100 protein-coding genes (1 of these 100 cut by a window edge) are annotated in these 113,736 nt (G+C 66.7%); 42 read left to right on the forward strand and 58 right to left on the reverse strand.

The features are described 5' to 3' along the window. Positions 1-108 precede the first annotated feature (108 nt). Positions 109-258 (reverse strand): hypothetical protein, encoded by a 150-nt coding sequence (locus RQP53_RS11860; RefSeq protein ID WP_315650511.1) that lies wholly within the window; start codon positions 256-258, stop codon positions 109-111. Between RQP53_RS11860 and mltA the strand changes: the two genes are divergently transcribed. Continuing rightward, positions 257-1,480, forward strand: a complete 1,224-nt coding sequence (gene mltA / locus RQP53_RS11865) for a murein transglycosylase A (protein WP_315650512.1) — start codon at positions 257-259, stop codon at positions 1,478-1,480. The genes RQP53_RS11860 and mltA overlap by 2 nt on opposite strands. 37 nt (positions 1,481-1,517) lie before the next feature. Here the strand turns inward: mltA and RQP53_RS11870 are convergent, their stop codons facing one another. Next, entirely contained in the window at positions 1,518-1,814 is a 297-nt protein-coding gene (locus tag RQP53_RS11870; RefSeq protein WP_491572049.1) for a DUF427 domain-containing protein, read from the reverse strand. 47 nt (positions 1,815-1,861) lie between these two features. On the opposite strand from RQP53_RS11870, the gene RQP53_RS11875 reads away from it, so the two are divergent. Continuing rightward, complete coding sequence (locus RQP53_RS11875; protein WP_315650514.1) at positions 1,862-2,095, forward strand: hypothetical protein; 234 nt, start codon at positions 1,862-1,864, stop codon at positions 2,093-2,095. Between the two features lie 12 nt (positions 2,096-2,107). Here RQP53_RS11875 and RQP53_RS11880 read toward each other — a convergent pair whose 3' ends face one another. Then, entirely contained in the window at positions 2,108-3,460 is a 1,353-nt protein-coding gene (locus tag RQP53_RS11880) for an ankyrin repeat domain-containing protein (RefSeq protein WP_315650515.1), read from the reverse strand. A 61-nt stretch (positions 3,461-3,521) separates the two neighbouring features. Here RQP53_RS11880 and RQP53_RS11885 point away from each other — a divergent pair, with 61 nt between their 5' ends. From RQP53_RS11885 to RQP53_RS11895, 3 genes are all read left to right on the forward strand, one after another. Beyond that, a complete protein-coding gene (locus RQP53_RS11885; RefSeq protein ID WP_315650516.1) occupies positions 3,522-4,190 on the forward strand; it encodes a dienelactone hydrolase family protein in 669 nt (222 codons plus the stop codon). A gap of 121 nt (positions 4,191-4,311) precedes the next feature. Beyond that, positions 4,312-6,246 carry a sensor histidine kinase gene (locus RQP53_RS11890; protein WP_315650517.1) on the forward strand — a complete coding sequence of 645 codons (1,935 nt, stop codon included), beginning with the start codon at positions 4,312-4,314 and terminating at the stop codon, positions 6,244-6,246. Further along, a complete protein-coding gene (locus RQP53_RS11895) occupies positions 6,243-8,129 on the forward strand; it encodes an ATP-binding protein (RefSeq protein WP_315650518.1) in 1,887 nt (628 codons plus the stop codon). Before RQP53_RS11890 ends, RQP53_RS11895 begins: the two co-directional genes overlap by 4 nt. 28 nt (positions 8,130-8,157) lie before the next feature. On the opposite strand, the gene RQP53_RS11900 is transcribed toward RQP53_RS11895, so the two are convergent. Together RQP53_RS11900 and RQP53_RS11905 are read right to left on the reverse strand one after the other, a co-directional pair. Then, positions 8,158-8,535, reverse strand: coding sequence for a methylglyoxal synthase (locus RQP53_RS11900; RefSeq protein ID WP_315650519.1), 378 nt, complete (start codon positions 8,533-8,535; stop codon positions 8,158-8,160). 37 nt (positions 8,536-8,572) lie between these two features. After that, positions 8,573-8,953, reverse strand: a complete 381-nt coding sequence (locus RQP53_RS11905) for a response regulator transcription factor (RefSeq protein WP_315650520.1) — start codon at positions 8,951-8,953, stop codon at positions 8,573-8,575. Between the two features lie 178 nt (positions 8,954-9,131). Here RQP53_RS11905 and RQP53_RS11910 point away from each other — a divergent pair, with 178 nt between their 5' ends. Further along, on the forward strand, positions 9,132-9,707 hold the full coding sequence (locus RQP53_RS11910) for a hypothetical protein (protein WP_315650521.1): 576 nt from the start codon (positions 9,132-9,134) through the stop codon (positions 9,705-9,707). A 156-nt stretch (positions 9,708-9,863) separates the two neighbouring features. Further along, on the forward strand, positions 9,864-10,610 hold the full coding sequence (locus RQP53_RS11915; RefSeq protein ID WP_315650522.1) for a substrate-binding periplasmic protein: 747 nt from the start codon (positions 9,864-9,866) through the stop codon (positions 10,608-10,610). A 5-nt stretch (positions 10,611-10,615) separates the two neighbouring features. Here the strand turns inward: RQP53_RS11915 and RQP53_RS11920 are convergent, their stop codons facing one another. The 8 genes from RQP53_RS11920 to RQP53_RS11955 all read right to left on the reverse strand — a co-directional run bounded on the left by RQP53_RS11920 (position 10,616) and on the right by RQP53_RS11955 (position 17,861). Then, complete coding sequence (locus tag RQP53_RS11920) at positions 10,616-11,203, reverse strand: NAD(P)H-dependent oxidoreductase (RefSeq protein WP_315650523.1); 588 nt, start codon at positions 11,201-11,203, stop codon at positions 10,616-10,618. A gap of 138 nt (positions 11,204-11,341) precedes the next feature. Further along, positions 11,342-12,613 (reverse strand): glycoside hydrolase family 18 protein, encoded by a 1,272-nt coding sequence (locus RQP53_RS11925; protein ID WP_315650524.1) that lies wholly within the window; start codon positions 12,611-12,613, stop codon positions 11,342-11,344. An 82-nt stretch (positions 12,614-12,695) separates the two neighbouring features. Next, positions 12,696-13,370 carry a hypothetical protein gene (locus RQP53_RS11930; RefSeq protein ID WP_315650525.1) on the reverse strand — a complete coding sequence of 225 codons (675 nt, stop codon included), beginning with the start codon at positions 13,368-13,370 and terminating at the stop codon, positions 12,696-12,698. A gap of 54 nt (positions 13,371-13,424) precedes the next feature. Next, entirely contained in the window at positions 13,425-14,291 is an 867-nt protein-coding gene (locus RQP53_RS11935) for an EamA family transporter (protein WP_434064085.1), read from the reverse strand. 105 nt (positions 14,292-14,396) lie between these two features. Further along, the gene (locus tag RQP53_RS11940) at positions 14,397-15,197 is read right to left on the reverse strand and encodes a LytR/AlgR family response regulator transcription factor (RefSeq protein ID WP_315650527.1); all 801 of its coding nucleotides are present in this window, start codon (positions 15,195-15,197) and stop codon (positions 14,397-14,399) included. Continuing rightward, positions 15,194-16,276: a sensor histidine kinase gene (locus RQP53_RS11945; RefSeq protein ID WP_315650528.1), complete on the reverse strand. Its 1,083-nt coding sequence runs from the start codon at positions 16,274-16,276 to the stop codon at positions 15,194-15,196. Before RQP53_RS11945 ends, RQP53_RS11940 begins: the two co-directional genes overlap by 4 nt. A gap of 36 nt (positions 16,277-16,312) precedes the next feature. Next, positions 16,313-17,155 (reverse strand): DUF2306 domain-containing protein, encoded by an 843-nt coding sequence (locus RQP53_RS11950; RefSeq protein WP_315650529.1) that lies wholly within the window; start codon positions 17,153-17,155, stop codon positions 16,313-16,315. A gap of 157 nt (positions 17,156-17,312) precedes the next feature. Then, the gene (locus RQP53_RS11955; protein WP_315650530.1) at positions 17,313-17,861 is read right to left on the reverse strand and encodes an Lrp/AsnC family transcriptional regulator; all 549 of its coding nucleotides are present in this window, start codon (positions 17,859-17,861) and stop codon (positions 17,313-17,315) included. Between the two features lie 305 nt (positions 17,862-18,166). Here RQP53_RS11955 and RQP53_RS11960 point away from each other — a divergent pair, with 305 nt between their 5' ends. Beyond that, positions 18,167-21,721, forward strand: a complete 3,555-nt coding sequence (locus RQP53_RS11960; RefSeq protein ID WP_315650531.1) for an indolepyruvate ferredoxin oxidoreductase family protein — start codon at positions 18,167-18,169, stop codon at positions 21,719-21,721. A gap of 124 nt (positions 21,722-21,845) precedes the next feature. Here RQP53_RS11960 and RQP53_RS11965 read toward each other — a convergent pair whose 3' ends face one another. Both RQP53_RS11965 and RQP53_RS11970 read right to left on the reverse strand, forming a co-directional pair. Continuing rightward, positions 21,846-21,983, reverse strand: coding sequence for a hypothetical protein (locus tag RQP53_RS11965; protein WP_315650532.1), 138 nt, complete (start codon positions 21,981-21,983; stop codon positions 21,846-21,848). A gap of 95 nt (positions 21,984-22,078) precedes the next feature. Continuing rightward, complete coding sequence (locus RQP53_RS11970) at positions 22,079-23,152, reverse strand: RES family NAD+ phosphorylase (RefSeq protein WP_315650533.1); 1,074 nt, start codon at positions 23,150-23,152, stop codon at positions 22,079-22,081. 582 nt (positions 23,153-23,734) lie between these two features. Between RQP53_RS11970 and RQP53_RS11975 the strand changes: the two genes are divergently transcribed. From RQP53_RS11975 to RQP53_RS11985, 3 genes are all read left to right on the forward strand, one after another. Continuing rightward, on the forward strand, positions 23,735-24,112 hold the full coding sequence (locus RQP53_RS11975; protein ID WP_315650534.1) for a hypothetical protein: 378 nt from the start codon (positions 23,735-23,737) through the stop codon (positions 24,110-24,112). An 88-nt stretch (positions 24,113-24,200) separates the two neighbouring features. Then, positions 24,201-25,142 (forward strand): DUF4747 family protein, encoded by a 942-nt coding sequence (locus RQP53_RS11980; RefSeq protein WP_315650535.1) that lies wholly within the window; start codon positions 24,201-24,203, stop codon positions 25,140-25,142. Further along, positions 25,132-25,590 carry a hypothetical protein gene (locus RQP53_RS11985; protein WP_315650536.1) on the forward strand — a complete coding sequence of 153 codons (459 nt, stop codon included), beginning with the start codon at positions 25,132-25,134 and terminating at the stop codon, positions 25,588-25,590. The genes RQP53_RS11980 and RQP53_RS11985 overlap by 11 nt, the downstream gene beginning before the upstream one ends. A gap of 214 nt (positions 25,591-25,804) precedes the next feature. Here RQP53_RS11985 and RQP53_RS11990 read toward each other — a convergent pair whose 3' ends face one another. Continuing rightward, complete coding sequence (locus RQP53_RS11990) at positions 25,805-26,266, reverse strand: Lrp/AsnC family transcriptional regulator (protein ID WP_434064086.1); 462 nt, start codon at positions 26,264-26,266, stop codon at positions 25,805-25,807. 152 nt (positions 26,267-26,418) lie between these two features. On the opposite strand from RQP53_RS11990, the gene RQP53_RS11995 reads away from it, so the two are divergent. Next, on the forward strand, positions 26,419-27,120 hold the full coding sequence (locus RQP53_RS11995; RefSeq protein ID WP_315650538.1) for an aspartate/glutamate racemase family protein: 702 nt from the start codon (positions 26,419-26,421) through the stop codon (positions 27,118-27,120). A gap of 19 nt (positions 27,121-27,139) precedes the next feature. Here the strand turns inward: RQP53_RS11995 and RQP53_RS12000 are convergent, their stop codons facing one another. The 3 genes from RQP53_RS12000 to RQP53_RS12010 all read right to left on the reverse strand — a co-directional run bounded on the left by RQP53_RS12000 (position 27,140) and on the right by RQP53_RS12010 (position 29,865). Next, the gene (locus tag RQP53_RS12000; protein ID WP_315650539.1) at positions 27,140-27,625 is read right to left on the reverse strand and encodes a LysR family transcriptional regulator substrate-binding protein; all 486 of its coding nucleotides are present in this window, start codon (positions 27,623-27,625) and stop codon (positions 27,140-27,142) included. Positions 27,626-27,634: 9 nt separating this feature from the next. Then, complete coding sequence (locus RQP53_RS12005) at positions 27,635-29,158, reverse strand: outer membrane protein assembly factor BamB family protein (RefSeq protein ID WP_315650540.1); 1,524 nt, start codon at positions 29,156-29,158, stop codon at positions 27,635-27,637. 245 nt (positions 29,159-29,403) lie between these two features. Further along, positions 29,404-29,865, reverse strand: a complete 462-nt coding sequence (locus tag RQP53_RS12010) for an Lrp/AsnC family transcriptional regulator (protein ID WP_315650735.1) — start codon at positions 29,863-29,865, stop codon at positions 29,404-29,406. 146 nt (positions 29,866-30,011) lie between these two features. Between RQP53_RS12010 and RQP53_RS12015 the strand changes: the two genes are divergently transcribed. Next, a complete protein-coding gene (locus RQP53_RS12015) occupies positions 30,012-30,713 on the forward strand; it encodes an aspartate/glutamate racemase family protein (protein ID WP_315650541.1) in 702 nt (233 codons plus the stop codon). 20 nt (positions 30,714-30,733) lie between these two features. Here RQP53_RS12015 and RQP53_RS12020 read toward each other — a convergent pair whose 3' ends face one another. Next, the gene (locus RQP53_RS12020; RefSeq protein ID WP_315650542.1) at positions 30,734-31,603 is read right to left on the reverse strand and encodes a LysR family transcriptional regulator; all 870 of its coding nucleotides are present in this window, start codon (positions 31,601-31,603) and stop codon (positions 30,734-30,736) included. Between the two features lie 128 nt (positions 31,604-31,731). Between RQP53_RS12020 and RQP53_RS12025 the strand changes: the two genes are divergently transcribed. The 8 genes from RQP53_RS12025 (at position 31,732) to RQP53_RS12060 (ending at position 41,696) form a co-directional block, all read left to right on the forward strand. Further along, entirely contained in the window at positions 31,732-32,667 is a 936-nt protein-coding gene (locus RQP53_RS12025) for a DMT family transporter (RefSeq protein ID WP_315650543.1), read from the forward strand. 188 nt (positions 32,668-32,855) lie between these two features. After that, positions 32,856-34,961 carry an Ig-like domain-containing protein gene (locus RQP53_RS12030; protein ID WP_315650544.1) on the forward strand — a complete coding sequence of 702 codons (2,106 nt, stop codon included), beginning with the start codon at positions 32,856-32,858 and terminating at the stop codon, positions 34,959-34,961. 90 nt (positions 34,962-35,051) lie between these two features. After that, positions 35,052-36,050, forward strand: a complete 999-nt coding sequence (locus RQP53_RS12035) for a DUF2167 domain-containing protein (RefSeq protein ID WP_315650545.1) — start codon at positions 35,052-35,054, stop codon at positions 36,048-36,050. Continuing rightward, positions 36,047-36,769, forward strand: coding sequence for a site-2 protease family protein (locus RQP53_RS12040; RefSeq protein ID WP_315650546.1), 723 nt, complete (start codon positions 36,047-36,049; stop codon positions 36,767-36,769). Before RQP53_RS12035 ends, RQP53_RS12040 begins: the two co-directional genes overlap by 4 nt. An 81-nt stretch (positions 36,770-36,850) precedes the next feature. Then, a complete protein-coding gene (locus RQP53_RS12045) occupies positions 36,851-39,556 on the forward strand; it encodes a M16 family metallopeptidase (protein WP_315650547.1) in 2,706 nt (901 codons plus the stop codon). A 31-nt stretch (positions 39,557-39,587) separates the two neighbouring features. Then, positions 39,588-39,977, forward strand: a complete 390-nt coding sequence (locus RQP53_RS12050; protein WP_315650548.1) for a VOC family protein — start codon at positions 39,588-39,590, stop codon at positions 39,975-39,977. A gap of 20 nt (positions 39,978-39,997) precedes the next feature. After that, the gene (locus tag RQP53_RS12055) at positions 39,998-40,435 is read left to right on the forward strand and encodes a DUF3224 domain-containing protein (RefSeq protein WP_315650549.1); all 438 of its coding nucleotides are present in this window, start codon (positions 39,998-40,000) and stop codon (positions 40,433-40,435) included. Between the two features lie 61 nt (positions 40,436-40,496). After that, the gene (locus tag RQP53_RS12060; RefSeq protein ID WP_315650550.1) at positions 40,497-41,696 is read left to right on the forward strand and encodes an alkane 1-monooxygenase; all 1,200 of its coding nucleotides are present in this window, start codon (positions 40,497-40,499) and stop codon (positions 41,694-41,696) included. On the opposite strand, the gene RQP53_RS12065 is transcribed toward RQP53_RS12060, so the two are convergent. Then, on the reverse strand, positions 41,693-42,214 hold the full coding sequence (locus RQP53_RS12065) for a DUF1697 domain-containing protein (protein WP_315650551.1): 522 nt from the start codon (positions 42,212-42,214) through the stop codon (positions 41,693-41,695). The genes RQP53_RS12060 and RQP53_RS12065 overlap by 4 nt on opposite strands. Beyond that, the gene (locus tag RQP53_RS12070; protein ID WP_315650552.1) at positions 42,211-42,690 is read right to left on the reverse strand and encodes a GNAT family N-acetyltransferase; all 480 of its coding nucleotides are present in this window, start codon (positions 42,688-42,690) and stop codon (positions 42,211-42,213) included. The genes RQP53_RS12065 and RQP53_RS12070 overlap by 4 nt, the downstream gene beginning before the upstream one ends. A gap of 157 nt (positions 42,691-42,847) precedes the next feature. Between RQP53_RS12070 and RQP53_RS12075 the strand changes: the two genes are divergently transcribed. The 3 genes from RQP53_RS12075 (at position 42,848) to RQP53_RS12085 (ending at position 46,179) form a co-directional block, all read left to right on the forward strand. Continuing rightward, on the forward strand, positions 42,848-44,695 hold the full coding sequence (locus tag RQP53_RS12075; protein ID WP_315650553.1) for a tetratricopeptide repeat-containing sulfotransferase family protein: 1,848 nt from the start codon (positions 42,848-42,850) through the stop codon (positions 44,693-44,695). Further along, positions 44,695-45,324 carry an adenylyl-sulfate kinase gene (gene cysC, locus RQP53_RS12080; protein ID WP_315650554.1) on the forward strand — a complete coding sequence of 210 codons (630 nt, stop codon included), beginning with the start codon at positions 44,695-44,697 and terminating at the stop codon, positions 45,322-45,324. Before RQP53_RS12075 ends, cysC begins: the two co-directional genes overlap by 1 nt. Positions 45,325-45,474: 150 nt before the next feature. Continuing rightward, positions 45,475-46,179, forward strand: a complete 705-nt coding sequence (locus RQP53_RS12085) for a substrate-binding periplasmic protein (protein WP_315650555.1) — start codon at positions 45,475-45,477, stop codon at positions 46,177-46,179. A 175-nt stretch (positions 46,180-46,354) separates the two neighbouring features. Here RQP53_RS12085 and RQP53_RS12090 read toward each other — a convergent pair whose 3' ends face one another. From RQP53_RS12090 to RQP53_RS12115, 6 genes are all read right to left on the reverse strand, one after another. After that, positions 46,355-48,058: an alkaline phosphatase D family protein gene (locus RQP53_RS12090; protein ID WP_315650556.1), complete on the reverse strand. Its 1,704-nt coding sequence runs from the start codon at positions 48,056-48,058 to the stop codon at positions 46,355-46,357. Further along, positions 48,055-52,176 (reverse strand): GMC family oxidoreductase N-terminal domain-containing protein, encoded by a 4,122-nt coding sequence (locus tag RQP53_RS12095; RefSeq protein ID WP_315650557.1) that lies wholly within the window; start codon positions 52,174-52,176, stop codon positions 48,055-48,057. Before RQP53_RS12095 ends, RQP53_RS12090 begins: the two co-directional genes overlap by 4 nt. After that, positions 52,136-53,986 (reverse strand): ATP-binding response regulator, encoded by a 1,851-nt coding sequence (locus RQP53_RS12100; protein WP_315650736.1) that lies wholly within the window; start codon positions 53,984-53,986, stop codon positions 52,136-52,138. Before RQP53_RS12100 ends, RQP53_RS12095 begins: the two co-directional genes overlap by 41 nt. 84 nt (positions 53,987-54,070) lie before the next feature. Beyond that, positions 54,071-56,479 carry a two-component system response regulator gene (locus RQP53_RS12105; RefSeq protein WP_315650558.1) on the reverse strand — a complete coding sequence of 803 codons (2,409 nt, stop codon included), beginning with the start codon at positions 56,477-56,479 and terminating at the stop codon, positions 54,071-54,073. Between the two features lie 15 nt (positions 56,480-56,494). Beyond that, complete coding sequence (locus RQP53_RS12110; RefSeq protein ID WP_315650559.1) at positions 56,495-58,306, reverse strand: PAS domain-containing protein; 1,812 nt, start codon at positions 58,304-58,306, stop codon at positions 56,495-56,497. 391 nt (positions 58,307-58,697) lie between these two features. After that, a complete protein-coding gene (locus RQP53_RS12115; protein ID WP_315650560.1) occupies positions 58,698-59,282 on the reverse strand; it encodes an HD domain-containing protein in 585 nt (194 codons plus the stop codon). Positions 59,283-59,579: 297 nt separating this feature from the next. On the opposite strand from RQP53_RS12115, the gene RQP53_RS12120 reads away from it, so the two are divergent. Genes RQP53_RS12120 through RQP53_RS12130 form a run of 3 tightly spaced genes read left to right on the forward strand, consistent with a single transcriptional unit; the run spans position 59,580 to position 61,434 of the window. Continuing rightward, positions 59,580-60,137, forward strand: a complete 558-nt coding sequence (locus tag RQP53_RS12120; RefSeq protein WP_315650561.1) for a cytochrome b — start codon at positions 59,580-59,582, stop codon at positions 60,135-60,137. Between the two features lie 23 nt (positions 60,138-60,160). Continuing rightward, positions 60,161-60,817, forward strand: coding sequence for a YceI family protein (locus tag RQP53_RS12125; protein WP_315650562.1), 657 nt, complete (start codon positions 60,161-60,163; stop codon positions 60,815-60,817). A 47-nt stretch (positions 60,818-60,864) separates the two neighbouring features. Further along, positions 60,865-61,434, forward strand: coding sequence for a YceI family protein (locus RQP53_RS12130; protein WP_315650563.1), 570 nt, complete (start codon positions 60,865-60,867; stop codon positions 61,432-61,434). 58 nt (positions 61,435-61,492) lie between these two features. Here the strand turns inward: RQP53_RS12130 and RQP53_RS12135 are convergent, their stop codons facing one another. Then, positions 61,493-63,364, reverse strand: coding sequence for a methyl-accepting chemotaxis protein (locus RQP53_RS12135; RefSeq protein ID WP_315650564.1), 1,872 nt, complete (start codon positions 63,362-63,364; stop codon positions 61,493-61,495). Positions 63,365-63,770: 406 nt separating this feature from the next. On the opposite strand from RQP53_RS12135, the gene RQP53_RS12140 reads away from it, so the two are divergent. Genes RQP53_RS12140 through RQP53_RS12150 form a run of 3 tightly spaced genes read left to right on the forward strand, consistent with a single transcriptional unit; the run spans position 63,771 to position 66,509 of the window. Next, the gene (locus RQP53_RS12140; protein WP_315650565.1) at positions 63,771-65,231 is read left to right on the forward strand and encodes a sensor histidine kinase; all 1,461 of its coding nucleotides are present in this window, start codon (positions 63,771-63,773) and stop codon (positions 65,229-65,231) included. After that, on the forward strand, positions 65,228-65,638 hold the full coding sequence (locus RQP53_RS12145; RefSeq protein ID WP_315650566.1) for a hypothetical protein: 411 nt from the start codon (positions 65,228-65,230) through the stop codon (positions 65,636-65,638). The genes RQP53_RS12140 and RQP53_RS12145 overlap by 4 nt, the downstream gene beginning before the upstream one ends. 22 nt (positions 65,639-65,660) lie before the next feature. Then, positions 65,661-66,509, forward strand: coding sequence for a LytR/AlgR family response regulator transcription factor (locus RQP53_RS12150; RefSeq protein WP_315650567.1), 849 nt, complete (start codon positions 65,661-65,663; stop codon positions 66,507-66,509). 21 nt (positions 66,510-66,530) lie between these two features. On the opposite strand, the gene RQP53_RS12155 is transcribed toward RQP53_RS12150, so the two are convergent. Beyond that, the gene (locus RQP53_RS12155) at positions 66,531-67,199 is read right to left on the reverse strand and encodes a lysoplasmalogenase (protein ID WP_315650568.1); all 669 of its coding nucleotides are present in this window, start codon (positions 67,197-67,199) and stop codon (positions 66,531-66,533) included. A 228-nt stretch (positions 67,200-67,427) separates the two neighbouring features. Between RQP53_RS12155 and RQP53_RS12160 the strand changes: the two genes are divergently transcribed. From RQP53_RS12160 to map, 5 genes are all read left to right on the forward strand, one after another. Continuing rightward, the gene (locus tag RQP53_RS12160) at positions 67,428-68,912 is read left to right on the forward strand and encodes an OmpP1/FadL family transporter (protein WP_315650569.1); all 1,485 of its coding nucleotides are present in this window, start codon (positions 67,428-67,430) and stop codon (positions 68,910-68,912) included. Positions 68,913-68,989: 77 nt separating this feature from the next. After that, the gene (locus RQP53_RS12165; RefSeq protein WP_315650570.1) at positions 68,990-71,311 is read left to right on the forward strand and encodes an alkaline phosphatase D family protein; all 2,322 of its coding nucleotides are present in this window, start codon (positions 68,990-68,992) and stop codon (positions 71,309-71,311) included. A gap of 241 nt (positions 71,312-71,552) precedes the next feature. Next, a complete protein-coding gene (locus tag RQP53_RS12170) occupies positions 71,553-72,455 on the forward strand; it encodes an ABC transporter ATP-binding protein (protein ID WP_315650571.1) in 903 nt (300 codons plus the stop codon). A gap of 11 nt (positions 72,456-72,466) precedes the next feature. Then, the gene (locus RQP53_RS12175; protein WP_315650572.1) at positions 72,467-76,090 is read left to right on the forward strand and encodes an ABC transporter permease/M1 family aminopeptidase; all 3,624 of its coding nucleotides are present in this window, start codon (positions 72,467-72,469) and stop codon (positions 76,088-76,090) included. Between the two features lie 226 nt (positions 76,091-76,316). Further along, positions 76,317-77,114 carry a type I methionyl aminopeptidase gene (gene map / locus RQP53_RS12180; RefSeq protein ID WP_315650573.1) on the forward strand — a complete coding sequence of 266 codons (798 nt, stop codon included), beginning with the start codon at positions 76,317-76,319 and terminating at the stop codon, positions 77,112-77,114. A gap of 91 nt (positions 77,115-77,205) precedes the next feature. Here the strand turns inward: map and RQP53_RS12185 are convergent, their stop codons facing one another. From RQP53_RS12185 to RQP53_RS12195, 3 genes are all read right to left on the reverse strand, one after another. Beyond that, complete coding sequence (locus RQP53_RS12185) at positions 77,206-77,361, reverse strand: hypothetical protein (protein ID WP_315650574.1); 156 nt, start codon at positions 77,359-77,361, stop codon at positions 77,206-77,208. 131 nt (positions 77,362-77,492) lie between these two features. Further along, entirely contained in the window at positions 77,493-78,563 is a 1,071-nt protein-coding gene (locus RQP53_RS12190) for a TauD/TfdA family dioxygenase (RefSeq protein WP_315650575.1), read from the reverse strand. Between the two features lie 2 nt (positions 78,564-78,565). After that, a complete protein-coding gene (locus RQP53_RS12195) occupies positions 78,566-79,804 on the reverse strand; it encodes an MFS transporter (protein ID WP_315650576.1) in 1,239 nt (412 codons plus the stop codon). 70 nt (positions 79,805-79,874) lie between these two features. On the opposite strand from RQP53_RS12195, the gene RQP53_RS12200 reads away from it, so the two are divergent. Continuing rightward, complete coding sequence (locus tag RQP53_RS12200) at positions 79,875-80,834, forward strand: LysR substrate-binding domain-containing protein (protein ID WP_315650577.1); 960 nt, start codon at positions 79,875-79,877, stop codon at positions 80,832-80,834. Here the strand turns inward: RQP53_RS12200 and RQP53_RS12205 are convergent. The 4 genes from RQP53_RS12205 to RQP53_RS12220 form a co-directional block, all read right to left on the reverse strand. After that, positions 80,828-82,261 (reverse strand): hypothetical protein, encoded by a 1,434-nt coding sequence (locus RQP53_RS12205; protein ID WP_315650578.1) that lies wholly within the window; start codon positions 82,259-82,261, stop codon positions 80,828-80,830. The two genes, RQP53_RS12200 and RQP53_RS12205, sit on opposite strands and share 7 nt — an antisense overlap. A gap of 87 nt (positions 82,262-82,348) precedes the next feature. Continuing rightward, complete coding sequence (locus RQP53_RS12210) at positions 82,349-82,741, reverse strand: YbaN family protein (RefSeq protein ID WP_315650579.1); 393 nt, start codon at positions 82,739-82,741, stop codon at positions 82,349-82,351. 57 nt (positions 82,742-82,798) lie between these two features. Next, positions 82,799-84,862 carry an ATP-dependent helicase gene (locus RQP53_RS12215; RefSeq protein WP_315650580.1) on the reverse strand — a complete coding sequence of 688 codons (2,064 nt, stop codon included), beginning with the start codon at positions 84,860-84,862 and terminating at the stop codon, positions 82,799-82,801. A 47-nt stretch (positions 84,863-84,909) separates the two neighbouring features. Then, complete coding sequence (locus RQP53_RS12220) at positions 84,910-87,438, reverse strand: hypothetical protein (protein WP_315650581.1); 2,529 nt, start codon at positions 87,436-87,438, stop codon at positions 84,910-84,912. A 138-nt stretch (positions 87,439-87,576) separates the two neighbouring features. Here RQP53_RS12220 and RQP53_RS12225 point away from each other — a divergent pair, with 138 nt between their 5' ends. Further along, positions 87,577-88,344: a substrate-binding periplasmic protein gene (locus RQP53_RS12225; RefSeq protein ID WP_315650582.1), complete on the forward strand. Its 768-nt coding sequence runs from the start codon at positions 87,577-87,579 to the stop codon at positions 88,342-88,344. Here the strand turns inward: RQP53_RS12225 and RQP53_RS12230 are convergent. Next, complete coding sequence (locus tag RQP53_RS12230) at positions 88,328-89,578, reverse strand: serine/threonine-protein kinase (RefSeq protein WP_315650583.1); 1,251 nt, start codon at positions 89,576-89,578, stop codon at positions 88,328-88,330. The genes RQP53_RS12225 and RQP53_RS12230 overlap by 17 nt on opposite strands. A gap of 159 nt (positions 89,579-89,737) precedes the next feature. Here RQP53_RS12230 and RQP53_RS12235 point away from each other — a divergent pair, with 159 nt between their 5' ends. Together RQP53_RS12235 and RQP53_RS12240 are read left to right on the forward strand one after the other, a co-directional pair. Further along, positions 89,738-90,721, forward strand: a complete 984-nt coding sequence (locus tag RQP53_RS12235) for an AEC family transporter (protein WP_315650584.1) — start codon at positions 89,738-89,740, stop codon at positions 90,719-90,721. 10 nt (positions 90,722-90,731) lie between these two features. Next, positions 90,732-93,134 carry an alpha/beta hydrolase family protein gene (locus RQP53_RS12240; protein ID WP_315650585.1) on the forward strand — a complete coding sequence of 801 codons (2,403 nt, stop codon included), beginning with the start codon at positions 90,732-90,734 and terminating at the stop codon, positions 93,132-93,134. Here the strand turns inward: RQP53_RS12240 and RQP53_RS12245 are convergent. Genes RQP53_RS12245 through RQP53_RS12265 form a run of 5 tightly spaced genes read right to left on the reverse strand, consistent with a single transcriptional unit; the run spans position 93,131 to position 98,142 of the window. Then, a complete protein-coding gene (locus tag RQP53_RS12245) occupies positions 93,131-93,631 on the reverse strand; it encodes a TlpA family protein disulfide reductase (RefSeq protein WP_315650586.1) in 501 nt (166 codons plus the stop codon). The genes RQP53_RS12240 and RQP53_RS12245 overlap by 4 nt on opposite strands. Positions 93,632-93,669: 38 nt before the next feature. Beyond that, on the reverse strand, positions 93,670-96,171 hold the full coding sequence (locus RQP53_RS12250) for an ATP-binding protein (protein WP_315650587.1): 2,502 nt from the start codon (positions 96,169-96,171) through the stop codon (positions 93,670-93,672). 11 nt (positions 96,172-96,182) lie between these two features. Then, entirely contained in the window at positions 96,183-96,947 is a 765-nt protein-coding gene (locus RQP53_RS12255; protein WP_315650738.1) for a substrate-binding periplasmic protein, read from the reverse strand. 32 nt (positions 96,948-96,979) lie between these two features. Continuing rightward, positions 96,980-97,768: an HD-GYP domain-containing protein gene (locus RQP53_RS12260; protein WP_315650588.1), complete on the reverse strand. Its 789-nt coding sequence runs from the start codon at positions 97,766-97,768 to the stop codon at positions 96,980-96,982. Then, positions 97,768-98,142: a response regulator transcription factor gene (locus RQP53_RS12265; protein ID WP_315650589.1), complete on the reverse strand. Its 375-nt coding sequence runs from the start codon at positions 98,140-98,142 to the stop codon at positions 97,768-97,770. The genes RQP53_RS12260 and RQP53_RS12265 overlap by 1 nt, the downstream gene beginning before the upstream one ends. Before the next feature lie 104 nt (positions 98,143-98,246). Between RQP53_RS12265 and RQP53_RS12270 the strand changes: the two genes are divergently transcribed. Together RQP53_RS12270 and RQP53_RS12275 are read left to right on the forward strand one after the other, a co-directional pair. After that, positions 98,247-98,882 (forward strand): helix-turn-helix domain-containing protein, encoded by a 636-nt coding sequence (locus RQP53_RS12270; protein ID WP_315650590.1) that lies wholly within the window; start codon positions 98,247-98,249, stop codon positions 98,880-98,882. Next, positions 98,879-99,562, forward strand: a complete 684-nt coding sequence (locus tag RQP53_RS12275) for an Hpt domain-containing protein (protein WP_315650591.1) — start codon at positions 98,879-98,881, stop codon at positions 99,560-99,562. Before RQP53_RS12270 ends, RQP53_RS12275 begins: the two co-directional genes overlap by 4 nt. Before the next feature lie 7 nt (positions 99,563-99,569). On the opposite strand, the gene RQP53_RS12280 is transcribed toward RQP53_RS12275, so the two are convergent. Further along, positions 99,570-101,702, reverse strand: a complete 2,133-nt coding sequence (locus RQP53_RS12280) for a primosomal protein N' (RefSeq protein WP_315650592.1) — start codon at positions 101,700-101,702, stop codon at positions 99,570-99,572. Positions 101,703-101,829: 127 nt separating this feature from the next. On the opposite strand from RQP53_RS12280, the gene RQP53_RS12285 reads away from it, so the two are divergent. Next, positions 101,830-101,979 (forward strand): hypothetical protein, encoded by a 150-nt coding sequence (locus RQP53_RS12285; RefSeq protein ID WP_315650593.1) that lies wholly within the window; start codon positions 101,830-101,832, stop codon positions 101,977-101,979. A gap of 52 nt (positions 101,980-102,031) precedes the next feature. Here the strand turns inward: RQP53_RS12285 and hemE are convergent, their stop codons facing one another. The 14 genes from hemE to RQP53_RS12355 form a co-directional block, all read right to left on the reverse strand. Further along, complete coding sequence (gene hemE, locus RQP53_RS12290; RefSeq protein ID WP_315650594.1) at positions 102,032-103,114, reverse strand: uroporphyrinogen decarboxylase; 1,083 nt, start codon at positions 103,112-103,114, stop codon at positions 102,032-102,034. A 66-nt stretch (positions 103,115-103,180) separates the two neighbouring features. Further along, positions 103,181-104,068, reverse strand: a complete 888-nt coding sequence (locus RQP53_RS12295) for a D-hexose-6-phosphate mutarotase (protein WP_315650595.1) — start codon at positions 104,066-104,068, stop codon at positions 103,181-103,183. A 115-nt stretch (positions 104,069-104,183) separates the two neighbouring features. Then, on the reverse strand, positions 104,184-104,597 hold the full coding sequence (locus RQP53_RS12300; RefSeq protein ID WP_315650596.1) for a F0F1 ATP synthase subunit epsilon: 414 nt from the start codon (positions 104,595-104,597) through the stop codon (positions 104,184-104,186). 173 nt (positions 104,598-104,770) lie between these two features. Continuing rightward, positions 104,771-106,183 (reverse strand): F0F1 ATP synthase subunit beta, encoded by a 1,413-nt coding sequence (gene atpD, locus RQP53_RS12305; protein ID WP_315650597.1) that lies wholly within the window; start codon positions 106,181-106,183, stop codon positions 104,771-104,773. A 45-nt stretch (positions 106,184-106,228) separates the two neighbouring features. After that, entirely contained in the window at positions 106,229-107,101 is an 873-nt protein-coding gene (gene atpG, locus RQP53_RS12310; protein WP_315650598.1) for a F0F1 ATP synthase subunit gamma, read from the reverse strand. Positions 107,102-107,249: 148 nt separating this feature from the next. Then, positions 107,250-108,803: a F0F1 ATP synthase subunit alpha gene (gene atpA / locus RQP53_RS12315; RefSeq protein ID WP_315650599.1), complete on the reverse strand. Its 1,554-nt coding sequence runs from the start codon at positions 108,801-108,803 to the stop codon at positions 107,250-107,252. An 86-nt stretch (positions 108,804-108,889) separates the two neighbouring features. After that, positions 108,890-109,423: a F0F1 ATP synthase subunit delta gene (locus RQP53_RS12320; protein WP_315650601.1), complete on the reverse strand. Its 534-nt coding sequence runs from the start codon at positions 109,421-109,423 to the stop codon at positions 108,890-108,892. A 2-nt stretch (positions 109,424-109,425) separates the two neighbouring features. Then, the gene (locus RQP53_RS12325; protein WP_315650602.1) at positions 109,426-109,896 is read right to left on the reverse strand and encodes a F0F1 ATP synthase subunit B; all 471 of its coding nucleotides are present in this window, start codon (positions 109,894-109,896) and stop codon (positions 109,426-109,428) included. Positions 109,897-109,933: 37 nt separating this feature from the next. Further along, entirely contained in the window at positions 109,934-110,203 is a 270-nt protein-coding gene (atpE, locus tag RQP53_RS12330; protein ID WP_290357909.1) for a F0F1 ATP synthase subunit C, read from the reverse strand. A gap of 59 nt (positions 110,204-110,262) precedes the next feature. Next, positions 110,263-111,141: a F0F1 ATP synthase subunit A gene (gene atpB / locus RQP53_RS12335; protein ID WP_315650603.1), complete on the reverse strand. Its 879-nt coding sequence runs from the start codon at positions 111,139-111,141 to the stop codon at positions 110,263-110,265. Positions 111,142-111,143: 2 nt separating this feature from the next. Continuing rightward, positions 111,144-111,674 (reverse strand): ATP synthase subunit I, encoded by a 531-nt coding sequence (locus RQP53_RS12340; RefSeq protein ID WP_315650604.1) that lies wholly within the window; start codon positions 111,672-111,674, stop codon positions 111,144-111,146. A gap of 251 nt (positions 111,675-111,925) precedes the next feature. Then, positions 111,926-112,849, reverse strand: coding sequence for an SMP-30/gluconolactonase/LRE family protein (locus RQP53_RS12345; RefSeq protein WP_315650605.1), 924 nt, complete (start codon positions 112,847-112,849; stop codon positions 111,926-111,928). 72 nt (positions 112,850-112,921) lie between these two features. Next, a complete protein-coding gene (locus RQP53_RS12350) occupies positions 112,922-113,419 on the reverse strand; it encodes a GNAT family N-acetyltransferase (protein WP_315650606.1) in 498 nt (165 codons plus the stop codon). An 18-nt stretch (positions 113,420-113,437) separates the two neighbouring features. Continuing rightward, positions 113,438-113,736 carry the 3' end of a cytochrome b/b6 domain-containing protein gene (locus RQP53_RS12355; protein ID WP_315650607.1) on the reverse strand. 388 nt of this gene lie beyond the right edge of the window, so only the last 299 of its 687 coding nucleotides appear in the window; the start codon falls outside the window, past its right edge; the stop codon is at positions 113,438-113,440.

Raw genomic sequence — 113,736 nt, forward strand, 5'->3', positions numbered from 1 at the left:
GCGTTGCGCTGCTCGGCTGTCGGGCCACCAGCCCGACCTTCGCAGCGCGCCTACGTGGCCGCCCCTTTTCTCTCAACCACGGCCCACGCCGACTGATGCAGACCTTCCTTAGCGCTTGGGCTCGTCGTCCGCCGGCGGCGGTGGCGCGGGCTGGTCCTCGCGCCGCTCGCCGCCTTTGCGGCCCGAGAACATCGTCCACCAGACGATGAAGAGCAGCAGCCCCAAGGCGGCCAAGGCCTCCAGCACAATCACGCCCATGTTGTTGTCGACCCTTTCTATTCGCCTGCCTGGCTGCCGCTCCAGCTCCATCCGAAGCACCGGGCTGGCAGCGGTCGCGATTCTAGGACTGCTGGCCGGCTGCGGCACGGCGCGGCTGCCGGCCCCAACGCCAGCAACTGTCACGCCGCCGGTGATCACCGGTGAGTTGCCGGCCACGCCCGCGCCGCTACCGCCGTCACCACGCCAGGTGCTGCAACGCGAACGCTCGCGCTGGGTGAGTGCCGACTGGAACGAGCTGCCCGGCTGGGGCAGCGACCGTGCCAGCGAACTCTGGCCGGCGCTGCTGCGTTCCTGCGGCAAGCCGGCGCCCGGCTGGGCCGAGACCTGTGCCCGCGCCGCGCTGGAGTCGCCCGGCGACGACCTGGAGGCCCATGCCTGGCTGATGCGCCATCTGCAGCCCTATCGCATCGAAAGCCTGGACGGCCAGGCCCTGGGTCTGCTGACCGGTTACTTCGAGCCACAGCTGCAGGCGCAGCGCCGGCCTGGCGGCGCCTACCGCATCCCGCTGCATGCGCCGCCGCCAGAGCTGGCGCAGCGCCGGCCCTATTTCACCCGCGCCCAGATCGACGGCGATGCCATGGTGCGCACGCGGCTCAAGCCCTGGGAGTTCGGCTATGTTGACGATGCGCTGGACCTGCTGGTGCTGCACATCCAGGGCTCGGGCCGGGTGCTGATGCAGGAGCCGGATGGCCGCCAGCGCCTGCTGCGCCTGGCCTTTGGTGGCCACAACGAGCAGCCCTATCAATCGGTCGGCCGCTGGCTGCTGGAGCGCGGCGAACTGCGTGGCGGCGACGCCTCCTGGCCGGCCATACGCGACTGGGCGCGACGCAATCCACAGCGCCTCGGCGAGATGCTGGCCGCCAATCCGCGCTATGTGTTCTTCCGCGAAGAACCCCTGCCCGATCCCAAGCTCGGCCCGCGCGGCGCCCAGGGCGTGGCACTGACGCCGGGCCGCTCGATCGCCGTCGACCGCGCCAGCCTGCCCTATGGCACGCCGGTCTGGCTGGACGCCACCGAGCCGCTCAGCAACACGCCGCTGCAGCGACTGGTGATGGCCCAGGACACCGGCGGTGCCATCACCGGCGCGGTGCGGGCCGACTACTTCTGGGGCTGGGGCGCCGAGGCCGAGGCGCAGGCCGGGCGGATGAAGCAGGCGCTGCGGCTGTGGGCGCTGTGGCCGCGTGGCCAGCGGCCCGGCTGAACCGCAGCGGTTCAGTCAACGGTTTCAATCAACGGTTTCAGTCGACGATTTCGACGCCCTTCCAGAACGCATAGCGGCCCTTGATCTGCGCCGCCGCCTCGCTGGGCTCGGGGTAGAACCAGACGGCGTCGGGGTTCAGCTCGCCGTTGACGAACAGGCTGAGGTAATGCGCCTGGCCCTTCTCGCTGCTGCTGCGGTGGTTGCTGAAGCTGGTGAATTCGCGCTTCAGCGATTCGGCCGGGAAGTAGTGGTTGCCGTCGAGCACCACGGTGTCCTCGCTCTCGGCGATCACGGCGCCTTTCCAGATGGCTTTCATGCTGCGTTTCCTCCTCATGCAGACCGGCACGCGACAATGCGCACCGCAACCCGGGGATTCTCGTCGTGAAACGCTATTACGCCCATCAGGGCAAGGACATCTTCATCAACTCAGGCTCGGCCAAGGAGCTGGCGCCCGGCAGCTTCGGCGTCTGCGCCATCGGCGGCGGTGCCGAGGGCTGGGCGGTGGTCCATGTGGGGCCCGATGGCGATGTGGCGGACCTTGGCGGCGAGTACTACTTCGCCAGCCCGGAAGAGGCGCTGGACTTCACACGTGAGTTGATCGAACTGCTCGGCTAGGCCCAGCGCCGCTCAGTGAGCGCCGCAGACCAGCTGCTCGATCTCAGCACCGCGGCGAAACTCGCGCGCCCAGTCGCAGCCGTTCTTGCCGTTGTCGTCGCGCGCATGACGGCTGGCGCCGGCCTCCAACAAGCCGCGTATCAGGTCAACGTCGGCGAACTGCAGCGCGGTCTGCAGCACGGTCTGACCGCGGTAGGCCGTCGTTCGCTCATTGACATCGCCGCCCGCCCGCGCCAGCAAGGGCAGGGAGCGCACCGCGCTCTGATAGGCCGCGACATGCATCGTCGTCCAGCCCTGCTTGTCGCCCAGCTCGAGACTGGCGCCATGCGCGAGCAGCCAGGCCACCGCTTCGGCCCCGTCATGGCGCAGCGCCTGGGTCAGCGGCGTGAAGGTCAGCCCGGCCGGACTCTGCCGATGCTCATCCGGCCGCGCGCCGGCGCGCACCAGCAAGGCCAGCAACTCCGTGTCATTGGCCTCGGCGGCCACACCGATGGCGGTGTAGCTGGCATTGTCGGGGTGCTGGGCCTGGGCGCTGGCGCCGGCCTCAAGCAGCGAGCGGACCAGCGGGCGGTTCTGCAGCTCGAGCGCCTGCAGCAACAGATCGTCCAGAGATCCCTCCCAATGGGGACGCAAGCTCCGCCACCACCGCGATAGCGCGGAGCCTTCGGCGCGCAGGAGCGCCATCACACGCTGATCACAGCCGGCCCGCAGCGCATCTGCAGCGTCGGTGAGCGCCAGGCAGGGATCGGCCGCGCCCTGCGCCCGCGCCAGCGCCCGGTGCAAGGCCAGATAGGGGCCATCGCCGGGGTGCACCCAGCTCGGGCCGCTGCTTTGCAAGGACAGGCGCAGCCGCACCGCGCGCAACTGCAGCGACTCGGGCAGCTGCATGACGAGCGTCGGCGCCTCCGCATCGCGCCAGCGCCAATGGCGGTCCTCGCGCAGCCGCGCAGTGATCGGCAGCGTCTCCGTTTCAGCCAGGGTTGTGAAGTTCGCGCCGTTTTCACGTGTCAGCAGCAACTGCAAACCCTCTAGATCGCAACTGTCCTTGAGGTCGCCGCAGGGGCCGCTCGGCTCTATCTGCAGCTGCCGAAGCTGGACTTCCAAGCGCCCGTTGACGACTTGCGCCTGTGCCCGCATGCGGGTCTTCAGCACCCAGCCATCGCTCAGCCAATTGCCCAGCTCAATCGTGAACGGTTCGGTGCTGACATCGGTTCGCAAGTCGCCTTGCAGGCTGGCCAGGCCGAGTCGAACGCGGCTGCTGGCCCAGAACTCGCTCGGCGGGTGCTGGCAGCTCCACAAGATCAGCATGGCGGCCAGCGCCGCAATCTGCACGCCGATACGGCGCCACAGTGATCGTGTCTCCATCCCTGCTCCACCTCTTCTACTTGTCAGGGCATGATAGGCGACGCAACAACATGGAGACACGATGGGACACCTGATTGACCTGCAGCACCCCGATGGCGGCACGAGCCGCGGCTATCTGGCCGAGGCCCAGGCCGGCGCGCCGGGCCTGATCCTCATTCAGGAATGGTGGGGGCTGAACGATCACATCAAGGCGCTGGTCGACCGCTTTGCCGCCGCCGGCTTCACCACGCTTGCGCCCGATCTCTACCAGGGGCGCGTGGCCGGCAACGCCGACGAAGCCAGCCACCTGATGAATGGCCTGGACTTCGCCGCTGCCGTGCAGCAGGACCTGCGCGCCGCGCAGACGCTGTTGCAGCAGCAGTGCAAGGCGGTTGCCGTGCTGGGCTTTTGCATGGGCGGTGCACTGACGATTGCCGCCGCCGTGCATCTGCCGGGCCTGGCCGCCGGCGTCTGCTTCTACGGCATTCCGCCCGCCAGCGTCGCCGATCCGGCCCAGCTGCGCATCCCGCTGCAAGGCCATTTCGCCAGCCGCGACGACTGGTGCACGCCGGCCGCCGCCGCGGCGCTGGAGCAGGCGCTGCGCAGCCATGGCCAGCAGCCCGAGTTTCACCATTACCAAGCCGATCACGCCTTCTTCAACAGCAGCCGGCCCGAGGTCTTTGACGCCGCTGCCGCCGAACTGGCCTGGCAGCGCAGCGTTGAGTTCCTGCGCCGCCAGCTCAAAGCCTGAGCAACGCGGCGACCGAGGGCGCCCCAAGAACCGGCACAGCCGCTGAGGGGGTCGTGCGCAGGCCCGCCCTCTATCTGCACGCCCGCTTTGCCGTCAGAATGTGACGGCATCGGAGTGCCGCATGAGCAGCGAGTACGCGCCCCCGCAAGACCTGAGCCAACTGCCTGCATGGTTGGCCGTCCTGCGCCAGCGCTATGCGCAGGAACCGAGCTGCGCCGAGGCCTTGCTGGCGCAGGCCTGGCTGGGCCTGGAGCAGTTGCAGGCACTGCCGCCCTGCGCGCCGGGTGTCGAGCTTGGCCTGTTTGCCTTTGATCTGACGAACGAGATCCGCGATGGCAGCCGTGCCGAGACCATCACCAGCCAGACCCTGGCCTGGTGCGAAGCCGGCGCAGCGCCCGCCCTGCTCGGCGCCGCCTTGACCGCCCGGGCTCGCTACCTGATCGGCGCCCAGCGCATCGCCCTGGCCCTGCCGCTGCTGGAGCGGGCCGAGCAACTGGCCCAGGAGAGCCAGGACCCGCTGGACTTGGCGAACTGCGCGATCGCTCGGGCCGCGATTGCGCTGCGCCGGGACGAGCTGGCCGAGGCCATCCGCCACGGCGAACAGGTGCTGGCCCTGCTCAAGCCAATAAAGCCACCGACGTCGTGGGCCCGCATCTACGCCACCCTGGCCTGCGCCCACCGTGATCGCGGCGACCAGGCCCGCCGCCGCCAGGTCTTGCTCGAAGGCATCGCCATCAACGGCGAACATGGGCATTGGGGCGAAGCCGCCAATCTGGTCACCGGCCTGATCGACATGGCGCTGGAAGCCGGCGACCTCGACGCCGCTGAACAGGCGCTGCAGCAATGCCAGCTCATGGCCGATCGCGCCAGCACCGCCCCGCAATCGCTGGCTCAGGTGATGATGCAGCTGAGCCGGGCGAACTGCCTGGCGGCGCGGGGGCGCAGCGTCGAGGCCGCTGAGCTGATTGCCAGCACGCTGGCGCTGGCCGAACCGCTGCTGGGCCAACCGGAGCAGGTACGCCGCCTGCAGCAGCTGGCCGATCTGCAGGCCATCGGGCCGGATCCGGCGCAGGCCTTGCAGAGCTCGCGCCGCGCCCACCAGCTGCGCATGGCACTGCTGCAGAGCACACAGCAACGCGAGTTGACGCTGCTGCAGGAGCACCTGGAGCTGGATCACGCCCAGCAGGCCCGCGAGCAAAGCGAACAGCATGCCCTGGAGCTGGATGCCAAACACCAGGCCCTGCAGCGCGCACTGCAGCAGCAGCGCCGCCTGCAGGCCGAGCTGGTCGAGCACAGCAAGCTGGCCAGCCTGGGCACCTTGCTGGCCGGCGTGGCCCACGAACTGAACACGCCGCTGGGCTCGGCACTAACCTCGCTCAGCACCGCGGCCGATCAGCTGCGTGGAATGCGCGCCGAGCTCGCGGGCAGTGCGGTGTCGCGCTCGCGGCTGCTGAACGCGCTGCACACCAGCCTGCAAGGCGGCGCGTTGGCGCAGCGCAATCTGCAACGCGCCCAGGCCCTGGTGGCCAGCTATCCGGTGGTCGAGCTGGGTGCGGCCCAGGAGGCGCAGGACTGCGATCTGGACACCCTGATCCGCGAGGCCTGGGAGCGCAGCATCACACCCGGCAGCCCGCTGCAGCTGGAGCTGGCGGCCGATCTGCGCTTGCCGGTGCTTGCGCAGCTGCTCAGCGAAGTGCTGCTGCAGCTGTTTCAGAATGCCGAACGCCACGCCTACGGCCCGGGCCAGCCCGGCCGGGTGCGCGTGCAGGCGGGCATGGCCGGCGCTTGGGTGCGGCTCAGCGTGGCCGACGAGGGGCGTGGCATCCCGACCGAGCTGCTGCCCCGGGTGTTCGAGCCCTATGTGTCGACGCAGTTCGGCCAGGGCCGCAGCGGCCTCGGCCTGTTTGTCGCGCATGCCGCCGTCAGCCAGCGGCTGGGCGGCAAGCTGCGGGCACGCAGCCTGCCCGGCGCGGGTGCCTGCTTCGAGATCGAATGGCCTGCGCCAGCCCCGCTCAGCCCTGAACGCCGGGCACAGCCACTGGACCTCCAGCAATGAGTCTGGCCGCTGGCAGCTTCAGCGCTGAATTGGAGCAATGGCTGGACGCGCAACTGAAACGCTATGCCGCCGAACCGAGCGAGGCCACTGCGCTGCTGCCGCAGGCCTTGCAGCGCTTTGAGGCGGGGCTGGCTCAGCCGCCCGGCGCGGCCCAGCTGCGCCTGGCCCTGCTGATCTTTGATCTGGCCGTCGAGCTGCGCAATATCGGCGCGCTCACCGCGATTGCCACGCCCGCGCTGGCCTGCTGCGAGGCCGGTGTGGCGCCCGAGCTGCTGCCCCAGCTGCTGTGCATGCAGGCGCGGGTCGAGGTCTTTCAGCAGCGCATCGAGCGGGCCGTGCCACTGGTGGAGCGCGCGCTGCTGGCCGCCGAACAGCGTGACGACGCCTTGGGCCGCGCGGCCGCTGTCTTCGCGCTCGGCTTGCTGGCCGCGCGCCAGCTTGACCCGCGCCGCGCCGCGGCGTCCTATGCCGACGCGATCAAGCTGTTCAAGGCCTGCGGCCACCATGGCCCCTGGGTGCAGGCCTATGCCGGCATGTCCACGGCCTACCGCGCGCTCGACGATCAGCCAGCCCGGCTGGCCGCACTGCATGAGGGCGTGCAGATGTGCATGGCGCAGCGGCGCTGGTCCGAGGCCGCCAATCTGAACACGGGCATGATCGACGTCGCCCTGGAGCAAGGCGATGTGGCGGCCGCCGAGCAGGCGCTGGCGCAGGGTCAGCTGCTGGCCGACCGTGCCGATCCCAGCGGCTTGTCGGCCGCCCATTCCATCGTGCGCCATGGCCGTGCCTGCTGCCTGGCCGCACGCGGCCAGTTCCGGGCGGCGGCCGAGGACTGCCGCGCCGCGCTGGCCGAACGCGCCTTCCATATCGCCCCGGCCGATCTGGCGCGCCGCTGCGAGCAGATGGCCGATTGGCTGCTCGCCGCCGGCGAGCCGGTGCAGGCGCTGGCCGCCAGCCGGCAAGGGCAGGCAGCGCTGGAGGCCATGGCCAGCAATGCCACGCAGCAGGCCCAGACCCAGCTGCGCGCCAGGCTGGAACTGGCCCATATCCAGGCCCAGAGCGAGCGCGGTCGCGCACAGGCCCGCGAGCTGCAGAGCCGCAATGAGGCGCTGGAGCAAGCGCTGGGCCTGCAGCGCGAGTTGCAAGCCGAGCTGGTCGAGAGCATCAAGTTCGCCAGCCTGGGCAATCTGCTCGCGGGCCTGGCGCATGAGCTGGCCGCGCCGCTGCAGAACGGCCTGGAAGCGCTGACGCGCAGCCTCGCCCAGGGCGAGCTGATGCTGCAGCAGATCGACAGCGGCAGCGCCTCGCGCAGCCGGCTCAACCAGACCCTGCAGCGCTGCGAACAAGACACCGCGACGGCGCTGGCCGCCCTGGAGCAAGCCTTGCATCTGCTGGGCGCCTACCGCCACCTGGAAACGCCCCCGCTTGGCGGCGCGACCGAGGCGGTCGACCTGGCCGCGCTGGTCGAGGCCGTCTGGCGGCGCGCCATCACGCCGGGCAGCGCCCTGCGGCTGGAGCTCGATGCGGCACTGACGCTGACCTTGCGCAGCGACGTGCTGGCCGAGCTGCTGTTGCAGCTGCTGCAGAACATCGAGCGCCACGCCTACCCGGCAGGCCAGGCCGGCGTCGCCCGCGTGCAGGCGCGCTTGCACGAGGGCCGTTTGCACCTGATCGTCAGCGACCGCGGGCGCGGCGTCGCCAGCACCCTGCTGGCACAGCTGTTTGACGACGAGGCGCGCCGCCTGGACGCCGGCACCCGACACGCCGCCGGACTGGGCCTGAGCATCGTGCGGGCCGCAGTGGTCGAGCACCTGGGCGGCAGCATCCGCGCGCTGCACAACCCCGGCGGCGGCCTGCGCATCGAGGCCAGCTGGCCGATTTGAACGGCCAGGCCCGCGGAACAGCCTCAGCTCAGACCGCGCCAGGCTCCGACCAGGCTCTCAGCATCAGCCGCGCGCCGGAGACATTGGTGGCGCAGGGCACGTCATGGACGTCGCAGGCGCGCACCAGGGCATTGATATCGGGTTCATGCGGCTGCGGCGTCATCGGGTCGCGCAGAAAAATCACCGCGTCAACCTCGCCAACGGCCAGCCGGGCGCCGATCTGCAGATCCCCGCCGAGCGGCCCGGACAGCAGGCATTCGACCTGCAGCCCCAACTCGCGCTGCAGCCGCCCGCCGGTCGTACCGGTGGCCATCAGCTGGCAGCGTTGCAGCAGCGGCAGGAATTCGGCCGCCAGGGCGACCATGGCCGTCTTCTTGCCGTCGTGGGCGATCAATGCGAGCTTCATGCCCGCCATCGTAGTGGCCGGGGGTTACCAGCGCACATCAAGTTGCGCTGACGCTGAGCAGGCCGTGCATCACCTCCAGCAGACGCTGCGGGCTGAAAGGCTTGATCAGATAGTCGTCGGCACCGACCTGCCGGCCGATCTCCAGATCGTGGCGATGGCCGCGGGCGCTGACCAGCACCACCTTGCAGCGCTGCAGTCGCGCGTCGGCCTTGATGCGCCGGCACAGCTCCAGGCCATCGAAGGCGCCGGGCATCATGATGTCCAGCAGCACGATATCGGGGCCCTGCTGTTGCACCTCTGCCCAAGCCGCCTCGGCGTCGGCGGCCTCGACCAACTCAAAGGCCTCGTCTTCCAGCGTCATGCGCAGCAGCGCACGCAGCTCAGGCTGGTCCTCGACGATCAACACCTTGCGAGACATAGGGGGCCCTTTTTTGCGCCAGCGGCTTCGCCATACACGGTAGCTGAAGCCGGGACTGGTCGCGTGCACTCCGCCCGCGCGGCGCTGCGGCCGGTGTGCACTATTGCGCGGCAGCTGCCGGCCAGACCAAGGTGTACCGCGACACGGCCCTGGCGTGGCGGGCAGCGACAATCGAGCCATGCTCACCCTGACCCTGCTATTCCTGGCCGTCTTCACGTTGAATGTGCTGCCCGCCTTTGCGCCACCGACCTGGATGCTGCTGGGCTTCTTCGGTTTTCAGCACCAGGAACAATCGCCCTGGCAGGTGGCGCTGCTGGCGGCCTGTGCCGCGACCGCTGGGCGTGTGGTGCTGGCGCGTGGCGCCCAGCGCGTGGCCAACAGCCGCTGGGTCAGCGCGCAGATGCGCGACAGCCTGGCCGCCGTCGCCGAACTGCTGGAACGCCGCCGCCACACCAGCATGCTGGCCTTTCTGCTCTTTGCCTTCAGCCCCCTGCCCTCCAATGTGCTGTTCCTGGCCTATGGCCTGACCGGCGCGCCGCTGCCGCGGCTGGCCCTGCCCTTTTTCATCGGCCGCTGGGTCAGCTACACGGTGGCTCTGGCCGGTGGCGCCTTGGCCGCTCGCCATGTCGAGCTGCAGCTGAGCCAGGGCTGGACCGGCCTGTACTTCCTGCTCACGCAATCGCTGCTGTTGCTGGCAGTCTGGCTCTTTGCGCGTATCAACTGGCGACGTTGGCTGAGCCGGCGCGGGGCATGAGTCTGGTCTGCAGGCGCCCGCGTTGCCGTGAACGAAGTCACGATTCCCGCTGAGGCCGCTCGATACACTGACCGCTGTAGTGCATATGCGAGTGGATGAATGCTGGTGCCAAGGCAGCGGACAGGTCGACGGGCAGGCACGGCGATCCGTTCGCTGATGCTGGGCGCAGCCCTGCTCGCCACGCCCTGGGTGCAGGCCTGCGAGCATCCGCTGCGCGTGGTCTTCGGCCATATGCCGCCCTTCATTGCCCGCCAGGCCGATGGCGAGTATGGCGGCGTCGAGGTCGAGCTGCTGCGCGCCATCGTCAGCCAGGCCGGCTGCACGCTGGAAGTGCTGAACGACCTGCCGCGCAAGCGCCGCTATGCCATGTTTCTGAAGGGTGATCTGGACATCCTGCTGGCAGCCAGCCTGACCGAAGAGCGCCAGCGCATTGCCTGGTTCACCGCGCCCTACCGCCAGGAGACCACCTCGCTGTTCGTGCTGGCCGACAAGGCCGCCGCACTGCGCGACATCAAGAGCCTGGGCGAGCTGATCGACAAGCAGGCCACCCTTTTGAGCCTGAACCTGGGCTGGTTTGGTGCCGACTACGAAACCCAGCTGCCAAGGCTGCGCGCAGCCCACCGGGTCTCGCACTTCGAGAACCTGCGCCAAGGCCTGAGCATGCTGGCAGCGCGACGCGGCGATGTGCTGATGAGCGATCGCATAGCCACGCTCTATGAAGCCAGGCAGCGCGGCCTGAACCTGGTCGAACTCGGCTACACGCCGGCGCGCGAGCCGGTGCATCTGATGCTGAGCAGGAAATCGATCAGTGAGGCCGACTGGCGCAGCCTCAATGCCGCCGTGCTGCTGTTGGAAGAACGCGGTGTGCTGCGCGAAATCCGCAATCGCTACGGCCTGCGCTGAGTCACTCAGACGCCACGCTGACCGAGCTGGCGCAGGCGCTTGAACTGCTTTTCAGCGCCGGTGGGGCCGAGCTGCTCGACCATGCCGATCAAGGTCTCCTGAATCGGCGCGATGCCGACAAAGCCGAGGATGTTGCGCTCCAACGAGCGCAAGCTGTGGGCGCGGTAGAAGAAGCGATAGACCAGGGCCGGCATGCCCATGGTGACGACGATGCGCGCCGAGCGACCGCTCAAGCCCTTCTGGGCAAAGGGATTCGCGCCTTCGGCCTTGAAGGCAAAACCCGGCCGTGCCACCTGCTCCAGCCAGGCCTTCAGCAGCGCAGGCATTTCACCCAGCCAGAGTGGAAAGACCAGCAGCAGATGCTCGCACCAGGCCAGCGCCTGCTGCGACTCGATCAAGCCGGCCGGCAGCGAGCCGTGCTCCCAGTCCTGCTGCGAGCGCAGCAGCGGAAAGTCCAGCGCCGCCACATCGAGGGCGCGGACCTGATGGCCGCCACGTTCAGCGCCATCGACATAGGCTCGCGCCAAGGCATGGCAGAGATGCGGGGTGCTGCCGTCAGGGTGGCCCTGGATGATGAGAATTCGCTTGCCCAAGGCAGATCCTTGCAGTGAAGATCAGCCGATGGTGAGCGCTGTGGTTGCAGCACGGCTTGCGCCATATCAAGCCAGCGGCAGCCCCGCAGGTGTTGATCGTTGCCATTAGGCAAGGCTGGGGCCGACCTCAGGCCGCCGTCATCGTGGCAGCGGCAGATTGCCGACGCCGAGGTTCATCGCGTTGAGCAGATCGCCATTGTCCTGGCTCCATTCCCAGGCGAACAGGCCGGCCAGGCCAGCCTCGCGCGCATAGCGCCCCTTGGCGATGACGGCGCGTGGGTCGTCGTAGCCGATATAGAGCTTGAGCTTGGGGTGGAACAGGCTCCAGGCCTGGGTCTGGGCATCGAGCTGCGTCTGGTAGCCATGCAAGGCCTGACCCCGCCGGTCCAGGTAGCGGGCCGCGATTTCCTTGTAGCCCAGTGAACCATCGGCGCCGGGGAAGGCGCCCGTCTTGCTCGCCCCAGTCTGTGCGGACGAAGCACCAGCAAAGCCGCGGCCATACATCGCAACGCCGGCGACCAACTTGCTAGCCGGCACACCGGCCGCACGCAGATTGGCCACGGCCTGCTGCAGGTTGTCGTCGGCACCGGTGGCCGAGGCGGCCAGCGTGCTGTGATGGCCGACCGTGGGCGACCAGCCACCATAGAAGTCGTAGCTCATCATGAAGATCAGATCCAGCGCCGGCGCCGCGGCCTGGAAGTTGATCCGTTTGGCGATCAGGGCGATCGGGTTGACAGCCGTCGTCAGCTGGTAGAGCCGGCCCGTCTCGGCCGTCAGCGCGTCCAGTGTTCGCCGCAGCTCTATCATCAGATCGGCATAGCCCTGGCCATCGGCCGGCGAGCCCAGTTGCACCCCGTTGGCGGCACCGTTGCCGCCGGGATGTTCCCAGTCGATGTCAATGCCGTCAAAGGCCGGATGCTCGCGCAGGAACTGGGCGGCGGACGCAGCGAACACGGCACGCCGCGCCGGATCGTTGGCGAAATGGAAGAAGGGATCGGAGCCGCCCCAGCCGCCCACCGAGGCCAGCACGCTGACATGCGGCGCACGCGCCTTCAGCTTGGCAAACGCGGCGTCAAAGCGTTGGTCGACCGGGCCGCTGCCCAGTTGAAAGTCCTGCTTGCCCACGCATTTGGGCGCGTCCTTGGCCAGCTGGCCCGGCCCGCAGGCGCGCACAAAGGCGTAAAGGATGTGAGTCACGCTGCCACTGGGCAGGGCCTCGACCTTGTCCACCGGCGCCCAGTTGGCGACATAAACGCCGACGACCTTGCCACCGGCTCGCTCGAAATCGCGCGCGCCGGCGCCGAACAGCGGCAGGGCTTGTTGGTCCGCGGCGCCCGTTGGCGCTGCCGTGCCCGGTTGCACCAGGGCGAGGGTGGCCAGCAATGCGGCCAGGGTTTGCTGAAACTTCACGCGTTGACTCTCCGATGCCAAGCCTCAAGGCTAGCGCATAAAAGATGCCAATCGAATACCAATCATCAAGACTTGCTCAAGCTCAGGGTGCCAGCTGCACGCGCAGCTGCAACTCGCGCTGCATATGCGCCTCGGCCGCCCCGCTGCGCAGCACGCCGGGCTCACTGGCCTGTGCGCCAGCACCGCTGCGCGCCACACTGATCCACTGCCCCAGCGCCACCAGCACCGTGCCCTGCCAAGCACCCGTACCCTGGCCCTCATCCGGCACGCTGTAGCTGAGTTCCACCGCCTCGCGGCCCCCCGGCCAGCGCGGCTGCACGCTGAGGCTGCGCACCGGCGCTGCGGTGGGCGCTCGCGGCGTCACCAGCAGCCGGGCGCCGCCACCCGCACCGCCCGTCACCGCGCTGGCCGCGCCCAGCTGCAGCGCGTAGTCGAACAACTCCAGCGGCCGCGCCTCACCCAGGACCACCGTGGCCGGGCGGCCATTGAGCACCAGCAGGCGCGGCAGCATCTGCACGCCGGCCGCGGCGCTGCTGGTCGTGCCCATGGTCTGCAGACCGCGCGGTGACAGCGAACCGGCCGTGCCGATCACCGTGCTGCCATCGCGGGCGGCATCCAGGGCGGCGCCGCTGAGCCGGCTCTCGACCCAGCGAATCTCCACCACCAGGTTCTGCCGCGGCAAGGTGTCGGCCGCCATCGGCGAGCTCGCCTGGCCGGTGATCAGAACTGCGATGAGAAGGACGATCAGCGCACGCATGGTCCGAGCATAAGCGCGCCACCGCCCGGCAGCCAGCGGCGCCTGGCCAGCCACTCAGCGGCGCCGCCGCAAGGGCCACAACACGTTGAGGGCCAGCCCGCTGATCACCAGCCCCGCAGCGATCAGTTTCCACGGCGGCAGTGCCTCGCCCAGGTACCAGGCCGCCGTGCTCATGCCAAACACCGGCACCAGCAGCGCCATCGGCACGATCTGCGCGGCCGGATGGCGCTGCAGCAGCCAGCTCCAGACGCCATAGCCGAACAGCGTGTTGCCGATCGACTGCCACAGCACCGCCGCCCAGGCGCCCATGCCGGCCTGGCTGAGCCCGGCCCAGATCGCGTCCGGCCCCTCGACCAGCAGCGACAGCAGCAAGAGCGGCGGCACCGCGAACACACTGCTCCACACCACATAGGCCAGCATATTCACCGCGCCGGCGTTCTTGCCGACGAGATTGCCGCAGGCCCAGCTGAAGGCTGCCAGCAAGACCATGGCCAGGCCCAGCACGGTGCTGCTGGCGTCGATGTGCGCGGCAATCACGGCGATGCCCGAGGCCGCCAGCAAGAGGGCCAGCCATTGATAGGGCTGCACCGCCTCGCGCCGAATGCGCATTGCCAGCATCAGCGTGAAGAAGACCTGCGTCTGTATCACCAGCGAGGCCAGGCCCGGCGAGATCTGTCCGCGCATGGCCAGGTACAAGAGGCCGAACTGGCCAACGCCGATGAACGCCCCATAGGCCGCCAGATTGCGCCAGGGCGTGGCCGGCCTGGCCACAAAGAAGACCGCCGGCAGCACCGCGAAGGCGAAGCGCAAGGCCGCGAACAGCAGCGGCGGAAACGCGTTGAGGCCGAGACGAATAACGACGAAATTGCTGCCCCAGATGGCAACAACGGCGAGCGCGAGCAGCAGGTGTCGCAGCGGCAGGGCGGCTTGGGTATTCACGCGGCAAGACTAGCACCGGCCTTGCGCCTGCACGCCGCCGGCAGGCGATCTGCGCACAGCGGGGACCAATCGCCGGTTCTTTGCTCGCTACATCTCTTTGAACAAATGCAGATAGCTGCGACTGACCGGCAGCCGTTCCGGGCGATGCTTGAGCGTGATCTCCGCCGTCTCGTTGTCGCCGCGCGTGACGCCCTTGACGGCGCCCAGATTGACGACGACGGCACGGTGCACCTGTGCGAACTGCGCCGGGTCCAGCTGGGCCAGCAACTCCTTCAGCGGCAGGCGAATCAGGGCCTCGGCCGGCTGGCCGTCGTCGTCCTGCCAGGCCACCAGCGTGTACTTGGCATCGGCGCGCAGATGGCTGATGGCCTGCACCGGAATCATCTTCAGCGTGCCGCCCACCATGGCCCGCACCCAGCGCAAGGGCTCGACGCTGGGCAGCGTCGCCGCACCGGCGCGCGCCAGTTGGGCGGCGAGCTGCTGCAGCAGGGCCTCGGAATGGACCATGGGCAGGGCCTTCTCCATCCGCTCTTGCAAGCGCTGCACGGTGTCGGCCAAGCGGCTCGCGGTGATCGGCTTGACGATGTAGTCCAGCACGCCGTGCTCAAAAGCCTGCAAGGCATATTGCTCATAGGCGGTGACGAAGACCAGATGCGCCCGCCGGCCGATCTGGCGCGCCGCCTCAACGCCGGAAATGCCGGGCATTTGCACGTCCAGAAAGCAGATGTCCGGCCGCAGGGCCTCGACCTGCTCGATCGCCTCACGGCCATTGCGCGCCTCGGCCACGATCTGCAAGCTCGGCCAGGCCTCGCTCAGCCGCCGCCGCAGCACCGCTCGCAGCAGCGGTTCATCATCGGCAATCAGGGCCGTCACTGTCTGTGCATTCAAGCCGTTTGCTCCTGTGCCGGGAAGTCGAGTTCGGCACACACCCCATGCGGTTGCAGCTCGCGCAGCTGCAGGCTGGCGTCGCCGGCAAAGACCAGGGCCAGGCGCTCGCGCAAGCCCGCCAACCCGGTGCCCAGACCGCCGCCGCCCTGACGCAGGCCGACACCGCTGTCGCTGACCCTGACACGGCAGCGCCGCCCCTCGCGCCAGACGCGGACCTCGATCTCGCCGCCGACTTCGCTCGGGTCCACACCATGGCGGACGGCATTCTCCACCAGCGTCAGCACCGTCATGGCCGGGCAGCGCAGGCTGAGGCAGCTGGGCTCGACCTGCACCTCGTAGCGCAGCCGATCCGGCATGCGCATCTGCATCAAACCGAGATAGGCACGCACCAGCTCCAGCTCCTGGCGCAGCAGGCTCTGGCTTTCATCGAGCCGCGGCACGGCCGCCCGCAGGTATTCGATCAGCTGCTCCAGCACCGCGGCGGCGTGGGGCGAGCCGGTCTCCACCAGCGCATGCACATTGGCCAGCGTGTTGAACAGGAAGTGCGGCTGCACCTGCGCGCTGAGCAGGCGCATCCGCGCGTCCAACGCCTGGCGCGCCAGCTCGCTGCGCTCCAGCTCAAAGGCCAGCGCCTGCTCGCGCGCCCAGGCCTCGCGCTGGCGCACCAGGGCCGTCAACGCGATCCAGGGCGCCACCAGCAAGGGCAGGATGGTCAGCAGCATGTAGCCGCTGCGGCGGTCGCCGTCGTGCCAGAACATGGGCGCGCCGACCTTGGTGCTCAGCACATAAATCGTGAAGGTGCACAGCGGAATGATCAGCGCCACGGCCACCACCTGCAGGGCCCAGCGCGCCAGCCACGTCGGCAGCCGGCGTGGCCATTGTTCGGCCAGGCCAAAGGCCAGCATGGCGCTGAAGCCGACCAGAAAGGCACGCATGAAGAAGCTGTACTTCGCGTCCTGCCAGCCCAGGCTCATGGGCAGCGCCAGCAGCAGGGTGGCGATGGCCGTGACACGCAGCCGGCGCCGGTTGAACAGCTGCGCCAGGCCGCGGCGATGGATGAAAACGGAAGGCTCGGTCACGGGCGCGAGCCTATACGAAGCGGGCGGCGCTGCCACTCAGTGCAAGCGCGGCCACCACATGAAGGCAGCTGCCATGGCGATGCCGATGAGCATGGCCAACGTCACCAGGCCCAGGCCGGCCGCGGCGGCACGTTTGAAGCCCTGGTGCGGACTGGCCTGCGCCTTCAGCACCAGCTGCAGCAGCGCCAGCGGCAGCAGCGTCTGGCCAAAGCTCAGCGCCGTCAGGAAGGGGCCCGTGAAGGTCTCCGGATCAAAGCCCACCGGCCCCTGGTTGACGACCAGCCAGAACATCAGCCCGACACGGAAGAACCAGACCCCGCTGACCACCAGAAAGAGCCGCAGCATCCAGCGCTTGTGGTCATCGATACGGCGCTCGCGAGCGCTGCGCCAACCCAGCCAGGCAAAGACGAGGATCAGCAGCGCATTCAGGCTGATGCCCAGATGCTGGCCCAGGTCGCCGATACCAACGCCCTGGCGCGTCCACACCATCTGCAGGCCGCCCAGGCTCATGATCGCGGCGGACAACAGATAAAGCCGGCCGTTCCAGCGATGCAAGGCCGGCGCGCTGCGCCGCAGCCAGGGCCACAGCTGCAAGGCACCGCCGAGCAGGATCACGACGGTGAACAGCAGATGCCCGGCCAGCACCGCATTGCCCCAGACCTGGCCGGGCTCCCAGCCCGAAGGCAGCACCTTGTTCCAGAGGTCCGGCCGCCCGTTCATCGCATGGCGGCCATAGAAGCCAAGCACGTAGATGACGAAGAACAGCTGGCCCAGCAGGGCGGTGCCCAGCCAGGCGGCCATGGCGCGGGGCAGCAGCCGGTCGGCACGGGTCCGAATCACCTGGGCAGGCTGAGAGAGCGGCGGGAGAACAGCACTCATGGTGTGATCACGCTTGAAGTCGATGTGGGCGCACTGTGCGCAAGGCGCATGACTTCGGGGGAAGCGGCGAGACGAGCTGCGCCCCAGCCCCACCAAGGGGCGATGGCCGGCGATGAATGACGCCCGCCAGATCGGCTCGCCAAACCAAGCCGCTTACTCAGCCCGGCTGCAGATGCGACAGCGGCACGCCCCCGCCCGCCTTCACCTCGCCCAGCGAGAAGCTGGTGTGCACATCCTTGACGTTGGGCAGGTTGAGCAGCGTGTCGATGGTGAAACGGCTGAAGGCGTCGAGATCGGTGGCCAGCACCTGCAACTCGAAGGTGCCGGCGCCGGAGATGTAGTGGCAGGAGATCACCTCGGGCAGGCCGCGGATCGCGTCTTCCAGTGGCTTGGTGGAGGCGCCGGTGTTGCGGTCGGCGTCCAGGCGCACAAAGGCCAGCACGCCCAGGCCGATCTTGCGGCGGTCGATCTCGGCGCGGTAGCCGGTGATGAAGCCCTGCTCCTCCAGCCAGCGCACGCGGCGCCAGGTCGGCGCGGCCGACAGGCCGATGCGGCTGGCCAGCTCGGCGTTGGACAGGCGGGCGTCCTTCTGCAGCTCGGCCAGGATGGCGATATGCCAGCGGTCCAGCGACTCGCCTTGCGCGTCTTCGGCGTCCGCCGTCTGCGGGCGCGCGCGGCTGGCGAGGGAGGCGTTGGTCTTGCTCATGGTTTGCCCTGAATTGGCGTTTACGGAAACATTTTGATCGCCAATTCTATTTTCAAGAAACACTCTTGCCGAACGCGGCAATTCAGCGCTTGAAATAGAAAAGACGCAACGCGACGATTTCCCTACACTGCCGGGTCGACGTCAGCCTGCCCCAAGCGGCTGCGGCCAGCGCGCGCCAACAGCCCGCCGCCACGCAGCACTTGGGCTCGCTCGCGTTCCGGCACATACTGCCGAAAACCCCGGAGGGTTGAGCCGCCACAAGCCGCCGCGCCCCGTCCGCCCACCCTCTTTGGAGTTTGATCCGCATGAACGCACCGCTGCCCGAACACATCCTGCGCGCGCTGGAAAAGGTCACCCTGGACGACAAGTACGCGCTCGATCGCGGTCGTGCCTTCATGAGCGGCGTGCAGGCCCTCGTGCGGCTGCCCATGCTGCAGCGCACCCGCGATGCGATCAACGGCCTGAACACCGCCGGCTTCGTCTCCGGCTACCGTGGCTCGCCGCTGGGCGGCTACGACCAGGCGCTGATGGCCGCCAAGAAGCATCTGGCCAAGCAGAACATCGTGTTCCAGCCGGGCGTCAACGAAGAGCTGGGCGCCACCGCCGTGTGGGGCACGCAGCAGCTGGACCTGTTCAAGGAGAAGGCCAAGTTCGACGGCGTCTTCGGCCTCTGGTACGGCAAGGGCCCGGGCGTGGACCGCTGCATCGACGTGTTCAAGCACGCCAATATGGCCGGCACCTCCAAGCACGGCGGCGTGATCGCCATCGCCGGTGACGACCACATCTCCAAGAGCTCCACCGCCGCCCACCAGAGCGACCACGTCTTCAAGGCCGCCGGCTTCCCGGTGTTCTTCCCGTCCAGCGTGCAGGACATCCTGGACATGGGCCTGCACGCCTTTGCGATGAGCCGCTTCTCGGGCCTGTGGTCGGGCATGAAGACGATTCAGGAGATCGTCGAATCGGGCGCCAGCGTCAGCGTCGACCCGGACCGCGTGCAGATCATCACGCCGGACGATTTCCCCATGCCGGCCGGTGGCCTGCACATCCGCTGGCCGGACCCGCCGCTGGACCAGGAAGCGCGGATGATGGACCACAAGTGGTACGCCGCCCTGGCCTATGTGCGCGCCAACAAGCTGAACTACAACGTCATCGCCACGCCGAACGACCGCCTGGGCCTGATCGCCTCCGGCAAGGCCTGGAACGACACCCGCCAGGCGCTGCACGACCTGGGCCTTGATGACGACACCTGCCGCCGTCTGGGCATCCGCCTGCACAAGGTCAATGTGGTGTGGCCGCTGGAAGCCAACATCACCCGCGAGTTCGCGACCGGCCTGCAGGAGATCCTGGTCATCGAAGAGAAGCGCCAGGTCATCGAATACCAGATCAAGGAACAGCTCTACAACTGGCGCTCCGACGTGCGCCCGCATGTGCTGGGCAAGTTCGACGACGACGGCCAATCCGGTGGAGAGTGGGGCCTGCCCAACCCGAGCGGCAACTGGCTGCTGCGCCCGCAGGCCGATCTGACGCCGGCCATCATCGCCCGCGCCATCGCCAAGCGCCTGAAGAAGCTCGGCGTCGATGCCGACATCGCCGCCCGCCTGGATGCCCGCGTGGCCATCATCGACGGCAAGGAAAACGCGCTGAAGGCCGAGGAAAAGGCCGCCGGTGGCGCCGACCGCACGCCCTGGTTCTGCTCCGGCTGCCCGCACAACACCAGCACCCGCGTGCCCGAAGGCTCGCGCGCCGTGGGCGGCATCGGCTGCCACTACATGGTCACCTGGATGCCGGGCCGCAACACCGCCACCTTCACGCAGATGGGCGGTGAAGGCGTGCCCTGGACCGGCCAGCAGTGGTTCACCAACGAGAAGCACATCTTCTCGAACCTGGGCGACGGCACCTACTTCCACTCGGGCATCCTGGCCATCCGTCAGTCCATCGCCTCGGGCGTGAACATCACCTACAAGATCCTCTACAACGACGCCGTCGCGATGACCGGCGGCCAGCAGGTCGGCGAGCGCGCCGAAGGCCATACGGTGCTGCAGATCATGCAGAGCCTGATCTCGGAAGGCGTGAAGAAGCTGGTCATCGTCACCGACGAGCCGGAGAAGTACAACGGCGTGGCGCTGATCGCCGGCGTGACCGTGCACCACCGCGACGAGCTGGACACCATCCAGCGCGAGTTCCGCGAGATTGCCGGCACCACGGCCATCATCTACGACCAGACCTGCGCCACCGAAAAGCGCCGCCGCCGCAAGCGCGGCAAGCTGGTCGATCCGGCCAAGCGCACCGTCATCAACGAGCTGGTCTGCGAAGGCTGCGGTGACTGCTCGATCCAGTCCAACTGCCTGTCGATCGAACCGCTGGAGACCGATTTCGGCCGCAAGCGCCAGATCAACCAGAACACCTGCAACAAGGACTTCTCCTGCGTGAAGGGCTTCTGCCCCAGCTTCGTCACCATCGAGGGTGGCGAGCTGAAGAAGCCGAAGAAGGACAAGCGCGTTTCGCCCTTCGATGCCAAGCTGGGCGCCCTGCCCGAGCCGAGCATTCCAGACGCCAAGGACGCCTGGGGCATCGTCGTCGCCGGCGTTGGCGGCACCGGCGTGATCACCATCGGCCAGCTGCTGGGCATGGCCGCCCACCTGGAAGGCAAGGGCGTCATCACGCAAGACGCCGCCGGCCTCGCCCAGAAGGGTGGCGCGACCTGGAGCCACATCCAGATCGCCAACAAGGCCGAAGACATCCACTGCACCAAGGTCGGCACGGCCGAGGCGCAGCTGGTGATCGCCTGCGACTCCATCGTCGCCGCCAACAAGACCACGCTGGCCGTGATGCGCGAGGGCCGTACCTTCGTTGCGCTGAACACCCATGGCTCGCCGACGGCAACCCTGGTGAACAACGCCGACTGGTCCTTCCCCGGCGCCGCCTGCGAGGCCGCCGTGGCCAAGGCCGTGGGTGCCGAGCATTTCCGCGCCTTTGACGCGGAAGACGTGGCCGTCAAGCTGCTGGGCGATTCGCTCTACACCAACCCGCTGATGCTGGGCTACGCCTGGCAGCAGGGCCGCATCCCGCTGAGCTACGCCGCGCTGATGCGCGCCATCGAGCTCAACGGCGTGCAGATCGACAACAACAAGGCCGCCTTCGAATGGGGCCGCCGTTGCGCCCATGACCTGGCCGGCGTGCAGTCGCTGTTCGCCGCGCAACAGGTGATCAACATCGTCAAGCGCGACAGCCTGGACGAGATCATCACCAAGCGCGTCGCCTTCCTGACCGACTACCAGAACCCCGCCTACGCCGCGCAGTACCAGGCCTTTGTCGACAAGGTCCGTGCCGCCGAGAAGCCGCTGAACAGCACCCGCCTCGCCGAAGCCGTGGCCCGCTACCTGTTCAAGTTGATGGCCTACAAGGACGAGTACGAGGTCGCCCGCCTGCACAGCGACAAGAAGTTCGTCGAGAAGATTGCCGCGCAGTTCGATGGCGACTACAAGATCGTCCACCACCTGGCCCCGCCGCTGCTGGCCAAGAAGAACGACAAGGGCGAGCTCATCAAACAGCAGATGGGCGGCTGGGTGCGCCCCGCCTTCGGCATCCTCGCCAAGTTGAAGGGCCTGCGCGGCACCGCGCTGGACATCTTCGGCTACACGGCCGAGCGCAAGATGGAACGCGCCCTGATCGTCGAATACCGCGCCAGCATCGAGCAGATCCTCAGCAAGGGTCTGACGGCCGAGCGCTTGGCCCTGGCCACCGACATCGCCCGCATCCCGGAAGAAATCCGCGGCTACGGCCATGTCAAGGAACGCCATGTGCACGCGGCCAAGGCCAAGTGGGAGCAGCTGATGCAGCAGTGGCGTAGCGTGGCCTGATCTTTAGGCGCTATCCCTGCAAACGAAAGCCCGCCCTGATACGGCGGGCTTTTTGTTTGGGGCTTGGTGTGGATGCGTTTGATGGGGTGGAACTGACCACGGAGTCACGGAGACACAGAGGGATTCAGAAGCGGGGCGAGGGTTCGAACTGTTCTTCAATTTGCGGGCCGCTCAGCGGCGTGGATTGCAGCGCCCGCTTGCCTTGAGCGAGCATATGGGAGAGACCGTACGGCAGCCACAGCAATGCAGCGACGACGGACACTCGAGCGCGCATTGATTGCCGGCCGCTGTCGGGCGGCCCGAAGTGGCCCGTCGCCAGAATGCCACTAAGCAGCCGTTGAACCGGAGGCCCGCAGCTCAATAAGTGACTGGCCCGAAGTACCCCGTGTACCCGACGTGGGTAAGAACCAGCCGGTTAATGCAATGCACACGTACTGACAGCTCTTGGAGTGGGCGTCCAAAAAGAGCGAAGTTCGGAATGGTAAATGCCTGTGCGTACTGCTCTGCTTCGGGATGGTAGCGGCGTAGCGAAAGGCCATAGGCGGTTTCGAAAGGATGACCGCCCGTACGGACTAAGCTGAAGAAGGACGGATAGATCAGCCCGTCGAAACCCGCATCCTTCGCAGCCAACGCAATTGCGCGGGATATGTCATAGGAATGTGAGCGCGCGAGGAAGAGCATGTGAATAGCGATATCCAGGCTCTCGAATTCCGTCACATCCTCCTTTAGAACGTGCGTCAGATTTAGGAGTCGCATGTCGCGCTGTAGTTTCAGCGTGGCGACATAAATGTCGTCGTCGACGCTGGCGCGGCATTCGTGAATGCAGATGTCAATATCCTGTGAGCCATACATAACGGGAAACCTGACTGAGTCAAGGCGACCCTTACCCGCCAGCGCGATTGGCGGGCTATCGTATTCGTCGGGATTATCAGGATGCCGAGGGTCGACGCGAAGCCTATAAAAGGTCGAACCCTTTGCAAGCGTTTCTACCGGGTACTCAGTCAGGACGCGCCGGATGATCTGAGAGCGCTTCGTCGGGTCCAGTAGATCCTTGAGAGGCTCGACTTCCCCGACCATCCAGAGGCGAGGGCCATAGTGGAAGAATCCGATCCTTGCCGAATCCTCGATCAGCTTAATGTCGTTTTTGAGCCATGGGGATGGCGAGATATCGCTCTTGCCATAGTGGTGGTGATTGAACTGGATGACCGGAGCCGCGCCATATTCCGTTCGGAATGTCGTGCCGCCGACGAAGAAGCGCCACGCAAGACCCTCGACGTGATCTTTCGTGAGCTTTCTCCCGTTCGAACTATTGCAGTTCGGACAATTGCCATCTTGTTCAAGGCCGTGCTTGAAGGCATCAATGCGAAGGCCTTCGTCCACAAAGCAGTTGGAGCACAAGAGCACTTGTTTATCGGATTCGGTCGTTGGCATATTTGTCGACGCTTGGACTTTTTGAAACCGCTTTTCAGTCGGTAGCGCGGTAACTGCGGACCAGTGTATTCGGCAGAACTAGCGGTCGCAAAGCGCGGCCAAGGGGAAGTAGCAATGGCCACGGCTAGTTCGGTAGCTGCTAACCTCTTTCTGACAGTGCAGTTCGGCAGGAAGCTGCGGCTGCAGCCGCCCTAGCTGATCCCAATCTGAGACTGCTCTCGGCCCGGAGCGGCCGTTGACAAAGGGCTGCTTCAAGTTACCCCCTCGCCCACGTCACCGATTTAGTGTCGGCGCTGCTGGAAAGTGACACACTTGGTCAAGGGTTCTCCTCGTGGTTCTACGGCTCCTGCCAATGGCAAGATAAAGCGCACGAAGGTTGGCGGTCGACACCATGAACTTTGAAACCGGCGCGGAATTTGCTCGGCAAATAGCACTTGTTTACAGCGCAGGCCAGTGAATGAAATCCATGTGCACAATGCGATTGCGCGGTCTTCGCTGCACGTGTTTTCGCGCAGCTGCCAGTGTTATCCAACCCTTTGTCTTGACATATAAATAGTTGCTTGTCATTAGAGGAATTTTGACATGGCGGACGAAATTCAGCATCCAACTGCGGAGCAGCGACATAAAGACTTTATAGAAAGTCAGAAAACAGGTTACGACTTCTTTAAGCATTTAACTACGCTCTCGACAGCCTCTCTCGTGCTGCTATCAACGTTGCTTGAGAAATTCTTTCGAGCGCCATCATGGAGAGTCTTAATTGGAGTCGCATTTCTAGGCTTCTTTGTTTCGTTAGTTAGTTGTCTCGTCGCAATGCTCACAGCATTGCTTTCGATGAAGGCGTCCGGCCAAGACGAAGGGGCTTCAACTTTGGGGCGAATCGGAGTTGCGGCAAGCCTGGGGGGATTCTTGATTGCCATAATTGCCCTAGTAGCCTTCACCCTCAGAAACTTCTACCAATGACGCCCAATTAGCCGCCCAGGCCGACTTGTGTAAGCAGGCATCCGCCTGCGGCTCAGCTTCAACGTTAAGCATTTCAGGGAGTGGATAAATGACTAGAAGATTCTCGTTCGACCTATTCCGACTTAATATCGAAGATGCAGATGACCTCTTCGCTGATTCGAACCTGCTCCGCATTCGCACGAACGATGACATCACGGAAGTACTGCGAACCGCAGCCGATCCAGAGCAAGACCAGATTCAGAAAACCCGCTCCGCGGTTTTCAAGTGGAGTATCCGCGAGTACAGAGATCTTTCAAGCTCTTATCCCGAGAGGCCACTATTACACGTGGTACTCGCTCGGAGTGTGCTCGAACGAGATGGACTGATTGTTACGGACGATGGCATGGCGTCAGGAACGTCGTCTTTGAATCCGCCGCTGGCAAGTACGGCCGTATGTCTATTCGACTTGTCTCGCCACTTAGTGGCTGTCGAGCACACTGGTGACCTAGCTCCCACCACTTGGAAGGACTTCTTCGAAAAAATACTCACCACGTCCGCAAGGCGTCTAGATCGTTGGTCTTCTATATCCCTCGAACCCGTCCCTGAGCAAAACGGAATCGTTGGCCTATTTCTTTCTTTCGAGCGGATTACTCGAATGCGAGTTACGCTTCGAATTCCTAACCCAGAGCTCAATCGCTACACCAAGCAACTGTACGAAGACCTCTCAAACAGCGGAATCCGAGAAATGACTCAGGATATGAAAAACCCGAATGGTCTGTCCAAAGCAGAGGAGGCGCGGCCTTTCGCATCAGCCGTACTGGCTGAGCAGGGCTACAAAAAAGGAGATGTTCAGTTCGAGGGGCTGAGAAACGGCACCTTCGAGCAAGCCTCCTCTGGGGCTACAGCAGCTCGTGGTAGTGTCCGGGGATTGCGAGACTTCGTTCGCGGCCTACATGCGAATGCCAAAGCAAAGGAAGCACAGCGAATTCTCTCGGCGATAACAGCCGAGATTGATCGCATTCACCCGATCCCCGGCGTAGATGAGCAATAAATTAGTCTGGTGGGGCTACGCAGTCGAGTTGCTGGCTACAGCGTTAACAGTTACTTGCTTGAGCTTGTGGTTTCAGCCAAATGCAGTAGTCGCCTTTGTCCGGATAGCGGCAATTGATATCGCTACGCTGTTTTGCGCCGTGATGCTCGCTGCAGCTTTAGCGTTCCTGTGGTCGTTCTACACGAAGGCGGATACTCCTTTCTATCGCTGGCTAGAAGAGCGCGGCGCTTTCAATGTCTATCTGTCGGGAACCGTCTACACAATCGCCGTAAGCTTTACAACCACTGCCGCGCTCATAGTGGCAAAGTACGTCGAAGGCTTGGCAATCGGTCTGATTGCCACTTTCATGCTAGTACTCTCCATTCTTAACCTTTATTCACTTGTCTACAACGTGGCGGGGATCATGCGCCTAAACGCAAAATTCAATTCAATTGCGCGTGATATGTAGTTTCACATGCCAAGCGCAATGCATTTAGGAGCTCAAGGTCAGACCTTGAATTTGAAGGCACATTGCTGTCAGCAAGAACTAGAACCCGGATGCATCGCCGCGAAATGGCGATTGCGGGCATGTAGCACCTTGAAAATTGACCCGGTCGCTCCCGAATGCTGGCAAGCATGCTCAACTAGTCCGGCGTCAGCACGCTTTGCCGCCGCCCGCCCCCTCACCGCACATACCCCAACGGCAACGCCGTCGTGAACTTCAGCTCCTCCATCGCGAAGCTGGAGCTCACATCGAACAGCTGCGTGCCGGCGATCAGGCGTTTGTAGACGGCGTCGTAGGCGGCGATGTCGGGCACGACGACGCGCAGCAGGTAGTCGACGTCGCCGCTCATCCGGTAGAACTCGACCACCTCGGGGATCGCCTGCACGGTGGCGCGGAAGCGCTCGAACCATTCCTGGGTGTGCGTGGCGGTGCGCACCGAAACGAACACGGTCACGCCGACATTGAGCGCCTGTGCGTCGACCAGCGCGACCTGGCGGCGGATCACGCCGGACTCCTTGAGCCGCTGGATGCGCCGCCAGCAAGGCGTGCTGGACAGGCCCACCGCCTCGGCGATCTGCGCCAGCTGCTGCTCGGCGTCCTGCTGCAGCAGATCGAGGATCTTCAGGCCAATAGCATCCAACTTCAGCTTGCTGGCCATTCTTGGAATCCATTTCTAATTTCTGCGCCGATTGGAGCAAAGAAGGCAAATCCTTGCCAGTGCCGGGTCCGGACAATTCCGTTCATCGACGAGGCGCCGCGCCGGCGCTCGCAGGCCACACCAGGAGTTGAACCATGAAGGCAATCGGACTGATAGGCGGGATGAGCTGGGAATCGACCGCGCTGTACTACCAGATCATCAACCGCGAGGTGGCGCGCCGGCTGGGCGGGCTGAACTCGGCGCCGCTGCATCTGCACAGCCTGAACTTCGAGCAGGTGGCCGAGCGCCAGCGCGCCGGTGCCTGGGACGAGCTGGCCGAGCTGCTGGCCGGCGCCGGCCGTGCGCTGCAGGAAGGCGGCGCCGACTGCGTGCTGATCGGCACCAACACCATGCACAAGGTCGCGCCCGAGGTGCAGGCGCGCCTGGATGTGCCGCTGCTGCACATTGCCGATGCCACCGCCGCCGCGATCCAGGCCGCCGGGGTCCGGCGCGTGGCGCTGCTGGGCACCCGCTACACGATGGAGCAGCCCTTCTACCGCGAGCACCTGGCCCGCCACGGCATCGAGTGCCTGACGCCCGACGAGGCCGGCCGCGCCGAGGTGCACCGCATCATCTTTGAGGAGCTGTGCCAGGGCCACTGCCTGGCCCGTTCACGCGCTGTGCTGCAAGCCTTGATCACCGAGTTGCAGCAGCAAGGCGCCGAGGGCGTGATCCTCGGTTGCACCGAGCTGCCGCTGCTGCTGCAGCCTGAGGACGTGGCCCTGCCGCTGTTCGACACGACGCGGCTGCATGCGCTGGCAGCGGTCGATTTCGCGCTGGGTGAGTGTCTGCAGTGAACGCCTTCTAGCGCCTGCCTCAGCCCGGATAGACCCGCCGCGCCATCGCCATGAAGGCAGCCGCCGCCGGCGAGAGCCGCTGCGGGTCGCGCACGGCCAGGCCCACGCGGCGCGGGATGGCCGGCCTCAGCGGCCGGTAGACGACGCCCTCGGGTTCGTCGGGCAGCGCCATGCGCGCCGCCATCGACAGCGTCAGGCCCTGGCGCACAAAGCCCAGGATGGAGAGCAGCTGCGAGAGGCGGTAGCGGATATCGGGCTGAGCGCCAAGGGCAGCAAGGGTCTGGCCATGGATTTGACGGTCTATTGATGACAACAGAACCAGAAGCGCTAGCTGACCTAGTTGCATGGCCGCGCAATGGCCACCGCGGGCATGTGCGCCTTGAAATTGAAGGCGTGACCCCGGGCCGTGCGGACCCCGGCCGTGCGGGCGTCCGGTCGTTCGTGCACAGGCCAAGGCAGAGGAAGCTGGCTGCGGCTGAGGCCCGCCATGGCGCCGCCGGGCCACTGCGGTAACTCAATGTAAGGCGATGGCGCTGACCCGGCCGTGCTTGCCGGCGATGATCAGTTTGCCGGTGTTGGTCAGCAGCAGCTGAGCCCCACCGGCTGGATAAACCAAATCCATGGTTTTTCTGCCGATGTTGAGGCCGTAGGTGTTTTTCGCTGACGCAACGAAGACATGTGTCTTGGTGACGACGATATTGCTCACGATCACCTCAGGCAGCACCCAAGACCAGAGCCGTTCCCCCGTCTTGGCATCCAGCGCACCCAGTGATGCCGGCTCGCCCATCAATTTCACGTACACCGTTTGGTTTCCGTAGGCAGGTTGACCTGAATAGCCGCTGACGGTCCACAGGACCGAACGCTGGGTCAGGTCCATCGCCGAGACGGCATCGTCCCCACCCATAAAGATGTGTGCTGAGCCCTCATCCAGGACAGGTGAGTACCGCAATTGCCCCGAGGACGGTTCGTTCTTGATCTGAAATGCGAGCTGCCCGGTCACGCGGTCCAGCCCAGTGAGCTGGCCGCCCCTCGCGTCGAACACATAAACGCGCTGGGCGTCAACAGCCAGTCCGGTGGGGGAGATATATTCACCGACCACCCCAAAGTAATTCCACCAGGTCGGCGGGGGCCCGATGTCCGTACGTGAAACAGAGGGGAAAGTTCCGCAGTAGCGGTACATGCCCTGATCCCAGATCACTGGGTCGCTATAAACCCCTTTATGTCCGCACAGGGACGCTTCAGAAATTTGACTGACTCCCGTCACGGCGTCAATCCAATTTTTTTTCGCGACAAAGTCGCTGGCACCTTCCACGAGAACCTTCCCGCCGACGACGGCGGGAGCGCCCCCCCCGTAGCGGGCGGGCAACGAAGAATCCTTCCAGCGGAGTCCCCCATCTTGCTGAGACAGCGCATAGACCCAAGTGATGAATCCCAAGTTTCTGGTGTCAAGAGCAGTGAAATAGATCCTGTCTTGGTCGCTGGTCACGCCCTGCAGATACAGGTCGGCCTGATCCGGTGCGAACTCCCACGCAAGTTTGAAGTTGGCACTGTCCAGCACTACTGGCACGTAGCCGGAATTTGACGTATTGCCCAATGGATTGGACCACGTAGCGGTCGACGCCCACTGGGAAGGTCCGAAGTTGTATGGAACGCTTAGGGCCTTGCTGCCCGTGCCGTCATCGCCGGTGTACTGCACCGTCACATTCACGGCGCCTTGGCCCGCTGACGCGCCCTTGACGCGGTAGGTGACGGTGCAGTTGGAGCTGGCAGCCAGCGTCTTGCCGGTGCAGGTGTCGGACACCACCAACAGCATCGGGTCAGACGCCTTGGCGTTCAGATTCGACACGGCCGCCTGGCCGGCATTCGTGACGGTCAGTTGCAGCGATTGGGGCTGGTCATAAGCGCCTTGCAGCGAGGCAATGCCGGTACTGAGCTCGACCTTGCTTGGAGTCGGCGTACTGCCGCCACCGCCACAGGCACTCAAGGCGATGGCACAGGCCAATGCCAGCCATGGTTTCAAACTCGTTGTCGTCGTCATTGGTTTCCCCCTCTCATTGAATGCCCGATGGCAGAAGGCTCAACGATCACGAGCCTTGCCTATCTCTCTTCGCAAGCTGGCTAGCCGCTCCAACAGAGGCCCACCACACGGCCGTCCTACGGGCCAGCAAATCGCGTCGGAGTATCCCGGCGAAGCGAGTGTTCAGGCATCCCTCTTCGGTGGGTGCTGGATCTGTTCAAACAGCCCCCCCGCAGCACTTCGCGCGCGCATCCTACCGCCTCAATTCAACGCACGTAAGACAACGGCAACGCCGTCGTGAACTTCAGCTCCTCCATCGCGAAGCTGGAGCTGACGTCGAACAGCTGCGTCCCGGCGATCAGGCGTTTGTAGACGGCGTCGTAGGCGGCGATGTCGGGCACGACGACGCGCAGCAGGTAGTCGACATCGCCGCTCATCCGGTAGAACTCGACCACCTCGGGGATCGCCTGCACGGTGGCGCGGAAGCGCTCGAACCATTCCTGGGTGTGCGTGGCGGTGCGCACCGAGACAAAGACGGTTACGCCGACATTGAGCGCCTGTGCGTCGACCAGCGCGACCTGGCGGCGGATCACGCCGGACTCCTTGAGCCGCTGGATGCGCCGCCAGCAGGGCGTGCTGGACAGGCCCACCGCCTCGGCGATCTGCGCCAGCTGCTGCTCGGCGTCCTGCTGCAGCAGATCGAGGATCTTCAGGTCAATAGCATCCAACTTCAGCTTGCCGGCCATTCTTGAAATCCATTTCTAATTTCTGCGCCGATTGGAGCAAAGAAGGCAAATCGCTGCCAGTGCCGGGTCCGGACAATTCTGTTCATCGACGAGGCGCCAAGGGGGCACTCGGACCAGGAGCAAGCACCATGAAGGCGATCGGACTGATAGGCGGGATGAGCTGGGAATCGACCGCGCTGTACTACCAGATCATCAACCGCGAGGTGGCGCGCCGGCTGGGCGGGCTGAACTCGGCGCCGCTGCATCTGCACAGCCTGAACTTCGAGCAGGTGGCCGAGCGCCAGCGCGCCGGCGCCTGGGACGAGCTGGCCGAGCTGCTGGCCGGCGCCGGCCGTGCGCTGCAGGACGGCGGCGCCGACTGCGTGCTGATCGGCACCAACACCATGCACAAGGTCGCGCCCGAGGTGCAGGCGCGCCTGGATGTGCCGCTGCTGCACATTGCCGATGCCACCGCCGCCGCGATCCAGGCCGCCGGGGTCCGGCGCGTGGCGCTGCTGGGCACCCGCTACACGATGGAGCAGCCCTTCTACCGCGAACACCTGGCCCGCCACGGCATCGAGTGCCTGACGCCCGACGAGGCCGGCCGCGCCGAGGTGCACCGCATCATCTTCGAGGAGCTGTGCCAGGGCCACTGCCTGGCCCGTTCGCGCGCTGTGCTGCAGGCCTTGATCGCCGAGTTGCAGCAGCAAGGCGCCGAGGGCGTGATCCTCGGTTGCACCGAGCTGCCGCTGCTGCTGCAGCCTGAGGACGTGGCCTTGCCGCTGTTCGACACGACGCGGCTGCATGCGCTGGCAGCCGTGGACTTCGCGCTCGGCGCCGCGCTGCAATGAGCTTGCCGCCCGGCTGACACTCAGCCGGGATAGACCCGCCGCGCCATCGCCATGAAGGCAGCCGCCGCCGGCGAGAGCCGCTGCGGGTCGCGCACGGCCAGACCGACGCGGCGCGGGATGGCCGGCTTCAGCGGTCGGTAGACGACGCCCTCGGGTTCGTCGGGCAGCGCCATCCGCGCCGCCATCGACACCGCCAATCCCTGGCGCACAAAGCCCAGGATGGAGAGCAGCTGCGAGAAGCGGTAGCGGATGTCGGGCTGCGCGCCGATGCTTTGCAGGGCGCCGAGGATCACGTCCTGGCAGCCGGCGCCGGCCAGCACAAAGGGCTGGCCCTGCAGATCGGCGGCGTCGAGGCTGGCCTTGGCGGCCAGCGGATGGCTGCTTGGCAGCAGCACCATGTACTCGTCCTCCAGCACCGGCCAGGTCTCGAAGCGCTCGTCGGGCAGGGTCACGAAGCCGATCTCGACCCGGCGCTCTTCCAGCCAGCGCAGCACGGTGGCGTCGTCGTCTTCGTCGACATGCACCTGGATGCCTGGATGCTCCTGGCCAAAGCGGCTCAGCAGCTCGGGCAGGATGCGCAGGCTGGAGGTGGCACCAAAGGAGGCAATGCGCAGCAGGCCCTCGCTCAGGCCGCGGGCGTTGCAGGCGTCCTGCAGCATGGCCTCGCGCATCTGGTTCATCTCATGGGCGCGGGCCAGCAGGCGTTCGCCGGCAGGGGTCAGTTCGGCCGCGGCACGGTCGCGCCAGAACAGGCTGACGCCCAGCTCGCGCTCCAGGCTGCGCAGCGCATGGCTGACCGCCGACTGCGTGATGCCCAGCGCCTGGGCGGCGCGCGAAAAGCTGCCCAGGCGGGCCAGCGTGGCAAAGACTTCGAGCTGGGTGAACGTCATCGGGGCACTCCAGACGCAGCCCGCGTTTGAGCCATACGCTGCGCGAATTCATGAACGTTTGTTCATTTTACTATGAAGCACGATGAACATATATTCATGCTCATCGACCGTTTCCAAGCGCCCTGATCGTGAGCAGTTCCAGCCTTTCCAGCACCGCCGGCAGCAGCAGCCTGCCTCCCCTGTCCCTCTGGGCCCGGCTGATCGCCGTGCCAGCGATCTGGGGCGGTACCTTCATCGCCGGGCGCCTGGTGGCGGCGGCGATGCCGGCCAGCCTGGGGGCGCTGCTGCGCTATGTGGTGGCCAGCCTGGCGCTGTGCGTGGCGGCCTGGCTGATCGAAGGCGGCCTGCCGCGGCTGACGCGGCGCCAATGGCTGAGTACCGCCGCGCTGGGCGCGACCGGCATCTTTGCCTACAACCTGTTCTTCTTCGGTGCGCTCAAGCACCTGCCGGCCAGCCGCACCTCGCTGCTGATCGCGCTGAACCCGGTGGTGACGATCACGCTGGGCACGCTCTTGCTGCGCGAGAAGCTCAGCGCCCGGCGCTGGGTGGGCGTGGCACTGGCGCTGGCGGGCGTGTGGGTCGTCATCAGCCGGGGCGAGCTGGGCGCGGCGCTGTCGCAATCGGTGGGCCTCGGTGAAGCGCTGATGTTCGGCGGTGTCTGCTCCTGGGCAGCCTACACGCTGATCGGCCGCACGGCGCTGCGCGGGCTCTCGCCGCTGGCGGCGACCTGCTATGCCTCGCTGTGGGGCACGCTGATGCTGGGCCTGGCGACGGCCGCTGAGCTGCAGACCTGGCCCGCCGCCGAGGCCTTCACGCCGGCCGTGCTCGGCTCCCTGCTCTACCTGGGCCTGATCGGCACGGCGCTGGCCTTCGTCTGGTACTACCAGGGCGTGCAGCGCCTTGGCGCGGCGCGCACCGTGGTCTTCAACAACCTGGTGCCGGTGTTCGGCACCGTCTTCGGCGTGCTGCTGCTCGGCGAAGCGCTGCTGCCCAGCATGCTGCTCGGCGGCACGGTGGCGGTGGCCGGCGTGATGCTGGCCTCGGGCGTGTTCGAGCGCCGTTGAAGCCACCGCGGCACATGCCGGCGCACAAGCCAGCCCGGCGCGCTATGCAAATCTTTACAGCTGTGCGCCGCTGCCACTCCGCAATCACCCGCTCACTGCCTCAGCGGCGCCGCCGCTAAGCTCGCCGCCCATCGGCCTGGGCAAGCCTTGCCCGCTGGCCCGCATCGACGGCGAACAAGAGGACAAGGATGAACTGCATTCATCGCGGCTTTCGGGCCCTGCAAGGTCACGGCCTCAGCCTGCTGATTGGCATCAGCGCGCTGACCCTGACCGGCTGCAACGGCGAATCGGCGGCGCCCGAATTGCCCCCACAGGCGCAGGCCGACAGCTTCACCGTTGACGACGACGCGCCGACGCGGCTCGATGTGCTGGCCAACGATCAGGCCGGCAGCGACGGGGTGCTGAGCTTGATGTCGGTGGGCACACCGGCGCATGGCAAGGTCAGCATCGAGGCGGGTCAGCTGCGCTATGTGCCCGACGCGGGTTTCGCCGGCAGCGACAGCTTCAGCTATCGCGTCAGCGATGGCAGCGGCCGCAACAGCGCGGCCGAGGTCAAACTGACCTTGCGTCAAAGCCTGACGTTGCAAGGCCTGGCCACCGAGGCCCAGGCCCTGGCCGATATCGGCATCGAAGCGGCCCAGGATGGCCTTGCGCTGCAGGCCACGCGCAGCGACAGCGCCGGCCGCTTCACGATCAAGCTGTTCCTCACCAGCACCGAGCCGAGCCCAACGCCGCTGCGCCTGCGCACGGTGGAGGATAAGGCTCATCCGATGAGCCATCACGAGGCCTTGCTCGGCAGCTGGGCAGCATTGCAGGCGCTGGCCGGCCAGAGCCGCAAGCTCGATGCCAGCCAGCTCAGCGCGCTGACGCTGAGCCCGCTGACCAGCGCCGAGGCGGCAGTTTATTTGCGCTACCAGCAACGGCTTGATGGCGCCAGTGATTTCGCCGATGACCGCGCCCTGCGTGCCGCGCTGCAGGCCTACTCGCCGCAGACGGTCGCCGAGGGTGCGGCATTGGCCCAGCTGATGCTGGGCGGCCAGCTCAGCGGAGGAAAAGGCGTCAACACGGTCTGGCAACTGCTCAGCGACGACTCCATCTATCGCCAGGCCCGCGCCGCCGCACAAGCGCAGCAGGGTGCCGGCTTTGATGAATTGGTGGCGAGCCTGCAGGCCGGCATCGGTGCTGGCTTCGGCTTCAGCACGCAGAACCTGCCAGCACGCCTGGTGATCGGCGATCTGGCCGCCTACCAGCAGGCACCGCTGTTTCAGCCGATCAAGGACAGCCTGGAACTGCGCCTGAACAGCGATGGCAGCGGCAGCCTGCTGCCACGCCAGAGCTTCCCGGTCAGCCACGCGGCGCTGCAATGGCAGCTCAGTGCCAAGGGTGAGCTGCTGCTGCGCGGCAGCGGCACCGAGACGGCCGCCGGCACCGGCATCTACGGCGACCCGTATCACGTGCACCTGCTGAAGCTGCGCCGCATTGGCCGCACTGCCTATGGCGATCAGCTGATCGCCAGCAGTTGCGGCAACCTCAGCAGCTGCTCGCTGGACGACGCCGAGCTCAGCCTCATCGAGGATCTGCGCCTGAGCCTGCCGATGACGCTGCTACAGCCATTTGCCGCCGAGGAATTGCCCGGCAGTTGGCTGCTGCCGACGGCGGAAGAAAACGTCGTCGATGCCCATTTCGGTGCCGGCCGTCTGCTCAGCAGCCCCCTCGCGCTGCAAGCCGATGGTTCGATCGCCGGCAGCCCGATGCGCTGGCGCCTCGACGCTGGCGATCTGGTGCTGGAGAACGGCACGACGGCACAGACCTGGCGCCTGCAGCGCTATCTGAAGACCGATGCGCAACAGCACCAGCTGCTGGTGCGCTACCAAGGTCCACAGGGCCAGGGCATCAGCCTCGGCGACGCCTACAAGCAGGATGCCAGTCTCTCGCTCAAGGCCGAGGACCTGATCGCCGAGTGGCGCATCCCGCGCCTGGTGCGCAGCATGGTGCTGCGCGAAGATGGCAGTGCCAATCTCTACACCCACCACGACGCCTTCGACGGCAGCTGGCAGCTGCAGGACGGCGTGGTCAGCATCAAGCTGCAGAACGAGACCCAGCAGTTCACGCTGCGCTGGTATGTGGTCGCCCAGCCCAAGGGCGCTTTGCTGCTGGTCGAGGCCGGACAGACGCCCGATGGCAGCAAGAGCTTTGTGCCGATCGCCTACCGCTATGAATACGCGACCGTCACACCGGCGCTGGGGGCTGCATACAGGCCGGCCGCGGCGCGGCGTTCTCCTTCCAAAGGGTGAGTCCAACGGCCGCCTGGCCGGGCTAGACTGCGCGCCGGCGGCGCCCTGGCGCTGCCTTCATTCCAACAACAGGCAGCGAGGGAGCAGCCCATGACCATCATTTACCGCGCAGCCTTGGCCTGCGCCCTGGCACTGGGCCTGGCCCTGGCCGCCCACGACAGCCGCGCCGACGACAAGCCGGCCGCCGCCAGCGAGGCGCAGCAGGCCTTTGAGCAGGCCCGCCAGGCCGGCACCACCGGCCCGGCCGATGTGCCGCTGGCTCAGCAGGCGGTGTTGCATCTGCCGGCCGGCAAGGTCTTCATTCCGCAGCCACATGCGGCCAAGCTGATGCGGGTGATGGGCAATCCGGGCGACTACAGCGATCTTCTCGGCCTGGTGTTCCCGCAGGGCGAGGGCGACTGGTTCGCAACGCTGCGCTTCGAGCCGGCCGGCTATATCAAGGACGACGACGCCCGCGAATGGAATGCCGACGACTTGCTGAAGTCCTTCCGCGAAGGCACCGAGGCCAGCAATGAGGAGCGCGTCAAGCTGGGTGTGCCGGCGCTAGAGATCGTCGGCTGGGCCGAGAAGCCGGCCTATGCGGCCGACACCCACCGCCTGGTCTGGGCCATGGCCTCGCGTCACAAGCGCGACGCGGCCGATGCCGAACAGGGCGTCAACTACAACACCTATGCGCTGGGCCGCGAAGGCTATCTGAGCCTGAACCTGGTCACCGGCCTGAAGGAGCTGCCACAGGACAAGCCACAGGCCGCCGAGCTGCTGGCCGCGCTGGAGTTCAATGAAGGCAAGCGCTATGGCGACTTCAACAGCGCCACCGACCATGTGGCCGAATACGGCCTGGCCGCGCTGGTGCTGGGCGTGGGCGCCAAGAAGCTGGGCCTGCTGGCGGTCGTGTTCGCCTTCGTGGCCAAGTTCGCCAAGATCATCATCATTGCGCTGCTGGCCTTTGGCGGCACGCTGATAAAGCTGTTCAAGCGCAAGCCATCCGCTGAGACCGCGCCCATTGCCGCTGCGCCCGCAGCCCTGGCGCCGGTGCTGGAAACCGCGGCGCCTCCCGCCGGCGCCACCCAGGACAAGCCGCAGCCATGATCAAGCTGCTGGCCCTGCTGTTCTCCGGCCTGAAGTTCGGCAAGATACTGACCAGCGGCGGCACCATGCTGCTGTCGCTGATCGTCTACGCGACGATTTACGGCTGGCGCTATGCGGCCGGCTTCATTGCCCTGCTCTTCGTCCATGAGATGGGCCATTACCTGGCTGCCCGGCACAAGGGGCTGAACGTCGGCTTGCCGACCTTCATTCCCTTTGTCGGTGCCTGGATCGAGCTGAAGCAGGTGCCGCACGACGCCCAGACCGAGGCCTATATCGGCTTGGCCGGGCCGCTGCTGGGCACGGTGGGCGCCACCCTGGTCTACCTGCTGGCACGCGACCAAGGCAGCGCCTGGCTGCTGGCCGTGTCCTACAGCGGCTTCTTTCTGAACCTGTTCAATCTGATTCCGATCTCGCCCTTTGACGGCGGCCGCATCACCGCCGTGCTGTCGCCGCGGATCTGGCTGCTGGGCGTGCCGGTGCTGGGCGCGATGTTCTTCTACCGGCCCAGCCCGATGCTGCTGCTGGTCGCCCTGCTGGCCTGGCCGCAGCTGCTCAAGGCCTGGCGCTACCGCGCCGACAGTCCCGAGGCACTGAACTACTACGCCGTGCCCACCGCGGTGAAATGGGAATACGGCAGCTACTACCTGGCGCTGACGGTATTCCTGGCGGTGATGACCCACGATGTGCACGAGATGCTGAGTGCGATGCGCCAGCCCTGACTTCCGCATTCCTGCCGGCCACTCGCTTAGGCTCGCGACTTCCGGCCAGTCCCCGCCCACTTTTTTCTCAAGAACAAGACCATGAAACTGCTACGCCTGAGCCTGGCCATCGCGCTGGCCTTCACCGCCACTGCCCACGCCCATCAGCTCAAAGCCGTCAACAGCGTCGAAGGCATCAGCGAATACCGCTTGCCCAATGGCCTGCAGATCCTGCTGGCGCCCGATGCCAGCAAGCCCAGCACGACGGTCAACGTCACCTACCGCGTCGGTTCCAAGCACGAGAACTACGGCGAGACCGGCATGGCCCACCTGCTCGAGCACCTGATCTTCAAGGGCAGCCCGCGCTTTCAGGAACCCTGGAACGAATTCACCAAGCGCGGCCTGCGCGCCAATGGCTCGACCTGGTTCGACCGCACCAATTACTTCGCCTCCTTTGCCGCCAACGAGGACAACCTGAAGTGGTACCTGAACTGGCAGGCCGACGCGATGGTGCACAGCTATATCGCCCGCAAGCACCTGGACACCGAGATGACGGTGGTGCGCAATGAGATGGAGATGGGCGAGAACGATGCCGGCGGTGTCACCGTGCAGCGCACGCTGGCGGCGATGTACCAGTGGCACAACTACGGCAAGGACACCATCGGCGCCCGCGCCGACGTCGAGAACGTCGACATCGCCCGGCTGCAATCGTTCTACCGCCAGCACTACCAGCCCGACAACGCGACGCTGATCGTCTCCGGCAAGTTCGATGCCGACAAGGTGCTGGACTGGGTTGAACAGAGCTTTGGCAAGCTGCCACGGCCCAAGCGCGTGCTCGGCAAGCTCTACACGGTGGACCCGGTGCAGGACGGCGAGCGCGGTGTGACGGTGCGCCGGGTCGGCGGCACCGCCCAATCGCTGGCCGCCTACCATGTGCCGGCCGGCGCCCATGCCGACTACGCTGCCATCGAGGCGCTGAACCTGATTCTTAGCGATGCGCCGGGCGGCCGCCTGCACAAGCGCCTGGTCGAGGAGAAGAAGCTGGCCGCCTCAGTCGGCAACTTCGGCCTCGCGCTGGCCGAGCCCGGTTTCACCATGCTCAGCGCCGAGCTGGCGCCGGGCGCCTCGCAGGAGGAACTGAACCGCGAGCTGGTGGCCATCTGTGAAGGTTTTGCCGAGCGCCCGGTGACGGCGGAGGAACTCAAGCGTGCCCAGACCCGCTGGCTGAACCGTTGGGAGTCGCTGTACAGCAATCCGGAGCAGGTCGGCGTGACGCTGTCGGAAGCGATTGCCCAGGGTGACTGGCGCTTGTTCTTCCTGCTGCGCGACCGCATCAAGGCCCTGACGGTGGAGCAGGTGCAGCGCGTGGCCACCGAGCGCTTCCTGCCGTCCAACCGCACGCTGTCGCAATACATTCCCACCGACAAGCCGCTGCGTGCGCCGGTGCCGGCCTTTGTCGACGTCGCCACCGAGCTGAAGAGTTTCAAGGCGCAGGCCAGCGTTGGCAGCGTGGCCGCCTTTGACGCCAGCCCGGCCAATATCGAACGCCAGCTGCGCATCAGCCAGCTGGCCAATGGCATGAAGCTGGCGCTGCTGGCCAAGCCCAGCCGTGGCGAAACGGTCAAGGGCGTGCTCAATCTGCAACTCGGCGACGCCCGCGGCCTGTTCGGCCAGCAATCGGTGGCCGCGCTGATGGCCGCCCTGCTCGATATGGGCACCCAGCGCCTCAGCCGCGAGCAGCTGCACGACGCGCTGGATGCCGCCAAGCTGGAGCTGCAGGTGCAGAGCACCTCAGCCGACAAGCTCAGCATTGCCTTTGCCACCAAGCGCGAGCACGCCGCGACGGCCATCGCCTTGATTGCCGAGATGCTGCGCAGCCCGCGGCTGGAAGCCGCCTCGCTCGATGAGGTGCGCACCCAGGCGCTGAACGCGCTGCAGGCCCAGCGCGATGATCCGCAGGGCCAGGCCGGCTTGGCGCTGGATCAGGCGCTGAGCGAGCATGGCCGCGGCGACATCCGCCATGCCCGCAGCTTCGACGAGCAGGAGGCCGATCTGAAGGCCGCCACACTGGAGCAGGTGCGCGCCTTCCACGCCCGCTTCTACGGTGCCGGCCAGGGTCAGTTGGCCATCGTCGGCGATTTCGATCCGATCGCGCTGCAGGCCAGCGTCGCGGCCGCACTGGGCGACTGGAAGGCCACCAGCGCTTTTGAGCGCGTGCCGCGCCAGGCCGTCAACAAGCCCGGCCAGCTGCAGCTGCTGCGCACGCCGGACAAGCAGAACGCGATGCTGCTCGGCGCGCTACCGATGCCGATCAGCGATGAACACCCCGACCGCCCCGCCCTGCTGCTGGCCAATCACATGCTCGGTGGTGGCGGCAGCTCGCGGCTGTGGATGCGCATCCGCGAGAAGGAAGGCCTGTCCTACGGCGTTGGCACCGGCCTGAACCTGGGCAGCCAGGACCCGGCCTCGGCCTGGGTCGTCTACGCCATCTTCGCGCCGCAGAACCGCGCCAAGGTCGAAGCCGCGCTACGCGAGGAAGTCGCCCGCGCGCTGACTGAGGGCTTCAGCGCCAAGGAGCTGGCCGAAGCCAAGCAGGCCCTGCTGGCCCAACGCCGCTTGAACCGCGCCGAGGATGCCGGCCTGTCGGCTCGTGTCGCTGGCCAGCTGCTGCTGGACCGCCGCTTCGGCCGCGAACAGCTGCTGGACGATGCGCTGCAGCAGGCCAGCCTGGAACAGGTCAACGCCGCGCTGCGCAAGCACTTCAAGCTCGACGGCTTCCAGCTCTTCTTTGCCGGCGATTTCAAGTAAGGTCGTTGCTGCCGCATAGCCAGGAGTGAGCATGTCCGCCACAGCCGTGTTTGGTGCCGTCATCTTCGCCAAGGACCCGCTCCGCCTGGCGGCCTTCTACCAAGGGCTGCTCGGCCTTGAGACAGCGCACAGCGAGCCGGGGCTGCTGGTGCTGGACGGCCAGGGCGTCCAGCTCGTGGTGCATGGGCTGCCGCCGGCCATCGCCGCCGAGATCGAGATCGGCACGCCCCCGCAACGCCGCGAGGACAGCGCGCTCAAGCTGTTCTTCCAGGTGCCCAGCCTGGACCTGGCCCGCGCGCGTGCCGCGTCCCTGGGCGGCGCGCTGAACCCGCCTGAGCAGGTCTGGTCGGCACGCGACTTCCGAGCCTGCGATGGCCATGACCCCGAAGGCAATGTGATCCAGCTGCGCGAGCCGGCCTGAACCTGATTTGGAGCCCCTGCATGAATGCCTCAGCCAGCCCCACAACCCAGACCACCCACACCGCCCGTGGCCAGTTCAGCGTCAAGATCGGCGTTCCCGAGGCCATGGCCGTGCCCGAGGGCGCCACGCCGATGTTCCGCCGCAGCCTGGACAAGGTCTATGAAGGCGATCTGCAGGCCAGCGCCCGCGGCGAGATGCTGGCCGCCGGCCAGCCCCAGACCGGCTCGGCCGCCTATACCGCGCTGGAATCGATTCACGGCACGCTGCAGGGCCGCAACGGCAGTTTTGCGCTGGCCCATCTGGGGCTGATGAAAGCCGGTTCGCAAGACCTGCGCATCGCCATCGCGCCGGGCTCGGGCCAGGGTGAGCTGACCGGCATCAGCGGCGAGCTGCTGCTGCGCATCGAGGCCGGCGTGCATTTCTACGAGCTGAACTACCGCTTCGCCGACGGGCGCTGAAAGCGCACAGCAGGGTTCTGCCCGCTTGACTGCGAGACGCTGCGGCGCGCAGCATCAACACATGAGCCGCAGTTCCACGCTCCCCGCGCCGCAAGCCCCCGCCTGGCGCGATCACCATCGCTGGTGGTGGCTGTTGTCACCGGCCTTCCCGGCCCTGGTCTGGCTGAACCTCTGGAAGTTCCAGCTCAGCGGCCTGACGCTGTGGCTGTGGATGAGCAGCCTGGTCACCTTTGTGCTGATCCCGCTGCTCGACGTCATCCTTGGCAGCGACACCCGCAACCCGCCCGAGACCGCGGTCAAGACGCTGGAGAATGATGGCTGGTACCGCGCCATCGTCGTCGCCTTCCTGCCCTTCCAGTTCGGGCTGACGCTGCATGGCGCCTGGCTGGCCACGCACGCTGAGCTGAGCCTGTGGGGCTGGGCAGGCCTGGTGCTCAGCGTCGGTGGCATCAATGGCGTGGCCATCAACACCGCGCACGAACTCGGCCACAAGCTGCCGCGCTGGGAACGCTGGCTGGCCCGGCTGGCGCTGGCGCCGGCCTGCTACGGCCACTTCTATATCGAACACAACCGCGGCCATCACCTGCGCGTGGCCACGCCAGAGGACCCGGCCAGCAGCCGCATGGGCGAGAGCTTCTGGGCCTTTCTGCCGCGCACCATGCTCGGCAGCCTGCGCTCGGCCTGGCAGCTCGAAGCCGAGCGGCTCGACCGCCAAGGCCGGCCGGCCCTGCACTGGCGCAATGCCTGCCTGCAGGCCTGGGCGATGTCGGCCCTGCTTTTTGGCGGCCTGGTGCTCTGGCTCGGCTGGGCAGTGCTGCCCTTCTTGCTGATCCAGGCCTTCTATGGCGCCTCGCTGCTCGAGGTGGTCAACTACATTGAGCACTACGGCCTCTTGCGCCCGCTGGATGCCGCCACCGGCCGGCCGGTGCGCTGCGCGCCTGAGCACTCCTGGAACAGCAGCCACCGCGTCTCCAACCTCTTTCTCTACCAGCTGCAGCGGCACAGTGATCATCATGCCCATCCGGGCCGGCGCTACCAGGCCTTGCGCCATTTCTCGGAAGCGCCGCAGCTGCCCTCGGGCTATGCAGCCATGCTGCTGCTGGCCTATCTGCCGCCGCTGTGGTTTCGCGTGATGGACCGGCGCGTGCTGGCCCACTACGGCGGCGATCTGCGCCGGGCCAATCTGCAGCCGAACCGGCGCCAGGCGCTCTTAGAGCGCTACCCGCCACGGCCCGCGCCGACTGATGCAGACCTTCCCTAAGCCAGCAGGCATTTGTTGACGGTGCTCCAGTTGCGCAGCGTGCACTGCTCGCCGATCAGCTTGCTGAAGGCCTGCGACAGCGGACTGTCCAGCACGCCGGCCTCGCACCAGAGATAGGCGACCGCGCCGCGCAGTTGCAGCCGGTCTGGCCCCCAGTCGCGCGCCAGCAGGGCTTCGGCCGGTCGCAGATCGGCCGCCTCGCGGGCAAAGGCCAGCAGCAGCCGGGAGCCATCGTCCACCTGCCAGGGCATGGCCTCGACCTCGGCGCGCAGCTTGTCGATGCTGCGCAAGGTCAGCCTCGGTTCAAAGCCGAAGCGCGCGCCCAGGCCGCGTTGGAGCTGCTCGCCAAGCAACCGGGCATCGCTGCAGGCATGCTCGAACACTGCGTTGCCGCTATTCAGCACCGACTTGACGTCGCGGCAGCCCTGGGCCTGCAGAAGCTCGCGCCAATCGGCCATTGCCATGCGCCTTGCCTTGCCGACATTGATGCCACGCAGCAGTGCCAGCCAGCGCGTCATGTGGCGGCCTCCGCAGCCGCCCGCCGCAACGCCGGGCTGGCCATCAGCTCAGCCACGCTGGCCCGAAACTCGACCGCCTTGTCGCTTTCACGGGTGACGCGAAAGCCCAGCCGGCGATGAAAAGCCAGCGACAGCGCATTGGTCTTGTAAACATGGCTGCACAGCTCGCTCGCGCCTTCAGCCTGCAGCAGCTGCGCCACCTGCGCGAAAAGCTCGCGCAGCACCGGCGCCGAGCGATGCGCCGGATCGGTGTTGAAGCCGCCCACAAACCAGGTCATGCCATCGGCTGGACGCAGCATCGCATAGGCGATCAGCCGCCCCTCGCGACGCACGCTGCACAGCCGTGATTGCGCCAGGCTTTGACACAGCTGCTCGCGCTGCTGCGCCGGTTCCATCGCATCGCCGGCACGCTCGGTGTGCTCGCGCAAGGTCAGCAGGTCCAGAGCCAGCAGTTCATCGATCAGATTGGCCTCCACAACGCCCTCACATCCATCACATCCAGTTACGACATTGTCGTCGCGGAGTCCCACGTTTGAAGTTCAACACCGGCCACTGCCATAGGTAGCCCCGCCTATCATCCCCCACTGATTTGCAAACGATTCTGGCTGCCCCGTGCAGTCTGCCCAGTGATCGATGAGCAGCCCCAGCAAGAAGCCCAATCCGCTGACTCGCGGCAAGAAGTCCGAGGCCGACGAAGCCGCCCGCGAAGGCCGCCTGCTGGACGCGCAACAATTGTTCCAAGCCGTCTGCAAGACCGATGGCATGGATGTCGAAGCCTGGGTCAAGCTGGCCCTGATCGAGAAGCGGCTTGGGCGGCTGACCGAGGCCGAACGCTGCGCCCGGCGCGGCCTGGCCTTGGCCCCACAGCTGGGCTTTGCCCATCATGCGCTGGCGGTGGTGAGGCACAACCAGGGCCATGTCGAGGAGGCGTGGGCCGGCTATCGCCGCGCCACCACACTGCAACCGGACTTCCCAGATGCGCATTACCTGCTCGGCCTGGCCTGCCATGAGCTGGGGCAGCTGGAGCAGGCGGCCGCCAGCTACCAGCGGGCGCTGCGGCTGCAGCCGGGGCTGATCGACGCGCAGGTCCATCTTGGGCTGCTGCTGATCGGGCAGAACCAGTTGCAGGCCGGCGAGCAGCTGCTGCAGCGCGCGCTGCTGCAGCAGCCCGACCATGTGCTGGCGCTGAGCAATCTGGGCCAGGTGCAAAGGCTGCAGAACCGCTATGACGAGGCCGAGCAGACCTTCCGCCGGGCGCTGCGCCTGCAGCCCGAGGCGACCGATCTGCTGGCCGGCCTGGCCGACCATCTGGAGAAGACCGGCCAGTTGGCCGAAGCCCGACAGCTGGCCGAGCAAGGCCTCGCGCTTGACCCGCAGCATCCGCAGCTCAACATGACGATGGCCTTGCTGGAGCGGCACGACAAGCAGATCGACGCTGCGGTCGCGCGGCTCGACGCGCTGCTGACGATCCCCATGAGTGTCAACCTGCTGGGCGACGTTGAGCTGGCCCTCGGCGCGCTCTACGACCAGCAGAACCGCAGCGAGCAGGCCTTTGCCATGTTCACCGCCGGCAAGCAGCACAAGGCCAGGCTGGCCCTGCCTGGCGGCGTCTACGACGGTGCCTACCTGCGCCAGGTCCAGGCCCTGCAAGCGCTGGCCAGCGCCGAGCTCGGCGCGGCGATCGGCGCGGCGCGCCAGCGCGAGCCGCTCGGCAGTGCCGGACCCATCTTCATGATCGGTTTTCCGCGCTCCGGCACCACGCTGCTGGAGCAGGTGCTGGAGAGCCATCCGCAGATCCAGGCGCTGGAGGAGAAGCCCGCCGTGCAGGCCGTCTACGAGGCGCTGCGTGCCGCCGGTGAAGACAGCCCGATCGCGCTGGCCGCGCTCAGTGACGAGCGCATGGCCGCGCTGCGCGAGGTCTATTTCGCCGAAGTCGCTCGTCATCTGAGCCTGCCTGTGGGCAGCGTGCTGCTGGACAAGCTGCCGCTCAACGCCATCTACCTGCCGCTGATCCAGCGCCTGTTCCCGACCGCGCCCATCATCCTGGCACTGCGCCACCCGGCCGACGTCTGCCTGAGCTGCCTGATGCAGAACTTCGCCGCCAACGCGGCGATGTCGGCCTTCCACCGGCTGGACACGACGGTTGAACTGTATGAGGCGGTGATGCAGAGCGTGCAGCGGGCCCGCGAACAGCTGCCGCTGCGCCTGATCGAGCAACGCTACGAGGACTTGATTGCCGATGTCGAGGGGCAGGCCCGCCGGTTGATCGACTTCCTCGGCCTGCCCTGGGACGATGCCGTGCTGGAACACACCGAGCATGCCCGCCAGCGCGCTACGATCAACTCACCGAGCTACCATCAGGTCGTGCAACCGATTTATCAAACAGCCAAGTACCGCTGGCAGCGCTATGAGGCGCAGCTGGCAGACCAGCTGCCGCGGCTGCAGCCCTTTGTCGATCACTATGGCTACGGCAGCCCTTGATGAACACGTCCCAGCAAGACCTGACCCCAGCCGCCCATCGGCTCGATGAACAAGACCGTGCAAAGCGCTTTGGCCACCATGGCGGCGTGCTCTGGCTGACCGGCTATTCGGGCGCCGGCAAGTCCTCGTTGGCGATGGCGCTGGAGCAGGCCTTGATCGGCCTGGGCTACGCCTGCTATGTGCTTGATGGCGACAACGTTCGCGCCGGTCTGAACAGCAATCTGGGCTTCAGCCCCGAGGACCGCAGCGAGAACATCCGCCGCGTGGGCGAGGTGGCGGCGCTGTTCGCCGATGCCGGCCTGATCTGCATCAGCGCCTTCATCTCGCCCTACCGCGAAGACCGCCAGCGTGCCCGCCAGGCCTGCAAGAGCGGCAGCTTCCACGAGATCCATGTCGCCGCCGCACTGGAAGCCTGCGAGGCCCGCGACGTCAAAGGTCTCTACCGCAAGGCCCGCGCCGGCACGCTCATCGATTTCACCGGGATCAGCGCCCCCTACGAAGCCCCGGAGGCGCCCGAACTGCGTCTGGACACCAGCACCGAGCCGCTGGCCGACAGCCTGCAGCGCCTGCTCGACTATGTGCAGCAGCACTTCCCGCTGCACGAGCCGGCGGCACGCGACCTGGCCTAGCGCCTGTTAACACCAGGTCTGCCTGGGCGCGAGGGCTTGCATCAGGCAGACCTCGCGTTTGCAGGCCCTCAAGCTAGCAGTTGACACCGGGGCGGCAACAGGCATCATCTGCCACAGCGGCAGTCCGCGCCGTGGCAAGAAAAGGCAGCGATGATCACACGCAGAGCAGCGCTGGCGATGGCGAGCCTGTTGGCCTTTGACCAGGCGCGGGCATTGCCATTGATGCGCATTTCAACGCTGCTTGACCCCGATCCGGCCACCACCATCGCCACGCGAGTGCTGCGCGAGGCCTACCGGCGCCTCGGTCACGATATCGAGGTCCTGGCCATGCCCGGCGAGCGTTCGCTGCTCAGTGCCAATGCCGGTGAAACCGACGGCGAGCTCTATCGCCGTGCCGGCATTGAGCGGCACTACGTCAATCTGATGATGGTGCCGGTGGCCTTGCAAAACTACGAGATCGTCGCCTTCAGCAAGAACCGGCAGATCGTCGTCAACGGCTGGGAGAGCCTGCGTCCCTACAAAGTCGGGTTCGTCAAGGGCATCAAGATCATCGAGGAGAACACCGCGGGCATGCAGACCGAAACGGTGGCCACGCTGCAGCAGGCCTTCACCAAGCTGGAGCTCGGGCGCAGCGAGCTGATCCTGGCCAACCGGATCTCCGGCCTGGCCAGCCTGCGCCTGCACGCGGTCAGTGGCGTTCATCTGCTCCAGCCGCCGCTGGCGGTCTTTCCGGTCTATCACTACCTGCACAAGCGCCATCAGGCCCTGCTGCCGCGCCTCAGCGCCGTGCTGCGCGAACTGGAACAGGAACGCTTCATCCAGCGAGTCCAGGACGAGGTGCTGAGCGAGTTCTAGAGTCCTCAGTTGAAATGTGGAGCCTTGCGATGGGTCACAAGGGAATGCAGGGAGGTGGGCGCTAGGCGCGAAGACGGCGAGCCAGGCCCGGCGTTCCCGAGCCTGCCAGTGCGGCGGCCAAGGCCGCCGGGTCGAATCTCCAGACCAGGAAGATCCAACTGACGGACCTGGCGGCTCAGCCCAATGCCAGTTCGGCATCGGGCCGGCGCAGTTGCCCGTCCTGCAGCAACGGCCGGCGCGCCTTGTCGTACCAGAGCTGCAGACAGCATGACCGTCCGCCCTGCGGCTGCAGACGCAACAAGGCAAAGCCGTCGCCGGGATGGTCGGCCCAGCGACTGACGGTGCAGCACAAGACCTGACCCTCCGGCCCCGGGAATTCAAAGCGGTCGGGCGCGGCAAAGTCCTCGACCCGGCTCACTGCAAAAGGCCAGGGTGCGTACAGCGCCGAGCTGTGGATGGAATGCAGCCGCACCGGCGCGCGGCCCCGCGCATCGCCGCTGACCAGGCTGATCTCCGCGCTGACATGGCCGGAGCGGTGCTCATCGCCGCTCAAGAAAACCACGCCCCGCGCCTGCTCGGCCCAGAGCATGGCCAGCAGCGCGTGCAGCGAGGCCGGATAGCCGTCCCAGGCGTCGGAGCGCAGCGCCATGGCCGGCTGCTCGCGGACGCTCATCCGCCGCGGCAGCAGCATCGATCCGCTCATCACAAAGCGCGGCCGCTCGGCGCGATCGCGCAGCCAGTGCCGCAAGGCCTGCCGCTGCGCTGCGCCCATGATGTGGGCGCTGTCCAGCACTTCGAGATGGCGCCATTGGCGCTCGCTGCGGGCATCGGCAACGAAGAAGGCCGCGCCGCGCCAGTCGAAGTGGTGCCAGAAGTGCTCGCGCAGACCCGGCCGCTCGCCGGCCTCCCAGCGCGCCGCCCAGGCGGCATCGATGGCGCTGGCGAAGTAGGGCCCGACGGTCGATTGAGCCGGACGCTCGCGGTCGGCGCGCGGTTCCCAGTTGTCCTCGATCTCGTGGTCGTCGAGGCCGTGGACGATGCGTTCGACGCTGGGCGGCAGCTGGCGCAGCAGGCCGGCCTTGAGTTGCTGATAGGGCCGCGCAAAACGTTCAACGCTGTTGTGCGCATCGGCCAGGCCGCCACTGGGGTCGGCATAGATCGCATCGCCGGCCAGCAAGAGCAGCGAGACCGCTTCGCCAGCGCCGGCACTGCGGCAGAAGTGCAGCAAACGGCTCAGGGAGGCATGGGCAGGGCCGGCGTGTGCAGGGGCGACGTCGGCCGCCTGCTGCGGATCGAACAGGCCCGGCGGGTACTGGCAGGCCGCCAGCACAAAGCTGAGCCCCTCCGCCTCGGCCTCCTCGGGCCGCTCGCTTGGCCGCGGCGTGAATCCGGGTCGCAACTCGTCCGGGGGCATGGCCAGCGCGTCCTGCAAGGCCTGCTCCAGTCCTGCCGAACGGACCGCGCCGCCTTGCTGACGCCGCTGGCTGCGCAAATCGGCATAGACGAAGAGGCAGAGCAGACCGCAGCGTCGGCCCGCCGGATCGCGCGCCGGCGGGAAGTAGGCGAGCGGCAGCTGGCCGCGCAAGGCATCACCGGGCGCAGCCTGCGGCGCCACAAAGGCTTGCAGCCAGGCCTGTGCCAGCAGCGGCCCCTGCTGCAGCGGCTGCAGCCTCCCCTCGGCCGTCTCGGCCACCGGCAACCAGACCCAGAAGCGCGGCCAGCCCTGCTCGGGGCGCAGCGCGCTGAGCAGACCCACCGTCTGGCCATCGGCCAGCAGTGCGCGCTCAACGCGGTGCAGCGGCGGGAAGGCGCAGCGCAGCCCGGCCAGCTGGGATGCCGGCAGCTCACTGGCAGTAAACAGGTCGCGCTCACCTGTCATCGCTGATGCCCCCGGGCCAGGAAATGCAGGATGGCGGGAAAGACGGTGCGCTCGATATCGCGGCCGATCAGGCAGTCCTGATGGCCGTGCCCGGCAATCACCACATGCCTGAAGCGGCCCGGCGCGACCTGCTCGTACAGCTCTTCGCACAGCGCGCCGCTTTCCGATTGGCACAGGCCGTTCTCGGCGCCGTGCACCGACAACACCTCCATCTGCTGCAGCTGCGCGAGGCTCTTGGCCATATCGTCCAGATAGAGGCTGGCGCCGCGCCAATCGGTGATCTCGTTGATGCGGGCAAAGTTGATCGCCTGCGCCACCGTGTCCAGGTTCAGCGGGCCGAAGTGATCGTCAATGAAATCGAACACCGCCGGGGCGACGTTCTTGATCGCGAAGTCGCGGCCGTAAAGCAGGTCCATCCGATGGCGAGTCGCCGTCCACGGCGTTTTCCTGAGGCTGGGCGGCGGCGGGTTCTCGATGTCGAATTCCTCATCCGGGTAGGGCAGGCTGGCCAGCAGCCGGTCGATCAACTCATTGAGCAGGCCGCCGCCCGGCTCGGGCCGGAAGGCATAGTCCTGCAGCGGCAGATAGGGTCTCAGGTACTGCATCAGCTGGGCGCGCAGGGTGTTGGTCGGCGAGAAGATCAGCTTGGGCGTCACCTGCGAGATCACCAGCCGGCGTATCAGCCCTTCGTTCATCAGCCGTTGGCGCAAGCGATAGAAGTGTTCCTCGGGCTGCTGGCGCGGCTGCAAGAGCGCCATCTGCAGCATCACCGCGCCCATGCAGTGGGCCAGCACATCGAGCTGGTGCTGCCCGGTCGCGCGCAACACTTCGTCGACGGCCACCGGGATGTCGTTCAGCGCGCACTCCTCAAAGGTCCAGGGCAGGCAGGCGCTGGCCATGCCGGCGCTGCTGCGCATATCGGCGATCCACACGTCGTAGCCGGCTTCCCAGAGCAGCTTGGCCGGCCCCGGCTGCACGGCATGATGCGCAAAGGTGGTGCCGCTGGCGCTGTAGCCATGCAGCATCAGGATGGGTCTTGCAGACGCTGATTTTCCTGGGTAGCGCGTCAGCCGCAGCAGCACCGGCCCGTCGGGGTCGGCGATCAGCGGCGCATCCACCGGCCGGCGCGATTGGCCGGCTTCGCCGCGGCGCCCGACGGCGATCTCGCGGATCTGCGGCGCCGGCAGCCCGGGCACATCACCGGGCAGGCGCGAGATCGCACGCGGCGCTGCGGCATCGGGCTTGCGAAAGCTCCACAGATGGGTACCGATCAGCAGCCGGGTGAGATAGGCCAGCAACGAGCCGATATCGCGCAGGCTGCTGGGCAGGTCCTCGGCCGCGGTGACGCGCAGCAGCGGCTGACGCTGGCGGGCCAGATCGAACAGGTCCAGCTCCAGCGTGATCGCGCCCTGCCCGCGCGCTGCCCGCAGCGGCCCGGCGGGCTGCAGCGTGGCGCGGCTGAGCTGCTTCCAGGGATTGCCGCGGCGGGTGTAGCTGATCCGCTTGTCGGCTTGCAGCGTCAGCCCGCCCAATCCGGCGGCCCAGCCAGGCAAGGCTGCCGCGGCTGCGGTCTGCAGCCGGTAGCTCATCAGCCGATGCTGGCCGGCATGGCTGGCCAGTGCCAAGGCGTGGCGAACCCTGGCTCGAATCCGCTGCCGTGCCGGTGCCTCGCCCGGCCGGGGTGCTTCGCGCTGCTCGATGCCATCGAGCAGCGCCTGCACCGAATCACGCCAGCCGCGGTTCATCAGCCAGGCCTTGAGCGCCCGGCAGCGGCGCTGCCGCGTGCTGCTGGCCTCACGCTGAAACAGCAGCAGCTCGCCCTCGGCCAGCGGCAGCACCAGGCGGGCATCGGCGTCGGCGCGCTCGGCATGCATCCACAGCCGACCGGCAGCAGCGCCGTGGCGCGGCGCGTCGGCCGCCACCAGCATGGGCTGCGCGGGCTGCTCGGGATCGGGCCGGGTGTCGAACAGGCGCAGGCGGCTGCGCGCCGGGTCCAGCCGCAGCCGGCGCTCGGGGCCGGGCCGCAACAGGCTGCGCAGACCCTGCGGCTGATAGACCAGGCTCAGCTCCAGGTACTTCAGATCGCCCCCAGGAGCCCCAGGCAGTGACACCAGCCCGCCCAGCCGTTCTCGCAGCTCCACTTCGGTAGCCTGGCGCGCCGGCGCCAGCTCGGGCTGCAGCTGGCGATAGGGCCGCCGCGGGCCCGGATCGATGCTGGCGTCCGGCGCTACACGCAAGGCCCAATGCCGGCGCAGATGGGCCAGCGCGCGCAGCGTCAGGGCGGTGATGCTCAGCGCCGGATTGATGCCCAAGGCGGCCGGCACGATGGCGCCGTCGAGCACGACCAGGCCAGGATGCACCGCCTCGCCTTGTGTGCCGGCAAAGACCTCGCCCCAGCTGTTGACCACGCCTTGCTCGGCGCGGTCGCCCATCGCGCAGCCGCCCAGCGGATGGACGCTGAGCATGGGGCCGCGGGCGCCGCCGGCCAGAAAATCCATCTCCTGCGGCAACAGCCGCCAGACCGGATTGGCCAGCAGGCGTGCCCCCTGCGTCTGCAGCCGGCGCGCCAGCCAGTCATGGCGGGCCTGCACCTGGGGGTCGTCACGGGCGGCCGGCCAGTCGACCGTCAGCACGCCCACATCCTCGGCCCCTGCTGAGCGCGCCGGCAGGCGCAGCCGGCCCTGGGCACGATCGAGGCCGATCAGGGCCACCGGCAACAGGCGCGCCGAGCGCTCGGGCGTCACCGCATAGGGATCGTCGAAGCAGGGGCCGGCCTGGTGCTCGCTGAGATCGGGGCGGGCCAGGCTGTCCAGCGTGTCGGCCAGCGCAAAGCCCTCTTCCAGCATCCAGCGCATCGCGCCGGGCACGGCCAGATCCTGGACGACGAAGGCGCCGCTGGCGGCCTCGGCTTGATCGCGGGCATCGAGCATGGCGGTGATCGTCGGGCCGATGCCACGGCCGGCCGCCGAGCTGTCTTCATCGGCCAGCGCGTCCAAGGGCTCGGGCAAGCCGGCCACCACGGCCAGCACATCGCCATTGCCGCTGAACTGCTCGCCCAGACGGTCAGACAGCGCCAGGCCAGCGGCCCGTGAGCGCATCAGGATCTCGGTCGAGCCCAGCGAGCCGGCCGCCAGCACCACACGCCGTGCGCTCAGGCTGAACGGCGCCGGCGCGCGTTCGCGCAGGCGCTGATCGGTGTACTGCAGCCAGACCCGCCAGCCGGGCTGGCCATCGGCGAGCCGCAGCGGCTCGACGCGGATCACGCTGGCGCCGGTCACCAGCTCGGCGCCCTGGCGGCGCGCCTGCAGCAGCAGATTGGTATCGAGCGACTGCTTGGCGCCATGATTGCAGCCGCTGGCGCAATCGCCACAGCCCAGGCAGCGCGACAGCGGCAGGCCGGCGGCGCTGCGCGCGTCGGCGTCCAGGGCCACCGTGATCGGTACGCTGCGCGCTGCGGTCTTGTCGCCGGTCTTGTCGCCGGTCTTGACGTCCGCCAGCCCGGCGAGCCAGCGGGCGCGCCGCTCGGCCACGCCACCCAGGCGCTCGATGCGGTTTTCTATTCCCGCCGCATCAACGCTGCCCAGCACCGCCTCGGCCTGCGCGTACCAAGCGTCCATCTGCGTCGGATCGCTGCGCAAGGCCTGCGGCCAGGCGGCCTGCGCGAACACCTCGGGCCGCGCCCGCAGCATCACGCCGGCATTGATCAAGGAACCGCCCCCCAGGCCGTTGGCCAGCGCCACCACCATGTCCGGGCCCAGGCGCAGATCAAACAGGCTTTCCTGATAGCCGCTGACGCTTGCACTACCGGCACGCGCCAGCCGCACCTGCCCCGGCAGATCGGCCATCCGCTCGGGAAAGGCGCCGGGCAGGAACTCGCGGCCACGCTCCAGCACTGCCACCCGCAAGACCTGACCCTCATCATCGCGGCAGGCCGACAGCGCGGCCGCCGCCGCGGCGCCGCCATAGCCGCTGCCGACAAGCAGCACATCGAAGTCGACCTGGCGCGGCGGCGCACGCTGCAGGGCCAGCATCAGTGTTTCCAGGCTCTGCGACAGCCAGCGCGTCGCCGTGGCCGGCTCACTGGCTGGACAGCCCTCCGTCGACCGACTTGACTGCATCTGGCCTACTCCTGCTGTGTGCCAAGGCCGACTCCATCGCCAGCAACAACTGTTCCTCGGACACCGGCTTGTGCAGCAGCGTCAGGCCCGCATCATGGGCCTCACGCAGCCGCTGCGGCGCGGTATCGCCGCTGATCAGCACAACAGGCAGCCCGGGCACGCCGGTGCGCAGCGAGCGCACCGCGGACAGGCCATCGTCGCTGCCGCGCAGGCGCAGATCGATCAGCGCGATATCGGGCTTTTGGCGCAGGCATTGCAAGACCGCCTCGCGGGTGCTGCCCGCCGACTGCACCTGGCAGCCATAGGTTTCCAGCAGGGTGCGCATCGCGATGCGCACCAGTTCCTCGTCGTCTATCACCTGCACCCGCAGGCCCTGCAGCGAGCGCTCGTCAACCACCGCGGCATCGTCGTCCTCGCTGACGCCCTCCACCGCCTCGATGGACAGCGTGAAGGTCGTACCCAGACCCAGCGTCGAATTCAACTCCAGATGCAGGTCCAGCAGATCGACCAAGCGGCTGACGATGGACAGGCCCAACCCCAGGCCCTGGCTGCGATCGCGTTCCTTGTTGCCGATCTGGTAGAACTCCTCGAACACCCGCGCCTGCTCGTGCTCGGCGATGCCCAGGCCGGTGTCGCGCACCGTCAGCCGCCACAGATCACCAACGCGATCAACCCCGATGCTGACCTGGCCGGCCTGGGTGTACTTGATCGCGTTGTCGATCAGATTGCGTAGCACCCGCTCGAGCAGCACCGGGTCGCTGTCGACATAAGCGCCCTGCGGGCAGACCAGCATCAGCTCCAGGCGCTTGCGCTGGGCCACCGGCAGGAACTCATGGTGCAGCCGGCCCAGCCAATGGCTGAGATTGAAGACCTGGTTGTTGACCTCGACCACCTCGGCATCGAGCTTGGAGATGTCCAGCAGCGCGTCCATCTGCGAGCTCAGCGCCGTCAACGCCAGATTCATATTGGCCGCGATCTCGCCGCTCCTGGCATCCAGGCCCTGCTTGACCAGGGCCGCGCCGAGCAGCGACAGCGTGTGCATCGGTTGGCGCAGATCGTGGCTGGCCGCCGCCAGAAAGCGGGTCTTGGCCTGCATGGCCTGCTCGGCCCGGTTCAAGGCCAGGCGCAGCTGCTGGTTGTTGCGGCTTTGCTGCTGGCGAATCAGCACCGATTCAGCGAAGACACGATAGGTGTCGCGGGCCAGATTGCTCAGAATCCAGCCGAAGCCTATGGTCAGCAGGCCCAGGGCCATATCGGTCCAGCTGACCTCATGGCCGATGCCGCCCACCAAACCCCAGGCCAGGGCATTGGCCAGCGTCACCGGCACCACAAAGGCCAGGAAGACCGGCCGGTAACCGGCCGTGGTGGCCACCGCACCGGCGCACAGACCGAGCAGCAGAATTGTTTGCACCATGCGCTGGTAGTCGCTCATGAAGGGCGCGAAGGCCAGCGAGGCGCTGAACACCAGACCATTGAGCAGGCTCAGCATCACCGCCCAGCGCAGCCGCTGTCGGGCCGGCACCTCGCGCAGCTGCGGCAGCCGTCCCAGGGCCCACCAGCGCAGGGCCAGCACCGCGAAGATCAGCAGCACCCACAGCACAGCGCCCAGATGCGAGGCGTGCTCGCCCGCCATCATCGCGATGACGACGGCGCTGAGCCCCACCGGATAGGGCACCCGCCGGCCCTGCTTGGCCAGCAGATTGAGCAGCTCCTGGCTGACGCTGCCCAGCTCCTGATTGCCTTCCTGCGCCTCGCGCTGGCCGGCACGGAGCCCCAACCAGACCAGCAGAGGAGAGAGGAGTGAGCGCATCGACACGGTCAGCACATAGCAGGACGAAGAAGCGTGCCGACTATAGCCTGCTGCGGCCCGTGCCGCGGGTGGATGCTGCCAGGTTCAGAGCGCTTTCGGCGGCAACTGCAAGCGGCCGCCGCGGGCATCCAGCAGCGCAGTGATCGCCGCCGCCGACAAGGCCCGGTGATACAGCCAACCCTGCGCCTCCTCGACACCCAATTCGCGCAAATGTTCGCGCTGCGCCTCGGTCTCCACGCCCTCGGCAATCACCGCCAGTCCCAGGCTGCGTGCCAGCGTCACCACCGCCAGCACCACCGCCGCGGCATCATTGGAGTGCCCGAGTTCGGCGACAAAGCTGCGATCAATCTTCAGCCGGTCCAGCGGCAGCGCCGTCAGCTGCCCGAGCGAGGAGAAGCCGGTGCCGAAATCGTCGAGCGCGATGCGCACGCCCAGGGCGCGCAGCTGCTGCAGCACGCCGCGCAGCTGGGCCGCCTGCGCAAACAGGCTCTCGGTCACTTCCAGCTCCAGGCAATCGGGCGGCAGCGCATGGCGGCGCAGCAGCTCACGCACCTGGCCGAGCAGATCCTGCTGCTCGAACTGCCGCACCGAGACATTGACGGCAATGCGCGGCAACAGCAGCCCTGCCGCGCGCCATTCAGCCAGCTGTCCACAGGCCTGCTCCAGCACCCAGCTGCCAATCGCACAGATCAAGCCGCAGGACTCGGCCACCGGGATGAAGCGCTGCGGCCCGATCTCGCCCAGCTTGGGATGGTGCCAGCGCAGCAGCGCTTCGGCGCCGATGATGGCGCCGTCGGCGAGGCGCACCATGGGTTGCCAGTGCAAGCGCAGCTGACGCGTCTGCAAGACCTGGCGCAGGCCTTGCTCAATCTGCAGCAGGGCGCTGGCTTCCTGGGTCATGCTGTTGTCGAACAGCGAGGCGCGGTTGCGGCCACGGGCCTTGGCCTCGTACATCGCCGCGTCCGCGGCCTTCAGCAAGGCGCCAGGGCTGCTGAGCTGCTGCGGGTACAGCGCCACGCCAGCACTGGCGCTGACGCAGATGCGCTGCGCCGCCAGCTGCACCGGCTGGGCCACGGCGTGAAGCAGCTTCTCGGCCAGCTGCAAGGCATCCTCGGCACGGCGCGGTTCGGCCATCAGCACGACGAACTCGTCCCCGCCCAGGCGCACCGCCAGGTCTTCGCGGCGCAGCAGCGCGCTCAAGCGTGTGGCAATCGCCTTGAGCAGCTCATCACCGGTCTCATGGCCGAGCGTGTCATTGATGGTTTTGAAGCCATCGAGGTCGAGAAAGATCAGCGCCAACGCGCCTTGTTGATGGGCTTGCAGCGTTTCCTGCAGATGCAGGCGGTTGCCCAGGCCGGTCAGCGGGTCGTGCAGGGCCAGATGCTGCAGCTTGAACTGGGTGTCGCGGATCTCGCTGATGTCGGCAAAGCTGAGCACAAAATGCGTCGCCTCGCCATTCTCATCGAGCACCGGGGACAGGTGTTCCAGGGCCGGGAAGGTGCTGCCATCACGGCGCCAGCAGGTCACCTCGCCATGATGGGCCTGCTGCGGCAGCTCGGCGCGGTCGCCATGGCGGCGGGCGTAAAGGAAGTCGTGCGGGCAGCGGCCGCGCACCTCGTCTTCGGTCCACAGCGTCAAGGTGCTGAAGGCTGGATTGCAGCTGAGCACGCGTTGCAGGCCATCGAGGAAGAGCATGGCCTCCTCGGTCGCATCAAACGCGGCCACGGCCTGGCGCAGCCTGGCCTCGGCATGGACCCGATCGGTCACGTCGCGCACCATGCCCATGATCAGGGCCTCGCTCTCGAAGTGGCGGGCGTGGATCTCCAGCCAGCGCGGCGCGGCGTCCGGCGCGGCCCAGGCGCAGGTGCGATCCACCGGCTCGCCGCGCAGGATCAAGGCATCCAGCGCGCTGCGCCCGCCGGCGTCGAGCTGGCGTTGCAGCTCGGCCAGCGTCAGTGTGCGGGACAGCTCGGCGAGCGCGGGATTGTGCGCATGGCCGCTCCAGCGCAGGCGGCTGCTGCTCGCATCCAGCTCCAGCACCGTCATCCGCGCGGACTCCAGTGCCAGCAGCAGGCGCCGCTCGGCGGCCTCGGTCTTGCGTTCCTCGGCGCGCCGGGCCATGGCCATGCGCACCGTGGCATTGAGCTCGCGCAGCTCGAAGGGCTTGAGCAGATAGCCATACGGCGCCGACTCGGCCGCACGGCTCAGCGTTTCGGGTTCGCTATAGGCGGTCAGAAAGACCACCGGCACGGCATAGCGCTCGCGCAGCTGGCGGGCCGCGGCAATGCCGTCGCTGCCGCGGTCCAGATGAATGTCCATCAGCACCAGGTCGGGCGCGGTTCGATCGGCCAACTCCAGCGCTGCGCTTTCATTGGCTGCGATGCCAACGACCTCGTAGCCCATCTGCTCCAGCCCGCTACGCAGGTCCAGCGCGACGATGCGTTCATCCTCGACGATCTGCACGCGCAAACGGCGCTCTAGTACTGCTGTCAATTCGCTCTCCCTGCTTCAGACGCTCAACGACAAAGGTATCTGCAAACAAACCCTGGTACCCGGCTGCCCCTGCAAGCTCAGCCGGCCCTGACACTGCTCGGCCAGCAGCGGCAGTAACTGAAAGCCCAGCCCACCGCCGCCTCCATCGCCCAGGCCCACGCCGGCGGGCAGGCCGATGCCATCGTCCCGCACTTCCACCGCCACGCCGCCGTCCTCGGCCCAGGCGCGCACGACAACCTGGCCACGACGACCGCCCGGAAAGGCATGCTTGAGCGCATTGGTGATCAGCTCGTTGACGAGCAGCCCGCAAGGCACGGCCTGAGCCATCGTCACGCTGAGCCCGCTCATCGGCGCCTCGACTATCAGCTGCACCGCCGCGGCATCCAGGTTGGTCTCGCGCAGCAGGCTACCCAGGCGTTGCAGATAGGGCCCCAGCTCCAGTGCGCTGAGATCGGCCCGCTCGAACAGCAGCTGGTGCAGCAGCGCCATTGCGCGCACGCGCGCCTGGCTGTCGCGCAAGGCCAGCCGCACCGCCGGTTCGGCATGGGCGGCCTGCAGGCTGAGCAAGCTGCAGATGACCTGCAGATTGTTCTTGACCCGGTGGTGCAGCTCGTTCAGCAACACCGTCTTTTCGACCAAGGCTCGTTCTATCTGCTCCATCGCCGCCCGCCGCTCGGTCACGTCAACCAGCGTCATCAGCACCTGCTGGCCGCCCGGCATTGGATTGAGTGCGATCTCGACCGGGAACTCACTGCCGTCGCGACGCAGCGCGCACAGCGCCTGGCGCTGGGCCATGTAGCGAAGCGTCGGCGCCTGCATATAGCGCTGCAGCTGTTCGGCATGATGACCACGCTGTGCGGCCGGCACCAAGGCGTGCACCGACAGTCCGACCATGGCCTCGGCCTGGTAGCCGAACAGCGCCGCGAGGCTGGCGTTGGCCAGCACGATATGGCCCTCGCCATCGATCAGCGCTTTGCCCACAGTCGAGCCTTCGAACATGCGGCGGTAGCGCGCCTCGCTGTCTTGCAGGGCCAGCTCGCTGGCGCGGCGGGCGCTGATATCCATGCCGGACGGAATCAGGTGGGTGATGCGGCCTGCATCGTCGCGCAAGGGCGCCAACATGAAGTCGACCGCCATGCGGCTGTCGCCGGCCATGCGCACCACCAGATCGCGACGCAAGACCTGACCCTCAGCGGCCTGACGCACCGCATCACGCAGCCAGGCCTGCTCGGCCACATCGTGGCTCCACCAGGGGGTGTCCCAGACATAGCGGCCACGTACCTGCTCGAGCTCGACGTCACCGGCCTCCAGCGGCGCACGATTGGCCTCGAGCAGACGGCCCTCGGTATCGAGCACGCCGACGAACACGAACAGGCTGTCCAGCACGCGCCGCAGATAAGTCTCGCTGGCCTCTTGCTGCCGCTGCAGGCCGCGCTCCAGCGAACGATTGATCGCCTGCACCAGGATGCCTTCGGTGTGCCCCGCCGTGCCGCGCAGCGGCAGATAACTGGCCTCCCAGGCCGATAGCTCGCCCGGCAGGCTGGGCACCTCGGCTTCAATCTGGAGATTGCGCAAGGCCTCACCCCCGTTCAGCACACGCTGCAACAGCGGTTCGATGGAATCGGCAGCATCGGGCAGCACCTCGCGCACGGTGCGGCCGAGATGCTCTTGCACGCTGAGCCCGTTGGCACGCGCCAGCATCTCGTTGATCTGCAGATAGCGAAGCTCATGATCCAGCACGGCCAGGCCGATCGGCAAATCGTTGCACATCAAAGCTTGCAAGGCTGCCTGGGCCAAGCCGGCACCCTCAACGCTGCTGTTCGACATCCCGCCTCCCTGCTGCCCCTGAAGAGGCGATAGGCGTTGAGCTCCCGGACCCGCGTTTCAGAGCCGCGTTGCGGCCCGGTGCTGTGGATGATTTATATCAAGCGGCGTCGATTCACGCCCGGATCATTTGGGACTGTTACACCCGGCCCCGTTTCAGCCGTGGCCGCAATCGATTCCAAGTAATTCGCTGCACAGCCGCCAGCGCACGAGCGCAGAATCCAGGCCCAGAAATGACTATGCCGACAACCTCGGCCCTCGCGAGCTTTCGGATGTCGGCATAGCACTCCTCCCCTCGATCAGCACGCTGAGGTCCAGGCAGCGCGTGATCTGGAAAGCAGTATCTGGTTGCCGCCGCAGCGGCGCTATCCCCCTCAAGAGGGAGATGCAACGATCAAGCGATGAGCAGACGCGGCGGTGTGCGCGTTTCGCGCAGCAGCTCATCCAACAAGGACATGTAGTAGGCCAGCGGCGGCGTGCGTTTGCCGGGGTGCTTGGCCAGGTCGTCCCAGCGGCGCAGCTGCAGTGCCGCACTGGCATGGGGCTGGGCCAGAAAGAGCAGGCGCTCCTCGGCATTCATACGGCCGCCCTGCAGCGTCAGGCTGTGCCGTGAAGCGGGCGACAGCGCCTGCTCATAGCCAGCTTCGGTGCTGACGAGATAACGCTTGGCCTGCACGTGCAGTCGAATCGGCTCCAGCACCTCGGCGCCAAAGCCGGTGGCCAGCAGGGTCAGTGCACGGCGCTCGTGCTCATCGTCCTGCAAGGCCTGCTCGGGCGCAGCGTCAATCAGCTGGCCGAGGTCATGCAAGAGCGCCGCCGCCACCAGGCTGATGTCGGCATGGGCCCATTCGGCCAGCTGCGCACATTGCAGGGCATGTTGCAGAGCAGTCACCGGTTCGCGATGCTCAAGACCATGAACGCAGTAGGCGAGGCCTCCGCGGCGCAGGAACAACGCTTCAATCTTGCCGATCAGATCCATGCTGACGCTCCATCCCGTTGAGGTACGACACCGCTGCGGCCGCCGCCGAACTGCCCGGCGGCGCACAGACGGCACCGGCAGTCCCGGCACGCTGCGCAGGATGTGCCTCAGTCTGTCCGGCGCGGGTGACCCTGCTGTGACAGGGTGCTTGCCCAGGCACTTGCCAAACCCGGGCGATCTTCGTAGCGTCCGGAGCCGTTCATTCAAAACGGATGAACAGTCCCCTCAAGCGCGATGAACCGCCCGCCGCTCAGCCGCGGGCACACTGCCCAACATCAAAGCCGGGAGCCCAAGAACATGAACAGCCGCCCTTCCCTCCAAACGCCTGCCAGCCGCTACAACGGCCTGGCCATCTTTCTGCACTGGCTGCTGGCACTGGCCATCGTCGGTGCGTTTTGCATGGGCCTGTACATGAGCGATCTGCCGCTGTCGCCGACGCGGCTGAAGCTCTACAACTGGCACAAATGGGCCGGCGTCACGATTCTGGCGCTGTCGGCGCTGCGCCTGCTCTGGCGCCTGGCGAACAAGCCGCCGGCCGATCTGCCCATGCCGGCCTGGCAGGCGCGCGCCGCCCACCTCGTTCATGGCCTGCTCTATCTGAGCTTCTTTGCCATCCCGCTGTCCGGCTGGGCCTACAGCTCGGCGGCCGGCTTCCCCATCGTCTGGTTCGGCGTGCTGCCGCTGCCCGACTTCGTGCCGGTCGACAAGGCCCTGGCCCACCAGCTGAAGGAACTGCATGAACTGCTGGCCTGGGGCCTGGCCCTGCTGGTCGGCGCCCATGTGGCCGCCGCCGTCAAACACCAGCTGATCGACAAGGACGGCCTGCTGCAACGGATGCTGCCCGGCCGCGGCTGAAACACAAACAGGATACCCACACCATGCCCCGCACTCTGACTCACACCACCCTGGCCCTGATGCTGGCCGGCCTTGGCGCGTTCGCCTTCACAGCGCCGGCCCTGGCCCAGGCAAAACCTGGCCCCGCCAAGCCGGCCAGCGCCGCGACTGCAGCCAAGCCCGAGGCCAAAACTGAGGCGGCCCCGCAGCTGCTGGCCGCGCAGAGCGAGCTGCGCTTCACCAGCCGCCAGATGGGTGTGCCGGTCGATGGCAGTTTCAAGCGCTTCGAGGCCAAGCTGGCCTTTGACCCCAAGAAGCCCGAGGCCGGCAACGTCGCCTTCAACATCGATCTGGCCAGCGTCACGCTGGGCGACCCGATGCTGGACGCCGAGCTGGCCAAGCCGGCCTGGTTCGACAGCAAGAAGGCCGCCCAGGCCAGCTTCCAGAGCAGCGCCATCAAGGCGCTGGGCGGCGGCCGCTACGAGGTGGCCGGCAAGCTGACGATCAAGGGCCAGCAGCGCGACATCGTCGTGCCCCTGGCACTGGCGCAGGCCAATGGCGTCAGCACCGCCACCGGCGGCTTCGTGCTCAAGCGCCTCGAATTCAAGATCGGTGATGGCGAGTGGAGCGACACCTCCATGGTCGCCAACGATGTGCAAGTGAAGTTCAAGCTGGCCTTCAGCGGCGTTGCCGCACTCTGAAGCGCCGCCTCTTTTCCCTCCTCCCCAACCCCAAATCTGGAACATCCATGACCAAGACCCTGCTGAGCCTGGCCCTGCTGGCCACCGCCACCTTCGCCCAGGCCGAAAGCGCCAGCTACACGATCGAGCCGACGCACACCTTCGTGACCTACGAGATCAGCCACTTCGGCACCTCGACCAATCGTGGCCGCTTCGACAAGAAGGAAGGCACGGTGCAGCTGGACCGCGCCGCCAAGACCGGCAAGGTCGAGATCAGCTTTGACATCGCCTCGGTCAACACCGGCGTGATGGGCATGGACAAGCATCTGCAAAGCGATGACTTCTTCGCCTCGGCCAAGTTCCCGACTGCCAAGTTCGTCGGCGACAAATTTGTCTTCAATGGCGACAAGGTCAGCGAAGTCAGCGGCCAGCTGACGCTGAAGGACAAGACCGCGCCGGTGACGCTGAAGGCCAGCAACTTCAACTGCTATCAAAGCCCGATGATCAAGCGCGAAGTGTGCGGTGGCGATTTCAGCGCCACCATCGACCGCACCCAATGGGGCATCGACTACGGCCTGGCCTGGGGCTTCCCCAAGGAAGTCAAGCTGGTGATCCAGGTCGAAGCCGTGCGCCAGTAAGCGCACCGCGTTTGAAGAGGAAAGGCCCCGCCGATGCGGGGCCTTTTGCTTGGCGTGCTCAGCCGAGCCGGAACTGCCCCACCTGCAAGGTCAGTTGTTGCGCCTGTTGGCTCAGGGCCGCGGCCGCCTCGCCGCTTTGCAGCACCAGCGCGGCATTCTGCTGGGCCACCTCGTCGAGCTGCTGCACCGCGCCGCTGACCTGACTGATGTCCTGATGCTGGCTGGCCGACTTGCCCTGGATCTGCGCAATCATCCGCGCCACCGCGTCGGCCCGCTGCAGCACCTGCTGCATCATGCCGCCAGCGCCATCGGCGAGGCGATTGCCCTGCTCGACGCGCTCGACCGAATGCGCAATCAGCTGCTGGATCTCGCGCGCCGCGGCCGAGCAGCGCTGCGCCAAGGCGCGCACCTCGGCAGCCACGACGGCAAAGCCGCGGCCCTGTTCGCCGGCACGCGCCGCCTCTACCGCCGCATTGAGCGCCAGCAGATTGGTCTGGAAGGCGATGCCATCGATGACGCCGCTGATGCTGGCGATCTGGCCCGACACCGCGTTCAGCCCCTGCATGTTGTGAATCATGTCCTGCACCGCAGCGCCGCTGCGCCGTGCCACCGCACTGGCCTCGTTGGCGGCTTCGCTGGCCTGTGTGGCCAGGCTGGCCGTGCCATGCACCGCCTCGCTGAGCTGCTCCATGCTGGCGCTGGTCTGCTGCAGGCTGCAGGCGGCCTGCTCACTGCGCCGGCTCAGGTCTTCATGACCGGCGCGGATATCGCCGGCCGCCCCAAGGATCAGCGTTGAGGCCTGCTGAATGTCCTGCACCACATGGCGCAGGCCCAGACGCATCGCCTCCACCGCCTGCTGCAACCTGCGCAGCTCGGGGCTGCCAGCCAGCACCACCGGCGCGGCCAGATCGCCGGCCGCAACCCGCTCGGCCACGCGCACCACCGCATCGAGGCCGCGCAGTGTCGACACCAGCGTCCACCAGAGCAGCACCACCACGGCGATCAGAAAGGCCGCGCTGCCGACCAGCTGCCAGCGGCTGCGCGCCACCAACACGGCCTCACGCTCACCGAGCTTCTGGTTCAGCAAGGCCAGCATCTGCTTGCCGCTGGCTGCTTGCGCGTCCTGCGCCTGCTCCAGGGCCTGCACCAGCTGCTCCAGCGGAAAAGCGGGGTCGGCGATCGCCTGGCTCAGCGTCTGCGCCAGCTCGCGCTGCTGGGCAACCAGGCCCTGCAGCGGCAACGTGCTGGCGCCGTCGAGCTGCAGCGCGCGGCGCAGCTGGGCCTGCATGGTCTGCGCATGCAGGGTGAAGCGGGTTTGCGCCGTGCTCATCGCCGCCACATCGTCGAGCTGGGCCAGGCGCGCAAGATCGCGCAGTTCCGCCAAGGCTTCGAGCACCCGCGGCGCCTGCTGCAGGCTGGCGCTGGCGGCAGCAGCGGCCAGCGGGTCGTCGAACATGCCGGCCTGCTGGTTCAGCTCATCGATCTGCTGCTGCCAACGCTGCTGCAGCGGGGCATAGGCTTGCATCACCTGCTGCACGGTCTGACCTGGCTGTTGTGCCTGCTCGAGCAGGGCCTGGCCCTCGGCGGGCCAGGCCGCCAACGCCGCCGCAGGCGCCAACGGCACCCGCGTGGCAGCTTGCTTGAGTGCGGCCAGGTCCTTTTGCACGCCCTGTCTCAGCTGCTCGGCCTGTGCCAAGGCCGCGCTGTCGCCGCGCAAGGCCTGCAAGCTGGCCGCGCGGTGCTGCTGCAGCTGGGCCTGCAAGCCCTGCAGCTGCTGATTCAGTGGCAAGACGGCACGCTGGCTGGCCAGCTGACGCAGCTGCTGCTGGCTTTGCAGCAGGCCCTGCACCAAGGGCAGCAAACAGGCCAGCAGGCACAGCAGGCCCACCAGCAGGAGCCGCCAGCGCAGGCTCACACGATTCAGAATCATCTCCACTCCCGACGAACAAGTTGCAACACTTTTTGCCAGCTTGCAGGGCGCAAGTGATGCCAAGATGACACCCCCCGGGTATGCCCTAGCAAAAACAAACGTGGCAGCCCTTTTTGTGAGAAAGATCACGAGGGGCCTGTACCAGGATTGAACAAGAGGGAGTACTCCATGCGCATGACGCAACAACGAATCCTGCAACTGGCAGTGGCCGCAGCCTTGCTGCTGCTCTTGCTGGTGCAGACCTGGCGCTGAGCCGAGCGCGAGGCCCTGGTCGCAAACGGCCGGTCTGGGCCTCGCGTCTGTCTGCCGCGCGTGCAGGCCGTCATTGTTTTGATGCAGAACATCGCTAAGGCTTAGGTCGGGCGCAACGGCTTGCGTACAGTCCGGGACAACAAAAGGTCCCGTGATGAACGTCTCCCACCCTCCCACCTGGTACGAACGCTGGCAACGCTTTTCCAGCGCTGTCGTTCATGGCTTCCATGTCTACGCCAGCTGGCTGGTCAGCATCAGCTGGCGGCGCTTCGTCGTGTTGGCCCTGCTGCTGCTGATCGGCGCCAACATCCTGCAATCGCTGCCCCCCTTCACTTGGCGCATCACTGAGCAGGTCGAGGATGTGCCCAGGCTGCCCAAATTGCCGAAGCCGCAAAAACCGGCCAAGGTCAAGCCGCTAGCCGACAAGCATGACAAGGGCGACGGCGTTCATTACGAAGTCAGCATTGATGAACACGGCATCCGTGTGACCCCTGGCAAAAGCGCCAGCCCGGCCGAAGCCGCCAAACCCGCCGAAAGCCCCGCTCCGGCCGAAGCCGCTGAACCCGCCACGGCGGCGTCCGGTGGTTTCGCCATCATCGCGCCGGGCGTGAACATCCGCCTGCCCAAGTCTGCCGACAAGGCCGAGATCAAACGCGCGGTCGAAGAAGCCCGCGCCGAACTGGAAAAGGCGGTGCAGGAAGCCCGCGAGGCCAAGGAAGAAGCCGAGCAGGAGCAGGCCGATGCGCGTGAAGCACAGCAGTCGGCCGAACAGGTGCGCGAGGAGACGCAGCGCCTGCTCGATGAAGTACAAAGCAACGGCTCGCACTCACGCACCCGCGTGATCCATCTGGGCGACTTCCTGGTCGATCTGGCGGCGCTCATCGTGCTGGCCTCGGCCGTCATCAAGATCACCTACAAGGGCCGCATCCAGGCTGAGGTCAAGGCCGCACAGGCCGCCGAAACGGCCGAGGCCGAATCGCTGAAGCGCCAGGTCGTCGAGGCACGGATGGCGGCGATGCAGGCCCAGGTCGAGCCGCATTTCCTGTTCAACACCCTGGCCTCGATCGACCACCTGATCGAAACCGACCCGCCACGCGCCTCGCAGATGCAGCGCAATCTGATCGCCCTCCTGCGCGCCTCGATGCCGACGATGCGCGAGGCCAATGCCAGCGGGGTGCGCGACCTGGGCCGCGAACTGGCCGTCATTCGCCCCTATCTCGAAATCCTCAAGGTGCGTATGGAAGAGCGGCTGCAGACCGAGATCGATGTGCCTGAGGGCCTGCTTTCTGCCGAGTTCCCGCCGATGATGATCCAGAGCCTGGTCGAGAACGCGATCAAGCACGGCCTGGAACCCAAGGCCGAGGGCGGCAGCCTGAAGGTGCGCGCCGAGATCGTCCACGGCAAGCTGGCCGTGACGGTGGCCGACACCGGCCTGGGCTTTGGCCGCGCGGCCACCGCCGGCACCGGCGTCGGCCTGGCCAATATCCGCGAACGCCTGATGCTGCTCTACGGCAGCCGGGGCAGCGTGACGATCAGCGAAAACCAACCATCGGGCACCGTGGTCACCATCACCGTGCCCTATCGCAGCCGCAATGAGGAAGGAGCCTCGACATGAGAACCCTGTTCAAACTGGTGTTCGCCTTCAGCCTGGTGCTGGTGCTGATCGGCGTCTGCAGCGGCGTGGCGATGTTCCACGAGTTCGGCAGCGATCCGGGCTTCAACGTCAGCATCAATGGCGACGATCTCAGCTTCAACAGCATGGACCTGGGCGACTGGCTGGGCCTGGGGCTCGGCCTCGGCATCACCGCGCTGGTGATGTGCATCGTGCTGCCGCTGGTGCTGCTCTTGAGCGTCGGCCTGCCGCTGCTGGTGCTGTGCTGCGTGATCGGCGGGCTGGCGCTGGCCGCCGGCAGTGTCGGCGCGGTGCTGTTCTCGCCACTGTTCTTCGTCGTGCTGCTGCTCTGGCTGTTGCTGCGTTCGCCACGCAGAAAGTCCGAGCCGCCCGCGCGCCACTATCGCTGAGCTTGCCGCTAGCATTGCCGCCATGAACACAACCCACATCCCCGAAAGCGGCCGCGTGCGTGCCGTGCTGGCCGACGATGAACGGCTGATGCGCGAACAACTGCGCAGCCGCCTGATCGAGGTCTGGCCCGATCTGGACATCGTCGCCGAGGCCAAGAACGGCCTGGAGGCGGTTGAGCTGTGCCGCGAACACAAGCCCGATCTGGTTTTTCTGGACATCCGCATGCCGGGGCTGACCGGCGTCGAGGCGGCACGGCAGATCGCCCAGTTGCCCGAGGACGACAGCTGGCTGGTGCCGGAGATCGTCTTCATCACTGCCTACGACCAGTACGCCGTCGAGGCCTTCGAGCAGGGCGTGGCCGACTATGTGCTGAAGCCGGCCGAGCGCGAACGCCTGCTGGTGACGGTGGCGCGCATCAAGAAGCGGCTGGCGCAGCGCCAGGACGGCGAGGAGCCGGCCAGTGCCGCCGAAGCCGGCCCGGCCGCGCCGCTGCAGCAGCTGTTGCACAAGCTCTCGGCGCAGATGAACCCGGGCGGTGCGCCCAAGTACCTGCAGTGGATCCAGGCCACCGTCGGCCAGGCCATCCAGATGATTCCGGTAGACGATGTGCTGTTCTTCATCAGCGATGAGAAGTACACCCGGGTGCAGACCGCCACGCTGGAGGCCTTGATTCGCAAGCCGATCAAGGAGCTGGTCGACGAGCTGGACCCGGCCCTGTTCTGGCAGATCCACCGCTCGACCCTGGTCAATGTGAAGGCCATCAACGGCATTACCCGTGATTTCCGCGGCCGCCAACTGGTCGGCGTCAAGGGCCTGACGGAAAAGCTGGAAGTCAGCCGCAGCTACACCCACCTGTTCAAGGGCATGTGAGGCGCGGCCTGGGCGAGCGGCTCAGCGCCGCGGCGCCTCCAGGCTCAGCGTGAAAAAGCTCTGCGCCAGCCAGTAGCTGGACAGCACCAGCAGCGCTGCATAAGGCAGCGGCACGGCGAACTTGTTGATCGCGATCAGCGCGTCCGAGAACATGAACAGCGTGCCGCCCCAGGCCGCCAGCCGCGCACGTGCCTCAGCCGCCGTGCCCATGGCGCTGCGCCACCAGGCCCAGGCCTGGGCCGCCATCGTGGCCAGGCAGGCCACATAGATGACGACCGGTGCCCGCAAATCGCCGGCAATGCCCGGCCACAGCTTCAGCAGCACCATCACCGCAATGGCGGCGAACATCAGCAGTGGCCACAGCGGCCTGGCCAGCCGAGTCGGCACGCAAAAGGCGGCGATATAGCAAAGATGCGCCAGCAAAAAGCTCAGCAGGCCTGGCAAAAAGCCCTGCTCAGGCCACAGCAGGAATACGTCGCCGCCCAGTGAGAACAGCAGACCGAAGCGGATGCGCCGCGCCATCACCGGCGTGTCCTCGCCACGCGGCCAGGCAAACAGGATGATCAGCACGGTGGTCAGCGGCTTGGCGATGAAGCCCATTTCGCGCGGCAGGCCCAGCCCGTCCAGGGCCACGATGGCCAGCAGGGCGCTGATCAGGGTCAGCAGCGGCAGCAGTCGGTAATTTCGCATGCCGGCATTGTCCCGAGCGCTGCACTGCTGACGCAGCGGGTTTGCCCCTGAGAGCCGCTTTTCATTTGGAGTCAATTCTCTAATCGGCAAGGCTTCGTTGACGGCAAGCGACAGTCTCCGTTCTTACCCGCTGGGCATGTTGTGGCCGCTCAGCAGAATCGCTTCTCACCCAAAAAACCGGCCGCGCGCACGTTGACGCAAAGGCCGCCGAGAACGAAGGAGACCCCCATGGTCCGTGCTTCCCGCAGACCGGCCGCCGCGCGCGCCGTCCTGTTCGCCCTTGCCCCCCTGAGCCTGGCCCTGCTGTGCAGTGCCGCCCAGGCCTCTGGCTACCGTTTCGGTACGCAGAGCGCCGCCGCCGAGGGCACGGCCAATGCCAATGGCGCCGAAGGGGCCGATGCCTCGACGATTTACGCCAACCCGGCCGCGTTGACGCGGCTGTCGGGCTGGAATTTCTCCGGCGTGCTCGATCATGTGCGCCCCGATGTGCGCTTCACCGACGCCGGCTCCGTGATCAGCCTGCCCGGCAGCGGCTTCAAGCCGGTGGCCATCTCCAAGGCCGGCGATACGGTCAAGCCCGCGGCCGACGCCTGGGTGCCGCATCTGTACGCCGCCTACAAGGCCTCGGACACGCTGGCCTACGGCCTGGGCATCTACGTGCCCTCGGGCGCCAAGCTCGACTACGCGCCGGGCTGGGGTGGCCGCTACAACCTGAACTCGGTGGAGCTGAAGTCGTTGGCCTTCAACCCGAACGTGGCCTGGAAGCTGAGCGACAAGCTCTCGCTGGCCGCGGGCGTGAGCGCCGAGTACATGCATGGCCATCTGCAACGCGCCGTGCCCTACGCCTCGGTGTTCGCCGCCGGCCTGCTCGGCGCGGCACAGAAGGCCGCCGCCGCCGGCGCGCCCGGCCTGGCCTTGCAGCTGCAGCAGCAGGCGGCCCAGGTGTTCGGCAATCCGGCTTTCGACGGCGGCATCGACATCAAGGGCAGCGACTGGGGCATTGGCGCCAATCTGGCCCTGCTGTGGGAAGCCGACGAGAAGACCCGCTTCGGCATCGCCTGGCGCTCCAGCGTCGCGCACAAGCTGAAGGGCTCGGCCGACTGGAGCCAGCCGGCCAATCTGCCGGCCGAAGTGCTGGCCGCCGCCACCGGCAGCCCCTATGACGGCCATGCCAAGCTGGACCACAACGACTCCGGCGCTAGCCTGGGCGTGAAGACGCCGGACTCGCTGTCCTTCCAGGCCTACCACCAGTACACGGCGAAGTTCGCCGTGATGGCCGAGGCAAGCTGGTACCGCCAGTCGCTGCTGGACACGCTGCGCATCGACTTCGACAGCACGACCGCGCCCTCGATCACCGCCGAGCACTGGAGAGACGTCTGGCGCCTGTCGCTGGGCGCGACCTACCGCGTCAACGATCAGCTGCTGCTGCGCGGCGGCGTGTCGCTGGACCGATCGCCGGTGCAGACCGTCTACCGCAGCCCGGCCCTGCCCGATTCCGACCGCAGCTGGCTGGCCCTGGGTGCCAACTACCAGTTCAACGCGCAGACCAGCGTCGATCTGGCCTTCGGCTACATCAAGCTGAAGGACGCGCCGATGCAGGCCACCGACGACGCCGAGGGCGCCACGCCCTGCAACTGCGCCTACTCGACGGTGCGCGGCAACTACAAGGCCTCGGCCACGACCTTTGGCGTGCAGCTCAATCACAAGTTCTGAGCCACAAATTCTGAGCGTCAGGCCCCCCCCTATGGGCAAGACCTGACCCCAACACCTGATTGAATCGAGACACCATCATGGATAGACGCAGTTTCCTGCGCCGCACGGCCGTGCAGACCGGCGCACTGATCACCGCTTCCTCGGCCCTGGGCGGCCTCGCCGGCTGCACCGGCGGCGGCTCCGACGGCGCTGAGGTTCAGCCACTGCCGCCGACCTTCCCCGGCACCGACACCCCGCTGCCGGCCACCCCGGCGGCCAGCGGCGCCTACAAGTTCCCGCAAAGCGTGGCCTCGGGCGACCCGCGCCCCGATGGCGCCCTGCTCTGGGCCCGCGTCGTGCCGACCAGCGCCGACGATGTGACGAGCAGCGCCAATGCCAGCAGCTTCCAGGTCAAGCTTCGCATCAGCAGCGCCGACAACGCCGCCAATCTGAGCACCACCAATGCGCTGGCAGGCACGATGGATGCCGAGGTCGATGTGCCGGTCTACGGCTTCTACGACAACACGCTGCGCCATCGCATCAGCGGCCTCAAGGCCGCCACCGTCTACTACTACCAGTTCACCGCGGGCGACAGCCGCTCCAAGGTCGGCCGCTTCAAGACCGCCCCGGCTGCCGATGCCGACATCGATGCGCTGAAGTTCGCCTTCATCACCTGCCAGGACTGGAGCATCAACCACTGGGCCGGCATGAGCGCGCTGGCACAGGAGAACCTGGACTTCATCGTCCACCTCGGCGACTACATCTATGAAACCGTCGGCGCCAGCTTCCAGGCCGGTGCGGTGGAAGCGGCCCACCCGGCCCTGAAGCTGCCCGATGGCGGCGATCTCGGCGGCGGCGCCAAGTACGCCAGCACCCTGGCCGACTACCGCTATCTGTACAAGCGCTACCGCACCGACCCGCGGCTGCAGGCGCTGCACGAGCGCTTTGCCTTCGTCGCCATCTGGGACGACCACGAGTTCTCCAACGACTGCTGGCAGGACCGCGAGACCTACGACAACGGCACGTACAACCCCGCCACCGGCGGCGACAACACCGCCCAGCCGACGCGCCGCCGCTCGGCCAGCCAGGCCTGGTTCGAGTTCATGCCGGCCGATGTGACGTTCACGCTGGACCCCGGCTACGGCATCGCCAATATCCGCATCTACCGCGACCTGAAGTTCGGCAAGCTGATGCATCTGGTGATGACCGACCAGCGCCTCTACCGCGCCGACCACATGATCCCCGAGGCGGCACCAAGCCCGCTGACCGGCCAGCCGCTGGGCGAGGTCGGCGCGCGCTACTTCGTGCCCGAGACCTCGGTCTACGGCGTCGAGGCGCAGAAGATCGCCGCCGGCAAGAGCCTGCCCGACCCCTATGCGCTGGTCTCCATGCTGGGCGGCAGCCAGCGCCAGTGGTGGATGGACACGATGAAGAACTCCAGCGCCACCTGGAAGCTGTGGGGCAATGAAACCTCGCTCTTGAAGATGTCGGTCGACATCGCCAAGATCCCGAGCGCGCCGGCCGCCTTCAAGACCCGCTTCCTGCTCAACGCCGACCAATGGGATGGCTATAACGCCGAGCGCAAGCTGCTGATGCAGCACCTGATCGCCAACAAGGTCAGCAATGTGGTGGCGCTGACCGGCGACATCCACGCCTTCTTTGCCGGCGTGGTGATGGACGACTACAGCGCCGACACGCCCAAGCCGGCCATGGTCGATCTGGTCACCGCCGGTCTGTCCAGCGACTCCTTCTTCAGCTATTTGCGTGCCGCCTCGGCCGCCCCCGCCTTTGCCGCCATCCAGCCACTGGTGGTGCTGAACGAGGCCGTGGCCGAAGGCATCGCGATCCAGATGCTGTCCGCTGCCATCGCCATGGGCGCCGGCGTCACCGACCTCAGCAACACGGCCGCCATCCAGGCTGCCGTCGGCGGCGCCATCCAGGCCGGTCTGATTCCAGCGGCCGCCGTGGCGCCAACGCCGGGCCTGTCCACCGCGGCGATCAACACGCTGGACGAAACCCTGGGCGGCCAGATGGGCGGCGTGATCGCCAACACCATCGCCGCACTGGCGGGCGCCTCGCGCTCGGCGGCTGCGATGACGCTGTACGGTCTGATCGCGCAGAAGCTGGCCGCCGCACTGGGCATTCCGGTCAATTTCGTGCCGGCTACCGAGGTGGTCAAGCGCCTGAACCCCTTCGCCAACAGCACGACCGGCATCGCCCCGAGCGCCAACAACCCCTCGCTGGTCCACACGGACACCGACGCGCAGGGCTTTGCCGTGGTCACGCTGAGCAAGACCGAGCTGCTGTGCGAGTTCCGCAAGCTGGCTCGCCTGAGCAACGGCGAACTGCCGGCCGCGCCGGTGGCTTCCGTGACCAAGCTGCGCGTGCCGGCCGGCTCGCCCAGCGTCAGCAAGGTCTGAGCTGGGCGATAGCTGAGGCAAACCAGGGAAATCTCGGTCACGGCTTGCGGCTGATACCGCTTACAACGCAGCCCAACCGCTGAATCGGCCGCTTGCTCGCAAGCGGCTGGAAGCAACGCCGCGTGGTGGAGACACTGCGCGGCGTTGCCACATCTGCGGCAGACAACAACTATGGAAGCCATGACTCGGTCGGCAAGCAAGGCGCCGAACGGGCAGCCTTCCCCAACCGAGGAACCCACCGATGCTCAAGCTCTCCGGCCTGACCCATGTCTATGCCAACGGCACCCGTGCGCTGGACAACGCCAGCCTTGACATTCCCAAAGGCATGTTCGGCCTGCTCGGCCCCAACGGCGCCGGCAAGTCGACCCTGATGCGCTGCATTGCCACCCTGCAGACGCCAAGCGCCGGCAGTATCCAGTTTGGCGATATCGATGTGATCAAGCAGCCGGAGCGCCTGCGCGCGACGCTGGGTTATCTGCCGCAGGACTTCGGCGTCTACCCGCGCGTCTCGGCCTACGATCTGCTTGACCATCTGGCCGTGCTCAAGGGCATCGCCCAGCGCGGCGAGCGCAAGGACACGGTGGAAACCCTGCTCACCCAAGTCAATCTCTGGGATGTGCGCAAGAAGGCCGTCGCCGGCTTCTCCGGCGGCATGCGCCAGCGCTTTGGCGTGGCCCAGGCACTGATCGGCAAGCCGCAGCTGATCATCGTTGACGAGCCCACCGCCGGCCTCGACCCCGAGGAACGCAACCGCTTCAACAATCTGCTGGCCGAGATCGGCGAGCAGGTGGTCGTCATCCTGTCCACCCACATCGTCGAGGACGTGGCCGACCTCTGCCCGCGCATGGCCGTGCTGGCCCAGGGCCGCATCGTGCAGACCGGCGTGCCGCAGGAACTGACCCGCTCGCTGCAGGGCCGGGTCTGGCGGCGCAGCATCGCGGCCGCCGAACTGTCGCGTTATCAGGCCGAGATGACGGTGATCGCCAACCGCCTGCGCGGTGGCCAGACCGTCATCCATGTGCTGGCCGACGCCTGCCCCGAGGCCGGCTTCGAGCCGATCGAAGGCAGCCTGGAAGACCTGTATTTCGCCACGCTGGCCCAGTCGCGCCGCAGTGCGCAGGCCAGCGCCGCGGCTGCCGCTTGAGGGGGACGGCCATGCTTGCCAAGATTGCCGCCTTCGAGGCGCGCTACCAGCTGCGCTCGCCGCTGTTCGTGGTCGCCTTCCTGATCTTTTTCCTGCTGACCTTTGGCGCCGTGACCGTGGACCAGATCCAGATCGGTGCCAAGGGCAACGTCAATATCAACTCGCCCTACGCCATCCTGCAGACGGTGGGCATCATGAACCTGATGGCGATCTTCGTCGTCACCGCCTTTGTGGCCAACGTCGTCATCCGCGATGACGAGACCGGCTTTGCGCCGATTCTGCGCGCCACCCGGATCAGCAAGTTCGACTATCTTGTGGGGCGCTTCAGCGGCGCCCTGCTGGTGGCCTTTCTGGTCATGCTGTCGGTGCCGCTGGCCATACTGATCGGTTCGAAGATGCCCTGGCTGGATGCCGAGAAGGTCGGCCCGCTGGTGCTGCAGCACTATCTGTGGGCGACCTTTGTGTTCAGCCTGCCGACGCTGGTGCTGATGAGCGCCGGCTTCTTCGCGCTGGCCACCGCCACGCGCTCGATGATGTGGAGCTATGTCGGCGCGGTCGCTTTCATGGTGCTGTTCGTCATCAGCCGCGGCCTGCTGTCCGATCCCTCGCTGGACACCGCATCCTCGCTGGCCGACCCCTTTGCCGTTGGCACGCTGGGCCGCATCACCAAGTACTGGACCACCGCCGACCGCAACACCCTGCTGCCCGCCTTGAGCGGCGTGCTGCTGTGGAACCGACTGCTCTGGCTGGGCGTCGGCGCGCTGCTGTTTGCGCTGGCCTACCGGCTGTTCCGTTTTGACGTGCAGGGCCAGCGCCTCGACAAAGCCGCCAAGGCCAGCAAGGCCGCCAAGCCCGGCAAGGCGGACCCGGCGCCGAGCCCGCGGCCACTGGGCAGCCCGAGCGACAGCGGCTACGCCCGCTGGCTGCAGTTCAAGGCGCTGACGCGCTTTGACATGGCCTTTGTGTTCAAGAGCCCGGCCTTCTTCGTGCTGCTGATGTTGGGCGTGTTCAATTCGATCGGCAGCCTGATCGTGACCGGCGAAGCCCGTGGCGTCAGCTACCTGCCGGTGACCCGCGCCACCGTTGAGGCCTTGATGGGCAGCTTCACGCTGATCCCCATCATCATCGCCGTCTACTACGCCGGCGAACTGGTCTGGCGTGATCGCGAACGCCGCATCCACGAAATCGTCGATGCCAGCGCGGCGCCGAACTGGGCCTTCCTGCTGCCCAAGATCATCGCCATCGCCGGGGTGCTGCTGGCCACCTTTGTGGTGGGCGCGCTGACCGGCGCCGTGTTCCAGCTCGTTCATGGCTACACCCATCTCGAACCGCTGGCCTATGCCCTGTGGTTCGTGCTGCCCAGCTTCATCACCGCGCTGCTGCTGGCGGTGCTGTCGGTCTTCGCCCAGGCCCTGGTGCCGCACAAATTCATCGGCTGGGGGCTGATGCTGGTCTATGCCGTGATCGGCATGGTGATGGGCCAGATGGGCTTTGAGCACAAGCTCTACAACTACGCCGACACGGCCAATGTGCCGCTGTCCGACATGAATGGCATGGGCCATTTCTGGATCGGTCGCGCCTGGCACCAGGTCTACTGGCTGGCCTTTGCCGCCATGCTGCTGGTGGCCACGCACCTGATGTGGCGCCGTGGTGCCGAGACCCGATTGAGCCCGCGCCTGGCCCGCCTGGGCGGCCGGCTCAAGGGCACGCCGGGCGTGCTGCTGGGCCTGTTCACCTTGGCCTGGGTCGGCAGCGGCAGCTGGATCTTCTACAACAGCAATGTGCTGAACAAGTACGAGACCGAGCCCGAGAGCGAGCAGCTGCAGGCCGATGCCGAGCGCGAGCTGCTGGGCTTCGAGAAGCTGCCCCTGCCCAGCATCACCCATGTCACGCTGAAGGTCGATCTCTTCCCCAAGCAGATCCGTGCCGTCACGGAAGGCAGCTACCGGCTGGAGAACCGCACCGGCCAGGCGCTCAGCACCGTTCACGTCCGCCTCGACCCACTGCTGAAGATCGAGCAGCTGGAGCTGGACGGCGCCACGCTGCAAAAGGAATACGCCCGCTTCGGCTACCGCATCTACAGCCTGGCGACGCCGATGCAGCCCGGAGAGCAGCGCCAGCTGCGCTTCAAGACGGTGCGCGGCCAGCTCGGCTTCGTCAACGACAGGCCGCAAACCCAGATCGTCGACAACGGCAGCTTCCTCAACAACTTCGCGCTGACGCCGGTGCTGGGCGTGAACCGCAATATCTTCATCCAGGACCGCAGCAAGCGGCGCAAATACGGCCTGCCGGCCGAGTTGCGCGTGGCCAAGCTGGAAGACGAGGCGGCCAATGCCCACCACTATCTGCGCCATGACAGCGACTGGGTGACGGCCGACATCACCTTGAGCACCGATGCCGATCAGGTGCCGCTGGCGCCGGGCTACACGGTCAGCGACACCACGGCCGAAACGCCAATGGGTCGTCGCCGCACCCTGGTGACCAAGACCGAGGCGCCAATCCACAACTTCTTCTCGCTGCAGTCGGCACGCTATGCGATTGAGCGCGATCAGTGGACGGGCAAGGACGGCCAGAAGGTCGACCTGAGCGTCTACTTCCATCCGCCACACGCCAGCAATGTGCCGCGCATGCTGAATGCGATGAAGACCTCGCTCGATGTGTTCAGCACGGCCTTCTCGAACTACCAGTTCCGCCAGACCCGCATCCTCGAGTTCCCGGCCTACTCGCGTTTTGCCCAGGCCTTTGCCGGCACGGTGCCCTATTCGGAAGGCATTGGCTTTATCCAGGCCTACAAGGAAGAGCAGCAGGACGACAACATCGATCTGGTCAGCTATGTCACCGCGCACGAGATCGGCCACCAGTGGTGGGCGCATCAGGTGGTGGGCGCCGACAAGCAGGGCATGACGCTGCTGTCGGAGTCCTTCGCCCAGTACTCGGCGCTCCTGGTGATGGAGAAGATGCACGGTCGCGACCAGCTGCGCAAATTCCTCAAGCTGGAGCTGGACCGCTATCTGCGCGATCGCGGCGGCGAGCGGGTCGAGGAGCTGCCGCTGGCCCGCGTCGAAGACCAGGGCTATGTGCATTACCGCAAGGGTGCGCTGACCATGTACTGGCTGAAGGAGGTGGTCGGCGAGGACGTCGTCAACCGCGCGCTGCAGAAGCTGATCGCGCAGTACGCCTTCAAGTCGGCGCCCTACCCGGCCTCGACCGACTTCCTGCGCCTCTTGCGCGCCGAGGCCGGACCGCAACACGAGCAGCTGATCACCGATCTGTTCGAGAAGATCACGCTCTACGATCTGAAGGCCAGCGAGGCCACGGCCAAGAAGCGCGCCGATGGCAAGTACGAAGTCACGTTCAGCGTCGAGGCCAAGAAGCTCTATGCCGATGGCAAGGGCAAGGAGACCGAGGCGCCGCTGGCCGAGGGCTTCGAGATTGGCGCCTTCACCGCCGAGCCCGGCAAGAAGGGCTTCAGCAAGGCTGCGGTGCTGCTGCTGGAGCGCCGCCCACTGGTCTCGGGCAAGCAGCAGATCACGCTGCTGCTCGATGCCGAGCCGAAGTTCGTCGGCGTCGATCCCTACAATATGCGCATCGACCGCAACGCGGACGACAACCTCGCCAAGGTCAGCCTGAACTGATCTGCCAGCGAGTGCAGGCCCGGACCAGCGATGGCCCGGGCCTTTTTGCATCAGCTTGGGGCGTGTTGCCGCTGCATCGAGAACGCGGCCAATGCAAACCACAGAGCCATGGAGAAATCGGGCCTTCCAGCGCGGCCGTCTCTGTGACCCTGTGTCTCTGTGGTTTGTCTTGACTGAATTCCCACCACCGCGCAAACAGCTGTTTGCATCACGAGAACCCAGCCGCATGAAGTCCACAGCCGTCAAGATCCGCAGCCCCGAAGAGATTGCCAAGGCCCGCGAGGCCGGCCGCCTGGCCGCTCAGGTGCTGGCCATGATCACGCCGCATGTGCAGCCCGGCGTCAGCACCGACGATCTGGACAAGCTCTGCCACGACTTCATCGTTGACGAGCTGAAGGTCACGCCGGCCAATATCGGCTATCACGGCTATCCGAAGACTCTGTGCGCCTCGGTCAACGAGGTGGTCTGCCACGGCATCCCTTCGGCCAAGACGGTGCTGCGCGACGGCGATATCGTCAACCTCGATGTGGCGCTGATCAAGGACGGCTGGTTCGGCGACACCAGCCGCATGTACTTCGTCGGCGAACCCAAGCCACAGGCCAAGCGCCTGGTCGAGACCTGCTATGAGGCGATGTGCGCCGGCATCAAGAAGGTCAAGCCTGGAGCGACGCTCGGTGATGTCGGCTTTGCGATCCAGCGCGTTGCCCATCGCGAGGGCTTCAGCGTCGTACGCGAGTATGGCGGCCATGGCATTGGCGACATCTATCACGACGCGCCCCATGTGCTGCATTTCGGCAAGCCCGGCGACGGCCTGCGCCTGAAGGAAGGCATGATCTTCACCGTCGAGCCGATGATCAACGCCGGCAAACGCGGCATCCGCGAACTGGCCGATGGCTGGACCGTGGTCACCATCGACCGCTCGCTGTCAGCCCAGTGGGAGCATATGGTGCTGGTCACCGCCGAGGGCTTCGAGATCCTGACGCCCTGGCCGGACGGGCTGGGCAGCTATCCGGCAATTGCCTGAACGCGGCGTTTGCGCCGTCAACGCAGCCAAGCCGCAGGGCGTGTCGGCCGCAGGCATATGCCACCGTCCAAGTAGCCTGCCGGCGCAGCTCTCACCGCCGTATCGAGGGTGTGATGCGGCGCGTCTGCAGCGTGATGCGCTCGTCGGCATGGACGCCGGCGGCCAACCGCGTCACGAGCAACAGCGCCAGCTGCATGGTGCGCCAGGCCGCGGTCAGCGATTGGGTCCGTGAGCCTGCTCTGGCCATCGCCGACGTGCCCCCCCCCCCCCGCATGTCCTGCCGTCAGTGAATGGCCGGCATTGTTCCGCAGCGGACCGCCCACAGAAACCTCCTGGTGGGCGGCGCACAGGCGCTTAGGCCGACGCCGCCCCGAGCGTTCAGGCCAGCGACGACGCTGGCACCGCAGGCGAACCGATTCGCCGCTCAATCAAGCGGTAAGGCGCCTGCCCATGCTCGGGCTCGTCGCCACGCAGACGGATGCGCAGCAGATGCCGGCCTGCGTCGCTGAACGCGCTGCGGGCATGCAGGGCTTGATGGTTGTCCAGCAGCAGCAGGCTATCGCGGGGTAGCGCAAATTCGGCCACCCGCGTCGATCGCGCCAGCGCGGCCTCGAAGACTTCCAGCGCCGCGCGTTGCTCGTCGTCGGCATGCTCGGGGAACAGGGCGACGCCGCTGCGCAAGGTGTCGCGCCGGTAACGGATCGCCGGCTCGCTGGCGAACACCGGCGCCAGTGTGGCCTGCACAGCATCCGGGCTGTCGCTGGTGCGGAATGCATCGGGCACGCGAAAGGGCAGCGGTCGCTCGCTGAGCGCGCGGTAGGCCCAGGCCGTCGTGGCTTGATCGAGTTCGGTACGCAAGGCCCGCGCATCGCTGACCCGCGATACACCGCCGCCACAGTCCGCCGCCTCCATCACATAGAGCAGCACCATGCGTTCTGGCATCGGGTAGTACTGGGTGTCGCTGTGATAGTCGGCCTCGCGGTCATGTTCGGAGAAGGTCGCGTAATAGGCGGGCGACTCGACGCCAGCCAGCTGCGCCGAGCTCGCAAGCGGCGTGCGGTTCTGCACATCCCAGATGAGCTGGCTCTTGCGGAAATCGGTCGCCGTCGGCCTGCCTATGCAGGCACACAGCGCATAGACCAGCCGGGCCCGGGTTTGCGCATCGAGGCCTGCCAACCCCAGCGACGGCACCAGTACCCCGCAACCGGCGGCAGCCATCTCGGCCTTGAGCCGCTCGGCCAGCCGTGCCAGGCCCGGAGCAACACTGCGCAGGTCATCGCCCAACATGGCCTGCAAATGCAGATCGTCGGTCCTGCTGATCTGCTGGTACCAGGCCGCGTGGCGGTGGTGCGAAGCCACCGCCTGCAGAATTCTCATCCCCTCAGCCCCCCATCCACGCTCCATCGCCACCGGGCTCAATGACAAGCCGGCCTGTCGCAATTGCTTCATCATCATCCGCTCCCTTTCTGACAAGAAAACATGAGTGCTGCCGACGCTTGGCGGGCCGCCGCGCCGTGCCGCCAGGCCCGCCAGCCCAGCGGTAGCAGCAGGAGCAGCTGTACCGCCGCAACTGTCAGCAGGCAGCCAGGCCAGGCGCCCCGGTCCCAGACCCAGGCGGGCAGCACAGCGCCGCAGGCTCCGCCAAGGTAGTAGGCCGACAGATAAATCCCTGCAGCGCGCCGCGCTGCCGCGGGGCAGCGACGCCCGACCAGTTCGGCCAGGCCAGCTTGTGCGACAAACACTGCCAACGCGAACAAGCCCAGCCCCAGCAGCAGCCAGGGCGTCTGCGCGCTCAGGCTCAGCAGCAGGCCCACCCAGCTCAGGCCCAGCGCGGCCAGCAGCAACCGCAGCACGCCACAACGCCGCATCAGCCAGGGCGCCACGTGGACCAAGGCAGCCGAAGGCAGAAACAGCAGGTAAAGCGCTCCGACCTGTGACGCCGACCAATGCCACGGTGCGGCACTGAGTCGCGGCACGATGAAGCTGAACACCGATGCCTGAGCGAACAGCAGGCAGAAGCCCGCGGCAACCAGCGGGCGCATCGCTCGCCACAGCAGCGCCCAGCTCAGCGGCTCCTGCGTCACGGCGCTGTCGCGATCGCCGGCTGGCTGTCGAACGAGGTCAGCGGGCAGCAAGCGCCAGACCAGCAACGCCAGCAGCCCCTGCAACAGCGCCAAGCCGGCGAAGGCCCCCGGCCATTGCCAGGCCGGCAATAGCGCCGCCGGCAGAGCGCGCCCAAGCACGCCGCCAAGCACCGTGCCGCAGACATAGCTGGCGGACAGCGTGCGCCCACCCATCCCTTGCTGCAGCTGCGGCAGACTGCCCAGCAGGGCCGCCAGCACCAGCGGCAAGAGCAGGCCCTGCAGCAGCCGCAAGGTCAGCAATTCCATCTGGGTACGGCACAGACCCAACGCCACGCTGCTGACAGCCAAGCCCAGCAAGCCCAGCAGCAGCAACGGGCGCGGCGACCAGTGACTGGCCAGTGCGCAGCTGAACGGTGCCGTCAACGACAGCCCCAGCAGCGTCAGCATCAGCAGGCTGCCCGACTCGGCCAGGCTGAGGCCATAGCGCTGCTGCAGCGCGGGCAGCAAGGCCTGCGTGCAGTACAGCACCGCAAAGCTGGCCAGCGCCGCCAGCGTCACGGCCAGTTGCGCTTTCCAGGCCCTGTGCGGCTGCGCGGAGGTTGCCATGCCACGACCTTAGGGCCTGGTGGCTTTGCTGTGAAATATCTTTAAATCAGCGCTGTGAGATGATTTTCGAATGACGACGATCGCCACACGCCTGCCCGATCTGAAAAGCCTCAGCTGCTTCGTTGCCGTTGCCGAGGAGCTGCATTTCGGCCGGGCGGCACAGCGTCTGCATCTGTCGCAGCCGCCGCTGAGTCAGCAGATCATCAAACTCGAACGCCTGCTCGGCTGCCAGCTGCTGCTGCGCGATCGCCGCTCGGTAACGCTGACGCCGGCCGGGCTCGAGTTGCTGAGTCATGCCCGACAGCTGCTGCAAGGTCTTGGCACAGCGGTGCAAGCCACGCGCCGCGTCGCCAGCGGCGAGGCCGGCGAGCTGAGGCTTGGCTATTCGGGCTCGGCGCTTTATTCCAGTCAGGCACTGGACGCGTTGGCCGCGTATAAATCTCGTTATCCCGCTGTCGATGTCCAGCTTCGCGAGGGCGTGACCCGCGCCCATGTCGACTCGGTACTGGCCGGCCGACTGGACCTGGCCTTCGTGCGCGGCACCTTGCCTATACAGGCCAGCGGACTGCAACGCCTGCTGATCTCGCAGGAGCCCCTGCTGCTGGCGCTGCCGGTCGGCCATGCGTTGGCCGCCAGACGCTCGGTGCGCGTCGCCGAGCTGGCCGGACAGCCTTTCGTCGCCTTTGATCGCCAACGTGGCACGGCCCTCAACGAGCTGCTGAACCAGCTGTTCCATTCAGCCGGGGTCGAGGCCCAGGTGGTGATGCAAAGCAGCGAGATGGGCGCGCTGCTCGGCCTGGTCGCCGCCGGCGTCGGTCTGGCCATCGTGCCGCAGACGGTGGCCGGTCAGGCCCATGGCCACCTGCGCTTCGTGCCCTTGCGCGAAGCCGCCGCACGCATCGAGCTGCACCTGATTGCCGCCGCCCAGCCCTCGGCCGTCGCCGCGCATTTCATCGATCTGTGCACGGCGGTGCTCGGGACCGGCGGCAGGCGCCCGGAGCGCAGCAGCGGCCGAACGCCGCATCAATGAATCGTTGATCCGAACAGCAAAGCCTGCAGCTCACCGCTGCGCTTCATCTCGCTCATCGCCCGCCCCAATGCGCTAGCTTCGGCTTCCAGCCCGGGCGCCAGCCACAGGTAGACATCACGTCGTTCGACGATCTCCGCCTGCAGCTGGCCCACCAGCTCCTTCTCGCCAATCCAGCGCCCGGTCACATCGGTCGCCACCAGGCAGGCGTCCAGATGACGCCGCGCCACCATCCGGGCGCAGGTCAGCGGATTGAGCACCAGGAGCCGCCGGCTGAAGTCACGACTCAAGCCATCGAGTTCACGATAGCCATTGGGCACACCCAGACGCAGCGATTTGAAGCTTTCCAGCGTTCGGCCCGGCGGGCTGTTGCTCGGGGTCAGCAGCATGATGGTGGTCTGCGCGTAGGCCGGGTCGACGCGCAGCGCTCCCGGATAGCTCTGCGCGAACACGCTCAGCCGTCCCATATCGCCATCAAAATCGCCGGCGCGGAATTCCATCATCGCTCGCTCGGCAGGGCGCCAGGCCAGCGAGTAGCTCAGCCCCGCACGCTCGAACAGCTGATCGAACAGCTTGCGCAGCAGCGCCGCGTCGCTGCGTTCACTCGGCACCATTGACACTAGGCGCAGCTGCCGCGGTGGGCGGGGCAGCAAACCGCTCCAAGTGGCGTCCTCGGCAAGGCTGGGCAACACGCTCTCCAGATAGCGATGCAGAGCGCCGCTTTCACGCGCGGTGCCAAGCTGACGGGCAAAGGTCAGCCGCGGCCGGGCCGCGACCAGCAGGCCCTGCACCAGACTTGGCTGGCGCCGCTTGAAATGATTCAGGGTCGCCGCCTGCAGCAGTGCGACATCGGTGCCGCCCTCGTGCAGCAGCTGCAGGCAGGCCAGTTCGCTGGGCGCATCGACGCGGCGCACCTTGCCCGCCGCGATCAGCCATTCCAGGTCCGGCAGGCGGTGTCCGGGCAGACTGCAGACGGTACGCCCGGCCAGTGACAAGCCACCATCCAGATAGTCCGCCGGATCGGTTGCACGGGAGACAACCAGGTCGGCGTCCTGCATGAACGCTGCCGTCCAACGGGTGCCACGCTCCTTGTCCGCGCCCAGCCAATGCGGATTGGCCCAGGCCAGCACGCCATGCCATGCCGGCTTGGCCAGCATCCGCTCAAGCTCCTGACGCTGGATGGGGGTCGCAATGAACAGATAGCGCCCCGCGGAGCGCTGGCTCAGCCACTCGGCCAGGCCGACCGTCAGATTGCCGGCCGAAACGGCATCAAACGGCGGGTCGACATAGTAGGTATACAAGGGCAGCCGCTCGGTCGCCTGTACCGACGGGGCCAGCAGCAGCAGGGCCAGCCAGAGCCGGCGACGCCAGCGCGCGCAAGCAGCGAGAAGTTTGCTGGCGCCGATTGGGAAACGCTGGCAGGAGTCCATGCGCGAGCAGCCAGGAAGAGCGAGCGACAACGCCCGCCCCGACTCTAGCAGGCTCCCTGCCGGGCGCGCCGGCGGCACTGCGCGGGTTCAGCGCGTCGGCAGCCGCCACATCCAGGCCGCGACGCAAGCGCAGCAGGCCGCCGGCAGCCAGCACCAGGCCAGCGGCAGGCGATAGGCGGCCAGGGCGGAGCCGAACGTCATCATCGCCCAGGCCAGCTGCTTGGCACGCAGCGGGATGGCACGGTGGTCACGCCAGTTGCGCACCATCGGACCGAACCTCGGGTGACCGAGCAGCCAGGCCTCGCAACGCGCGCTACCGCGCGCAAAGCACACGGCCGCAAGCAGTACGAATGGCGTCGTCGGCAATAGCGGCAGGAAGATGCCCACGACGCCCAGCAGCAGGCTCAGCAGGCCGGCCAGTACCCAGAGCAGGCGTTGCCAGAGCTTGCCCTGGCGGCTTGTCAGCGGCGCATCGGTCATCGCCAAATCATCGCACGGGCAAGCACCGCCACGGGGCTGAGCCGCTACCGCGCCGGCTCAAGGCTTCTCCGCCTGCGCCGCCGCCGAGGCCGCCCCCTTCGCCGCGAAGGCCTCGCGCAGCTTCTTGAGCTTCTCGCGCGGATCTTCACGCGTGCCGCCCTCGTTCAGCTTCATCTCGGCGATGAAGCGGCTGGGAATGCCCATAACCATTTCGCGGGCCTTCTTGCGCCGGCGCAGCGTGCTGACGGCCAGCGTGGTGCGGGCGCGGGTGATGCCCACATACATCAGCCGGCGTTCTTCTTCGAGGCGCTGCGGCGTCATTTCCTCGTCGTCGGCCTTGAAGGGCAAGAGGCCTTCATTGACGCCGGCCAGGAAGACATGCGGCCACTCCAGACCCTTGGAGGCGTGCAGCGTGGTCAGCACGACCTGGTCTTGCTCGTCGCCGCGCTCGGCCAGCGACAAAATAACGCTGATGGTCTGCGCCACCTGCAGCACCGTCTGCTTGGGCTCCTCGAAGGTGGCGCCGCCTTCCTGGCTGATCTGGCCACCGCAGCGCTTGGCCACCCAGTCGATGAAGTCCAGCACATTGTTCCAGCGCGCCGCGGCGGCCTTCTCGTTCTCTTCGTTGTCGTAGAGGTGCTGCTCGTAGCCGATGTCCTTCAGCCATTCCAGCATCAGCGCCTTGGCTTCCTCGGCACCGGCGGTGTTGCGGGCGCGGTATTCGAAGTCGTTGATGTAGCGGCCGAACTCGTGCAGCGAGCCGATGGCCTTTTTGCTCAGCACGGTGATCAGCGAATCGGAGAACAGCGCCTCGTACATGCTGATCTTCCACTTGCCGGCAAACTGGCTCAGCGAGCCCAAGGTCTGGTGGCCGATGCCGCGCTTGGGCGTGGTGATGGCGCGCAGGAAAGCGGGATCATCGTCCTGATTGACCAGCAGGCGCAGCCAGGCGCAGAGATCCTTGATCTCGCTCTTGTCGAAGAAGCTCTGGCCGCCGCTGACCTTGTAGGGAATCTCGGCGCGGCGCAGCGCCTGCTCGAAGATCCGCGCCTGGTGGTTGGCACGGTAGAGGATGGCGAAATCGGAGAACTTCACCGCGCCGGCATTGGCGCGGATTGCCTGGATGCGGGCCACGGCGCGCTCGGCCTCGTGCTCCTCGCCGTCGGCCTCGACCAGGGCAACCGGCTCGCCGTCGCCATACTCGCTCCACAGCTTTTTCTGGAACAGCTTGGGGTTGGTCGCGATGACGTTGTTGGCGGCACGCAGGATGGCGCCGGTGGAGCGGTAGTTCTGCTCCAGCGGAATCACCTTGAGCTGCGGGAAATCAACCGGCAGGCGCTTCAGGTTTTCGATCGTCGCGCCGCGCCAGCCGTAGATGCTCTGGTCATCGTCGCCCACGGCGGTGAACATGGCGCGCTCGCCCACCAATTGCTTGAGCAGCTCGTACTGCACCGCATTGGTGTCCTGGTATTCGTCGACCAGCACATAGCGCAGTTGGTCCTGCCATTTGCCGCGCGCCTCGGCGTCTTCGGTCAGCAGCTTCAGCGGCAGGCTGATCAGGTCGTCGAAATCGACCGCCTGATAGGCCGCCAGCCGTTCCTGATAGCGGCCCATCACGACGGCGGCGACGCGCTCGTTGTCGTCCTTGGCCGCGCGCATCGCCTGTTCGGCATTCAGGCCCATGTTCTTCCACAGCGAGATCGTCCACTGCCAGGAACGCGCCTGGTTGGCGTCCGTTGTGCCGCCGGCGTCGCGCAGCACGCCCAGCACGTCGTCGCTGTCGAGAATCGAGAACTGCTCCTTCAGGCCGACCCGTGTGCCCTCGGCGCGCAAGAGGCGCACGCCCAGCGAGTGAAAGGTCGAGATCGCCAGATCCTTGGCCGCGCGCGCGCCGACCATGGCCTTGGCCCGCTCGCGCATTTCCTGCGCGGCCTTGTTGGTGAAGGTGATGGCCGCGATGTGCTTGGCCTGGTAGCCGGCCTGCAGCAAGCGGGCGATCTTGGTCGTGATCACCCGCGTCTTGCCCGAGCCCGCGCCGGCAATCACCAGGCAGGGGCCATGCAGATGATGAACCGCCTCCAGCTGGGCGGGGTTCAGGGTGGCGGCGGGATCGGCAGACATCGCGGGTCAGAGAGGGCGGGCCGCTGGGGCAGCGCGGCGGTCGCGCATCATAAACGCCGCCCTGCCGGTGGCTCGACGCCGGCCGGCGCCCGCAGCGTCAGCGCCAGCAGGCTGGCCGCATAGAACATGAAGGCGACACGGGGCACATCGAGCAGGCTGTCGAACAGACCGACCAGATGGAAGCCCAGCAGCGCCGCGGCCAGCGCCGGCGCCAGCGGATGAGCGCGCGCCGCGCCAAGGGTCAGCCGCGCCATCCCGACGACGCTGAGCAGGCCCAGCAGCAGCAGGCCGAGCAGGCCCTGTTCGATCAGCTGATGCAGGGCCATGTTCTTGGCATGCCAGGGCAGGTGATAGCGGTCGCTGGACGAGAACCAGTGTGCGCCCTGCTCGGCGAAGTCGCCGTTGGCCAGCAGCTGGCGGCCGCTGTCGTCCTTCAGGCTGAGCTCGGCGATATCGACCTCGGCGCCCGGCGTGTCGACGCTGATCGAGAACATCTGCAGCCGCGGCGCGTACCAGTCGCCTCGCAGACCCTGGGCGCGGCCCAGCTCGATCTTGAAGTCCTGCCATTGCCCACCGCCCTTGAGCTTGACCGGCTTGACCAGGCAGCCGGCCGCATACAGCAGATGCTTGGGGCAGACCTCGGCACTGAGCTGCAGATCGGCGGCGGCGCGCGCACGACCGCTGAGACTGACCAGGCCATGGGCCTCGTCAATCCGCTGGCTGACGCGGAACAGCTCGCCCCAGCCCAGCATGTGCTTGCCGCCAGACAGCGCCAGGAAGTGGCGGCCGCTGTCGTCCTGCTTGAAGCGGTAGTCGCCGGTGTGCCAGGTCGGCGGGCCGGAGAAGAAATGCGTGGCGGTGAAGCGGCCCAGGCCCTTGCCCAGCAGCCAGTCCTCGCGGCTGTCCAGCATGCCCAGGCCATCGCGCCAGTGCGACTTGCGGCCCTCCAGATCGACGCTGGCGCTGGCCACCCGGCTGCCCAGGTAGTCGCCACCGGCCATCACGCCGAGCAGCCCGCCCATCAGCACCAATGCCGCCAGGCCCAGCACCTGGCGCCGCCACGCCGGCTGCTGGTGGCCGTCATCTGAAACAGGCCTGCGGGATGCCGGCGGCGCCGGCAGCAGCAGGGCCAGCGGCCACAACAGCGCCGCGCCGAGCAGGGGCCAGGCCGCCTTGGCCAGCATCAACGGGCCGGCCCAGTAGCCACAAACGATGGCCACGCCACCAACCGCCCAGCACCAGGCCATGGCCTCCAGCGCACCGGCAAAGGCCTGCAAGGCTTCGCCCAAACGCTGGCGCTGCAGGCGCAGCGCCCAGGCCACCGCCAGCGCGAGGCTGAAGAGCAGATAGCCCCCCTTGGGCAACCACAGCGCCAGGGGCCAGCTCAGCGCCAGCAGCGCCAGGCCGCCAAGCGCACCAAGCGCGAAGGCGATCAGGCGCTGGGCCGGCGTGCCCTGGCGCAGATCGGCGGGCAGGCTGAACAGCAGCGGCATGCACAGCAGCAGGCCCAGCATGCCGCGGTAGCCGCCAATTGGAAACAGCTGCACCGCAAAGATCGCAAAGCCGGCCAGCGACAGCAGCAGCGGCAGGTTCAGCGGCACGCCATCGGGCACGGCCGCCGCCGTCGTCGTCTTCAGCAAGGCGGCGGCCGGCCGTCTGGCGGCACGCTGCTGCCAGGCCCGCAAGGCCAGGCCCAGCGCCAGTGAGACCGGCACGGCCAGGAACACGCCGCGCGAAAAGCTGGTGATGGCGGCATAGACGCCCAGCGCGTTGAGCAGCAGCAGCGCGGCGAATGGGCGCGGGCGGCGCTCGTCCAGCAGGGCCAGCAGTGCAAACGGCAGCGTCAGCGCCAGGCAACCGTCCAGCGCCGCGCCGCCGATATGCATCTCCCAGAACAGGCCGGTGGTGCGGTAGTCGCTGGAGAAATTGATGAAGCCCGGAAAGGCCACCCGCTCCCACACGGCCGCCAGGCTGGCCCCGGCCAGCGCCGCCCACATCGCGCCGCGCAGACCGTGGTTCAAGGCCTGCGGCTCGGCATCGCTGCCGCGTATCCAGAGCGGCAGCAGCAGCAGGGCCCACAGCAGGGGCTTGGCCAGGCGCACGCTGTTCATCGCCTCGTGATAGCCCTGGTACCAGCCGAACTGCCAGCCGCCGGCGTCCTGCAGGCCCCGCCACAAGGCCAGCAGCAGCGCCAGCGCCAGGATCAGCATGAACAGCTTGCCGCTGCCGCTGGCGCGCAGCACCCGGCGCCACACCGGCACCCGCGGCGGTTCCGCCCGCTGTGCAGCACGTGCATAGGCGCCGGCCGCCGTGGCCAGCACCAGCAGGTCCATCTCCTCAAAGGTGATCCAGCCACTCCAGGGGGCGAAGCCGATCAACGGCAGCAAGCCCAGGCAGAGCAGCGGCCACAGCGACCAGAACCGCCAGCCCAAGCCCGCGCCGAGCAGCACGCCCAGGACGGCAGCCACGCGACCCAGCGGGTAATGGCCGGCCAGCGCGAGCGCCGCGGCGAAGCAGATGAAGGCCATCAGCGCAGAAATCCCGCGCGACAGCGGGCCGGACGATGCAGAAGTCATGGAGTGATGCGGCAAGGAGACGGCGGGCCGAGGCGAACGCCTCGCCCGCATTGTGGCCTTGTTCATGCTTCACGTATGCTGGGCCAGTCGCTGCAAACCCCTCGAGGGTGCCCCGCAACCGCCACATCAGGGACAGGCATGGTCACCAGCTTTCGTGCCCGACGAGGACATTGCCTGCTGGCCTTGCTGCTGCACGTCGGCGCAAGCATGGCGGCCACCGACTTGCTGGTGGTGGGCACCAGCTTCCCGCAGCTGTTCATGGCCGGTGCCAACGGTCGCATCGAGGGCATGGCAATCGAATTGCTGGAACAGCTGGCGGCCAGCCAGCAGCTGCATTTGCGCTATGAGCTGCTGCCCTGGGCGCGTGCGCAGCTGATGGTCGAGCGTGGCGAGGCCGATGTGCTGGTCGGCCCCTACCGCACACCGGAACGCGAGCAGCGCTTCTTGTTCAGCCAGCAAGCCTTCTACGAGGATGAGCTGATCTTCTACGCCCGGCGCGGCCGCTGCGGCCAATGGCAGGGCCGCTTGGAGGAGTTGCAGCCGGGCAGCGTGGCCCAGGTGCAGGGCTGGGCCTATGGCGAGGCCTTCGAGCAGGCCCGCGCGCGCCTGAAACCGACCGTGGTCCGCGATCTCGACGTGGGCGCCAAGATGCTGGCCTTGGGGCGCATCCAACTGCTGGCCAGCAATGAACGCAACACCCGGCCGGTCTTGCAGTCGCTCGGGCTGAGCACCCAGCTCGAGCCTTGCGCCCAGCCGCTGGGCCTGTTGCAAGGTCATTTCGCCTTTCCGCGCACGGCGCATGGCGAAGCGCTGCGCCAGCAGTTCGACGCCGGCCTGCGCCGCCTCGGCAGCGGCACCTTGCTGCGCGAGCTGGCGCAGCGCTGGCAGGTCAGGATTCCGGACTGAGTCCGGCGCCACTGGCCGCTGGCGCCGGGGCGGGCCGGGGCGCCGAGGCTGCGCGCGGTGCCGCCTGCGCCGCGCGACTGGGCTTGGCGCCAGGACTGGCCGGTGGCGGGGGCGTGAGCGCTGGCGGTGCGGCCGAGGCCGCCACCGGGGGCGTGACGCTCTGCACAGGCTCGCCCTCGGGCACGCGCAGCAGTTGCGCGACCAGCCAGGCCATCATCGCCAGCAGGCCCAGCACGGCCATGGCCAGCGCCAGATAGAAGCCCTGCTTGCTCTCCTTGGCCACCGGCAACGGCGGGGGCGGCGGGGGCGGGTTCAGGCCTTGCAGAACGGGCTCGGGCGTGGGTGGCAACACCCGGGTGTCGCCGGCCAGCCAGGCGACGATATCGTCGGCCAGCACCTGCACCGAGACATGGCGGTCCAGCATGTCCGGCGCGGTGGCTTTTTGCAGCATCGCATCCAGGCTGAGCCGCTCGCTGGAACGCAGCGAGACCCAGGCCGCCAGCGACTGCACCGGCGCGCCGATGTGCGCGGCAATCGCCGCGTCCATGCCCGGCATGCGGCCATTGACCAACAGGCACATCAACATGCCCACCGCATAGGCCTCGCTGGCCAGATGGGCGTGCTGGCCTTCGCGCAGCTCGGGGCTGATCAAGGCCTGGGCCGCCAGACTGAAGCCATGCTCGGCGGCGTCGCCATCGGGCAGCATCGGTGCCAGGCCCTGGGCCATCAGGCGCATCTGCTGCTGCGGGCCAAGCCAGAGCATGCCGGGATCCAACTCGCGCAGCACCTGGCCGTGCTCATGCACCGCCTGCAGCAACTCGCACAGCTGCAACACCAGCTGCAAGCGTTTGCGCAGCGGCAGCTGCATCGCCGCCGGCAGCAGCGGTTGGCCGTCCAGCCACTGCATCACCACATAGGGCTGCCCCCGGGGTGTCAGGCCGCTGTCCAGTGCCAGCGCAATATCGGGATGCTGCAGCTGGGCCAGACCCGGATGGTCATCGGCAAAACGCAGCAGCACCGTGGTGGCATCGTCGGGCAGTTCGTAGACCAGCACGGCGGCCTGTTCGTCGCTGGCCAACGCATGCTCGGCGCGATACCAATGCCCCGAGGCGACCGCCTGCAACGGTGCCACGATGCGCCACACGCCCAGGCGCTCGCCGGCCGCCAGCGGTTCAACGCTGACATCCAGCGCGGGCGGCTGCAGGTGGGGTGGAGGCAGATCGGGTTCGGTCATTGGGGCGCGCTTGCAAAACCTGCGGATGTTAGCCCCTGCGCCCCGATCAGACCGAGGATCGCAAGTCATCTCGTTTTGCAAGGCGTAACGAACCCCCTTCATGCTGCGTTCATCCAGCGTTCAGTCCCGGGCAAGCCGGGCTTGCGATACTGCCAGCCCATGTCAGCCATCTTTGCCGTCACGCTGCCCTTCTTTACCCTCGTGCTGTGCGGCTATCTGGCCGCCCAGCGCGGGCTGCTGGCCGAGGCGGCGATTCCGGGCCTGAACGGCTTTGTGCTGTTCTTCGCCCTGCCCTGCATGCTGTTTCGCTTCGGCATGAACACGCCGGTGTGGCAGCTGCTGAACCCGGCGGTGCTGGGCGTCTACCTGCTGGCCGCGCTGCTGCTGGTGAGCCTGACGGTGCTGTTGACACGCAGCCCCTTCGTCTCGCTGAAGGACGCCGCCTTCGGCGCACTGGTGGCCGCATTTCCGAACACCGGCTTCATGGGCGTGCCGCTGCTGGTGGCCCTGCTCGGGGCCGCCGCCGCCGGCCCGGTGATCTGCACCATCCTGGCCGACCTCTTCTTCACCAGCTCGCTGTGTCTGGCCCTGGCGAGCGTCACCAGCGCCGCCGGCGCCGGCGCAGCACGACGCCAAGCGGCCACGCAGGCGCTTCGCGCTGCCCTGTCCAACCCGCTGCCCTGGTCGATCGCGCTGGGCGCCGGCGCCTCCTGGAGCGGCCTGCGCCCGCCTGCCGCCCTGGACACCGTGATCAAGATGCTCGGTGATGCAGCCACCCCGGTGGCACTGTTCACCATTGGCGCCGTGCTGTGGCGCGCCGGCCAGCATGCGCACAGCCGCACGCCCTGGCAACGCTATCTGCCGGTGGCGCTGATCAAGCTGCTGCTGCATCCGGCGCTGGTGCTGGGCATTGGCCTCTTGGCGCAGCAGCTGGGCTCGCCGCTGAGCGGCTTCCAGCTCGGCGTGCTGGTGCTGGCGGCCGCCCTGCCCAGTGCCAGCAATGTCTCGCTGCTGGCCGAACGCCATGGCGCCGACAATGGCCGCATTGCCCGCATCATCCTGGCTTCGACCGTGCTCGCGTTTTTCAGTTTCAGCACGCTGGCCGCCTATCTGCGCCAGTCGCCCGCCCTGCTTTCGCCCTGAACCACTAGCCATGCGCCAGCTTCTGCTCCTCCTGCCCCTGTGCGGCCTGCTCCACAGCGCGCCCCTGCTGGCCCAGCCGGTCAACAGCTATCAGCAGCCTGCGCCGGCGGTACGCGAGCTGCTCGACACCCCGGCGCAGCCGCGCCTGCTGATCGCGCCTGACAAGCAGACAGTCGCCCTGCTGGAGCTGCGCCGTTTCAGCAGCGCCGAAGAATTGGCACGACCAACGCTGCGCCTGGCCGGCACCCGCTTCGATGTCGCCAGCAGCGGGCCGACCGGCGTGCAGGGCGTGCAGAAGCTCCGCCTGCGCAGCCTGCTCAATGCCGAGGCGCCGGAACGCAACGTCGAGCTGCCGGCCGGCGGCTTGTTCCATGACTTCGCCTGGGCGCCCGATGGCCAACGTTTTGTGCTGCATCGGCGCACCGAGCAGGGCACCGAGCTGTGGGTCGGCGAGGTCGCCACGGCGCGCCTACGCGCGATCCCGGGCATCAAGCTCAACGAGGTGCTGGTGCAGGACGAGCAGGCCTGGCTGAACCCACGCGAGCTGATCGTCACCGTGCTGCCCGAGCGACGCGGCGCGGCACCGCAGCAGCGCTTGGCGCTGGCGCCGGTGGTGCAGGAAAGCATCGGCCGCGCCTCACCCGAGCGCACCCATCCCGATCTGCTGAAGACGCCGCTGGACGAGGCGCTGTTCGAATACCACGCGCGTTCGCAGCTGGCCTGGGTCGACATCGCCAGCGGGGCCAGCCGCGAGCTGGGTGCGCCGGCGCTGTTCAGCAGTGTCAGCAGCGTCGGCGAGGGCCAGTACCTGCTGACCGAGCGAGTGCTGCGCCCCTTCAGCTACACCCTGCCCTGGGATGATTTCCCCACCGTCGTCGAGCTGCGCCACCGCGACGGGCGGCTGCTGCGCGAGCTGACGCGGATGCCCATGCGCAGCGGCGTGGCCATCGATGGCGTGCTGGCGGGGCCGCGTGTGTTCTACGCCTCGCCGTTCAAGGATGCGGCGGTTTACTGGATCGAGGCGCTGGATGGCGGCAATCCCAATACCCGCGTCGCCTTTCGCGACCGGGTGATGCGGCTGGACCCGCCCTATACCGGCGAGCCGATGGAGGTGCAGCGCATGCCGCACCGCTTCGCGCGGCTGCGCTTTCTCGATGATGGCCAGCATGCCTTGCTCAGCGAGATCGACCGCCAGCGCGCCTGGACGCGCACCTATCTGCTGCCGCTGCGGGGCAGCCAGAGCAAGCCACTGTTCGAGCACAGCCTGCGCGAGCGCTACCGCCATCCCGGCAATCCGCTGATGCGCACCCTGGCCAACGGCGCCCAGGTGGTGCAAAGCCAGGGCGGGGCCGAGCTGCTGATGGCCGGCGTGGGCGCCTCGGCGCGCGGTGACCGGCCCTTCCTCGATCGCTGGTCGCTGAAGGATCTGAGCGTGCAACGCCTGTTCCAGTCCAGCGAAACGCACTACGAGATGCCGCAAGCGCTGCTCGACGACGGCCGGCGGCTGCTGACGCTGCGCGAAAGCGCCAGCGAGCCGCCGAACCTGGTGCTGCGCGAGGGTCAGGTCTTGACGCCGCTTACCAAGCTGCGCGACAACCAGCCGCAGCTGCGCAAGGTCCGCCGCGAGCTGGTCAATTTCAAGCGTGCCGATGGCGTCGAGATGTCGTTCTGGATGTATCTGCCGCCCGACTACAAGGAAGGCGAACGCCGCCCGACTTTGGTCTGGGCCTATCCGCTGGAATACAGCGATGCGGCGATCGCGGGCCAGGTCAGCGGCTCCATCAATCGCTACAACGCCTTCAGCGGCATCAGCCCGTTGCTGCTGCTGCAGGAGGGCTTTGTGGTGCTCTATGACGCGACCATGCCCATCGTCGGCGACCTGAAGACGCTCAACGACGGTTTCATCGAGCAGATCACGATGAACGCCCGCGCCATCATCGACAAGGCCGAGGATCTGGGCGTCAGCGACCCGAAGCGCATGGCCGTCGGCGGCCACAGCTATGGCGCCTTCATGGCCGTCAATCTGCTCGCCCACACCGATCTGTTCAAGGCCGGCGTCGCCCGCAGCGGCGCCTACAACCGCACCCTGACGCCGTTTGGCTTCCAGAGCGAGCGGCGTTCGCTGTGGGAGGCGCGCGATGTCTATCTGCGCCTGTCACCGCTGCTCTATGCGCACCAGATCAAGGAAGCGCTGCTGCTGATCCACGGCGAGGCCGACAACAATGCCGGCACCCAAGCGTTCCAGAGCGAGCGTCTCTACCAGGCCATCGCCGGTCTCGGCGGCACGGTGCGCTATGTGCTGCTACCGAACGAGGCCCATGGCTACACGGCGCGCGAATCGGCAGGCCATGTGCAGTGGGAGATGAGCCAATGGCTGAAGGCCCACCTCGGCGATCCGCACGCCGGGCCCTAGGGCAGCAGGTCGGCGATGCCGTCCCAGGCCTCAGGTGCGATACGACCCTCGTAGCGGGCGACGACCTTGCCCTTGGCGTCGAGCAGCAGGGTCACCGGCAGTCGGCCGCTGAAGGGCACAGCACCTTCCTGGCGCACCGAGATCAGCCCCGGCGGCGTGGCCTTTTGCGTGGCGGCGACGATGGTCTCATAGTCCTTCCACTCGGCGGCCTGCTTGTCGACATTGACCGTCAGCAGCGCAAAGGGCTTGTCACGCCAGCCCCGCAGATTGGCGCGCAGCTCGGGCAGGCTGTCGCGGCAGACGGCGCAGCTGGTGGCCCAGTAGAACACCATCGTCACCTTGCCCTTGAGCTGATCGGCGTTGAAGCGCTCACCCGACAGCTTGACCGCCTGCGCAGGCAAGCCCGCGGCCGGCACCTGGGCCTGCAGTGGCGTGGCAGTTAGAAACAGGGGCGCCAGCAGAGCCAGCAGCGTGCGACGGAAGGTAATGCTTTTCATCCATCCATGATAGAGCGGCAGAGGCGCCTCAACGCGGCTCACTCGTCCCCCATTGGGAGGGTGTCGCCCCAGCCCTTGGCCGGCAGCCAGAGGTGGAACAGCGCGCCGCCTTCGGGCCGGTTGGCCGCAGCAATGCGCCCACCATGCACGTCGACGATCTTGCGGCAGATCGCCAGGCCCAGTCCGGTGCCGCCGGAGCCGTCCTTGGTCTGGCTGGATTGCACAAAGGCCTCGAAGATCTGGTCGACCTCGTCGGGCGGAATGCCCGGTCCTTGATCGGCCACGCTGAGGTGAATTTCGCTCTCGCTGCTGAACTCGCCGGCCAGCACGATGCGCCCACCTTCGGGCGAGAACTTGATCGCGTTGGCGAGCAGATTGCGCAACACCTGCTGGATGCGCTGCGGGTCGACCCGGGCGCTCAACGGGACCTCTCCCGCAGCGAGCTGCAGCTGCAAGCGCCGGCGCGACAGCAGCGGCTGCAGTTCGTGCTCGAGCTCACGCATCAAGTCGCGCAGATCGCAGCGTTCCAGATGGAAGGTGCCGACCGTGCTCTCGATCTTGGCGACGTCGAGCAGGTCGTTGACCAGCGCCAGCATGCGCTGGCCGGCCGCATGGATGTCATTGAACATGCCCAACAGCTTGGGCTGTTCGCGGCCGCGCATCTGCCCCAGCTCGGAGAAGCCGATGATGGTCTGCAAGGGCGTGCGCAGCTCGTGGCTGATGTTGGCAATGAACTCGCTCTTGGCCAGCGAGGCCGCCTCGGCTGCATCCCGCGCCTCGCGGGTGGCGCGCTCGGCCTCACGAAACTCGCTGACATCCATCAGCGTGCACAGAATGCCGGAGATGCCGCCATGCTCGTCGGGCACCAGCACCTTGCTGATCATCATGTCGCGGTACTGGCCATGGCTGTCGGGCACCCGCGCCTCGTAGCGCACCCGCCCGCCACGCTGCAGCAGTTCGGCATCCCGCGTTTCGTGCAGGGCCTTGTCGGCTGGCGACAGAAAGGCGCCTACCCGGGTGCCCAGCACCTCAGCCCGGCGCTTGCCGGTGAAACTCTCCCAGGCCTGGTTGACCATTTGGTAGCGGCCCTGCAGATCGAACATCGATACCGGCAGCGGGCTCATCTCCTGCAGCAGCGCGCTGAACTCGAGCTGGTGCTGCAGTCGGCGCTGGGCATCGCAGCGCGCCGTCACGTCGACGGCGCTGCCCGCAAAACCAAGCAGCCGACCCTGGCCATGCAGCGGCACCACGGCGAACTCGAAGCGGCGCAGGCTGCCGTCTTGCGCCCGCATGGCCGCCGCCGCGTGGCGCAAGCCGCCTGCCTCGGGCGCAAACAAGGCGCGCACGCTGTCACGGTGTTCGGGCTCGACCAGATCAGCAAGTGCCGTGCCCAGTATCTGCGCCGCCGGCAGGCGGCTGAACGCCATCCAGCGCGCGTTGACAAAGCTCAGCAGGCCCTGCTCATCGGTGCGGAAGATCAGCTCCTGCACGCTCTTCATCAGCACGCTGAGTTCACGCTCGCGGGCCGCCACATCCTGGTGCGCCAGGTCCAGCGCGGCGCGCGCCGCACTGCGTGCCCGCAGGCTGCGCGCCGCCCCCAGGCACAGCAAGCCGCTGAGCAGGCTGACGGCCATACCCAGCAAGACATACCAGACCAGGCTGGCGCGCCAGGACTGCAGCAGCACCTCGCGCGACTGCTCGACCATCACCACCAGCGGCCGCGTCGCCGAGGTGCGATAGGCCACCAGCTGAACACCGGGGCGCAGCCCAGCGCCCTCAAACTGCTCATGCTCACGACGGGCCAACCAGCTGGCAAACACCGGATGCCGGGCCACGGACGCGCCCGGCTCGGTGCTGATGTCGGCGGTCGCGGCGATCAGCTGGCCGCCATAGCTGGCCACCGCCGCCGCACTGCCCGGATCGCCCAGCACAATCTGCTGAAAATTGGCCAGCGCATCCGGATTGATCAAAGCCAGCAGCAGGCGCCGGCTGCCGTCGGGCAGGCGCACCTGGCGCAGCAGCGGCAGCACACCGACACCGCGCGGCGCCACGGCCGCGCCACCGGCTCGCAGCGCTGCCAGGCCACGCCCGGGACGATAGTTCAGCAAGGTATCGCGGCCAGCCTCAGGCAAACGCCCCAATGCGGCCATGTCCAGCCGCAGCCCACGCTCTTGCGGCGCCGAGCTGTACAGCACCGTGCCCGTCTCATCCAGCACGGCCACGCTGCGCAGAAAGGGCATGCCGATCAACACCTCGCCCAGCATGCTCTGCAGCCGCTCGGGCTCGTTGGCAGAGCGCTGGACCAGCACGTCACCGACGGTGCTGAGCGCCAGCGCCGCGGTATCGACCAGCCGCGTCGTGTGCTCGGCCAGCACGCGGGCCACCAGGCTGCCGCGGGTATGCCCGTCTTTCAGCGTATCGGCACGGTCGTAGAGCGCAAGGGCCAGCAGCGCCGCCCAGCTGGCCAGCGTCAGCACCAGGCCGGCGGCCCAGATCAGCATCCGGGCCTGACGACTGGCAGCGTCGAGCTTGTCAGCCATGGCCTGCCCCCTCAGGGCACGACGATCTCGCTGAGGCCGTGGCGCTTGGCCGCGGCGGCCAAGCGGCCATCTCGCTTGATGGCCGCCACGAACTCGTCAATGCGGGCCAGCCAGGCGGCATCGCCTTGCTTCACTGCATAGCCATAGGGCAGCACATAAAACGGCTTGGGCGGTGCGACCAGCCGGGCCCAGTCGGCGTTGTCGAGCAGGCGGCGGCTGTAGGGGTAGTCGGTCATGAAGACATCGACCCGGCCGGCCTCCAGCTCGTGCTCGCGCGTGGCCGGCGGGCTCACGACGACCATCGTTGCCTTCTTCAGCGCCTCACGCATCACCGGTTCCATGAAGGTGCCGGCCTGCACGGCCACCTGCACACCGGGCTGGTCGATATCGGCCCAGCTGCGCACGGCGCGGTTCGACTGCGTGGTGACGCCATAGACATCGCTTTGCAAATAGGGTTTGCTGAAGGCCAGTTGCGCGGCGCGCTGCGGCAGGATGCCGACGGCGAACATCGCCACATCGCAACGATCGGCTTTCAGGTCCTCGACCAGCTTCGGGAACGAGGTTTCCACATAGTCCAGCTTGACCCGCAGATCACGCGCCAGTTCGGCCGACATATCGATGTCCAGCCCGCCGAGCTGCTGGGTGCGCGGGCTGCGGTAGCTGATGCCGTAGTAGTCCGGCCAGATGCACACGCGCAGCTGCCCGCTGCCGACCACGCGCTGCAGCACACCCGCCGCCGTGGCCGGCGCCGGCAGGGCACTCAGGCCCAGCGCCATAAGACATGCAATCAATGAGTTAGTTAATGTGCTCACGATGACTCCCCTGCCGTTTGCGCCAGCACCTCGAAGTTGGGCGGATTCTCGTTGATGCGATCACGCAGCGCGACCATCTCGGCCGCGTGGGCAACGAAGCAGTCGACGATGGCCGGGTCAAAGGCAACGCCGCTCTGCCCTTGCAACATGGCCAGCGCCTCGTCGGTCGGGAAGGCCTTGCGGTAGCAGCGGTCCATGGTCAGCGCGTCGAAGTAGTCGACCACCGCCACAATGCGCCCGCTCAGCGGGATCTGTTCGCCGACCAGGCCCAGTGGATAGCCCTGACCATCCCAGCGCTCGTGGTGAGACAAAGCCAGCTCGGCCGCTAGCTGGAACAAGGGAATGCGCGAACGGCCGAGCAGCTTGGCCCCGATGGCCGGATGCTGGTTCATCACCAGGCGCTCGTCCGGCGTCAGCGCGCCGGGCTTTTTCAGCACCATGTCGGGCACGCCGATCTTGCCGATGTCGTGCATGGGGGCGGCCAGGCGCAGCATCTGCGCATAGCCGCGTTCGCGGCCCAGGGCCAAGGCCAGTGCCTCGGCCAGAAAGCCCATGCGCACGATGTGCACGCCGGTGTCGTCGTCACGCAGTTCGGCGGCAATGGACAGCCGCATCAAGGCCTCATGGTGCGCCCGCGTGACCTCGCGCAAGGCCTCGTTGCGCTCGTGGTACATGCGCCCGAGGTCCATGATGATGCGCTCCATCTGCGCTTCGGCGGCCGCATCAAAACTGCGCGCCTCAAACGGCACGGCGGACGGCCCATCCTGTTGCATGGCGGCGCTCATCATGCGGCCTTCTGCCAGATGCTGGCGATCGACTCGATCAGCTGAAGCGGTCCGAAGGGCTTGACCAGATAGGCATCGGCACCTGCCTCCAACCCAGCATCGCGGTCCCGCTTGGTGCCGCGGGCGGTGAGCAGGATCACCGGCGGCACCTTGCCTGCCTGGCCCTGCTTCAGCTGGCGGCAAGCCTCCAGGCCGTCCACCGGGCCGGGCATCATCACATCCATCAGCACCAGATCGGGCTGCCAGTCGCGTGCGGCGACCAGTGCGGCCTGTCCGTCTGCGGTTTCCTGGATCTCGTAATCCTCGAATTCCAGTGTCATCCGGATCAAACGCCGGATGTCGGCGTGGTCATCCACGATGAGGATCTTCTTCATGGCCGGCCCCAGATCAGCATCAAAGTGATTGAATCATAACTATCATTTAAATCATTTTCCAGGAAAATGCGGCCGCAGCTGCCAGTTCCGGCAGAATCGCACACATGACAGAGATCGAAGACCCCGCCGCTCACTACAGCACCATCGAGGTGGCCAAGCTGCTGGGCATGGCGGTTCGCTCGGTGCAGCTGATGGTCGACCGCGGCGAGCTCGAGGCCTGGAAGACGCCAGGGGGGCATAGACGGATTTCCCGCGAATCGGTGGCCCGCTGGCTGAAGCAGCGCGCCCAACCTGCGGGGGGCGACAGCGCCGCACGGGCAGGCAGCACGCCACCGACCAACGCCGGCACTGCACCACTGCGCGCCCTGCTGATCGAGGATTCGGTGCACTACCAGAACCTGGTGGGCATGCTGCTCAGGCAGCAGTTTCCGCAGATCGAATTGCATATCGCGCAGGACGGCATCGTCGGCCTTGCCATGTACGGGCAGCTGCAGCCGCAGTTCCTGATCGTCGACATCCTGCTGCCTGGCATCGACGGGGCGACGCTGATCACCAGCCTGCGCTCACGGCCGCAGTTCGCGCGCAGCCAGTTGCTGGTCGTCACCTCGCTGGACGAAGCGCAGCGAGCGCCCTATGCCTTTGCACTGGAGGGCGTGCCGGTGGTGCACAAGCCGCGGCTGGTGGTCGAGCTGCCACCGTTGCTGCAGGCCTGCGTCGACAGGGTGCAAGCGCCAGCATGAGCACCTGGCAGTTGCTGCTGCTGGAGACGGGCCCCGCGCCCGGCCCCTGCGCAGCGGCACTGCCCGCCTGCCTGCCGCCTGACGCCGAGCTGCTACCCGCCAGCGATTCGGCGGCGATGGCAGCGCTGCTCGATGCCCCCAGCACAGGCGATTTCGACTTGCTGCTGCTGGACGTCCACGGCGCCCAGCAGCTGATGACGCATGGCCCCGCCCTGCCCGCCGATGCGCCGGTGCTGGTGCTGGGCGAGGCAGGGCCCGCTTGCCCCTGGCCGCAGACCCCGCTTGCCACTGCAGCCTTGCGCATCGCCCTGCTGCAGCGCTGGCGCGATTGGATGCGTGCCAAGGCGGCGCCGCTGGATGGCCCGGCCCCGGCGCTGGAGCTGAACTTCGGCGGCAATCGCGCCTTCTTCGAGACCTTCTATCTGGGCTGCCGGCCGCAATTCGCCTTGGACCTCCAGCAGGGTGACCAGGCGCTGGCCACCGGCGACAGCGAAGCGCTGATGCATCTGGCCCATGGCCTCAAAGGCGTGCTGCTGATCCTCGGCGAATCGCTGACGGCCGTGACCGCGCGCGAGCTCGAGCACTGCGCCCGCGAGCGCTGGGTGGATCAGCTGGCGCCGCTGTGGGCCGAGCTGCGCGGCGCGATTGCGGCGCTGGCCGTACGCCCGCTGGGCTTGTGACGCGCAGTTAAATCGCTAGCGGGTCGACATCGATGGCCCAGCGCAGCAGGCCGCGGTGCTCGCGCTTGAGCTGCTGCAGCTCGGGCAGCCAGGCCCGCAGCAGCGCCTGCAGCGCCGGCCGGCTGGCCGATTCCAGCAGCATCTGCATGCGCTCCACATTGGCCACCCGCGCCATGCTCATCGGCACCGGCGGGTAGACCAGCAGCTGCGCAGCAGTGCTCAGCCCCGCGGCCGCCTCGGCCGCCGCCTTCAGAAAGGCCTCGGCGACCTCGGGCGTGCGCGCCTCGGCACGCAGCAGGGCCAGGTGGGCAAAGGGCGGCAGGCCGGCCGACTCGCGCTCGGCCAGCTGGCTGGCCGCGAAGCGCTCGAAGTCATGGGCCAGCAGGGCCTGGTAGAGCGCATGCTGCGGATGCCAGGTCTGCACCCACATCTCGCTCTGCGCGGCCTGCGCCGCATCGCGCCCGGCTCGACCAGCCGCCTGCATCAGCAGGCTGAACAGCCGCTCCGGCGCGCGGAAATCGCTGCTGAACAGGGCCGCATCCGGGTTGACCGCGGCCACCAGCGTGATGCGGCGGAAGTCGTGGCCCTTGGTGACCATCTGCGTGCCCACCAGCACATCGACCTCACCGGCATGAACGGCGCCCAGCTGCGACTCCAGGCTGCCCTTGAGCTTGGTGCTGTCGGCATCGATGCGCGCCACGCGGGCCGGCCCGCCGTCGGGGCGCAGCACACCTTGCAGCATCTCGGCCAGCTGCTCCTCCAGGCGCTCGGTGCCCCGGCCCAGCGGCGCGATGTCCAGATTGCCGCAGCTCGGGCAGGCGCGCGGCACGCGTTCGGCCACGCCGCAATGGTGGCAGCGCAGCGTGCGGTCTTCCTTGTGAAAGACCCGCCAGGCGCTGCAGTTCGGGCAATCGCTCTTCCAGTTGCATTCGCCGCAATGCAGCACCGGCGCATAGCCGCGCCGATTCAGAAATACCAGGCTTTGCTCGCCGCGCTCGACGCGCTGGCGCAGCGCGTGCAGCAGCGGCGCCGAGATCGCTGTCGTCACGCCCTTGTTGCGTGGCAAGCTGTTCATGTCGAACAGACGCACCCGTGGCATGGCACCACCGCCGATACGCGCCGGCAGCGCCAGCCGTTGATAACGCCCCGCATTGGCGTGCTGCCAGCTCTCCAGCGAGGGCGTCGCCGAACCCAGGATGACGGGCACGCGCTCCAGCCGGGCCCGGTACACCGCCAGATCGCGGGCCGAGTAGCGCGCGCCGTCCTGCTGCTTGTACGAGGGATCGTGCTCCTCGTCGACCGCAATCAGGCCCAAGCGCGGCATCGAGGCAAACACCGCCAGCCGCGTGCCCAGCACCAGATCGGCCTCGCCCAGATGGGCCGCCAGCCAGTGGCGCAGGCGCTGGGCAGGCGTCAGGCCGCTGTGCAGGGAGACGATGTGGCGACCGGCAAAGCGCTCGGCAAAGCGCGCTTCCAGTTGTGGCGTCAGATTGATTTCCGGCACCAGCACCAGCACCTGCCGGCCCTGGGCCAGGGCATGCTCGGCCGCGCGCAGATAGACCTCGGTCTTGCCGCTGCCGGTCACGCCGTAGAGCAGCAGCGGCGGCGGTGCGGCGTCGGTCTGCATCAGCGTGTCGATGCGCTGCAGCGCCTCGGCCTGGGCCACGCTGAGCTCGGGCACCGCCGAGGCTTCGATCGCGCTGGCGTCTGCCTCGGTGCGCAGCTTGGCCAGCTTCTTCAGGCGCCCCTGCAGCTGCTTGCCATCGAGCTCGCGCAGCTGCGGCGGCAGTACCGACAAGGCGAGCTCGCCGATGCTGCGCTGGTAGTAGCCGGCAGCGAATTCAAGCAGGCGACGCCAGGCCTCGTTCAAAGGCGGCAAGGCGTCCAGCGCCGGGCCAACCTGACGCAGTTGCTCGGCAGGCAAGACCTGACCCTGATCGCCCTCCTGCGCCGGATCCCAGACGATGGCCAGCAGCTCGCGTTTGCCCAGCGGCACCTGCAGCAAGGTGCCCGGCGCGAGCGGCCGCTCACTCAAATAGTCCAAGGGCGCGGCAATGCCGCTGTGCTGTGGGGCATCAACAGCGACGCGCAAGCGCAGCAAGGCCGCGGCCAGCGCGGGCGTGGCGGGCAGCTCGCTCATCGCGTGATGCTCCGAGCTTTGTGAGGAATTGAGGCTAAGCGCATGATTTCAAAGGGCTTTCGGAAATCAGCAACCAACCTGTGGATAACTTTGTGCAAAAGAATCGGGCTTTGTGGCCGGGCGCTCAGTGTCGCCCATCGCCCACATCGCCGGCGATTCGCTGATCGAACTGACCGAAGTCAATGAAATCAAGCACTTAGCCTTCAACAAGGAAAACCCCAAGCTGCAGCGCAGCATCGCAACAAGGCGTTTCCGCGATGCCCGATTTTGGGGATAAGTACGGTGAGCGCGTGCAAACTTCACGTTTCAGCGAAGGCGCTCAAGCCCTGTCAGCGCAGGCTGCGTGAGTGGCTGTGCACCGCCTCGACCAAGGCCGACACCGACTCCGGCGGCGTGAACTGGCTGATGCCATGGCCGAGATTGAAGATGTGGCCGCCCCAGCCACCATCGGCACGCTGCGGCCGGCCAAAGCTGTCCAGCACCGCACGGGCCTGCTCGGCAATGGCGGCCGGCGGCGCGAACAACACATTGGGGTCCAGATTGCCTTGCAGCGCGACGCGGTCCTGCACCTGCGCGCGGGCCCGGCCGAGATTGGCTGTCCAGTCCAGGCCGACGACATCGGCGCCCGCGGCGGCGATCTCGTCCAGCCATAGCGCCCCGCCCTTGGTGAACAGGATGCGCGGAATGCGCTGGCCCTCATGCTCGGTCTTGACCTGGGCCAGCACACGGCGCGAGTAGTCGAGGCTGAAGCGCTGGAACATGCCGTCGGCCAGCACCCCGCCCCAGGAGTCGAAAATCATCACGGCCTGCGCGCCGGCTTCGATCTGGGTGTTCAGATAGGTGGCCACGGCATCGGCATTGATCTGCAGGATGCGGTGCATCAGGTCGGGGCGGCTGTACATCAGCGCCTTGACCTGGCGGTAGTCGTCGGAGCCACCGCCCTCGACCATATAGCAGGCCAGCGTCCAGGGGCTGCCGGAGAAGCCGATCAGCGGCACGCGACCGTTCAGCGCCTTGCGGATGGAGCTGACGGCGTCGAACACATAACGCAGCTTGTCCATGTCCGGCACGGCCAGTTCGGCGACGGCCGCTTCGTCACGCACCACCTTGGCGAACTTCGGGCCCTCACCCTGCTGGAAGGACAGGCCCAGGCCCATCGCGTCGGGCACGGTCAGGATGTCGCTGAACAGGATGGCGGCGTCCAGCGGGTAGCGCTCCAGCGGCTGCAGCGTCACCTCGGTGGCGTAATCGGTGTTGGTGGCCAGGCCCATGAAGCTGCCCGCCTTGGCCCGCGTGTCGCGGTACTCGGGCAGGTAGCGGCCGGCCTGGCGCATCAGCCAGACGGGCGTGTAGTCGGTCGGCTGGCGCAGACAGGCGCGCAGAAAGGTGTCGTTTTGAAGTGCTGCGTTCATCGCGTGATTATCCCCGTGTGCCTGATGCGGGCGCGTTGGCCAAACTGATGAAGATCAAGACCGGGCTCAAGCGGACTGGCCGCTCTGCAGCAGCGTGAAGCTTTGCAGGCCGGCCCAGGTCTCGCCCGGGGCCACATCGACGGGCCGCTCAATCGCCGCCGCCTCGATGCACAGCATCTGCCGGTAGCCCTCGGGCGGCATATCGGCCAGCTGGGCGCATTTGGCCGCGCCGGGATTCCACAGCACGGCATCGTCAAAGCCCTGCTGGCGGATCTGCAGCCGGCGCTCGGCCGTGCCGCGCTGCTCGAGCAGGGTCAGGTCTTGCTTGACCTGGTAGTAGATGCGATCGAGATCCTCGGTGCCCGGCGTGCCGGGCAGCAGCAGGTCGGTGCGCTGCTGGCGTTCAACATTGGCGACCGAATCCCAGTAGTGCAGGCCGGACAGGCCCTGCACACTGGCTTCGTTCAGCTCATCGACACGCAGATAGCTGTGCAGCGCGGCGGTGAACGACAGCGGCGTGTCGCCCTTGTTCTCGCAGGCCAGCTCGATCTCCAGGCTCTGGCCGGCCACGCGCACGCTCAGTTCCAGCTCGAAGGCATGGGGCCAGAACATCCGCGTCGCTGCATCGTCGCTGAGGCGCAGCACGGCCAGCGCGTCATCCTCGCCCTGCTCGGCCAGCACCAGCTGCCAGGGCTTGCCGCGCGCAAAGCCATGGCGCTGCAGCGGGCCGCGGCCGCTGAACTGCGGAAATATCACCGGCACGCCGCCGCGAATCGCCTGACCGGAGGCGAACTCGGATTTCGGCGACAGATAGAGCTGCTCCTCGCCGCCGGCCGGCACCCAGGACACCAGATGGCCGCCATGCAGCAGCACGGTGGCACGGGCGCCATCGGGCGCAAGCAGTTCCAGGGCGTCCATGCCCTGGTAGCGGGTGATGGCAATGGCGGTCGGCATAGCAGCAGCAGAAATCGGTAAAGCGGTACTGACGAAAAAGAGAACGCCCGCCGGACTTGCGTCGGCGGGCGCCGTGGCGATTCACGCGGCAGCCTTCAAGGGCCGCCGCGGCGAATCACTTGTTGCGGAACTTGCGCAGCGCCGCGATCTGGGCCGCCATCGCAGCGAATTCGCTTTGCGCCGCGGCAAAGTCGATATCGCTCTTGGCGTTCTTCATCGCTTCCTCGGCCAGTTTCTTGGCCTCGGTCGCCTTGGCTTCGTCCAGGTCCTTGCCGCGGATGGCGGTGTCGGCCAGCACGGTCACCGTGCCCGGTTGCACTTCCAGAATGCCGCCAGCCACGAAGACAAACTCTTCGCCGCCATCAGCACGCTCGATGCGCACCGCGCCAGGCTTGATGCGGGTGATCAGCGGCGTGTGCTGCGGCAGGATGCCCAGCTCACCGTTCTCACCCGGCAGCGCGACGAACTTGGCCTCGCCCGAGAAGATGCTCTCCTCGGCGGACACCACGTCAACATGAATGGTTGCCATGTTCAATCTTTCTAGCGTTGAAGTTGAAGTAAGTCGTCTGCTTCCCAACCTTTGCCCCAAGCGAGGAAGAAGGTGCAGGAAGCAAGCAATCGGGTCTCAGGCTAGGCGCCACGTGCAGCCGGACTGGCTGTCCGGCGAGCGTGGCAACGACGCATGAGGCCCGAGTGCGCCGCTTACTGCAGCTTCTTCGCTTTTTCGAAGGCTTCGTCGATGGTCCCGACCATGTAGAACGCCTGCTCCGGCAGGTGATCGCACTCGCCAGCCACAATCATCTTGAAGCCGCGGATGGTTTCCTTCAGAGGCACGTACTTGCCCGGCGAGCCGGTGAACACTTCGGCCACGTGGAAAGGCTGCGACAGGAAACGCTGGATCTTGCGAGCGCGGGCCACCGTCAGCTTGTCTTCCGGTGCCAGTTCGTCCATACCCAGAATCGCGATGATGTCGCGCAGTTCCTTGTAACGCTGCAGGATGCCCTGCACCGCACGGGTCGTGTTGTAGTGCTCTTCACCGATGACGTTCGGGTCGATCTGACGCGAGGTCGAGTCGAGCGGGTCAACGGCGGGGTAGATACCCAGCGAAGCGATATCACGCGACAGCACGACGGTAGCGTCCAAGTGGGCGAAGGTCGTGGCAGGCGACGGGTCGGTCAAGTCATCGGCAGGCACGTAAACGGCCTGGATGGAGGTGATCGAACCGATCTTGGTCGAGGTGATGCGCTCTTGCAGACGGCCCATTTCTTCGGCCAGCGTCGGCTGATAGCCCACGGCGGAAGGCATACGGCCCAGCAGAGCGGACACTTCGGTACCGGCCAGCGTGTAGCGGTAGATGTTGTCCACGAAGAACAGCACGTCCTTGCCTTCGTCACGGAAGGACTCGGCGATGGTCAGACCGGTCAGGGCCACGCGCAGACGGTTGCCCGGAGGCTCGTTCATCTGACCGTAGACCATGGCGACCTTGGAGTCTTCGAGCTTCTCGAGGTTCACGACGCCCGAATCGGCCATCTCATGATAGAAGTCGTTGCCCTCGCGGGTACGCTCGCCGACACCAGCGAACACCGACAGACCGCTGTGGGCCTTGGCGATGTTGTTGATCAGCTCCATCATGTTCACGGTCTTGCCGACGCCGGCGCCACCGAACAGACCGACCTTGCCGCCCTTCGCGAACGGGCAGATCAAGTCAATCACCTTGATGCCGGTTTCCAGCAGCTCTTGCGACGGGCTCAGCTCGTCGTAGGCCGGGGCAGCGCGGTGGATCGAAGCGGTTTGCGCTTGATCGACCGGACCGCGTTCGTCGATGGGCGTGCCCAGCACGTCCATGATGCGACCCAGCGTGGCCTTGCCGACCGGCACCTTGATGTTGTCGCCGGTGTTGTAGACCTGCGAGCCGCGACGCAGACCGTCGGACGAGCCCAGAGCAATCGTACGCACCACGCCGTCGCCCAGCTGTTGCTGAACTTCCAGCGTCAGGGCCGAGCCTTCCATCTTCAGCGCGTCGTAGATCTTCGGCATCTGGTCACGCGGGAACTCCACGTCCACCACGGCGCCGATGCACTGAACGATCTTGCCCACTTGTTGAGTGTTAGCCATTTTTTCGTTCCTTCAATTCCAAAACTTGGTTCGCGTTCGCTTTGATCAGCCCACGGCGGCCGCGCCACTGACGATCTCGCTGAGCTCCTTCGTGATCGCGGCCTGGCGGGTCTTGTTGTAGACCAGCTTCAGCTCACCGATCAGGGTGCCGGCGTTGTCAGTAGCAGCCTTCATGGCCACCATGCGCGCCGATTGCTCGGACGCCATGTTCTCGGCCACGGCCTGGTAAATCAGCGCTTCGGTGTAACGCACCAGCAGCTCATCGATCACCGTCGCAGCATCGGGTTCATAGATGTAGTCCCACGAATGCGTGCCACCGTTGGTCTTCATGCCTTCGGTCGACAGCGGCAGCAGCTGCTGGACGACCGGTTCCTGCTTCATCGTGTTGATGAAGCGGGTGTAGCAGAGATAGACGGCAGACAGTTCGCCAGCGGCGTACTTGTCCAGCAGCACCTTCACGGGGCCAATCAGCTTCTCGATATGCGGCTGGTCACCCAGCTGCGTTGCATGGGCAGCCACCTTGGCGCCAACGCGATTCATGAAGCTCAGACCCTTGTTGCCGATGGCAACGACCTCGGGCTTTTGGCCGGCGGCTTCCAGTTCCTTGAACTTGGCCGTCGTCGCGCGCAGCAGATTGGTGTTCAAACCGCCGCACAAGCCCTTGTCCGTCGTCACGACCACGAAACCAGCCGACTTCGCCTGTTCGTTCTCGATCAGGAAAGCGTGCTTGTACTCGGGGTTGGCCTGGGCAAGATTGGCGGCGATATTGCCGATCTTCTCGCTGTAGGGCCGAGCCGAGCGCATACGCTCTTGCGCCTTGCGCATCTTCGAAGCCGCGACCATTTCCATGGCCTTGGTGATCTTCTTGGTGTTTTCGACCGACTTGATCTTGCCGCGAATTTCCTTGCTTGATGCCATGAAATTTCCTTTCAGATCCCGCCGAGGCGCTTAGCAGCTGCGAGCAGCACGCACGCCGTCAAGCGGGCAGCGTGGATCCGGCTTGGCCGGGCCACTGCTGACGCCCACTTGAGGGGGTAGCGCGAAGCGCTTCGGGGGTGGTTCATGATCAAGCAAAAGACTTCTTGAAGGAAGTGATTGCGGCGTTCAGCTCGGCTTCGGCATCCTTGTCCATCGCCTTGTCAGCTTCCAGCTTGGCCAGCAGCGCAGCGTGGCTGGTCTTCAGGTACTGGTGCATGCCGTGTTCGAAGGCCAGAACCTTCTTCACGTCCAGGCTGTCCATGAAGCCCTTGTTCACTGCGTACAGCGTGGCAGCCATCAGGCTGATCGACTGCGGCGAGTACTGAGCCTGCTTCAGCAGTTCGGTCACGCGGGCACCGCGGTCCAGCTGCTTGCGGGTCGACTCGTCCAGGTCCGAAGCGAACTGCGCGAACGCAGCCAGTTCACGGTACTGCGCCAGGTCGGTACGGATACCGCCGGACAGGCCCTTGATCAGCTTGGTCTGAGCAGCACCACCGACGCGCGACACCGAGATACCGGCGTTGATGGCGGGACGGATACCAGCGTTGAACAGATTGGTTTCCAGGAAGATCTGACCGTCGGTGATCGAGATCACGTTGGTCGGAACGAAAGCGGAAACGTCACCGGCCTGGGTTTCGATGATGGGCAGTGCGGTCAACGAACCGGTCTTGCCCTTCACTTCGCCCTTGGTGAATGCTTCGACGTAGTCGGCATTCACGCGAGCGGCACGCTCCAGCAGACGGCTGTGGAGATAGAACACGTCGCCGGGGAAAGCTTCACGACCGGGAGGACGGCGCAGCAGCAGCGAGACCTGACGATAGGCCACGGCTTGCTTGGACAGATCGTCATAAACGATCAGCGCGTCTTGACCGCGGTCGCGGAAGTATTCGCCCATCGTGCAGCCCGAGTAGGCCGACACATACTGCATGGCAGCGGACTCAGAGGCCGAGGCAGCCACGACGATGGTGTATTCCATCGCGCCGGCTTGTTCCAGGGCGCGCACCACGTTCTTGATCGACGAAGCCTTCTGGCCGATCGCGACGTAGATGCAGGTCATGTTCTGACCCTTCTGGTTGATGATGGCGTCGATGGCCACGGCAGTCTTGCCGGTCTGGCGGTCGCCGATGATCAGCTCGCGCTGGCCACGGCCGACGGGCACCATCGAGTCGATCGACTTCAGACCGGTCTGCACCGGCTGGTCCACCGACTTACGGGCGATCACGCCAGGAGCGACCTTTTCGATCACGTCCGTCATCTTGGCGTTGATCGGGCCCTTGCCGTCAATTGGCTGGCCCAGGGCGTTCACGACACGACCGATCAGCTCGGGGCCGACGGGCACTTCCAGAATGCGGCCCGTGCACTTCACGGTGTCGCCTTCGGAGATGTGCTCGTAAGCACCCAGAATCACGGCGCCGACGGAGTCGCGCTCGAGGTTCAGGGCCAGGCCGTAGGAAGGCTGACCGCTGGCGTCTGCCGGGAACTCCAGCATTTCGCCTTGCATCACGTCGGACAGACCGTGAATGCGGCAGATACCGTCGGAGACGGACACCACGGTGCCCTGGTTGCGGACGTCCGTCGATGCACCAAGACCCTCGATTCGGCTCTTGATCAGTTCGGAAATTTCAGCAGGATTCAATTGCATTGCTTGCTCCCATCTGGCCTTTGCGTCTGTTACCAGAGCGCGGTCGACACAGGGATGAACGAAATAAGGTGTCTTCGCGCTTGCTCTTAGGCTGTGAGCGCCACTTTCATGCGTTCCAGGCGGGCCTTGACGGAGGTGTCCAGCACCTCGTCGCCAACCACCACACGGATACCGCCAATCAGTGAAGGCTCCAGCTGCACATGGGCTTCGAGCTTGCGACCGAAGCGCTTTTCCAGCGCGGCCACCACATCGCTCAGCTGCGCTGCGTCGATGGGGTAGGCACTGAAGATCTGCGCATCAGCCACGCCGGCTGCCGCGTTGGCCAGAACATGAAATTGTTCGACCACCTCAGGCAGCGCCGCCAGGCGCCCGTTCTCGATCACCGCGCGCAGGAAGTTCTGCAACTCGGCAGCCAGCTCTTGCTTGGCCGCCGCGGTGATGACCGCGAAGACCTGCTCGGAGCTAACCGTCGGGTTGTCAGCGAACTGACGCAGATCGGCATCCTGTGCGATCAGGGCCAGCGCGTCGAGCGCCGAACCCCAAGCCTTCACATCGTGCTTCTTGGCGACCTGATAGAGCGCTTCGGCGTAGGGGCGTGCAATGGTTGCGAGCTCAGCCATGATTACAGCTCCGTCTTCAGACGGCCCAGCAACTCGGCATGCACGCTGGCGTTGACCTCGCGCTGCAGAATTTGCTCGGCACCCTTGACGGCCAGCGCGGCGACTTGCTCGCGCAGGGCTTCGCGGGCCCGTGCAGCCTGCTGCTCGGCTTCCGCCTTGGCATCGGCCACGATCTTGGCGCCCACGTCTTCAGCACGCTTCTTGGCTTCGTCCACGATGGCAGCACCACGCTTTTCAGCGTCGGCCAACAGCTTGGCGGTCTCGTTGCGCGTCTGTGCCAGTTGCTCGTCGACCTTCTTGTTGGCGGTTGCCAACTCGGCCTTGGCCTTGTCCGCGGCGGCCAGGCCGTCACGGATCTTTGCGGCACGCTCGTCCAAGGCCTTCGTAATCGGAGGCCAGACGAAGCGCATCGTGAACCACACCAGGATCGCGAAGACGATCGCCTGGAGGAACAGTGTTGAGTTGATATTCACGGCACGATCCTTTCAGTCGTGAAAGGTTCGGTGGGAATTAGTGAGCGACGTTGGCGAGCAGGGTAGCTGCGAACGGGTTGGCGAAGGCGAACAGCAGAGCGATAGCCACACCGATCAGGAAAGCAGCGTCGATCAGACCAGCCAAGATGAACATCTTGGTTTGCAGTTCGTTCATCAGCTCAGGCTGGCGAGCCGAGGACTCCAGGAACTTGCCGCCCATCAGTGCGATACCGATGGAAGCGCCGATAGCGCCCAGACCAACGATGATGCCGCAAGCCAGTGCCACGAGGCCGAGGATGTTTTCCATTTGAAGCTCCTAGAGAGATGAGAAAGAAAAAGGAAAGGGAAAGAGAGAAAAGCGTTCGATCAGTGCGCGTCGTGCGCCTGGCCGATGTAGATCAGCGTCAGCATCATGAAGATGAAGGCCTGCAGCGTGATCACCAGAATGTGGAACAGCGTCCACACAGTACCGGCAACGAGGTGGCCAAAAGCCAGTCCGATGCCAGAAGCCGACAGCGTGGCCGCGCCGCCCATCAGCGCGATCAGCATGAACACCAATTCGCCGGCAAACATATTGCCGAACAGCCGCATGCCATGAGAGACCGTCTTGGCGACGAACTCGATCATCTGCATCAGGAAGTTGAAGGGCCACAGCGCCCAGTGGTCGCCAAACGGGGCGGCGATCAGCTCATGGCTCCAGCCACCCAGACCCTTGATCTTGATGTTGTAGAAGAAGCACATCAGCAGCACGCTGGTCGAAAGGCCCAGCGTGGTGGACAGGTCGGCTGTCGGCACCACACGCAGATAGGCGTGGTGAGGGTCATGGCCGATCGAAGCGTTGTAGTCGCCCCAGAGCTTGGGCAGCAGATCGACCGGCAGCATGTCCATGCCGTTCATCAGGAAGATCCAGACAAACACGGTCAGCGCCAGCGGCGAGACCAGCTTGCGGCTCTTCTCGTTGTGGATCACGCCCTTGGCCTGGTTCTCGACCATTTCCGAGAGGATTTCCACCGCAGCCTGGAAGCGACCCGGCACGCCGGACGTCGCCTTGCGGGCGGCACGCCACAGGATGAAGCAGCCCAGAGCACCCAGAATCACCGAGTAGATCAGCGAATCGAAGTTGAACAGGCTGAAGTCGACGATGTTCGTCTGCTTGACGTTCTCGAACGAGAAGTTCTTCTGGAAGTGTTGCAGGTGGTGAGTGATGTACTCACCAGCACTGGGCGCGTGACCTTCTGCTGCCATGTTCAGTTTCCGTCGCTAATGCTTTTGAATCGACCCCGCCGAAGCAGGACCAGCCAATTAACTTTCAGGCACACGATCATGGTCGTCAGCAGTGCTGGCCAACTCAGATCGGGCACCCACTTGATCACCACCAGCAGGCTGGCGCTGACCAACACAATCTTGATCAATTCCCAGAACATCACCGACATCAGGGCAGCCCCGGCGTCCGTTGCCGGGCGTCGGGTGGTGCCCCACGCCATCAGCGCATTGGGAAACACCACGGCGGCCGCGCCACACAGCGCCGACCACCATTTGCCGCTCCCCAGCGCCAACAGGCCCCAGAGTGCGACCATCGCCACACCGGCGAGGGCCTGGGCCACCACCACTCGCCAGGGCGAGATCGCGGGCTGCCTGGCCCTCAGCGCCTCTGCCTGCTCGCGCGACAGGGGCGTGAAGTCCTTGAAATCGTCTTCGCCGACCGCACTTGCGTCCCTGTCCTGTTCCCAGACCTGGGCTGCGGCCTTCTGTTCAGCACGCGGCAGGTTTGGGTTCACTTCGGTTCCGGGGCAATCGGCAAAACCCAAAGATTATATGTGGTTTCCCCTTACATCCCGGTAACACAGCGACACGGGCGTGATTTCGGCCCGGCTTGACAGCGGGTAGCAAGTGCCGCTAGCGGTACTTTTGGCACCCCGTGACAACGAGGCAAGCCCCATCACCAGCCGCATCACGGCGCTGTAGAGATCTAAGCAGCCTTGTTGCAGATCAAGCAGCCGCGGGCCGTGTTCAAGCGCTCAAGTTGCGATCACAGCCGCGCCAGATGGCTCGGCAGCCCTGGCACCTCGACGCGCAGGCGCAGCACCGCACCGGCCAGCGGCTGCGCCGCCAACTCGTCGGCCGGCCGGCCATCGCTGGCGCTGGTGACGAACAGCGTGCGCAGATCAGCGCCGCCAAAGGCCGGCATCGTCGGGCAGCGCATCGGCAGCTCCACCTGGCGCAAGACCTGGCCCTCGGGCGACAGCCGCAGCAGACGCTGGCCCTCATACATCGCCACCCAGTAGCAGCCCTCGATATCGACGGCAGCGCCGTCGGGGCGGCCGCCATAGCTGTTCAGATCCTGCCCCGGCTGGCGCGCTTCGAACTGCGCAAAGCAGCGCCGGTCGGATACCGCTCCGGCGACCGGGTCGAAATCGCAGACGTCGATGCGGTGGGCCTTGGTGTCGGCGCTGTAAAGCCGCCGGCCATCGGGGCTCCAGGCCAGGCCATTGCTGGTCGTGATGCCCTCCAGCATCGGCGTGAAGCTGCCGGCGGCGAGCCGGTACAGCGCCGAGGCCGGTCGGCGCGCATCGTCGATGGTGCCGACCCAGAAGCGCCCCTGCGCATCAGCCTTGCCGTCGTTGAAACGCTGTGCCGCCGCGTCATAGGGCGGTGGCAGCAGCGGCTGCAGGCTGCCATCAACGGTATCGAACTTGAACAAGCCATCGCGCTGCGCCAGCAACAACCCGCCCTCGGCCAGCGCCGCGATGCAGCCAGGCTCGCGCCCGACCGGCCACGCTTGCGGCGCCGCCTCGCCCTCGCGCCAGCGCAAGACCTGACCCCGGGCGATGTCGACGAAATAAAGGCAGTGTTCCAGCGGATGCCACAGCGGCGATTCACCGAGCGCGGCGCGGTACTCGCCCAGCGCCTGCGGCTGGTATAGCGGTGGGTTCGGGGGGGCGGCACTGCTCATCACATCGATCTCGCTATGGCGGTCGGATATCGACCTCGGCCCTCGATGCTAAGCCCGTACCTCGCCGTAACCTCAGTCGAGTTCGACCTTCAGGTAATGCGCGCCCGGCAGTGGATTGAAGTAAAACGGCGGCACCTCAACGAAGCCCAGGCTCTCGTAGAGGCCACGGGCGGCCTCCATATCGTCCAGCGTGTCCAGCAGCATCGCCGAATAGCCCGCCTGACTGGCCCGGTCCATCAAGGCCTGGGTGAGTTGCCGGCCCAGCCCGAAGCGGCGAAAAGCCGGCCGCACGAACAGACGCTTCATCTCGCAGGCATTCGGGTAGTCGGCATCAGGCAGATTGCGAAAGGCCCCGCAACCGGCCACCTGGCCATCGATACAGGCCAGCAGCATCAGCCCCTCGGGCTCGGCGTACTGGCCGGGCAGCGCGGCCAACTCCTGCTCGAAGCCCTGGAAGCCCAGGTCGAAACCAAGGCTTTGTGCGTACTCCAGCAGGATCTCACGCGTGGTCTGCCAGTCGGCGGGCGATGCGGGTGTGATCAGACTGATCGTCGGGCTGTTGCTGTCCATCGTTCGACGTGAGTGTACTCAGCCAGCCGCATTGACCAAGAGCCAGACGGCAGCCGCACAAGCTGCCGCCAGCGTCAGCGCGAACAAGCGGGTGGCCAGCGTGTCAGCACTGTGCTCCACAACTCGGGCCACCATCTTGTCGCCACTGATCATCGGCGCCAGCAGATTGCGCCGCTTGAAGCAGCGGTAGAACAGGATGGCCGCCACATGCACCGCCACCATGGCGATCAAGCCCCATTGGCCCAGGCCGGTGTGTTGACCGGTCCAGCGCTGGCTGGTGTCGCTGCTCACCCAGGCCACCAGCGGGCCGGTGGTAT

Source organism: Roseateles aquae (assembly GCF_032337115.1).
In the GTDB taxonomy this organism is placed as follows: Bacteria; Pseudomonadota; Gammaproteobacteria; order Burkholderiales; family Burkholderiaceae_C; genus Roseateles_C; species Roseateles_C aquae.

Excerpts from the sequence above, each read along its gene's own strand:
- RQP53_RS12100 (WP_315650736.1), bottom strand. The coding sequence starts at position 53,986 with ATGCGCTCACTCCTCTCTCCTCTGCTGGTCTGGTTGGGGCTCCGTGCC.
- RQP53_RS12200 (WP_315650577.1), top strand. The coding sequence starts at position 79,875 with ATGACGACGATCGCCACACGCCTGCCCGATCTGAAAAGCCTCAGCTGC.
- RQP53_RS12065 (WP_315650551.1), bottom strand. The coding sequence starts at position 42,214 with ATGACGCGCTGGCTGGCACTGCTGCGTGGCATCAATGTCGGCAAGGCA.
- RQP53_RS12280 (WP_315650592.1), bottom strand. The coding sequence starts at position 101,702 with ATGAGCGAGCTGCCCGCCACGCCCGCGCTGGCCGCGGCCTTGCTGCGC.
- map (WP_315650573.1), top strand. The coding sequence starts at position 76,317 with ATGAAGTCCACAGCCGTCAAGATCCGCAGCCCCGAAGAGATTGCCAAG.
- RQP53_RS12225 (WP_315650582.1), top strand. The coding sequence starts at position 87,577 with ATGGTCACCAGCTTTCGTGCCCGACGAGGACATTGCCTGCTGGCCTTG.
- RQP53_RS12295 (WP_315650595.1), bottom strand. The coding sequence starts at position 104,068 with ATGCCGACCGCCATTGCCATCACCCGCTACCAGGGCATGGACGCCCTG.
- cysC (WP_315650554.1), top strand. The coding sequence starts at position 44,695 with ATGAACACGTCCCAGCAAGACCTGACCCCAGCCGCCCATCGGCTCGAT.
- RQP53_RS12075 (WP_315650553.1), top strand. The coding sequence starts at position 42,848 with ATGAGCAGCCCCAGCAAGAAGCCCAATCCGCTGACTCGCGGCAAGAAG.
- atpA (WP_315650599.1), bottom strand. The coding sequence starts at position 108,803 with ATGCAATTGAATCCTGCTGAAATTTCCGAACTGATCAAGAGCCGAATC.
- atpB (WP_315650603.1), bottom strand. The coding sequence starts at position 111,141 with ATGGCAGCAGAAGGTCACGCGCCCAGTGCTGGTGAGTACATCACTCAC.
- RQP53_RS12040 (WP_315650546.1), top strand. The coding sequence starts at position 36,047 with ATGATCAAGCTGCTGGCCCTGCTGTTCTCCGGCCTGAAGTTCGGCAAG.
- RQP53_RS11870 (WP_491572049.1), bottom strand. The coding sequence starts at position 1,814 with ATGAGGAGGAAACGCAGCATGAAAGCCATCTGGAAAGGCGCCGTGATC.
- RQP53_RS12020 (WP_315650542.1), bottom strand. The coding sequence starts at position 31,603 with ATGACGTTCACCCAGCTCGAAGTCTTTGCCACGCTGGCCCGCCTGGGC.
- RQP53_RS11910 (WP_315650521.1), top strand. The coding sequence starts at position 9,132 with ATGCTCACCCTGACCCTGCTATTCCTGGCCGTCTTCACGTTGAATGTG.
- RQP53_RS11980 (WP_315650535.1), top strand. The coding sequence starts at position 24,201 with ATGACTAGAAGATTCTCGTTCGACCTATTCCGACTTAATATCGAAGAT.
- RQP53_RS12155 (WP_315650568.1), bottom strand. The coding sequence starts at position 67,199 with ATGCGAAATTACCGACTGCTGCCGCTGCTGACCCTGATCAGCGCCCTG.
- RQP53_RS12035 (WP_315650545.1), top strand. The coding sequence starts at position 35,052 with ATGACCATCATTTACCGCGCAGCCTTGGCCTGCGCCCTGGCACTGGGC.
- RQP53_RS12130 (WP_315650563.1), top strand. The coding sequence starts at position 60,865 with ATGACCAAGACCCTGCTGAGCCTGGCCCTGCTGGCCACCGCCACCTTC.
- RQP53_RS12265 (WP_315650589.1), bottom strand. The coding sequence starts at position 98,142 with ATGAAGAAGATCCTCATCGTGGATGACCACGCCGACATCCGGCGTTTG.
- RQP53_RS12250 (WP_315650587.1), bottom strand. The coding sequence starts at position 96,171 with ATGGCTGACAAGCTCGACGCTGCCAGTCGTCAGGCCCGGATGCTGATC.
- RQP53_RS12195 (WP_315650576.1), bottom strand. The coding sequence starts at position 79,804 with ATGGCAACCTCCGCGCAGCCGCACAGGGCCTGGAAAGCGCAACTGGCC.
- RQP53_RS12220 (WP_315650581.1), bottom strand. The coding sequence starts at position 87,438 with ATGACTTCTGCATCGTCCGGCCCGCTGTCGCGCGGGATTTCTGCGCTG.
- RQP53_RS12050 (WP_315650548.1), top strand. The coding sequence starts at position 39,588 with ATGTCCGCCACAGCCGTGTTTGGTGCCGTCATCTTCGCCAAGGACCCG.
- RQP53_RS11900 (WP_315650519.1), bottom strand. The coding sequence starts at position 8,535 with ATGAAGCTCGCATTGATCGCCCACGACGGCAAGAAGACGGCCATGGTC.
- RQP53_RS12275 (WP_315650591.1), top strand. The coding sequence starts at position 98,879 with ATGAGCACCTGGCAGTTGCTGCTGCTGGAGACGGGCCCCGCGCCCGGC.
- RQP53_RS11905 (WP_315650520.1), bottom strand. The coding sequence starts at position 8,953 with ATGTCTCGCAAGGTGTTGATCGTCGAGGACCAGCCTGAGCTGCGTGCG.
- RQP53_RS11930 (WP_315650525.1), bottom strand. The coding sequence starts at position 13,370 with ATGCGTGCGCTGATCGTCCTTCTCATCGCAGTTCTGATCACCGGCCAG.
- RQP53_RS12210 (WP_315650579.1), bottom strand. The coding sequence starts at position 82,741 with ATGACCGATGCGCCGCTGACAAGCCGCCAGGGCAAGCTCTGGCAACGC.
- atpD (WP_315650597.1), bottom strand. The coding sequence starts at position 106,183 with ATGGCTAACACTCAACAAGTGGGCAAGATCGTTCAGTGCATCGGCGCC.
- RQP53_RS12160 (WP_315650569.1), top strand. The coding sequence starts at position 67,428 with ATGGTCCGTGCTTCCCGCAGACCGGCCGCCGCGCGCGCCGTCCTGTTC.
- RQP53_RS12115 (WP_315650560.1), bottom strand. The coding sequence starts at position 59,282 with ATGGATCTGATCGGCAAGATTGAAGCGTTGTTCCTGCGCCGCGGAGGC.
- RQP53_RS12270 (WP_315650590.1), top strand. The coding sequence starts at position 98,247 with ATGACAGAGATCGAAGACCCCGCCGCTCACTACAGCACCATCGAGGTG.
- RQP53_RS11890 (WP_315650517.1), top strand. The coding sequence starts at position 4,312 with ATGAGCAGCGAGTACGCGCCCCCGCAAGACCTGAGCCAACTGCCTGCA.
- RQP53_RS11985 (WP_315650536.1), top strand. The coding sequence starts at position 25,132 with ATGAGCAATAAATTAGTCTGGTGGGGCTACGCAGTCGAGTTGCTGGCT.
- RQP53_RS12005 (WP_315650540.1), bottom strand. The coding sequence starts at position 29,158 with ATGACGACGACAACGAGTTTGAAACCATGGCTGGCATTGGCCTGTGCC.
- RQP53_RS12175 (WP_315650572.1), top strand. The coding sequence starts at position 72,467 with ATGCTTGCCAAGATTGCCGCCTTCGAGGCGCGCTACCAGCTGCGCTCG.
- RQP53_RS11970 (WP_315650533.1), bottom strand. The coding sequence starts at position 23,152 with ATGCCAACGACCGAATCCGATAAACAAGTGCTCTTGTGCTCCAACTGC.
- RQP53_RS12145 (WP_315650566.1), top strand. The coding sequence starts at position 65,228 with ATGAGAACCCTGTTCAAACTGGTGTTCGCCTTCAGCCTGGTGCTGGTG.
- RQP53_RS11995 (WP_315650538.1), top strand. The coding sequence starts at position 26,419 with ATGAAGGCAATCGGACTGATAGGCGGGATGAGCTGGGAATCGACCGCG.
- RQP53_RS12320 (WP_315650601.1), bottom strand. The coding sequence starts at position 109,423 with ATGGCTGAGCTCGCAACCATTGCACGCCCCTACGCCGAAGCGCTCTAT.
- RQP53_RS11895 (WP_315650518.1), top strand. The coding sequence starts at position 6,243 with ATGAGTCTGGCCGCTGGCAGCTTCAGCGCTGAATTGGAGCAATGGCTG.
- RQP53_RS12235 (WP_315650584.1), top strand. The coding sequence starts at position 89,738 with ATGTCAGCCATCTTTGCCGTCACGCTGCCCTTCTTTACCCTCGTGCTG.
- RQP53_RS12215 (WP_315650580.1), bottom strand. The coding sequence starts at position 84,862 with ATGTCTGCCGATCCCGCCGCCACCCTGAACCCCGCCCAGCTGGAGGCG.
- RQP53_RS11860 (WP_315650511.1), bottom strand. The coding sequence starts at position 258 with ATGGGCGTGATTGTGCTGGAGGCCTTGGCCGCCTTGGGGCTGCTGCTC.
- RQP53_RS12245 (WP_315650586.1), bottom strand. The coding sequence starts at position 93,631 with ATGAAAAGCATTACCTTCCGTCGCACGCTGCTGGCTCTGCTGGCGCCC.
- RQP53_RS12165 (WP_315650570.1), top strand. The coding sequence starts at position 68,990 with ATGGATAGACGCAGTTTCCTGCGCCGCACGGCCGTGCAGACCGGCGCA.
- RQP53_RS12255 (WP_315650738.1), bottom strand. The coding sequence starts at position 96,947 with ATGGCGCTGGGCCTGAGTGCCCTGCCGGCGCCGGCCACGGCGGCGGGT.
- RQP53_RS12345 (WP_315650605.1), bottom strand. The coding sequence starts at position 112,849 with ATGAGCAGTGCCGCCCCCCCGAACCCACCGCTATACCAGCCGCAGGCG.
- RQP53_RS12090 (WP_315650556.1), bottom strand. The coding sequence starts at position 48,058 with ATGACAGGTGAGCGCGACCTGTTTACTGCCAGTGAGCTGCCGGCATCC.
- RQP53_RS11950 (WP_315650529.1), bottom strand. The coding sequence starts at position 17,155 with ATGAGTGCTGTTCTCCCGCCGCTCTCTCAGCCTGCCCAGGTGATTCGG.
- RQP53_RS12055 (WP_315650549.1), top strand. The coding sequence starts at position 39,998 with ATGAATGCCTCAGCCAGCCCCACAACCCAGACCACCCACACCGCCCGT.
- RQP53_RS12230 (WP_315650583.1), bottom strand. The coding sequence starts at position 89,578 with ATGACCGAACCCGATCTGCCTCCACCCCACCTGCAGCCGCCCGCGCTG.
- RQP53_RS12185 (WP_315650574.1), bottom strand. The coding sequence starts at position 77,361 with ATGGCCAGAGCAGGCTCACGGACCCAATCGCTGACCGCGGCCTGGCGC.
- RQP53_RS12240 (WP_315650585.1), top strand. The coding sequence starts at position 90,732 with ATGCGCCAGCTTCTGCTCCTCCTGCCCCTGTGCGGCCTGCTCCACAGC.
- RQP53_RS12085 (WP_315650555.1), top strand. The coding sequence starts at position 45,475 with ATGATCACACGCAGAGCAGCGCTGGCGATGGCGAGCCTGTTGGCCTTT.
- atpG (WP_315650598.1), bottom strand. The coding sequence starts at position 107,101 with ATGGCATCAAGCAAGGAAATTCGCGGCAAGATCAAGTCGGTCGAAAAC.
- mltA (WP_315650512.1), top strand. The coding sequence starts at position 257 with ATGTTGTTGTCGACCCTTTCTATTCGCCTGCCTGGCTGCCGCTCCAGC.
- atpE (WP_290357909.1), bottom strand. The coding sequence starts at position 110,203 with ATGGAAAACATCCTCGGCCTCGTGGCACTGGCTTGCGGCATCATCGTT.
- RQP53_RS12140 (WP_315650565.1), top strand. The coding sequence starts at position 63,771 with ATGAACGTCTCCCACCCTCCCACCTGGTACGAACGCTGGCAACGCTTT.
- RQP53_RS12045 (WP_315650547.1), top strand. The coding sequence starts at position 36,851 with ATGAAACTGCTACGCCTGAGCCTGGCCATCGCGCTGGCCTTCACCGCC.
- RQP53_RS11955 (WP_315650530.1), bottom strand. The coding sequence starts at position 17,861 with ATGAGCAAGACCAACGCCTCCCTCGCCAGCCGCGCGCGCCCGCAGACG.
- RQP53_RS12135 (WP_315650564.1), bottom strand. The coding sequence starts at position 63,364 with ATGATTCTGAATCGTGTGAGCCTGCGCTGGCGGCTCCTGCTGGTGGGC.
- hemE (WP_315650594.1), bottom strand. The coding sequence starts at position 103,114 with ATGAACGCAGCACTTCAAAACGACACCTTTCTGCGCGCCTGTCTGCGC.
- RQP53_RS12015 (WP_315650541.1), top strand. The coding sequence starts at position 30,012 with ATGAAGGCGATCGGACTGATAGGCGGGATGAGCTGGGAATCGACCGCG.
- RQP53_RS12095 (WP_315650557.1), bottom strand. The coding sequence starts at position 52,176 with ATGCAGTCAAGTCGGTCGACGGAGGGCTGTCCAGCCAGTGAGCCGGCC.
- RQP53_RS12030 (WP_315650544.1), top strand. The coding sequence starts at position 32,856 with ATGAACTGCATTCATCGCGGCTTTCGGGCCCTGCAAGGTCACGGCCTC.
- RQP53_RS11960 (WP_315650531.1), top strand. The coding sequence starts at position 18,167 with ATGAACGCACCGCTGCCCGAACACATCCTGCGCGCGCTGGAAAAGGTC.
- RQP53_RS12150 (WP_315650567.1), top strand. The coding sequence starts at position 65,661 with ATGAACACAACCCACATCCCCGAAAGCGGCCGCGTGCGTGCCGTGCTG.
- RQP53_RS11885 (WP_315650516.1), top strand. The coding sequence starts at position 3,522 with ATGGGACACCTGATTGACCTGCAGCACCCCGATGGCGGCACGAGCCGC.
- RQP53_RS12120 (WP_315650561.1), top strand. The coding sequence starts at position 59,580 with ATGAACAGCCGCCCTTCCCTCCAAACGCCTGCCAGCCGCTACAACGGC.
- RQP53_RS12300 (WP_315650596.1), bottom strand. The coding sequence starts at position 104,597 with ATGGCAACCATTCATGTTGACGTGGTGTCCGCCGAGGAGAGCATCTTC.
- RQP53_RS11880 (WP_315650515.1), bottom strand. The coding sequence starts at position 3,460 with ATGGAGACACGATCACTGTGGCGCCGTATCGGCGTGCAGATTGCGGCG.
- RQP53_RS12205 (WP_315650578.1), bottom strand. The coding sequence starts at position 82,261 with ATGGACTCCTGCCAGCGTTTCCCAATCGGCGCCAGCAAACTTCTCGCT.
- RQP53_RS11975 (WP_315650534.1), top strand. The coding sequence starts at position 23,735 with ATGGCGGACGAAATTCAGCATCCAACTGCGGAGCAGCGACATAAAGAC.
- RQP53_RS12260 (WP_315650588.1), bottom strand. The coding sequence starts at position 97,768 with ATGAGCGCCGCCATGCAACAGGATGGGCCGTCCGCCGTGCCGTTTGAG.
- RQP53_RS12190 (WP_315650575.1), bottom strand. The coding sequence starts at position 78,563 with ATGAAGCAATTGCGACAGGCCGGCTTGTCATTGAGCCCGGTGGCGATG.
- RQP53_RS12125 (WP_315650562.1), top strand. The coding sequence starts at position 60,161 with ATGCCCCGCACTCTGACTCACACCACCCTGGCCCTGATGCTGGCCGGC.
- RQP53_RS12170 (WP_315650571.1), top strand. The coding sequence starts at position 71,553 with ATGCTCAAGCTCTCCGGCCTGACCCATGTCTATGCCAACGGCACCCGT.
- RQP53_RS12110 (WP_315650559.1), bottom strand. The coding sequence starts at position 58,306 with ATGTCGAACAGCAGCGTTGAGGGTGCCGGCTTGGCCCAGGCAGCCTTG.
- RQP53_RS12350 (WP_315650606.1), bottom strand. The coding sequence starts at position 113,419 with ATGGACAGCAACAGCCCGACGATCAGTCTGATCACACCCGCATCGCCC.
- RQP53_RS12060 (WP_315650550.1), top strand. The coding sequence starts at position 40,497 with ATGAGCCGCAGTTCCACGCTCCCCGCGCCGCAAGCCCCCGCCTGGCGC.
- RQP53_RS11915 (WP_315650522.1), top strand. The coding sequence starts at position 9,864 with ATGCTGGGCGCAGCCCTGCTCGCCACGCCCTGGGTGCAGGCCTGCGAG.